Origin of the sequence: Tamilnaduibacter salinus, assembly GCF_003096655.1 — a bacterium.
GTDB classification, from domain to species: Bacteria; Pseudomonadota; Gammaproteobacteria; order Pseudomonadales; family Oleiphilaceae; genus Tamilnaduibacter; species Tamilnaduibacter salinus.
Window position 1 is genome coordinate 8,937 of record NZ_QEKQ01000009.1, and the last position, 113,822, is coordinate 122,758.

Sequence of the window (113,822 nt, forward strand, 5' to 3'; positions counted from 1 at the left end):
TGAAGTGTGGGGCACCGGTTCGGCGAGCGCATTCGACCAGATCGATAACGCGCCGGAAGAGAAGGATCGGGGTATCACGATCGCCACGTCTCACGTGGAGTACGATTCGCCGACGCGCCACTATGCGCACGTTGACTGCCCGGGTCACGCGGACTACGTGAAGAACATGATCACTGGCGCGGCGCAGATGGACGGCGCGATTCTGGTGGTATCCGCCGCAGACGGCCCCATGCCGCAGACGCGTGAGCACATCCTGCTGTCTCGCCAGGTTGGCGTTCCGCACATCGTTGTCTTCCTGAACAAGGCGGACATGGTCGATGACGAGGAGCTGCTCGAGCTGGTCGAGATGGAAGTGCGTGAGCTTCTGAGCGAGTATGACTTCCCGGGCGACGATACGCCGATCGTGACCGGCTCAGCGCTGATGGCGCTGGAAGGCAAGGACGACAACGGCATGGGCGCCACGGCGGTCCAGAAGCTGGTTGAGGCGCTGGACGAGCACCTGCCGGAGCCGGATCGTGCGGTGGATCAGCCGTTCCTGATGCCGATTGAGGACGTGTTCTCCATCTCCGGTCGTGGCACCGTTGTTACCGGTCGTGTTGAGCGTGGCGTACTGAAGGTTGGTGACGAGATTGAGATCGTTGGCCTGAAGGACACCACCAAGACGACCTGTACCGGCGTTGAGATGTTCCGCAAGCTGCTGGACGAGGGCCGTGCGGGTGAGAACATCGGCGTGCTGCTGCGTGGCACCAAGCGTGACGAAGTTGAGCGCGGCCAGGTTCTGGCGGTACCGGGCTCAATCACGCCGCACACCAAGTTCGAGTCTGAGGTGTACGTTCTGAGCAAAGAAGAAGGCGGTCGCCACACGCCGTTCTTCAAGGGCTATCGCCCGCAGTTCTACTTCCGGACCACTGACGTGACTGGCTCTTGCGAGCTGCCGGAAGGCGTCGAGATGGTCATGCCGGGTGACAACGTGAAGCTGGTGGCCACGCTGATCGCGCCGATCGCGATGGAAGAAGGCCTGCGCTTCGCCGTCCGCGAAGGCGGCCGGACCGTTGGCGCCGGCGTTGTGGCTAAGATCATCGAGTAAACCGTACCGAGTTTCGGTGCAGGCCAGTAGCTCAATTGGCAGAGCAGCGGTCTCCAAAACCGCAGGTTGGGGGTTCGATTCCCTCCTGGCCTGCCACTTTTAACCCCTGGGACACCCAGAGCTTAATCCTATGGCGTCAAATGTGGACCAGGCAACCAGCCGCTTCGATACATTGAAGTGGCTGGTTGTCGTTGCGCTGGTAGCCGTCGGTGTCGTCGGCAACCTTTACTTTAGTGCTGAGTCACTGCTTTACCGCGTTCTGGGGCTGGTGGCTCTGGGCATTGTTGCCGCCTTGGTGGCGTGGCAAACCGATCGTGGCCAGCGATTTGCACGGCTCCTGAAGGAAGCGCGTGTTGAAATCCGCAAGGTGGTATGGCCGACCCGCCCCGAGCTGATTCAGACAACAGCGATTGTTGTTGTGTTCGTTCTGGTGGTGGCGCTGATGCTGTGGGGTATGGACTCCCTGATTGGCTGGTTGGTTTCCGGGGTGATCGGATAGCAGGAGAGAGGAATGGCTAAGCGCTGGTACGTGGTTCAGGCGTATTCTGGCTTCGAAAAGCATGTGATGCGCACTCTCCTGGAGCGTGTTGAGCTGAACGGATTTCAGGACCGGTTTGGCGAGATTCTGGTGCCGACCGAAGAAGTCGTCGAAATGCGCGACGGCAAAAAGCGCAAGAGCGAGCGCAAGTTCTATCCGGGGTATGTGCTGGTCCAGATGGAAATGGATGATGAGACCTGGCACATGGTGAATAACACGCCCCGCGTGCTCGGCTTTATTGGCGGCACCAAGGACAAGCCGGCGCCGATTACCGAGAAAGAAGCGGAGGCGATCCTCCGTCGCGTGGAAAGCGGCGAGGAAGAGCCGAAGCCGAAGACGCTTTTCGAGCCGGGTGAGATTGTCCGGGTCATCGAAGGGCCGTTTGCTGACTTCAACGGGGTTGTTGAAGAGGTTGACTACGATAAGAGCCGTGTTAAGGTCGCGGTCCTTATTTTTGGTCGTTCCACACCGGTCGAACTGGAGTTTGGCCAGGTCGAAAAAGACTGAGGAACGGCGATACGGCGAAGAGCTCGCGCACAGTGTGACGCGGGCTTTTTGTGTCTGAAACGGGGAGCCGAAAGGCGCTTGAACCCACAGGAGTGAAGCGAAATGGCGAAAAAGATCGAAGCGTACATCAAGCTTCAGGTCGCGGCTGGGCAGGCTAATCCCAGTCCTCCCGTTGGCCCTGCCCTGGGTCAGCACGGCCTGAACATCATGGAATTCTGTAAGGCGTTTAACGCGGAAACGCAGGACGTCGAGCCGGGGCTGCCGACGCCAGTCGTCATCACCGTATATAGCGACCGCAGTTTCACGTTTGTCACCAAGACGCCACCCGCGCCGGTGCTGCTGAAAAAGGCGGCTGGTGTGAAGAGCGGTTCCGGTCGCCCGAATACCGATAAGGTCGGTTCGGTCACCCGCGAGCAGCTCGAAGAGATCGTCCGGACCAAGGAGCCCGATCTGACGGCAGCCGATATGGACGCTGCTGTTCGGACTATTGCCGGCACTGCCCGGAGTATGGGCCTGAAAGTGGAGGGCGAATAAGATGGCAAAACTCAGTAAGCGCCAGAAGCTGATTCGCGAAAAGGTAGACGCAAGCCGTGCCTACTCTGTTGAAGACGCCTATGCGGTCCTGACTGAGCTGGCTCAGAACGTCAACTTCAAGGAGTCCGTCGATGTGTCGGTCAATCTGGGCGTCGATGCCCGGAAATCCGACCAGGTCGTGCGAAGCTCCACCGTTCTGCCGCGCGGTACCGGTAAAGAGGTACGGGTCGCCGTATTTACCCAGGGTGAGAACGCCGACAAAGCCAAAGCGGCTGGTGCGGATGTGGTCGGCATGGACGACCTCGCCGAAGAGGTGAAGAAGGGCAATCTCGATTTTGACGTGGTCATTGCCACACCGGATGCGATGCGCGTTGTTGGTCAGCTGGGCCAGATTCTCGGCCCGCGTGGTCTGATGCCGAACCCGAAAGTCGGGACGGTGACGCCGGACGTCGAAACCGCGGTTGGCAATGCCAAGGCCGGTCAGGTCCGTTATCGGACCGACAAAAACGGCATTATCCACGCCCCGCTGGGCAATGTGGAATTCGGGGTCGATGCGATTCGGGAAAACCTCGAAGCACTCATTATTGACCTCAAAAAGATCAAGCCTTCCACGTCCAAAGGGGTATACCTGCGTAAGGTATCGCTCTCCACGACGATGGGGCCAGGTCTTTCTATCGATCTGAGCGACCTCCGCATCTGAGGTTCCGTTCGGTAGATCCTTTGTAGTCTGGGCGGAAGCCAAGGCTGTCAAAGACCGTAGGCACCCAGCCTCACTTTTTGAGGTAACGGGTTTAAAGCAATGCCTACGCAGACGGTGTGACGACGTTCTCCGGAACCCAAACACCGTATGGCGCCTGACGGGCAGCGCACTGACGTGCGTTTTCCCGGAGGGTTGAGATGGGTTTGTCGGCGGGTTCCCGCCGGCGAAATCAAGGAGAAAACCAGTGGCAATTCGACTCGAAGACAAGAAAGCGATCGTCGCTGACGTCAACGAGACTGCTGGTGGTGCTCTGTCTGTTGTGATGGCTGACTACCGTGGTGTGACATCCACGGATATGACGGCCCTGCGTGCCAAGGCGCGGTCCGACAATGTTCGTCTCAAGGTTGTTCGTAACAACCTTGCACGGCGTGCAGTGGAAGGAACCGAGTACGAGTGCATTCAGGACGCATTGGTCGGCCCGACACTTCTGGCGTTCTCGATGGAAGATCCCGGTGCGGCCGCGCGCCTGCTGAAGGATTTTGCCAAAGAGAACAAGGCGTTCGAGATCAAGGGTCTGGCTGTCGGCGGTGAGCTGATGGGCGGTGACCAGATTGATCGCCTCGCCAAGCTGCCGACGCTTGAAGAAGCGCTTACTCGACTGGCAGTGGTCACACAGGCACCGATCACCAAACTGGCACGGACCTTCAACGAAGTGCCGTCGAAGATTACCCGTGCGGTTGCGGCAGTACGTGACCAGAAAAAAGACGCTGCTTGATTCTGTTGAATCGTATTCATTTAAACTTGGGAGAAAGTCATGGCTCTGTCTAAAGACGATATCTTGAACGCAATCGCCGAAATGAGCGTCATGGAAGTAGTTGAGCTCGTTGAAGCGATGGAAGAAAAATTCGGCGTATCCGCCGAAGCAGCCGTTGCTGCAGCGCCGGCCGCTGCCGGCGGTGGCGAAGCTGAAGCTGCTGAAGAACAGACTGAGTTCGACGTGGTTCTGTCTGGCGCTGGCGACAAGAAAGTCAACGTCATCAAGGCCGTTCGCGAACTGACCGGTCTGGGTCTGAAGGAAGCGAAAGAGCTGGTAGACGGTGTTCCGTCTCCGGTTAAAGAAGGCGTCAGCAAAGACGACGCTGAAGAAGCCCAGAAGAAGCTGGAAGAAGCTGGCGCTTCTGTTGAAGTTAAGTAAGGGCGGGTGGTATACCAACGCCATACTTAACGTATGAAAATGGCTGGTGGCCGTTGAGCCGCCGGCCTTTTTCTGTTGTATATGCTATAAATCTGAGATCCTGTCTGTTCATAAAGTGATCAGTACGCGGGTCTCTTCAGCCCGAGTCTTTTCGAGACGGCGCAACAGCCGAGCAATTCGGCCCCGAAGCAGAGACATGTTTGCTTCTTGATACCAGGTATCAGGTCCAACGCTGGGGAATGCAGATGACTTACTCCTACACCGAGAAAAAGCGGATCCGCAAAGATTTCAGTAAATTGCCGTCCGTGATGGATGTCCCCTTTTTGCTGTCGACACAGATTGACTCCTATCGGAGCTTTCTGCAGCACGAATCGCCTGCCGAATCACGGCAGGACACAGGCCTGCACGCGGCCTTTCAATCCGTATTCCCGATTTCGAGTTACTCGGGCAACGCGGCGCTGGAATACGTCAGCTACCGGATTGGTGAACCGGCATTTGACGTCAAGGAGTGCCAGCTCCGTGGTGTGACCTACTCGGCGCCGCTCCGGGTGAAGGTCCGTCTGATCATTTATGACAAAGAATCCTCGAACAAGGCCGTCAAGGACATCAAAGAGCAGGAAGTCTACATGGGCGAACTGCCGCTGATGACCGAGAACGGCACGTTCGTCGTGAACGGCACTGAGCGGGTGATCGTCTCCCAGCTCCATCGCTCGCCGGGTGTGTTTTTCGATCACGACAAGGGGAAGACCCATTCCTCCGGCAAGCTGCTCTATTCGGCGCGGGTGATTCCCTACCGCGGTTCCTGGCTGGACTTTGAGTTCGATCCCAAGGACACGGTGTTCGTCCGGATCGACCGTCGCCGGAAGCTCCCGGCGACCATTCTGCTGCGCGCTCTGGGTTACAGTTCGGAGCAGATGCTGGATATGTTCTTCGACACCAGTAAGTTCCGCCTGGGCGAGGACAGCGCCATGCTGGAGCTGGTGCCGAGCCGGCTGCGTGGCGACATCGCGACATTTGATATCGAGGATGGCAAGGGCAACGTCATTGTCGAGGAAGGCCGCCGGATCACGGCGCGTCATATCCGTCAGCTCGAAAAGGCCGGCATCACCGAGCTGGAGGTGCCGCTCGAGTATCTGCATGGCCGTGTGATGGCCAAAGACCTGGTGGATGAATCCACCGGCGAACTCCTGTTCGAGTGCAACACCGAACTGACGGAAGAAGTGGTCGGGAAGCTTCAGCAGGCCGGTGTCAAAGACATCGAAACCCTGTACACGAACGATCTGGACTGCGGCCCGTTCATGTCCGACACACTGCGCAACGATCCGACGCGCAACCGGCTCGAGGCGTTGGTTGAGATTTACCGGATGATGCGTCCGGGCGAGCCGCCCACGAAGGAATCCGCGGAAAACCTGTTCAATAACCTGTTTTTCTCGGAAGAGCGGTACGACCTGTCGTCCGTTGGCCGGATGAAGCTCAACCGGCGTCTGGGGCGGCAGGAGTCCGAGGGTGCCGGGACGCTGGCCGAAGACGATATTACCGACGTCCTGAAGACGTTGATTTCGATCCGTAACGGCCAGGGCAATGTCGACGACATCGACAACCTGGGCAACCGTCGTATCCGGTCGGTGGGTGAAATGGCCGAAAACCAGTTCCGCGTCGGTCTGGTCCGTGTTGAGCGCGCGGTCCGTGAGCGGTTGAGCCTTGCCGAGAGCGAAGGGCTGATGCCGCAGGATCTGATCAATGCGAAGCCTGTGGCCGCAGCGGTCAAGGAGTTCTTCGGCTCCAGTCAGCTGTCCCAGTTTATGGACCAGAACAACCCGCTGTCGGAAGTGACGCACAAGCGTCGGATTTCCGCACTCGGTCCGGGTGGTCTGACCCGCGAGCGGGCCGGCTTCGAGGTTCGGGACGTTCACCCGACCCACTACGGTCGGGTCTGCCCGATCGAAACGCCGGAAGGGCCAAACATCGGCCTGATCAACTCTCTGGCCAGCTATGCGCGGACCAATTCCTACGGCTTCCTGGAAAGTCCGTACCGGAAGGTTGAGAACGGCGTCGTCACTGACGAGATCCATTACCTCTCCGCAATCGAGGAAAGCAACTTCGTCATCGCGCAGGCCAGTGCCGAGACCGATGAGAATGGTCGCCTGACGGATGAGCTGGTCACGGTGCGCCACCAGAACGAGTTCACCGTGACGGCCCCTGAGAATGTCAATTTCAAGGACGTATCGCCGCGTCAGGTGGTTTCCGTTGCGGCCTCCATGATCCCGTTCCTGGAGCACGACGACGCCAACCGCGCGCTGATGGGCTCCAACATGCAGCGTCAGGCGGTACCGACGCTGCGCGCCGATAAGCCGCTGGTGGGGACCGGCCTTGAGCGGATCGTCGCGCAGGATTCCGGTGTATGTGTCACGGCTCGCCGCGGTGGTGTGGTGGAAAGTGTCGATGCGGCCCGTGTCGTTATCCGGGTAAACGCGGACGAAACCGATGCCGGCGATGCGGGTGTCGACATCTACAACCTGACCAAGTACACGCGCTCGAACCAGAACACCTGCATCAACCAGCGGTCCATCGTCAGCCAGGGCGATGCCGTGGCGCGTGGCGATGTTCTGGCCGATGGCCCGTCCGTCGATCTGGGCGAGCTGGCGCTGGGGCAGAACATGCGCATCGCCTTCATGCCGTGGAACGGCTACAACTTCGAGGATTCCATTCTGGTGTCCGAGAAGATTGCGCAGGAGGACCGCTTTACGTCCATCCACATCCAGGAGCTGACCTGTGTGGCGCGGGACACGAAGCTCGGCAGTGAAGAAATCACCGCCGATATTCCGAACGTTGGCGAGAGCGCGCTGTCCAAGCTGGACGAGTCCGGCATTGTCTACATTGGTGCGGAAGTCGGCGCCGGTGACATTCTGGTCGGTAAGGTGACGCCAAAGGGCGAAACCCAGCTGACACCGGAGGAAAAGCTTCTGCGCGCGATCTTTGGCGAGAAAGCATCCGATGTGAAGGACACCTCCTCGCGCGTGCCGACCGGGACGCGCGGTACGGTCATTGACGTCCAGGTCTTCACCCGTGACGGGATTGAGAAGGACCAGCGCGCCCGCTCCATCGAGACGGATCAGCTCGATCAGTTCCGCAAGGACCTGAAGGATGAGTACCGGATCGTTGAAACCGCGACCTTTGAGCGACTCACCGAAGCTCTCAAGGGCCAGGAAGTCATCAGCGGCCCGGGCTTCAAGAAAGGTGACAAGCTCGACGAGGAAACGCTCGACAAGCTGGACAGGGATGACTGGTTCAAGCTGCGCATGAGGGACGAGTCGCTCAACGAGCTGCTCGAGAAATCGGAGCAGGGCCTCGCGGATCGCAAGAAGGACCACGAGGCACGGTTTGAGGACAAGCGCGGCAAGCTGCAGCAAGGCGATGACCTGGCCCCGGGCGTCCTGAAGATCGTCAAGGTGTACCTGGCCATCAAGCGTCGGGTTCAGCCGGGTGACAAGATGGCCGGCCGTCACGGTAACAAGGGTGTGATCTCCGCCGTCATGCCGGTCGAGGACATGCCGTTCGATGAACAGGGCAACCCGGTCGATGTGGTCCTCAACCCGTTGGGTGTTCCGTCACGGATGAACGTCGGTCAGGTGCTCGAAACGCATCTGGGCGCGGCCGCGAAGGGACTGGGTGACCGGATTAACACCATGCTCGAGGAGCAGCGCAAGGTGAAAGACCTGCGCGAGATGCTCGACAAGGTGTATAACCACAGCGACGCCGCGCCGCATTATGACCTGGACTCGCTGTCGGACGATGAGGTGATGTCGCTGGCCGGTAATCTGCGTCAGGGCGTGCCCATGTCCACGGCGGTGTTCGATGGCGCCAAGGAAAGGGAAGTCAAGCAGATGCTTGAACTGGCTGATATGGAAACCAGCGGTCAGATCAAACTGTTTGACGGCCGCACCGGCGACGCCTTCGATCGTCCGGTGACGGTGGGTTACATGTACATGCTCAAGCTGAACCACCTGATCGACGACAAGATGCATGCGCGCTCCACCGGCTCCTACAGCCTGGTGACGCAGCAGCCGCTGGGCGGCAAGGCCCAGTTTGGCGGTCAGCGGTTCGGTGAGATGGAGGTCTGGGCCCTGGAGGCGTACGGCGCCGCCTACACGCTTCAGGAAATGCTCACCGTCAAATCTGACGACGTGAACGGCCGGACCAAGATGTACAAGAACATTGTTGATGGCGATCACCGGATGGAGCCGGGAATGCCAGAGTCGTTCAATGTTCTGGTCAAGGAGATCCGCTCCCTCGGTATCGATATCGAGCTTGAGCAGGAGTGATCCGAGCCGTTTTCTGGCAGCAGGAGCGGGCGCTGGCGCGCCCGCCCGAGATTAACGCCATCCGGAGCTGTTACTGATGAAAGATCTGCTGAATCTTCTCAAGAGTCAGAACCACAAGCAGGAATTTGATGCCATCCGGATCGGTCTGGCGTCGCCTGACATGATCCGCTCATGGTCCTTCGGGGAAGTGAAAAAACCCGAGACCATCAACTACCGGACCTTCAAGCCGGAACGGGACGGCCTGTTCTGCGCCAAGATCTTTGGCCCGGTCAAGGACTACGAGTGCCTGTGCGGCAAATACAAGCGCCTCAAGCACCGTGGTGTGATCTGTGAAAAGTGTGGCGTGGAAGTCGCACTGGCCAACGTGCGCCGTGAGCGCATGGGGCACATCGAGCTGGCAAGCCCGGTCGCCCACATCTGGTTCCTCAAGTCACTGCCCTCGCGCATTGGCCTGATGCTCGACATGACGTTGCGCGACATTGAACGCGTGCTGTATTTCGAGTCGTTCATCGTGATCGACCCGGGCATGACGACACTGGAACGTGGGCAGCTGCTCAACGACGAACAGTACTTCGAAGCACTCGAAGAATTTGGCGACGAGTTCGATGCCCGTATGGGTGCCGAGGCGGTCCAGTCGCTGCTGGAAGACATTGACCTGCAGGAAGAGGTGGATCAGCTGCGGGAAGACATTCCCCAGACCAACTCCGAAACCAAGATCAAGAAGCTTTCCAAGCGCCTGCGCATCCTGGAGTCGTTCCTGCAGTCCGGTAACCGGCCAGGCGACATGATTATGACGGTGCTGCCGGTTCTGCCACCGGATCTGCGTCCACTGGTGCCGCTCGATGGCGGGCGGTTCGCGACGTCCGACCTGAACGACCTGTACCGCCGTGTGATCAACCGGAACAACCGCCTGAAGCGCCTGCTGGAGCTTAATGCGCCGGACATCATCGTGCGGAACGAGAAGCGGATGCTTCAGGAATCCGTGGACGCGCTGCTGGACAACGGTCGCCGTGGCCGCGCCATCACCGGCACCAACAAGCGCCCGCTGAAGTCTCTGGCCGACATGATCAAGGGCAAGCAGGGTCGTTTCCGCCAGAACCTGCTGGGCAAGCGTGTCGATTACTCGGGGCGTTCGGTGATCGTGGTCGGTCCCGATCTGCGCCTGCATCAGTGTGGCCTGCCGAAGAAAATGGGGCTGGAGCTGTTCAAGCCGTTCATTTTCTCCAAGCTTGAGCACCGCGGGCTGGCGACCACCATCAAGGCCGCCAAGAAGATGGTCGAGCGGGAAGAGCCGGTGGTCTGGGACATTCTGGCCGAGGTCATCCGAGAGCATCCGGTCCTGCTGAACCGGGCGCCGACGCTGCACCGTCTGGGCATACAGGCATTCGAGCCGGTCCTGATCGAAGGCAAGGCCATCCAGCTGCACCCGCTGGTCTGTGCGCCGTACAACGCCGACTTTGACGGCGACCAGATGGCGGTTCACGTCCCGCTGACGCTGGAAGCGCAGCTCGAGTCGCGGGCACTGATGATGTCCACGAACAACGTGCTGTCGCCGGCGAACGGTGAGCCGATTATCGTCCCGTCGCAGGACGTGGTGCTTGGCCTGTATTACATGACCCGTGAGCGTAAGAACGGTCTGGGTGAAGGGCGCGTGTTCGCGGATACCCGTGAAGTGCATCGGGCGTACGGTGCCGGCAAGCTGGACCTTCAGGCCAAGATCAAGGTTCGGGTCAAGGAGATCGGTAACGACGACAATCCGGGCACGACCTACAGCATCGTGGACACCACGGTCGGTCGGGCACTGTTGTTTGACATCGTGCCGGACGGCATGCCGTTCGACATCGTCAACCAGCCGATGGTCAAAAAGTCGATCTCCAACCTGATCAACGTCTGCTATCGGACGGTCGGCCTGAAGGAAACGGTGATTTTTGCGGACCAGCTCATGTACATGGGCTTCCACTACGCGACCGTCTCCGGCACGTCCATCGGCATGAACGACTTCGAGATCCCGCCCGAGAAGTACGAGATGATCAAGGCGGCCGAAGAGGAAGTTCTGGAAATCGAATCCCAGTACGGCTCCGGTCTGCTGACGCAGGGCGAGAAGTACAACAAGGTCATCGACATCTGGTCCCGTGCGAACGACAAGGTGTCCACGGCAATGATGGATCGCCTGTCTCAGGAAGAGGTGTTCGATGCCGACGGTAACCCCGTGAAAGACGACAACGGTGAGCCGGTCTATCAGGAGTCGTTCAACTCCGTTTACATGATGGCGGATTCGGGCGCCCGGGGTTCCCCCGCGCAGATCCGTCAGCTGTCAGGGATGCGGGGTCTGATGGCCAAGCCGGACGGCTCGATCATCGAGACGCCGATCACGGCGAACTTCCGTGAGGGTCTGAACGTCCTCCAGTACTTCATCTCGACTCACGGTGCCCGTAAGGGGCTGGCCGATACCGCACTGAAGACGGCGAACTCCGGTTATCTGACCCGTCGTCTGGTCGATGTCTCCCAGGATCTGGTGGTTACAGAGCCGGATTGCGGCACCTACGAAGGTCTGCTGATGACGCCGCTGATCGAAGGCGGTGACGTGGTGGTTCCGCTGGGCGACCGGGTACTCGGCCGGGTGACGGCCCGCGATGTGTTCACGCCGACGGACAAAGAAAACGCCGTGGTATCGGCAGGCACACTGCTGGATGAGAAGACCGTCGAGATGGTCGAAAAGGCGGGTGTGGACGAAATCTGGGTCCGCTCTGCAATCACCTGCGAGACCAAATACGGGATCTGCTCGAAGTGCTACGGCCGTGATCTGGCCCGTGGCCACGAGGTTAACGTCGGTGAGGCGGTCGGCGTGATCGCCGCCCAGTCCATCGGTGAGCCGGGCACGCAGCTGACGATGCGGACGTTCCACATTGGTGGTGCGGCAAGCCGGGCCTCGGCGGTCGACAACATTCAGATCAAGCACGGTGGCACGATCCGTCTGCACAACATGAAGTCCATCGACAAGAGCGATGGCTCACTGGTTGTGGTATCCCGTTCCTCCGCTCTGGCTGTCGCCGACGACCAGGGTCGTGAGCGTGAGTGGTACAAGCTGCCGTACGGTGCGGTGCTGTCGGTCAAGTCCGGTGATGAGGTCGAAGCCGGTGCGGTTGTTGCCAAGTGGGACCCGCACACGCACCCGATCATCGCCGAAGCCAACGGTGTGGCGAAGCTCTCTGGCATGGACCAGGGTATCACCGTCCGGGAGCAGACGGATGAAATGACCGGCCTGTCTACCATCGAGGTGATGGATCCAAACGAGCGCCCGGCAGCCGGTAAGGACATCCGTCCGATGATCCAGCTGGTGGATGAGAATGGGGATGAGCTGGAGCTTCCCGGCGGCATGCCAGCGACCTACTTCCTGCCAGCGAAATCGCTGGTGACGCTGTCCGACGGGGATCGCATCGGCACGGGCGACGTCGTTGCGCGGATTCCGCAGGAAAGTTCGAAGACCCGGGATATCACCGGTGGTCTGCCGCGAGTGGCCGATCTGTTCGAGGCGCGTCGCCCGAAAGAGCCGGCGATTCTCGCGGAGATCACGGGTGTTGTGTCCTTTGGCAAGGAAACCAAGGGAAAGAAACGTCTGGTCATCACGCCGCGCGATGGTGATCCGTACGAGGTGCTGATTCCCAAGCATCGCCAGCTCAACGTCTTCGAGGGTGAAACGGTCGAAAAGGGCGAAGTGATTGCGGATGGCCCGTCGAACCCGCACGACATCCTGCGCCTGCTGGGCGTGGTCGCGCTGGCCAAGTACATCACCAACGAGATCCAGGACGTGTATCGCCTGCAGGGCGTTGTCATCAATGACAAGCATATCGAGGTGATCGTCCGCCAGATGCTGCGCAAGGCCGAAGTCATCGACGCGGGTGACACGACCTTCATCTCCGGTGATCAGGTGGAATACCACGAGGTGGCCGAAGAGAATGCGCGGATTGAGGCCCAGGACAAGCAGCCCGCTCGCTTTGAGCGTCAGCTGCTGGGCATCACGAAGGCCTCTCTGGCGACAGACTCCTTCATCTCCGCGGCCTCCTTCCAGGAGACCACGCGGGTACTGACCGAAGGGGCAGTCACTGGCAAGCGTGACTACCTGCGGGGGCTGAAGGAGAACGTCGTGGTGGGGCGCCTGATTCCGGCCGGTACCGGACTGGCGTACCACAACGAGCGTCGTCGCAAGCGTGAGCTCGACCAGGGTCAGGGCGTGAGCGCCGAGGACGTGGTCGAGGCACTCAGCGCGGAGCTCAATCGTTAACCAACCGGGTTGGTTAAAAAGGGAACAGTCTTCTTGACTGCCATGGGGCGCAGGCTTACACTTGCGTCCCTTAAATTTTTGCCCTGCGGGGCAAAGTTCGTATTTGTTCATTTTGGAGTTTGCTTACATGGCAACGATCAATCAGTTGGTCCGTAAGCCTCGTAAACGGAAAGCGGCAAAAACCGACGTGCCGGCTCTGCAGAGCTGCCCGCAGCGTCGGGGTGTGTGCACCCGCGTGTACACCACCACGCCGAAGAAGCCGAACTCGGCCCTGCGTAAGGTGTGCCGTGTTCGTCTGACGAACGGTTACGAGGTCGCATCCTACATCGGTGGTGAAGGCCACAACCTGCAGGAACACAGCGTCGTCCTGATTCGTGGCGGCCGGGTGAAGGACCTGCCGGGTGTGCGTTATCACACGGTTCGCGGCACGCTGGATACTCAGGGTGTACAGAATCGTCGGAAGGGCCGTTCCAAGTACGGTACGAAGCGACCCAAGTCCTGATTTGCACCAAGCCGGGTGTCTTTTATCGTTTGAATGGCGATGCGAATCGTTTGAACGGCGATAAGAGTAAGGCTGAGTAGCCGAGCGGCTATCTCAGGGGTTCCTGAAGACCTTTTTAGACAGAGGGCTTATCGATGCCTAGAAGAAGAGTTGCAGCAAAGCGGGTCATTATTCCCGATCCGAAGTTCAAGAGTCAGCGTCTGGCGAAGTTCATCAACCACGTCATGGAAAGTGGTAAGAAAGCTGTCGCCGAGCGCATCGTCTACGGTGCGCTGGACATCGTTGCGGAGAAATCCAAGGAAGAGCCGCTGGAGATGTTCGAGAAAGCACTGGAAAATATTCAGCCAATGGTGGAAGTCAAATCCCGCCGTGTTGGGGGCGCCACTTACCAGGTGCCGGTCGAAGTCCGCCCGTCGCGCCAGAACGCCCTGGCAATGCGTTGGCTCGTTGAATTCTCCCGCAAGCGCGGTGAGAAATCCATGGATGAGCGCCTGGCGGGCGAAATCCTGGAAGCGGCCGATAGCAAGGGCGCAGCGGTGAAGAAGCGTGAAGACGTTCATCGCATGGCCGAGGCCAACCGGGCCTTCTCCCACTTCCGTTTCTAACAGACCGAGGTTTTTACTGTGGCACGCAAAACCCCTATCAAGCGCTATCGCAACATCGGCATTGTTGCGCACGTCGATGCGGGCAAAACCACCACGACTGAGCGGGTCCTTTTCTATACCGGGATCTCCCACAAGATCGGTGAAGTTCATGACGGCGCAGCGGTCATGGACTGGATGGATCAGGAGCAGGAGCGGGGTATCACCATCACCTCCGCCGCAACGACCTGTTTCTGGCGCGGTATGGACCAGCAGTACGACGAGCACCGGATCAACATCATCGACACGCCGGGGCACGTTGACTTCACCATCGAGGTGGAACGTTCACTGAGGGTCCTTGACGGTGCGGTGGTCGTTTTCTGCGGCTCCTCTGGTGTTGAGCCTCAGTCTGAAACGGTTTGGCGCCAGGCCAACAAATACGAAGTACCCCGGATTGTGTTCGTCAACAAGATGGACCGCGCCGGTGCTCACTACGGTCGCGTCGTGGATCAGATTCGCGATCGTCTGGGTGCGCGCGTGATTCCGATTCAGTTGCCAATTGGCGCCGAAGACAACTTCCAGGGCGTGGTCGACCTGATCCGGATGAAAGCCATCTACTGGACCGAGAAAGACGCCGGCGCGACCTACGACGAGGTCGAGATTCCCGATGAGATGAAGGAAGAGGCTCAGGCGGCTCGTGATGCAATGGTTGAAGCCGCTGCCGAGACCGAAGACCTGATGGATAAGTACCTCGAGGAAGGCGAGCTGTCCATCGACGACGTCAAGAAAGGGCTTCGTGAGCAAACGCTGAACAACCAGATCGTCCTGGCAACCTGCGGTTCTGCCTTCAAGAACAAGGGCGTGCAGGCGGTTCTGGACAGTGTCATTGAATTCCTGCCGGCGCCGGACGAAGTCAAGGCGATTACCGGTGTGGTCGACGAAGACGAAGGCACAACGGAAACCCGTCCGGCTGACGACAATGCGCCGTTTGCCGCCCTTGCCTTCAAGATCGCCACGGACCCGTTTGTCGGTACGTTGACGTTCTTCCGGGTTTACTCCGGTAAGCTTGAGTCCGGTCAGTCCGTCTACAACTCGGTCAAGAGCAAGAGAGAGCGGGTTGGTCGGATGGTGCAGATGCACTCCAAAGAGCGGAAAGAGATCAAGGAAGTTCTGGCGGGTGACATCGCGGCTGCAATCGGCTTGAAGAACGTGACCACGGGCGACACCCTGTGCGACGAGAGCAACAAGATTGTTCTTGAGAAAATGGAGTTCCCCGAGCCGGTTATCTCGGTGGCCGTTGAGCCGAAGTCCAAGGCCGACCAGGAGAAAATGGGGACGGCGCTTGGCAAGCTGGCGCAGGAAGACCCCTCCTTCCGGGTTCAGACAGACGAAGAGTCGGGCCAGACGATTATCTCTGGCATGGGTGAACTGCACCTGGACATCATCGTTGACCGTTTGAAGCGTGAGTTCAAGGTTGAGGCCAACATTGGCAAGCCCCAGGTGGCTTACCGCGAGTGCTTCCGGAACACCGTTGAAGCGGAAGGCAAGTTCGTCCGGCAGTCCGGTGGTCGAGGCCAGTACGGTCACGTCAAGGTGCGCTTTGAGCCGATCAATCTGGATGAAGAGGATGCGGAAAACTTCGTCTTCGTCAACGAAATCGTTGGCGGCGTGGTGCCGAAAGAATATATCGGTTCCGTGGAGCAGGGTATCGAAGAGCAGATGAAAAATGGTGTCCTTGCGGGCTATCCGTTGCTGGGCATCAAGGCGACGCTCTACGACGGGTCCTACCATGACGTGGACTCTAACGAGATGGCGTTCAAGGTGGCCGCCTCTATGTCGCTGAAAGAGGCGTCCAAGACGTCGAATCCGGCGATCCTCGAGCCGACGATGAAGGTCGAAGTCGTAACGCCTGAGGAGTTCATGGGGGATGTCGTCGGCGACCTGAACCGTCGTCGCGGTCTTGTCCAGGGCATGGAAGATGGCCCGTCCGGCAAGACAATTCGGGCCGAGGTGCCTCTGTCGGAGATGTTCGGTTATGCCACCGACCTGCGGTCAGCGACCCAGGGGCGGGCATCCTACTCCATGGAGTTCAGCCGCTACGCGGAAGCTCCGACGAACATTGCCGAAGAAATCATCAAACAGGGATAATCCCGCGGATTTAAGAAACAGGAAGAGGTGTAACCGTGTCTAAAGAAAAATTTGAGCGCAGCAAACCCCACCTCAACGTGGGCACCATTGGCCACGTTGACCATGGTAAAACGACGCTGACGGCGGCGCTGACGCGCGTGTGTCACGAAGTGTGGGGCACCGGTTCGGCGAGCGCATTCGACCAGATCGATAACGCGCCGGAAGAGAAGGATCGGGGTATCACCATCGCCACGTCTCACGTGGAGTACGATTCGCCGACGCGCCACTATGCGCACGTTGACTGCCCGGGTCACGCGGACTACGTGAAGAACATGATTACTGGCGCGGCGCAGATGGACGGCGCGATTCTGGTGGTGTCCGCCGCAGACGGCCCCATGCCGCAGACGCGTGAGCACATCCTGCTGTCTCGCCAGGTTGGCGTTCCGCACATCGTTGTCTTCCTGAACAAGGCGGACATGGTCGATGACGAGGAGCTGCTCGAGCTGGTCGAGATGGAAGTGCGTGAGCTTCTGAGCGAGTATGACTTCCCGGGCGACGATACGCCGATCGTGACCGGCTCAGCGCTGATGGCGCTGGAAGGCAAGGACGACAACGGCATGGGCGCCACGGCGGTCCAGAAGCTGGTTGAGGCGCTGGACGAGCACCTGCCGGAGCCGGATCGTGCGGTGGATCAGCCGTTCCTGATGCCGATTGAGGACGTGTTCTCCATCTCCGGTCGTGGCACCGTTGTTACCGGTCGTGTTGAGCGTGGCGTACTGAAGGTTGGTGACGAGATTGAGATCGTTGGCCTGAAGGACACCACCAAGACGACCTGTACCGGCGTTGAGATGTTCCGCAAGCTGCTGGACGAAGGCCGTGCGGGTGAGAATATCGGCGTGCTGCTGCGTGGCACCAAGCGTGACGAAGTTGAGCGCGGCCAGGTTCTGGCGGTACCGGGCTCAATCACGCCGCACACCAAGTTCGAGTCTGAGGTGTACGTTCTGAGCAAAGAAGAAGGCGGTCGTCACACGCCGTTCTTCAAGGGCTATCGCCCGCAGTTCTACTTCCGGACCACTGACGTGACTGGCTCTTGCGAGCTGCCGGAAGGCGTCGAGATGGTCATGCCGGGTGACAACGTGAAGCTGGTGGCCACGCTGATCGCACCGATCGCGATGGAAGAAGGCCTGCGCTTCGCCGTCCGCGAAGGCGGCCGGACCGTTGGCGCCGGCGTTGTGGCCAAGATCATCGAGTAAGATCCGGCCATCGCAGAAAACAGGGGCTGCTCACGGCAGCCCCTTTTTCATTTCGCCTACCCTGTCAGGCTGGCACAGACGCTGCTTGACAGTGGTGGGCGATCTGCATACAATGCGGCTCCTTTTTTTGAGGTCGGCTAAACAGCTGCTACGAGTGGAGTTTGGTGCAACATGCAAAGCCAAAAGATCAGAATTCGGTTGAAGGCGTTTGATTATCGCCTGATCGACCAGTCCACGCAGGAGATCGTCGATACCGCCAAGCGGACCGGCGCTCAGGTGCGTGGCCCGATTCCTCTGCCGACGCGCAAGGAAAAGTACACAGTCCTGATCTCACCGCACGTCAACAAAGACGCGCGCGATCAGTACGAGATTCGTACCCACAAGCGTCTTCTGGACATTGTGGAGCCAACTGAAAAAACAGTTGATGCACTCATGAAGCTGGATCTGGCAGCAGGTGTAGACGTTCAGATCAGCCTCGGCTAACGCGCAACGCGTTAGTGAGTGTAACTGTTGAAAGGCCATAGAGGGTGAAAGCCCCGTACACTGAAGAGGTGAAAAATGGCAATTGGTGTTGTCGGCCGCAAGGCCGGGATGACCCGTATTTTTACGGACGACGGTCAGTCCGTTCCCGTAACCGTGATCGAGGTTGAAGCCAACCGCGTCACGCAGCTCAAAACGCCGGAGAACGACGGCTACAGCGCAGTCCAGGTGACTGTCGGTGAGCGTCGCGCCTCCCGTGTAACCAAGCCTGAATCTGGCCACTACGCAAAAGCCGGTGTCGAAGCCGGTCGTGGTCTCTGGGAGTTTCGTCTCGCCGATGGCGAAGGCGACGAGCTCCAGCCCGGAGGTGAGGTTAACGTTTCCATTTTTGAAGACGGCCAGATGGTTGACGCAACGGCTACCTCTAAAGGTAAAGGCTTTGCGGGTACCGTTAAGCGCTGGAACTTCTCCACTCAGGATGCCACTCACGGCAACTCCCTCGCGCACCGCGCGCCGGGTTCCATCGGTCAGGCCCAGAGCCCCGGTAAGGTTTTCAAGGGCAAGAAAATGTCCGGCCAGATGGGTAACGAACGCGTGACGGTTCAGAACCTTGAGGTTGTTCGGGTTGATGCTGAGCGCAATCTTCTGCTGGTTCGGGGCTCTGTGCCCGGCGCGACCGGTGGCAATGTCGTCGTCAAGCCTGCAGTGAAAGCCTGAGGAGCGGTGCGATGGAATTGACTATTACAGGTAGCGGCAAGGGCATCGCGGTTTCCGAGGCCCTGTTTGCCAAAGAGTTTAACGAGTCACTGGTGCACCAGGTTGTCACTGCTTACATGGCTGGTGGTCGCCAGGGCACGCGTGCTCAGAAGAGCCGGTCTGATGTGAGCGGCGGCGGTAAGAAGCCCTGGCGCCAGAAAGGCACTGGCCGGGCCCGTGCCGGTACCATCCGCAGCCCGCTGTGGCGCACCGGTGGTGCCACATTTGCGGCACGCCCCCAGAACCACGAGCAGAAGGTCAACCGCAAGATGTACCGTGCGGCCCTGCGCTCGATCTTCTCCGAGCTGGTTCGTCAGGAACGGCTGGTCGTTGTCGATGAGCTGACGGTTGATGAGCCGAAGACCAAGCTGTTCAGCGCCAAGCTCAAGGAAATGGGCGTTTCCAATGCGCTGGTTCTGGCAGAGAGCGTCGAGGAGAACCTGCATCTGGCATCCCGGAACATCCCGCACGTTGATGTCCGTGATGTGGCGGGGCTGGACCCGGTGAGCCTGGTCGCGCACGACAACGTCGTTGTGACCGTGCCGGCGCTGAAAAAGATCGAGGAGGTGCTCGGATGAATCAAGAGCGTATCTACAAGGTCCTGTTGGGGCCGCACGTTTCCGAAAAGACCTCTCTCGTGGCGGAGCAGGACCAGGTGGTTTTCCGTGTCGCTCCGGATGCAACCAAGCCGGAGGTCAAGAAGGCCGTTGAGCAGCTGTTTAACGTCACGGTCGTAGGGGTTCAGATTCTGAATCGCAAGGGCAAGCTCAAGCGCACCATCCATGGTTATGGCAAGCGCGATAGCATGCGTAAGGCCTACGTACGGCTTGCTGAAGGTCAGGAAATCGACTTTATGGATGTCGAATAAGGTAAAGGGGTCGTAACATGCCGATCGTTAACACCAAACCAACATCGCCTGGCCGCCGTCACGCCATTAAGACGTCCAACGAGGACCTCTATAAGGGCCGGCCCTACGCGCCGTTGGTCAAAGCACTGAGCCGCACCGGTGGTCGTAACCACTACGGGCGGATTACGAGTCGTCACGTTGGTGGTGGTCACAAACGTCACTACCGCGTCATTGACTTCAAACGGACCAAAGATGGTGTTCCGGGCACGGTTGAGCGCCTGGAATACGATCCGAACCGTTCTGCACACATTGCTCTGGTGAAGTACCAGGACGGCGAGCGCCGCTATATTCTGGCGCCCCGAGGCCTCAAGGCCGGTGATGTGGTGCGGTCGGGCATCGACGCGCCCATCAAGGTGGGAAGTTCCCTGCCGCTCCGGAATATCCCGGTCGGTTCCATCATTCACTGCGTCGAAATCAAGCCTGGTAAAGGCGGTCAGCTGGCTCGCAGTGCGGGCGCATCCGTACAGCTGGTCGCTCGGGAAGGAGCCTACGCTACGGTACGGCTCCGGTCAGGCGAAATGCGTAAGGTGCTTGCAGAATGTCGCGCCACGCTGGGGGAAGTCTCCAACAGCGAGCACAGTCTCAAGCAGCTTGGTAAAGCGGGTGCATCACGTTGGCGTGGCAAGCGTCCAACAGTACGTGGTGTTGCTATGAACCCAATTGACCACCCCCACGGTGGTGGTGAAGGGCGTACCTCTGGCGGACGTCACCCTGTTACTCCATGGGGTGTGCCGACCAAAGGGCATAAGACTCGTAAGAACAAGCGTACTGACCGAATGATCGTACGTCGTCGTTCAGCCAAGTAAACGACTACATAGAGGTAAATGCTGTGCCACGTTCTTTGAAGAAAGGTCCTTTTATAGACCTGCATCTGTTGAAGAAGGTCGAATCAGCTCTGGAGAACAACGAAAAGCGTCCGATCAAGACATGGTCTCGTCGGTCCACGGTGTTCCCGGAAATGGTTGGCCTCACGATTGCAGTCCATAACGGTAAGCAACACGTGCCCGTTCTGATCACCGAAGAGATGGTCGGGCATAAGCTGGGCGAGTTCGCTGCCACGCGGACTTACCGCGGCCATGCTGCCGACAAGAAAGCTAAACGCTGATTTGAGGGGAATCGAAATGGAAGTAGCGGCTAAGTACAAGGGCGCTCGCCTCTCTGCTCAGAAAGCACGTCTTGTGGCAGACCAGGTTCGCGGCAAGTCGGTGGAGGACGCCCTGAACATTCTGACTTTCAGTCCCAAAAAGGCGGCGGTCGCAATCCGCAAGACGCTGGAATCGGCGATTGCCAATGCTGAGCACAACGAGGGCCTGGACGTTGATGATCTTCGCGTGGCGACGATCTGCGTGGATGAGGGGCAGACCCTCAAGCGGATCAAGCCACGGGCCAAAGGGAGCGCTGACCGGATTCTTAAGCGCACCTGCCATATCACCGTCAAGGTTGCCGACAAGTAGGAGATGCTCAGATGGGTCATAAAGTAAATCCGACCGGCATCCGCCTGGGTGTGATTAAAGAGCACAACTCAGTCTGGTATGCCGAGAAAGAGGAATACGCCAACAACCTTCTGAACGATCTCGAAGTCCGGGATTTCATTCAGAAGCGTCTGGAAAAGGCGTCAGTGAGCAAGGTTGTGATCGAGCGCCCCGCACAGAACGCGCGGATCACGATTCACACCGCCCGTCCCGGGATTGTCATCGGGAAGAAGGGTGAGGATGTTGACCGGCTGCGCCGCGAAGTCAGCCAGATGATGGGCGTGCCGGTGCACATCAACATCGAGGAAGTCCGCAAGCCGGATCTCGATGCGAAGCTGGTTGCCCAGAACGTCTGTGGTCAGCTGGAGCGCCGTGTCATGTTCCGCCGCGCGATGAAGCGTGCGGTCCAGAACGCAATGCGCCAGGGCGCAAAGGGCATCAAGATCCAGGTTGGTGGTCGACTTGGTGGTGCCGAGATCGCTCGTTCCGAGTGGTATCGGGAGGGTCGCGTTCCGCTGCACACGCTGCGTGCGGACATCGACTACGCCACCTACGAGGCGTTTACCACTTACGGTGTGATCGGGGTCAAGGTGTGGATCTTCAAAGGCGAGATTCTTGGCGGCATGGAACAGGTCCGTGCTGAAAAGGATGCCTCTCGCAAGAAAGGTTCCAAGTAAAGGGGCACTCTTATGTTGCAGCCAAAGAAAACCAAATTTCGCAAGGTGATGAAAGGCCGTAACCGAGGCCTGGCACATCGCGGCAACAAGGTCAGCTTCGGCGAGTACGGATTGAAAGCGACCAGCCGTGGCCGTATAACGGCACGCCAGATCGAGGCGGCACGACGCACGATGACCCGCCGTATCAAGCGGGGCGGTAAGATCTGGATCCGGGTCTTCCCGGACAAGCCGATCTCCAGCAAGCCGCTGGAAGTGCGGATGGGTAAAGGTAAGGGTTCTGTCGAATACTGGGTCGCTGAGATTCAGCCCGGCAAGATGCTGTACGAGATGGAAGGCGTGGGCGAGGAAATCGCACGGGATGCCTTCACCCTCGCTGCTGCCAAGCTGCCGGTGTCGACAACCTTCGTAACGAGGACGGTGATGTGATGAAAGCGACAGAGCTGCGAGAAAAATCAGTCGAGGAGCTGAACAAAGAGCTGATCGACCTGCTGAAAGAGCAGTTCAACCTGCGCATGCGCAAGGCGACAGGTCAGCTGAATCAGACTCACCTCCTCGGCAAGGTTAAGCGTGACATTGCGCGCGTGAAAACGATTTTGACTGAAAAGGCAGGACAGTGAGATGACCGAAGCTACTACTACTGCCAGAACCCTGAACGGCAAGGTCGTGAGCAACAAGATGGACAAGTCCATCACGGTTCTGGTTGAGCGCCGGGTGAAGCACCCGTTGTACGGCAAGTACGTCAAGCGCTCCACCAAGGTTCACGCTCACGACGAGAGCAATCAGTGCAATGTTGGCGACTTTGTCCGGATCGAAGAGACCCGGCCGATCTCCAAGTCCAAAAGTTGGGCTCTGGTGAAAGTCGTTGAACAGGCATCGAAGGTGTAACTCGCCCGGACGGTGAGACTTGTCGTAACGACAAAGTGGTTTCTGCTGGAGAACAACCATGATTCAGACTCAAACAATGCTTGAGGTCGCGGACAACAGCGGTGCCCGTCGGGTGATGTGCATCAAGGTCCTGGGCGGTTCGCACCGGCGTTACGCCAACGTGGGTGACATTATCAACGTGACCGTCAAGGAAGCGATCCCCCGCGGTAAGGTCCGCAAAGGCCAGGTCCTCAAGGCAGTCGTTGTGCGCACCAGTAAGGGTGTTCGGCGCGCTGACGGTTCCGTGATCCGTTTTGACGGTAACGCGGCCGTGCTGCTGAACAACCAGGAAGCGCCCATCGGAACCCGTATTTTCGGGCCGGTCACACGTGAACTTCGCTCGGAGAAGTTCATGAAGATTATTTCGCTGGCACCCGAAGTACTGTAAGGACGAGAGGCCGGTTATGAGAAAGATTAAACGCGATGACGAGGTGATCGTCACCACGGGTAAAGACAAGGGTAAGCGCGGCAAGGTCCTGAAGGTGCAGGATGACGGCCGGGTGATTGTTTCCGGGATCAACATGATCAAGAAGCACACCAAGCCCAACCCGATGCTCGGTACTCAGGGTGGCATCGTCGAAAAAGAAGCACCTATCCAGGCTTCCAACGTGGCTGTATTCAATCCGCAAACCGGAAAAGGCGACCGTGTCGGCTTTGATGTCCGGGACGATGGCAGTAAAGTGCGGATTTTCCGGTCCACGAACGAAGCAGTCGATAACCAGTAAGTGGTGGTGGTTACGATGCTTAACAGCAAAGAACAGTACAAACAGGACGTGATTCCCGCGCTGCAGGAAGCGTTCGAGTACAAAAACCCGATGCAGGTCCCGCGGATCGAAAAGATCACGCTCAACATGGGTGTGGGCGAAGCGGTAGGTGACAAGAAGATGATCGAGAATGCTGCGGCTGACCTCGAACGTCTGTCCGGCCAGAAGCCTGTCATCACCAGCGCGCGCAAATCCGTTGCGGGGTTCAAGATCCGTGAAGGCTGGCCCATCGGCTGCAAGGTCACGCTGCGTGGTGAACGCATGTGGGACTTCTTCGATCGACTCGTGCACATTGCGATCCCCCGAATCCGGGATTTCCGGGGTCTCAACCCCAAGTCCTTTGACGGGCGCGGCAACTACAGCATGGGTGTTCGTGAGCAGATCATCTTCCCCGAGATCGAGTACGACAAGGTCGACAAGATCCGCGGGCTGGATGTGACCATCACTACCTCTGCTGAAAGCAACGAGGAAGGTCGCGAACTGCTGAAAGCCTTTGGCTTTCCGTTCAAGAAATAAAGGACGCGAGTAATGGCTAAGGTATCGATGAAAAATCGCGAGTTGAAGCGCGAGAAAACGGTTGCCAAATATGCGGCCAAGCGCGCTGAACTCAAGGCGATCATCAAGAACCCGAATACCAGTGACGAAGACCGCTGGCAGGCGCAGATCGCTCTGCAGAAGCTGCCGCGGAACGCGAGCCCGTCTCGTCTTCGTAACCGGTGCCAGGTAACCGGCCGCCCGCATGGCGTGCTGCGCAAGTTCAAGCTGTCTCGCATTAAATTGCGTGAAGCTGGCATGCGTGGTGACGTCCCCGGGCTGAGCAAGGCGAGCTGGTAATTGGTTGATGCCCCTCAGGGCGTTCGTTGGTAAGCGGTGCGGCAAGCCGCTGCACAACTAAAAAGATTCAGGAGCCCATACCAATGAGTATGCAAGACACGCTTGCGGATATGATTACGCGCATCCGCAACGCACAGCGAGCATCAAAAGAAGACGTCACCATGCCGTCTTCGAAGCTGAAAGCCGCCGTGGCCCAGGTCCTGAAGGACGAAGGCTACGTGAGCGACTTTTCTGTCACAGCTGACACCAAACCGGAACTGACCGTGAACCTCAAGTATTTCGAGGGCAAGCCGGTCATTGAGTACATCCAGCGTTATAGCCGCCCGAGTCTGCGCCAGTATCGGGGTGCCAAGGAATTGCCGAAGGTGGCAGGGGGCCTTGGTGTCGCTATCGTCTCCACGTCCCGTGGCGTCATGACCGACCGGGCCGCGCGTGAAGCCGGCGTTGGCGGCGAAGTCATCTGCACCGTATTTTAGGAGTTTCTCATGTCCAGGATTGCGAATAATCCTGTCGAGCTGCCTTCCGGTGTTGAGGTCAAGCTGAACGGACAGGACATTAACGTCAAGGGCGCCAAAGGCGAACTTGCACACACCATCCACGATCTGGTGGAAGTGACGCAGGAAGAGAACGTACTGCGCTTCGCACCACGTGACCAGGCGAAGAAGTCCCGTGCATTGGCCGGCACGACCCGGGCACTGATCAATAACATGGTGGTCGGTGTGAGCAACGGATTCGAGCGTCGCCTGCAGCTGTCAGGCGTTGGTTATCGTGCCGTCGCACAGGGTAAAAAGCTCAGCCTGACCCTCGGGTTCTCTCACCCGGTCGAATACGAGCTGCCCGAAGGCGTCACCGCGGAAGCACCGTCTGCAACAGAGGTGGTCGTCCGGGGTATCGACAAGCAACAGGTTGGCCAGGTGGCTGCTGAGATTCGCGCGTTCCGGCCGCCGGAGCCCTACAAGGGCAAGGGTGTTCGGTATGCCGACGAGCAGATCAAACGTAAAGAGGCCAAGAAGAAATAGGGCGGGGCTATGAACGCTAGAAACGATAGAATGCGTCGCGCACGCAAGCTGCGCATGAAAATCCGGGAGCAGGGCGTCAATCGCCTGTGTGTTCACCGGACGCCGAAGCACATGTACGCCCAGGTCACCACGGCTGATGGCAGCCGGGTTCTGGCCGCGGCGTCCACCCTGGACAAGAACCTGCGCCAGGGTGCGACTGGTAACGTCGAGGCGGCCCAGAAGGTGGGCAAGCTGATCGCCGAGCGGGCCAAGGATGCGGGCATCGAGTCGGTTGCATTCGACCGGTCCGGGTACCGTTATCACGGTCGTATTCAGGCCCTGGCCGATGCGGCTCGTGAAGCCGGCCTGCAATTCTAGGAGGTGAAGCAATGAGTGTGAACGATCAGAAAGCACCGGAACTGGAAGAGAAGCTTGTCCAGGTTAACCGGGTCGCCAAGGTGGTCAAAGGGGGCCGGACCTTCACCTTCACTGCACTGTCCGTAGTGGGTGACGGCAAGGGTCGTGTCGGCTTTGGTCGCGGTAAGGCGCGGGAAGTGCCGCTGGCTATCCAGAAATCAATGGAAGCCGCGCGCAAGAACATGATCCAGGCGCCCCTCAACGGCACGACGCTGCAGTTTGCCGTCAAGGGAGTGCACAGCGGATCCAAGGTGTACATGCAGCCGGCCTCGGAAGGTACAGGTATCATCGCCGGCGGTGCGATGCGCTCGGTACTGGAAGTCGCGGGCGTTCAGGATGTTCTGGCCAAGTGTTATGGCTCGACCAATCCGATCAACGTCGTCCGGGCCACTGTGAAAGGTCTTGGGGCGACTCGCTCACCTGAAGACATTGCGGCCAAGCGCGGCAAGACTGTCGAAGAAATTCAGGGGTGAAGTCATGGCGAACAAGACGATCAAAATTACTTTGACCCGCAGTCCGATCGGCTGCAAGCCGGACCACAAACAGTGTGTCAACGGACTGGGTCTTCGCAAGATCGGTCATACCGTCGAGCGGGAAGATACGCCCGCCGTACGCGGCATGGTGAACCGAGTCAATTACATGGTTCGGGTGGAGGAAAACTGAGATGCGTCTCAATGAACTGAGTCCCGAAGCCGGCTCCCGTCCGGAGGCCAAGCGTATTGGCCGCGGTATCGGAAGCGGCGTCGGTAAGACAGGTGGCCGTGGTCACAAAGGCCTCAAGGCCCGGTCCGGCGGCACAGTCCCGGCCGGTTTCGAAGGCGGTCAGCAGTCGCTGGCCGGTCGTCTTCCGAAGTTTGGTTTCACGTCTCGTCAGCAGCGCTATGAAGCCGAAATCCGGCTGAATGAGCTGGCGAAGGTGGATGGCGATGTTGCGGACCTGGCGGCGCTGAAGCAGGCCGACATCATCCGCGAGGAAATCCGGTCCGCCAAGGTGATCCTGTCGGGAGAGCTCTCCCGAGCGGTTACCGTCAAGGGCCTGAAAGTGACAAAAGGCGCGCGTGAAGCCATCACGGCCGCGGGCGGAAAAGTCGAAGACTAACGCAACCTGGGGACCCCATGGCCAAGAATGCATCAACACCGGCAGCGGGCGGCGGCGGACTCGGCGAGCTGCGATCGCGGCTCTGGTTCGTGCTGATCGCGCTTCTGGTGTACCGTATCGGTGCCCACATTCCGGTGCCCGGTATCAACCCTGATCGCTTGGCGGCGTTGTTTGAGCAGAACCAGGGGACGATCCTCGGACTGTTCAACATGTTCTCCGGGGGTGCCCTGGAGCGGATGAGTATCCTGGCCCTGGGCATCATGCCGTACATCTCGGCGTCGATCATCATGCAGTTGATGACGGCGGTTAGCCCTCAGCTGGAGCAGCTTAAGAAAGAGGGTGAGGCCGGGCGTCGCAAAATCAGTCAGTACACCCGGTACGGGACGGTACTGCTGGCCCTGATTCAGGGTATGGGCATTTCCGTTGGTCTGGCATCGCAGGGCGTGACATTCAACGACTCATTCAGCTTCCACTTCGTGGCAGTGGTGTCGTTTGTTTGTGGCGCGGTCTTCATGATGTGGCTGGGCGAGCAGATTACGGAGCGGGGGATTGGTAACGGTATCTCCCTCCTGATCTTCGCTGGCATCGTTGCCGGCCTGCCCGGGGCGATCGGTCAGACGCTGGAACAGGCTCGAAGTGGTGAAATGAGCATGTTGGTGGTGTTGGGCATCGGCATCCTGGCGGTGGCCGTCATTGGCTTTGTGGTGTTCATGGAGCGGGGGCAGCGCCGGCTGACGATCAACTACGCCAAGCGGCAGCAGGGTCGCCGGGTATTTGCCCAGCAGTCCAGTCATCTGCCCCTGAAGGTCAACATGGCCGGCGTGATTCCGCCGATCTTTGCCTCATCGATCCTGCTGTTCCCGGCTTCGCTGGGCCAGTGGTTTGGCCAGAGTGATGGCATGGAATGGCTGGGCACCGTGTCTCAGGCGCTGGCGCCCGGGCAGCCGTTGTACATCATCCTGTTCGGCGCCGCCGTGATCTTTTTCTGCTATTTCTATACCGCGCTGATGTACAACCCGCGGGAAGTGGCGGATAACCTGAAGCGCTCTGGTGCCTTTATTCCGGGGATCCGCCCGGGTGAGCAGACGGCCAAGTACATCGACGGTGTGCTGACACGTTTGACCCTGTTCGGGGCGCTCTATATCGCAGCGGTATCGCTGTTCCCGCAGTTCCTGACGGTATTCGCAAACGTGCCGTTTTATCTCGGGGGCACGTCGCTGCTGATCGTTGTGGTGGTCGTGATGGATTTCATGGCCCAGGTTCAGTCTCATCTGATGTCCCATCAGTATGAGTCGCTGATGAAGAAGTCCAACCTGAAGGGCTACGGCCGGTGAGCCCGGCCCTCGGAAACACTGGAGTCGACAATGAAAGTACGCGCTTCGGTAAAGAAAATTTGCCGTAACTGCAAGATCATTCGTCGCAATGGCTCGATCCGGGTCATTTGCACAGAACCTCGTCACAAGCAGCGTCAGGGCTGATCCCGTTAACAAACGGAGCCTGACTGAAAGAGTGGCGCAATGGTGGTGCTTGAAGTTTGAACACTCAAGCGCTATCATTGCGCGCCCTTTTTGTGGCGGACAATTCACATAGCAAAGCTTTGACTGCGGAGTAATCTGAATGGCACGTATAGCGGGTGTCAATATTCCCGACAACAAACACGCTGCTATCTCGCTGACCTATATCTTCGGGGTCGGCCGGACAACAGCGCGGCAGCTTTGCGACGCGGCCGGCATTCAGACGGATGCCAAGGTTCGTGACCTCAGCGATGAGCAGATTGACGCGCTTCGGAACGAAGTCGGCAAGCTGTCCGTCGAGGGTGACCTGCGTCGTGAAGTTCAGATGAACATCAAGCGTTTGAAGGACCTGGGCTGTTACCGGGGGCTGCGCCATCGGCACGGTCTGCCGGTTCGTGGCCAGAGTACCAAGAACAACGCCCGTACTCGTAAGGGTCCTCCCAAACCAATTCGTAGGTAACAGGTAGGTAAAGATGGCAAAGCCAGGTACACGTACCCGTAAAAAGGTGAAAAAGACGGTTGTTGATGGCGTCGCGCACATCCACGCGTCCTTCAACAACACGATCGTGAGCATTTCCGATCGGCAGGGCAATGTCCTGTCCTGGGCCACTTCTGGTGGTTCTGGTTTCCGTGGCTCACGTAAGAGCACACCTTTTGCTGCGCAGGTAGCAGCTGAAAGAGCCGGTAATGCGGCTGCTGAATACGGCCTGAAAAACCTGGATGTTGAGGTTAAGGGTCCTGGGCCCGGACGTGAATCCGCTGTACGCGCACTGAATGGCTGTGGGTACAAGATCACGAACATCACTGATGTGACGCCGATTCCGCACAACGGCTGTCGTCCGCCCAAGAAGCGCCGCGTATAACAGGAGACAGTTAAAATATGGCACGTTACATAGGTCCAAAATGTAAGCTGTCTCGCCGTGAAGGGACAGATCTTTTTCTGAAGAGCGGCGTCCGCGCACTCGACTCCAAGTGTAAGCTTGATACCCCGCCGGGGATGCACGGCGCACGTCGCAGCCGTCTGTCCGAATACGGTGTACAGCTCCGCGAAAAGCAGAAAGTCCGTCGTATGTACGGCATTCTCGAGAAGCAGTTCCGCAGCTATTACAAGGAAGCGGCCCGTCGCAAGGGCGCGACCGGTGAGAACCTGCTGCAGCTCCTCGAAAGCCGTCTCGATAACGTCGTATACCGCATGGGTTTTGGTTCAACCCGTGCCGAGGCCCGTCAGCTGGTATCGCACAAGGCGTTGCTGGTCAATGACAAAGCGGTCAATATCCCGTCTTACCAGGTGCAGCCAGGTGATGTGGTAACGGTCCGCGAAAAGGCCAAGAATCAGCTGCGCATCAAAGGCGCTCTGGAAGTGGCGGCCAATCGTGCCCCTGTGGAGTGGATCGACGTTGATAGCAACAAGATGACCGGCACCTACAAAGCCGTCCCTGAACGGGCCGAGCTGTCAGCCGACATCAACGAGCACCTCATCGTCGAGCTTTACTCCAAGTAAGGCCTGAGTTCAGCAAAGTGAGCAGATAGGGGCGTCTATGCAGCGTTCAGTACATGATTTGTTGACACCACGTACGATCGACGTGAAGGAACTGGGATCCTCGCACGCCCGCGTGACGCTGGAGCCGCTCGAACGCGGCTTCGGTCACACACTCGGTAGCGCGTTGCGCCGGATCCTACTGTCCTCCATGCCGGGGTGCGCCATCACGGAGGCCTCCATTGATGGCGTCCTGCACGAATACAGTGCGATCGAGGGTGTCCAGGAAGATGTCATCGAGATTCTCCTGAATCTCAAGGGTGTCGCCGTGCAGATGGACGGTCGCGATGACGCGGAACTGACTCTCTCCAAGAGTGGGCCGGGCGCCGTGACCGCGGGCGACATCCAGCTCGACCACGATGTGGAGATCGCCAACCCGGATCATGTGATTTGTCACCTGAGCGATAAGGGTGAAGTCAACATGCGTCTGCGGGTGGTGCGTGGTCGCGGTTACGAAGCTGCCGACCAGCGGGGTCTGGACGATGATGAGACCCGCGCGATTGGACGCCTTCAGCTGGACGCGACCTTCAGCCCGATCCGCCGGGTGGCCTATTCGGTCGAGAACGCACGGGTCGAACAACGTACGGACCTCGACAAGCTGGTGATCGACCTGGAAACCAACGGCACTGTTGATCCGGAAGAAGCCATCCGTCGGGCCGCTACCATTCTTCAACAGCAACTGGCTGTATTCGTGGACTTTGATCACGAAAAAGAGCCGGAGCGTGTTGAAGAAGAAGAAGAGGTCGACCCGATCCTGCTGCGGCCGGTGGACGATCTCGAGCTGACGGTTCGCTCCGCGAACTGCCTCAAGGCTGAGAACATTTACTACATCGGCGATCTTATTCAGCGGACGGAAGTTGAGCTGCTGAAGACGCCCAATCTTGGTAAGAAGTCGCTGACCGAGATCAAGGACGTGCTGGCCTCTCGCGGGCTGTCCCTCGGCATGCGCCTGGATAACTGGCCGCCGGCGAGCCTGCGTGGTGATGACCGCGTACTCGGTGGCTGATCGCCGATCTGGTCGTTAAAGGTAAGGAATCAGAGCAATGCGTCATCGTAAAAGTGGTCGTAGTTTAAGCAGGACCAGTTCGCATCGCAAAGCCATGTTCCGGAACATGACTGCGTCGCTGGTTGAGCATGAGTTGATCAAAACTACCCTGCCTAAGGCGAAGGAGCTTCGTCGAGTGGCAGAGCCGTTGATCACACTCTCCAAGAAAGATTCGGTGGCCAACCGCCGTCTGGCGTTTTCGCGCCTGCGGAACGACGCCGCTGTGGGTAAGCTGTTTGATGAGCTGGGCCCGCGGTATGCGGAGCGTCCGGGGGGCTATCTCCGTATCCTGAAGTGCGGGTTCCGCGCTGGTGATAATGCGCCGATGGCGTATGTTGAGCTGGTGGATCGGCCTGTCGACTTCGACGTGGAGGACGACGAGGACTAAGGTCCGTTGTCGCCGAATAGAAAGCCGGTGGGCGAACGCTCACCGGCTTTTTTTGGTTGATGGAATGTTACGGGATGCTAAGAGTCTGCACGATTTCTACCGCGCAGACTCTTAGTCGACCGGTTCCTGGCTGGGCTTGGGGGCGATGGCGTTGGGCTGCCCGAGCATTGGCTTGAGATACCGCCCGGTGTGCGAGGCGGCGTGGCCGGCCACCGACTCCGGCGTGCCTTCCGCAATGATGTCGCCGCCACCCTGACCGCCTTCGGGCCCCAGGTCGATGAGCCAGTCGGCTGTCTTGATCACGTCCAGGTTGTGCTCAATGACGACAACGGTGTTGCCGTGGTCCCGGAGGCGTTCTAGCACGTGCAGTAGTTGCTGGATGTCATAGAAATGCAGGCCGGTGGTCGGCTCATCCAGAATGTAGAGCGTCTTGCCGGTATCCCGTTTTGACAGTTCCCTTGCGAGCTTGACCCGCTGAGCCTCCCCGCCAGAGAGGGTGACCGCGTTCTGCCCAAGTTTGACGTAGGACAGGCCGACATCCATCAGCGTCTGGAGTCTCCGGGCGAGAAATGGCACCGCCTCGAAAAACGGCAATGCCTCCTCCACCGTCATCTCCAGTACCTCGTGAATGCTCTTGCCCTTGTATTGCACTTCCAGCGTTTCGCGGTTGTAGCGTTTGCCTTTGCAGACATCACATGCCACAAAGATGTCGGGCAGGAAATGCATCTCCACCTTGATGACGCCGTCACCGTGGCAGGCTTCGCAACGCCCCCCCTTGACGTTGAACGAGAAACGCCCTGGTTTGTAACCCCGCGCTCGCGCCTCCTGGGTGCCCGCGAACAGTTCCCGGATGGGGGTGAATAGTCCGGTGTAGGTGGCCGGGTTGGATCGGGGCGTCCGGCCGATCGGGCTCTGGTCGATATCGATGACCTTGTCGAGTTGATCGAGCCCCTCAATGGTCTTGTACGGCGCATGGTCCAGGCTGGTGGCCCGATTAAGCTGTTGTGCCGCCACCGGGTGCAGCGTGTGGTTAATCAGGGTTGATTTGCCGGACCCGGAGACGCCGGTGACGCAGGTGAGGGTCCCGAGTGGCAAGCGCAGGGTCACGTCCTTGAGGTTGTTGCCGCAAGCGCCCGCCAGTGTCAGGGTCTCGCCATGGCCCCGATGTCGGCGTGCGGGGACCGGAATGACGCGATCCCCCCGCAGGTACTGGCCGGTCAGTGAGTCCGGGTGATTGATCACGGTGTCCGGGGGGCCGTCGGCGACGATGTGGCCGCCGTGAACGCCCGCACCGGGCCCGATATCGATGAGGTGGTCGGCGCTGCGGATCGCATCTTCATCGTGCTCGACCACGATGACGGTATTGCCCAGGTCCCGCAGATGGGTCAGCGTTCGCAGCAGCCGATCGTTGTCCCGCTGGTGAAGCCCGATGGAGGGCTCGTCCAGGATGTACATCACACCCACCAGTCCGGCGCCAATCTGGCTGGCAAGGCGAATGCGCTGCGCCTCGCCGCCAGACAGGGTGTCGGCCGCCCGTTCCAGGTTCAGGTAATCGAGACCGACATTCACCAGGAACTGAAGACGCTGGCGAATCTCCTTGAGAATCTTTTCAGCAATCTCACCCCGCCGCCCGGGCAGTGTCAGGTTTTCGGTATAGTCCCAGGCTTCTCCCACAGGCAGCCGTGTCAGGTCGGGCAGATTGCGGTCGTTGATGAATACATGGCGAGCGCTGCGCCGCAACCGCGAGCCGCCGCAGTCCACACAGGGCATCTGTGTCAGATGCCGGGCCAGTTCCTCCCGCATGGTCTGGGATTCGGTTTCCCGGTAACGCCGTTCCAGGTTGGGAAGCACGCCTTCGAACGGGTGCGCTTTTTCCATGATGTGGCCGCGGGAATTGACATAGCGAAAGGTGACCTCTTCATCCCCGGTGCCATTGAGAACCCTCGCCCGGAACCACTCCGGCAGCTCCCGGAAGGGGGTGTCCATATCCATTCCGTAGTGCTCTGCAACGCTGCTGAGCAACTGGAAGTAGTAGACGGATCGTCGATCCCAGCCCCGGATAGCGCCTTCAGCGAGTGAGGCCTCCGGGTGCTGAACGATCTTCTCCGGGTCAAAGAACTGGCGGACGCCGAGGCCATCACACGTCGGGCAGGCGCCGGCGGGGTTGTTGAATGAGAACAGCCGGGGCTCAAGTTCGGTCAGCGAGTAGCCGCATTGAGTGCAGGCGTAACGGGCGGAAAACGTATGTTCCTCACCGTCGCCGTCAAGCGGAGCGGTCAGGGCGATGCCGTCAGACAGCCCCAAGGCGGTCTCGAAGCTTTCGGCCAGCCGTTGTTCCAGTCCGGGCTTGACCCGGAATCGGTCCACAACGACATCGATGGAGTGTTTCTTTTTCTTGTCCAGATCGGGTAGATCATCAATGTCCCAGACCCGGCCGTCGATGCGCAGGCGGATGAAGCCCTGAGCCCGCATTGATTCGATAACCTGGACATGCTCGCCCTTGCGGTCGCGGATCACCGGGGCCAGAATCATCCGCTTGTCGCCTTCGGGCAGGGCGAGCACCTGATCCACCATCTGACTCACGGTCTGGGCAACGAGTGGCTGTCCGTGGTCCGGGCAGCGGGGCTCGCCGGCGCGCGCGAACAGCAGCCGAAGGTAGTCATAGATTTCGGTGATGGTACCGACTGTTGAGCGCGGGTTGTGGGATGTGGATTTCTGTTCGATCGAAATCGCTGGCGACAATCCCTCGATATGGTCCACGTCGGGTTTTTCCATCATGGACAGGAACTGGCGCGCGTAGGTCGACAACGACTCCACATAGCGGCGTTGACCTTCCGCATAGAGTGTGTCGAACGCCAGGGAGGACTTGCCAGAGCCGGACAGGCCAGTCACAACGACGAGTTGATCCCTCGGAATCTCAAGGTCAACGTTTTTCAGATTGTGGGTTCGCGCCCCCTGGATGCTGATGTGGTCCATGATCTCCCTGTTTGCATTTACCAGACGGGGGTCTGGCTTTCGGGTTTGCTGCGGAAAACGTCGGTCCAGTCGTCGGAGCTGCTCGCATCGGACCCCTCGCGATCTTCCGCGAGGTCTTCGAGTCTGAGGCGACTTTCATCCGGTGCATTGGACAGATCGATGATGATCTCCACCCGACGGTTTTTTGCCCGGTGTTCCCGTGAATCGTTCTCGAAGCGGGGTTGGGTCGGGCCGTAGCCGACCACTTTTACCCGGCCGGGGTCAATGTCGGCGGCCTTGATCAAGGCGTTTCCCACCGTTGCGGCGCGATCTGCTGAAAGGTTCCAGTTGGATCGGTACCGTGCGGTGCTGATCGGGACGTTGTCCGTATGGCCCTCGACCGTCAGGTCACCGGGAATCTGTTCGAGAATTTTGGCCATTCGATAGAGCAGTTCTTCGAACTCAAAGGTGATACGACTTGAGCCGGAGGCAAAAGAACCCTTCTCCTCGACCCGGATGGTGACTGATTTTCGGCCTTCTTCGACGGAGACGCGGCCGTCCTGTATCGAAGCGTCCAGACGTTTCCGCGCGGATTCGGCCACGGTGTCGACTTTCTCTTTGAGCGCGTCTTCCTGCTTGGTGCTGACCTTGTTCTGCGTGGTGTTGGTTTCGACTTCCGGCTCGCGTTCGGCCTTGCTCTGTCGAACCTGGTCGAGCACTGTGGGCTCGGGCTTACCGGGTGAAAAGTGCTTGAAGACAGGGGACGTTCCCTCAGGAATTTCCAGAGCGGGGACATCCCGCTGGACGCCAAAGGCTTTCGCCATCTCTTCGGCAATCTGCTTGAACTTGTTGGCATCGATCTCTGAAAACGACAGCAACAAAACGAAAAAGCACATCAGCAGCGACATCAGGTCGGCAAACGTCATGACCCATGCCGGCGTGCCTCGTTTTTCTTCCTCCGGTAAGTCATCCATCGTGTGTGCCTCCCCAGTGCAGCGCGATCAAGCGGCTTCTTCGGACTGTTCGCGTTTTTCCGGAGGCAGATAGCTGCTAAGCATCTGCTCTACCACCCGGGGGTTCTGGCCTTGCTGGATCGTTGTCACCGCATCAATGACCAGCGCCTGCATCCGGGCCTCCTCAGTAATCCGGAGTTCCAGCTTGTCCGCGATCGGGATGGCAACCATGTTGGCGATCATGGCTCCGTAGAGTGTGGTCAGTAGTGCGACGGCCATCGCGGGACCGATCGACTTTGGGTCTTCCATATTGGAGAGCATCTGGACCAGGCCGATGATGGTACCAATCATCCCCATCGCCGGCGCGACGTCGCCCATGGCGTGGAACACTTTGGAGCCCATGCGGTTACGCTCAAGCGTCATTAAACGCTCTTTGGCCATCAATGCCTTGGTGGTCTCTGGGTCCTGGCCGTCGATCATATGTCGAATGCCCTGCTGGAAAAACGACGAGCTGCTTTCATGGTTTTCCAGCTCGAGCATGCCCTTCTTCCGGGCGATGTCGGCGACCTCTACCACCTCTTCGATCAAGGCCCCAGTATCGGGGAGTCGGAACTTGAATGCCCGGCCGGCGGCTCGGAATGCGTTTAAGAACTGGGAAAAACTGAACTTTGACAGTACGACAAAGAGCGTTCCCATGACGACGATCGCGATGGATGCAGGATTGGCAAACACGGAGAGAGAACCGCCGAAAAAGACTGCCAAAGCGATGACAACAATTGCACCGACAAGTCCGACCAATGTCGCAAAATCCATGGAGTGTCTCCCCGTCGCTTTAAAAGCCAATAACAAGGCGACAGTTTAGCCGCCGTTGGCAGAGCTGAACAGCTGGCGATCACCCACGCTCCCTTGCGTGGACTCTCTCTGGTACCATTCCCGGCCTGATCATTAACGAATGAGTGATCTCCCTTTCATGGATTCTCTGGAAAAACGCTCGGTCGCGGCGCTGGCCGCCGTCTACGCCATGCGCATGCTCGGCCTGTTCATGGTGCTGCCGGTCTTCGTCCTGCTTGGACAGGACCTGGTGGGAGCGACGCCGGCCCTGCTGGGGTTTGCCATGGGGGCCTATGGATTGAGCCAGGCCCTGCTGCAGATCCCGTTCGGGATGTTGTCCGACCGGATTGGCCGTAAGCGCCTGATCCACTTCGGGCTCGCGCTGTTTGCGGTTGGTAGCCTGCTCGCGGGGCTGTCGGAGCATGTATACGGCGTGATTGCGGGTCGGGTGCTTCAGGGAGCTGGTGCCATTGCGAGCGTATTGATGGCATTGCTCAGCGACCTGACGCGGGAAGAGAACCGGACGCAGGCCATGGCGACGGTTGGCCTGTCCATTGGGGTGGCGTTCGCCGTCTCGTTGTTTCTGGGGCCGATGCTTGGTGAGCTTGCGGGCCTGCCCGGTCTGTTCTACCTGACGGCCGGACTGGCCCTGGCGGGGATGGCGCTGGTGCAGTGGTGGGTGCCGACGCCCGCCCGGGAAACGGTGCATCCGGATGCGCAACCGGCCTCCCGGCAGTTAAAACGAGTGCTGACCGATGGCCGGCTGTTGCGGCTGGATTTTGGCATTTTCGCGCTGCATCTGGTGCTGACCGCATTGTTCCTGGTGGTGCCCGTCACTCTGCAGGACAAGGCTGGGCTCCCCTCGGGTCACCACTGGTGGGTCTATCTGTCGGTTATGGCGCTCGGGTTTATCGCCATGGTGCCGTTCATCATCATTGGCGAGAAAAAACGCCTGATGAAGCCCGTACTGTGCGGCGCCGTGGCGATGCTGACGTTCTCATGCCTGCTGTTGCTGGTTAGCCCCCCGACCCTGCCCGTGTTGTGGGGGACTCTTTTTCTGTTCTTTATGGCCTTCAACCTGCTGGAAGCGACTCTGCCGTCGCTGATCAGCAAGGAGTCTCCGGCGGGCGCAAAGGGAACGGCGATGGGGGTCTACTCCACGTCCCAGTTTCTGGGTGCGTTCGTCGGAGGCGCTGTCGGCGGGGTGCTTGTGGAGCGTATTGGGGACGCAGCACCGTTCCAGATGATGCTGGTCGTTCTGACCCTCTGGCTGCTGGCCGCTCTCACCATGCGAGCGCCAAGCCATACCAAGAGTTTCGTGGTACAGTTGCGTTCATCCGGCGACGACTCGGAGGGCGGTATCGATCAGGCCCTGCGCCAGCTGCCTGGCGTCGATGATGTCACGATCCTCTCAGGCAGTCGCACCGCCTACCTGAAGGTGGACCAGCAAGCGTTCGACGCCAAGGCCCTCGACGGATTGGCGTTCGTCAAGCAATAAGATGGCGGGACCCGTCTTACCCCTCACGACAAGCCGGCCAGGGACGTTGCCGGTGGCAAGAAACGACAATCAGGAGTGAAACATGGCACGAGGCGTCAACAAAGTCATCCTCATCGGCAATCTGGGTAACGACCCTGATACCCGGTACAGCCCCAATGGCAATGCCGTGACCAACTTCAATATTGCGACGGATGAGAGCTACAAGGACCGTCAGTCCGGGCAGCTGGTTCCGAAGACCGAGTGGCACCGCATCGTCATGTTCGGCAAGATTGCCGAGATCGCGGGTCAGTACCTGCGCAAAGGCTCCAAGGTCTACATCGAAGGCAAACTCCAGACCCGCAAGTGGCAGGGGCAGGATGGCGTTGATCGCTACACCACGGAAGTGGTGGTGGACATCAACGGCCAGATGCAGATGCTCGACAGCCGTGGCGGTTCCCAGGATAGCGGCATGGCTCAGTCCGGGCCGACAGCCAGCCCGCAATCGGCGCCCCAGGGTGGCGGTCAGCCCGCGTCCGGCGGCTACAGCCAGCCGAACCAGTCGGGCGGTGGTGGCATGCCTGAGCCGGTCGACGACTTTGACGATGACATCCCATTCTGAGGGGGCACGTTGGATCCTATTGGATCGTGTCAAAGGCCGGCGTCGATGGTGCCGGCCTTTTGCATCCGGTCTCAAAAAGCGTCGTGTTCTGTTACATTTGTTGACAAAACTTGTGAAACTCACGTATCAGAGTGCGGGTAACAGTAGGTAACACGTCAACCTTTCTCTAGAATGCCGCTATCAAGCTGGCAGTATTGACGGAACGGAGCTGGCAACCGGGTGAGTAGCGCCTTTTTCACACATTGGTTAAAACGCCGCCGGGAAACTGGCCGGCTGGGATTGGAAATCCGTGAGGATGGCTTGGCCTGGGCTTCGTGGGAGGCGGGACGGCCCGCTGATGCCGGTGTCATTGTCTGTACTCCGGCCGAACGGCTGTCGGCTCTGAAGCAACTGGTCGCGGAAAAGGCACCAACCTGTCAAACCGTTCGCCTTGTTCTCTCTCCGAACCAGTACCAGGTGTTCCAGCTCGAGCGGCCCGAGGGCGTCGATGAGTCCGAGCTGGCCGATGCCCTGCGCTGGAAACTCCGTGACCTGATTGATTTCAGCCCGTCGGATGCGGTATGCGACGTATTTCCGTTTCCTTCGGACGCGTCACGAGGGCGCGGGGAACTGGTGAACGTCGTTGTGGCCCGCCAGGATCGGCTTGCCGGTTACGTGTCGCTCGTTCACGACGCGGGGCTGGATCTGGAGTCGATTGATATTGCCCACCTGGCACTTCGCAATGCCGCCGAGGCACTGGACGCCGATGAGCGCGGTCTGGCTCTGGTGCACCTTCGGGAGGATGCCGGCCAGATGGTAATCTGCCGCGGAGCCACGCTCTACCTCTCACGGCGCCTCGATGTGGTGGCGGACCATCTGATTGATGCGGCTCGCCAGGATGGCGCCATCCAGTCTCTTGCTCTTGAGATGCAGCGGTCGCTGGACTATTTCGAGAGCCAGCTGGGTCAGGCGCCGCCCCGGACGGTCGTCATAGCGGGCCAGGATCCGGCCATGCCGTTGGCGCCGATGCTCTCGCCCTACGTCGGTGTCGGCGTGGAGGCGCTGGACCCGGAACGACTCGCCGCGCCGCGCGATCTCGACGCCCGCTGTCTGCCGGCACTTGGAGTGGTTTGTCCGGCGGGGGCGTCCGTATGAGGCAAGTGGTTAATCTCTACACAGAGGCCCTGCGCCCCAGGCAGCAGCGCCTGACGGCGCGAACGGCACTGATAACGATGGTCGGCGCGGTTGTGCTCCTTGCGGGGGGATCGGTCTGGCTGCATTGGGAGCGCGCGGCTCAGCAGACGGAACTCGACGCCTTGAGCCGTCAGGTGTCGGCTGCTGAGCAACGCGTCGCCCGGCTGGAAAAGGCGGTTGAGGCCAACCGTCCGGATCCGTCGTTGAAGGAGGCCGCGTCACGTCTGGCCAGTCAGATTGATCGGCGTCAAAGGCTCCTGGAGCGCATCGATGCGATGGTGGGTACCGGGGGTTCCCAGTTTTCTCCCTACATGGAGGCCATGGCCCGGCGCATGCCGGATGCGGTGTGGCTGACTGGTTTCCGCATCGCCCTCGACCCCGTTCGAATCACCATGAAAGGGGCAACACAGCAGCCGGGAAAGGTGCCTGTGTATCTCGATCGTCTTCGCCACGAACCGGTCTTCAGTGGCCGCACCTTTGAGCGATTTCTGATGCAGCGCCCTGGGGAAACCACTGAGCGGGAAGCTGGACCGGTGCATTTCCGGATCGCCTCCAGTCGTGAGCAGACGGAGGATGACGATGACGGTTAGCGAGCGGTTGCATCAGTGGGGCGCCTGGTATGACGACCGACCGGTGCGGGAGCGCGGTCTGATTCTCGTGACCGCCCTGATTGTGGTGGTGTTGGGCGTCTGGCAATTCAGTCTGGGGCCAACGCTCGCGCAGATCGACACTGGTGAGGCCCGGTTCGCGCAGAAGAATGCGTCTCTGGCGGGTCTGAACGACCAGGCCAAGGCGTTGGCCGAGCGCGCCGAAAAAGATCCGAACACCGCACTGAGGGATCGGATCGACCGGCGTCAGTCCCGTTTGTCGGAGCTGGATGGGCGGATTTCCGAAGCCACTGGGGCGCTCGTCTCGCCCCGCGCGATGGTAGGGGTGTTGGAAGAAATGCTCTCGTCGCAGCAGAACCTGACTCTGGTTCGTCTTCGGTTACTGGAACCCATGCCCATCCGGGCGCCGGGCGGACACGATGCCGGGAGTGCTGAGACGGTGCCGCTTATGTACGCCCACGATGTGGAGGTGACCGTTCGCGGTGGTTATCTGCCATTGCTGGATTATCTCCGACGTCTGGAGGCGTTGCAGCGGGATTTGTCCTGGCGGCAGTTGGACTACAAGGTCCTGTCCCACCCGGACGCCGAAGCAACGCTGAGAATCCGGACACTGGGACTCGAGCCCGCCTGGCTGGGAGTGTGAGATGACTCGGAAACTGCTTCTGATACTGATGGTAATGGCGGGGCCGGCCCTGGCGCTCAAGGACCCGACCCGCCCAGCCGGGACGTCGGCACCGGTTGACGCCAAACCGACACGGACATCACTGTCGCTGACCTCGATCATTCAGGCGGGTGAGCGGCGCCGCGCAGTCATCAACGGTCAGGTTGTCCGTGAGGGCGATCCGGTGGCCGGCACCCAGGTCCTGTCCATTGACTCGGATCGGGTGATTCTCAGACAAGGGGGTAAGCGCCGTGTGTTGCGCTGGCAGGGCCCCCCGGACATCAAGACAACCCCCTAATCGGAAAGGGCTTTCGAGGTATTCTATGACCCACAGGTGTTCCCGAACCGGCTGGTTGGTGGTGCTGGCATTGCTGTTTAGCGGCTGCGCCGCCGAGCATCCGCTGATGCGCTCCGGTCAGGCCACCTCCACGGATGCGGCGCAAGCGATTGATGAGGAGCTGGCGAAGGCCGAGAAGGTGACGCCGGAAACCGGCACCTCCGACCGGTCCGGAACCGTCCCGAAAGCGGTCACCGACGCCCTGATGCCATCGCTGGCCGAGCCGGCCACGTCCTCAGACGAGCGATTCGACGTTGCCGCACGTGGCCTGGCCGTGGCGGACTTTTTTGCGGGGCTGGTCGATGGCACCGACTACAACGTGGTGGTGCATCCGCAAGTCACTGGCACCATTTCTCTCAATCTGCGTGACGTGTCCCTGCCGGAAGTGATGGACGTTGTGGACGACCTCCATGATTTTCGGGTGACACGCCATGATCGCCTCTACAAGGTGCTGCCCGGAGGTCTGCAGACCCGGCTTTTCCCCATCGACTATCTGCACCTCAAGCGTCAGGGTGGTTCGGAGACGCGCGTCAACTCCGGTCAGGTGTCCTCCGTACAGCGTTCGGGACAGAACGGCGGGGGCGCCACCAATGGTGACGACGGCGGTCGTGTGCAGAGCGTGATCGGGACCCGTATTTCCACAGAGACAGAGTCCCGTTTCTGGTCAGACCTGCGAAGCGCGGTTTCGACGATCGTCGGGTCCGGCAACGGACGAAAAGTCATCACAACGCCAGGCGCTGGTCTTGTGGTGGTGCGCGCCGAGCCGGATGAACTGGCTGCGGTGGAGCGCTATCTTCGCAAGGCCGAACTCATCATGAAGCGCCAAGTAGTCATAGAGGCCAAGGTGCTTGAGATTGCTCTGGATGAGCGCTACGAGCAGGGCATCAACTGGTCCGACCTGCAGAGCGCAAGTCGTGTGACGGCATCTGATGGGTTGCCTGAGGACTTTACCGCGCAGGCGCTGGCGGGCGTCCCCATCACCAGTAGTGATATTGGTGGTGTTTTCTCTGCCAGTGTTCGAGCCGGTGATTTCACCGCGTTGATCGAGTTGCTGGGGCGCCAGGGTAATGTCCAAACACTGTCGAGTCCGCGTATCTCGACGGTCAATAACCAGAAAGCTGTCATCAAGGTGGGGTCCGACGAGTTCTTTGTAACCGACATTGAGTTTGATGATGAGGATAATGCCGCCGGGACGACGGACAGTACCTCGACGTCGGTCGAGCTGACCCCGTTCTTTTCAGGTATCTCTCTTGATGTCACGCCCCAGATATCCGAGAACGGGACCATCACTCTCCATGTCCACCCGTCGGTCAGCGAAGTCAGCGATCAGGAGAAAGTCATCACCGTGGGTGACCGGGATGTGACACTGCCGCTGGCGCTCAGCACTGTCCGCGAGACAGACAGTGTCATCAAGGCACAAAGCGGTCAGATTGTCGTGATTGGCGGTTTGATCCAGAACAAGAGTGAGGACAATAACGCCGCCGTCCCATTCTTCAGTGAGATTCCCTGGATCGGAGAGCTGTTCAAGCAGCGCCGGTTCGAGTCGCGCAAGAGCGAGCTGGTGATCCTGCTGCGCCCGGTGGTGACGGGCCGTGGTGAGGGCACCATGCGGGCCGATGTGTCCCGGAGTCGTGAGCGCATGCAGGTGCTGCGTGAGCTTCTTGAAGAGCCGAGCAGCCCCTTGCCGGAGCCGGCCCAGCCAGGGCGGGAGTAATATGTACGAAGCGCACTTCGGATTGCGGGAAGCACCGTTTTCCCTGACTCCCAACACGCACTACTTCATGCGGGCGCCCAGCCACGCGGACGCCCTGGAGTTGCTACTGGTGGCGTTGCGTGAGAAGGAAGGCTTCATCAAGATCACCGGCGAGGTGGGAACCGGTAAAACGCTGCTGTGCCGGCTGCTGCTCAACGAGCTGGATGCCACAACGGCCTGGATTCCCAACCCGTCGCTGTCGCCGGAAAGTCTCTACCTGGCTGTCGCCGATGAGCTCGGCGTATCGGTCGACGATGCTGCCAACCCGCACCGCGTTCTCAAGGCGATCAATGAACGCCTGATTGAGTGCGCTGAGGCGGGTCAGCAGGTGGTTTTGGTCATTGACGAAGCCCAGGCCATGTCATTCGACACACTGGAAGCACTTCGGCTTCTGACCAACCTCGAGACGGAAACCGCGCGACTGCTGCAGGTTGTACTGTTCGGTCAACCGGAGCTGGATTCGCTGCTGGCACAGTCGTCCTTGAGGCAACTACGACAGCGGATCACTTTCCAGTACCGGCTCCGGCCGCTGGACCGTGACGCCACCGCCCAGTACATCCGTCACCGGCTGGCCCAGGCGGGCCACAATGGGGGCGACCTGTTCGACGCCCGGGCCCTGAAGCTGCTGACCAAGGCCTCCGGTGGCATCCCCCGCCTGCTCAATATCCTGGCTCACAAATCCCTCCTGTCGGCCTGGGGGGCCGGACAGGGGAAGGTGCTGCGCCAGCACGCGTTGCAGGCCATCCGTGACACAGAGGGCGCCCGTCGACCGGGCTGGATGGAGCGCTGGCTATGAGTCTGTTGAACGACGCGCTCCGCAATGCTGAGCAACGTCAGAGCGCACCGGGGGCGCAAGGCGCTTACGTTGGTCAGCCCCGGGCCGTTGGCGAGCGGGCCTCCGGGCGGCCGCTGGCCTGGTGGGGCCTGGGGCTGGTGCTGGCCGGGTTGGGGGGCGTACTGATCTGGCTGCTCTGGACGCAGCCCTCCAGCTCGTCTGCGGTGATCGAACCTGTTTCGGTATCCACCGGACCGATCGAAGCACGTCCGTCGCCCGATAAATCCGGATCGGTGGGCAATGAAGCGCCGTCAACGACGACGCCTACGGCATCGGCTGATACGACTCAGACGTCGGCTGAAACGACCCGCGTCGCAGCGGTCGAGGCACCTGAACCAACGCAGGCGCCGGCAACGGACGACCGACAGTCGGACGCCGCTGACAATCGGCCAGAACCGGCCACGGCGGAGCCCGACACCGACGGCAATGAACCGGAGGAATCGGCGACGGCGACCGGTGAGGCGGAATCGGCGCCGTCCACTTCGGTGGCAGACAGGGAACCACGCGACGACACTGAGTCTACGCCCGTTCGAAAAACGCGGACCACACCGGAAGCGCTTGATCGCGAGGCGGCGGAGGCAATTCGTGCGGCCCTGAACGACGGTCGCATCGCAGCGGCGCGCCGGCAGTTGGCAGGGATCGTCCAGAGTCAGCCCGCGCCCCTGAGCCGGGCGGCCTGGGCCCGTCACCAGCTCGTTGCCGGCCAGCCCCGTGACGCACTGCAATGGCTCCCGGTATCGCAGACCCGCGAACACGTTGACCTGAGACTGCTTCGGGCCCGGGCCCAGCAGGCCATGGGCGAGCCACAGGCCGCCATCGCGACACTGGCGGATAACCGCCCGGCCGTGGCTCGTGCGCCGGCCTACCACGTAACGCTGGCGACGCTGTATCAACAGGCTGGCCAGCCGGATCGGGCCGCCGAACTGTGGGCCGGGTTGATCGCTCATGACAATGGCCGCGGTGGCTGGTGGGTCGGTCTCGCGCTGGCGCTGGAGTCCGACGGGCACCCTCAGCGGGCGGCCCGTGCCTATCGCGAGGCGCTCGGACTGGACAACATCAAACCCGCGCTGGCGCGGTTCGCCCGGCAGCGGTTGGATGGACTGGAGGGATAATCCCGGTATGGCCGAACCCCGCAAGAAAATCCGCATCGGCGACCTGCTGGTCCAGAACGAGGTCATTACCGAAGACCAGTTGATGAAGGCGCTCAGCGAGCAGAAGAACTCCGGTCGCAAACTGGGTCGGACGCTGATTGATCTGGGCTACATCGAGGAAGATCGGCTGCTGAACTTCCTGTCGCAGCAGCTGCAGATTCCCTTTGTGCAACTGCGCCACTTCCAGTTCGACATGTCGCTGGTCAAACGCCTTCCGGAGGCACAGGCACGGCGGTTCCGGAGCATCGTGCTGGCCGACCAGGGCGGAGAGCTGCTGGTGGGGATGGCCGACCCGATGGACATCTTCGCCTACGATGAGCTGGTCCGCATTCTCGACCAACCCGTCAAGCAGGCCGTGGTTCGTGAGAGCGAGTTGCTGTCCACATTGGATCTGGTCTATCGCCGGACCGACGAAATCGCCTCTCTGGCCGAAGAGCTGGAGGACGAACTGGGCGACGATGCCTTTGACCTGGCCGACCTGGGCGGGGAAGAGGAATCCGGCGAAGCGCCTGTTGCCAAACTACTCCAGACCCTGTTCGAGGATGCCATCCAGGCCCGCAGTTCCGACATCCATATCGAGCCGGATGAGAGCGTGGTCCGCATCCGCCAGCGCGTGGATGGCGTACTCCAGGAACAGGTGATGAAGGAAAAGCGCATCAACGCCGCTGTGGTGTTGAGGCTGAAGCTCATGGCAGGGCTGAATATCTCGGAAAAGCGTCTGCCGCAGGACGGGCGGTTCAACGTCCGGGTGCGCGGGCGCAGTATCGACGTGCGGGTGTCCACCATGCCGGTCCAGCACGGCGAGTCCGTCGTCATGCGCCTTTTGGACCAGTCCCAGGGCACACTCGATCTGGATACCCTGGGCATGCCGGCGGATCTGCTCAGCCGCTTCCGCCGGATGAGTCGCAAGCCGCACGGCATGATCCTGGTGACCGGCCCGACCGGCTCCGGTAAGACGACCACCCTTTACGGCACACTGACCGAACTGAACCGGCCCGAGGTCAAAATCATCACGGCGGAAGACCCGGTGGAGTACCGGCTGCCGCGGATTACGCAGGTGCAGGTGAATCCGCAAATCGGGCTGGAGTTTGCAACCGTTCTGCGCTCGGCCCTTCGACAGGATCCGGATGTCATTCTGGTTGGCGAGATGCGTGATCAGGAGACCGTGGAAATCGGTCTGCGAGCGGCGATGACCGGTCACCTGGTGCTCTCGACCCTGCACACCAACGACTCCATCAGCAGCGCCATGCGCCTGATCGATATGGGGGCGGAGCCCTACCTGGTGGCCAGTTCGTTACTGGGGGTTGTCGCCCAGCGCCTGATCCGGCGGGTGTGTGCCAATTGCGCGGCGGCCTATCAGCCGACGGATCAGGAAGCGGTCTGGTTGGGGAGTCTCGGCCGGCGCACCGACGATCTCGAGGGGCGCTTTGTGCAGGGGCAGGGCTGCTACCAATGCAGCAACACCGGGTATCGGGGCCGTATTGGCGTCTACGAGCTGCTGGAAATGAACGAGCCCATGCTGGATGCCCTACGCCGACGGGATCCGTCTGCTTTCACCCGGGCCGCTCGTTCCAGTCCCTCTTACCGGCCCCTGGAACAGTGCGCGCTGGACTATGCTTTGGATGGGATCACGTCCCTTGAGGAAGTGGCCCGGGTGGCGGCAACCACTGAATACAGCCAAGGCGATGTGGGAGGCGATGACCTTCCCGTTATCGGCCAGATGGAATAGCCATGCAGTTTGCCTATCGCGGTAAGGACAACACCGGCAAGCCCGAGCAGGGGCGGGTGGAGGCAGCCAGCGCCGACGCGGCGGCCGCCGAGCTGTTGCGCCGGGGCGTGACGCCGCTCGACATACAGCCTCATGAGCAAGCGGACGACCCGCTTGCCCGGCTCCGGGCCTTACGGATGTTTCGCCGCAAGGTGACGCTGGATGAGCTGATTGTGTTCTGCCGCCAGATGCATGCGCTGACCCGGGCGGGCATTCCTCTGATCCGGACCATGCGTGGGCTGGCGGACACGACCAAGTCGGAGCGCCTGTCCGACGTTCTGGACGACATCACCGATCGGCTGGAAGGCGGTGTCACCATGGCCACGGCCATGCAGGCACACCGGGATGTGTTTTCGGATCTGTTCGTCGCGATGATTCACGTGGGCGAGAATACGGGGCAGCTGGATCAGGCCTTTGAACGCCTGTCCGCGATTCTGGATCTCGAGCGGGAAACCCGCCGCCGGTTCAAGCAGGCCATGCGCTATCCCACTTTCGTGGTGGTGGCGTTGCTGGCGGCGCTGATGGTGGTGAACTTCCTGGTGATTCCCCAGTTTGCCTCGGTGTTCGACAAGCTGGGGGCGGATCTGCCGATTCTGACCAGGGTGCTGGTGGGGACGTCGGACTTCCTGATCCATTACTGGTATGTACTGCTCTTTGCGGTTGCGGCTGGGGTTGTGCTGTTTCGCCAGTGGGTGGCCACACAGGCCGGGCGCGAGCGCTGGGACCGATTCAAGTTACGGATTCCGATCATTGGCCCGCTGCTGGAGTTGATCACGCTGAGCCGGTTCTCGCGCAACATGGCCAATACGCTGTCGGCCGGCATGCCGGTGACTCACGCGCTGTCCGTGGTGGCGGACGCGACCGACAACGCCTGGATCGCGCACCACATCCGGGATATGCGCGGTGGCATCGAGCGCGGTGACACCTTGCTGCGCACCGCCCGGAACAGTGACATGTTCACGCCGCTGATCCTGCAGATGATTGCCGTTGGCGAGGAAACCGGCGCGGTGGATGAGATGCTGGTGAACGTGGCCGATTTCTACGATGAGGAAGTGGACTTCGGGCTCAAGCGGCTGGCGGAATCCATTGAGCCTATACTGATCGTGGCAATGGGCGTGCTGGTGCTGATTCTGGCGCTTGGTGTGTTCCTGCCCATCTGGGATCTGGGGCGCGCCTCAATGGGGAATTGACCGTGGCGCCGACGGGCGTAGCGCCAGGCCGGGCGGGGATGAACATCCACCGGGGGCTGCTGTATGCCGTTACGCTGACGGCCATCGGGTTGCTGGTGGGGCTGCTTCTGGAGGCGCTGGACCGGCAGGTGAATCGTGCGGAAGCGGCGAGCGCCCGGCTGGTCGTGAATCAGCTCCGGGCGGCGCTCATCGTCAAGGGCGCGGAGCTCCGGCTGAGCTCGCATCCGGAACATATGTTGCAGTGGCGTGGGAAAAACCCGGTCTCATTGCTACAAAAACCGCCGAGAGCCTATCAGGGGCGGTGTGGCGACTCGGGGCCGGCGGCGGCCAAGTGGTGCTTCTCCGAATCCGGGGAAGTGCGCTACCGGACCCGGAGCCGGATCGCTCTGGCCGGGCAGGAAAGGCCACCGGAGACAATCGTGGCATGGCGCGTCGCGATGGATTATCGCGACCGGAACGGGAATGGAACCCCGGATAAACAGGACCGGCTGGACGGGCTGAAGCTCGCCCCGGTTCGCCAGAAGACTGGCGGGACCTGACAGAGACCGTCAAATTTTGAACGACAGGGGGAACATCGCCCATGAGACAACGAGGCTTCACGCTGATCGAGCTGGTGGTCGTCATCGCGATTCTCGGCATTATCGCCGCTTTCGCGCTGCCGCGCTTTGCCAGCCTCTCCCAGCAGGCTCACGACAATAATATCCGGGCGACCGCGGGTGCCTATTCTTCGGCGGTTGCTCTGGTGCGGTCCCAGTTTATTGCCAATGGCGACGGTGACCAGACCGATGTGACTGGTTTTGGGAATGACGATATCGAGGTCAGTGGCGAAGGATGGCCAACCGCGACGAACGGCGCAACAAACACCACCGCCAGCCCCACGCGATGTGTTCAGCTCTGGAACGCTCTGATGCAGTCCAACGCCCCGGGCGTGGGCACCGCGACCGGTGCCGGTATTGAGTATGTTGCCGCCGCACCTGGCGGGGATTGCCAGTACACCTATCAGCCGGACGGCAATAGCAGCACGATCACCTACGACCTGGACACCGGTGAGGTGACCACGGCGATCAATTCATAAAACCAACCCCACTAATCACGACGCGATGGAGACAACCATGAAAGCAATGACAGCACTCTCAGCAAAACAGCAGAAAGGCTTCACCCTGATCGAACTGGTCATGGTGATAGTGATTCTCGGCATCCTGGCGGCGTTTGCGTTGCCGCGGTTTGCGGATCTGGGTGGTGACGCTGAGGAAGCTGCAACGGAGGGTGCCAGAGCCTCTGTAAAATCTGCAGCAGCCATCGTGCATTCAGCCTGGCTAGCGCGGGGTGAGCCTACAACGGTTGCGCTTGAAGGATCGACGACCATCGACATTGTTAACGGGTATCCAACCGCTGATGCCGACAACGCTGCCAATGGCTCGATTGTGGACGCTGCACAGCTTACCAATGATTTCAGTACCAGCTATGCAAGCGGGACCGGTGAGGGAACCCTGACTATTACCAGTGGTGAAGGTAACTGCTCGTTCACTTATGAGAACGCGCCTACGAATGGCGAACCTTCTGTCACTGCTGTGAACTGTTAAGCGCCTTGAAGGCACAAACCGATAATATGTTTGCGATTAAATCAGGAGTTGTCGAATGAACACCGGTAGAGGAAAAGAAGAAGGTTTCACCCTGATCGAACTGGTCATGGTTATTGTGATCCTTGGCATTCTGGCGGCGTTTGCGTTGCCGCGGTTTGCCGATTTAGGCGGAGATGCTCGTGCCGCAACATTGCAGGGTGCTATTGGCTCGGTTAAATCTGCTGCGGGAATTGCTCATTCGGCTTGTTTAGCGCGTTCAAGCTGTGATGAGTCTTCGGCTGGACAGACTGTGAGCCTGGAGGGCACGTCCGTGGATATGAATGGCGGCTATCCGGCTGCGGCCGCCGGTGGTATTGATGTAGCTGCTCAGATTCAAGACGATTTTGTACTGGGCACAGCAAGTGGAACGACTATTCAAATCTCCGCTGATGACGGTTCAGGTTCTGCATTGACCGACTGTAATTTCACTTATGATGAAAGCGATGGAACTGTAGATCCCACGAGTGTCACTACCTCAGGGTGCTAAAAGGATTAGCAGAGATCTTACAGCGTGAGTACCGCAGACTTAATCCGCTGTAAAGAGGACAGTGAGTTTGAGGTCAGTAATGGGGGGTGTCCTTAACTGTTCCATGCCTACTAAGGCTGGTGTTAGAGACTTTGGGTTTACTTTGGTCGAATTGATCATGGTCCTGATCCTGATCGGCGTTCTAGCGGCGTTGGGCATCGGCCTCTTTGCCAACCGCGCCGGCTTCACGCCGCTGCTGGCCACCCAGCAACTCGCGTCCGCGGTGTCGCTGGCCCAGCAGGCGGCGTTGGCTGGCAATGCGGGCGATTCCGTGGCGATCAGCCAGTCCGGCGATGAACTGACCTTCACCGTCGGAGCGGGGACGGCTGCCGAGACCGTCTTCTCGCTGCCCCGGGAGGGGGTGACCGTCTCGGGGCCGGCGTCCCTTGCCTTCCAGAAAACCGGCGCCCTGGCGTCGAATACCAATGAAACGCTGACCTTCAGCGGCGATGGCATCACCTACACCACCTGCGTCAGCTCGCTTGGCGCGGTCTACCGGGGAGGGTGTCAGCCGTGAACCAGAGAGGCGTGACGCTCGTTGAACTGGTGATGACGATCGTCATCATCAGCCTTGGTGTGGCCGGCGTGGTCAGCGCCTTCGCCCTGATCGGCGGTCGCAGCGCCGATCCGCTGTTCCAGACCCGGTCCGTGGCACTGTCCCAACTCTACATGGACGAGATCATGGGGCAGCGCTATGCCGAAGGCACGCCGGTTGGCGGTGTTCCCAAAGCCAATGGCTGCGCGATCAACACGGAAGAGGGCAGCCGTGACGACTACGACGATGTGGACGACTACAACGCCATCGACAATCAGGCACCGGCGGATGCCGAAGGCACGGCGCTCAATGGCTACGACGGCTTCCGCGTGTCCATCCGGGTTGAGTGTGCCGGTGGCGATGTGGGGCTACCTGGCGATGACGCCAAGCGGATCCGGCTGACCGTGACGGCGCCTGCCGACCAGCGCTTCGTGTTCTCAGCCTACCGGGCGAACTTCTGATGCGTGATCGTGGCTTCACACTGGTGGAACTGGTGATCGTCATCGTGCTTCTGGCGGTGGTGGCCACGATCTCCGTGCGATTTGTGGCGCTCTCCACCCAGGGGGCGATCGACACCAGCGCCCGCCAGCAGCGGGCGCTCAAGGCCGCAGTTATCAGTGAGCAGGTCAGCCGGGCGCTTCGCGGTGCCCTGCCGACCTCAGTCCGGACCAACGGCAACTGCATTGAGTGGATGCCGATTGTGGCCGGTTCCAACTACCTGAACCGCCCGAAGGGGGGGAACTCGTTCGATGCCGTGCCGTTACCGGGCAGTGCCTCGGCCAGCGGGCGTGCGGTGCTCTATCCCCACTCCGGCAACGTCTACCAGCCGAGCGACCCCGGTGTGATCTCCCCGCCCGCGTCCATGGCCGGCGATGGCACCGTCACCTTTGACGGCGGGCAGACGCACCGGTTCAAGGGTCAGTCGCCGCAGCGGCGGTTCTACCTGGTGGCCTCGCCCCGGATGGTCTGCCAGGAACCGGGAAGCCGGTTTCTATACCGGTATCGAAACTACGGAATCCAATCCGGTATTGGTGACAGCAAGCCGCTCACCATGCCGAACCGGGAGGTGCTCGCCGCTGGGGTTCAGACCGGGTCGCTGGCGTTTGAGTTGACGCCGCCCTCGCTGCAACGGGGCGCGGTCGTGTCGTTTGACTATACGCTGGCGGACCCCGATTCCGGGGAGACGCTGGATGTCGGCCAGGAGGTGCAGATCCGCAATGTGCCCTGATCGATCGTCACTGAGCCGTGAACGGGGGGCGGGCCTGCCGGTTGCCCTGTTTGTGATCACTGTACTGGCGCTGATTGTTGCCGGCATGGCTCAGCTACAACAGGGGACGGGGGCCTCGGTCAGTCGCCAGATTCTGTCGCAGCGGGCGTTTCTGGCGGCGGAGAGCGGCGCCCAGGCGAGCGTGGCCAAAACGCTGGCGTCCGGGGATTGCAGTGTGGATGGCACGACGCTGTCTTTCAGTAACGACGGACTCAGCGGCTGCGAGGCCGCGATCGCCTGCGATGCGGTTCAAGCGGACATCGAAGGCAGCCCGGCGCCGGAGACAGTTTATACGATCCGGAGTGCCGGGCGCTGCGGTGGTAGTGGTGAGCGCAGCGAACGAACCGTGGAGGTACGAGTGCGGTGATGATTCGGCGAATCCTGATGACCCTGCTGCTGACTTGGCCTCTGTGTGCGCTGGGCACGAACGTGGAGTTGAGCGTCAATGGTGATACCGGTCCGATCCAGAGGTTACCGGGTTCAACGGTTGTCGTTGAGGCATCGGCCACCGACTGCTCCTCAGGCGATCAGTATCGGGATGTCTGGACATCGCCGGGAGGCGGCTCGGATAGCTCGACTTTTGGCGGCAGCCCCTGCGGTCGAACGGTCGAGAGAACATTCACGTTGCCCGGTCAGCCAGGGACATACCAGATCACTTATGAGTCGCAGAGTCGTGATTGCTTTTTATTTTCTTGCTTTCCTTATTCATCGGATGGTTCGGATTCGATAACGGTGTCTGTATCGAGCTTCCCAGAGTGTGAAAGCCAAGCGTTCAACAGTGCATCACTATCAGACTCTGATTGGGTCACAACCGTTGCGTCTGGCAACTTTACGCCGCAGGTGGTTGGTGGACGACTGAGGATCACTGAGAGCCAGGGCGATCAGTCCACGGCGGCCAGTTATCAGCGACTGTTTCCGACAGACGATAATCTCATTCGGATCGAGTTCGACTTTTACGCCTACAATTCGGGCGGGCTTGGCCCGGGGGATGGCATCTCGCTGGTGTTCTCAGATGCAACGACAACACCGCAGCCGGGTGGTTTTGGTGGCGCGTTGGGCTATGCTCAGGAGGTGGATGGAACGGGCGGGTTTGCAGGCGGCTGGCTTGGAATCGGGCTGGATGAGTATGGCAATTTTTCGACCAGCAGTGAGGGCAAGGAAGGTGGCAACCCACCGGGCGTGCTAACCCCCAATGCGGTGGTCCTGCGTGGCGCCGAGTCAACAGGGCTTGGAGATCCCGGTTATGAATACATTGATGATTCCGGGGCGCTGGTCCCTGGTATCTATACGAATTCGAGCGTCAATCCACACCGGTATCGGATCACACTCGATGCCCAATCCGGTGTCACTCCCTCCGTCAAGATTGAGCGGGATACTGGGAGCGGCTTCAATACGATTCTGCAGAGATCCCTGACCGGCCAGCCGCCTGCTCCAGAGAACCTGATCTTCTCGGTTACCGGCTCGACGGGGGGCGCCTATAACATCCATGAGCTGGATAACCTCCAGGTATGCGCCGAGCGGATTGATCCGCTGATCCAAATCGACCACTTTGAGTTGGTTCACGACGGTCAGGCGCTCACCTGTCGACCTGAAGAGGTGACGGTCCGGGCCTGCGAAGATGCCGCCTGCTCGTCGACGGTCGACGAACCGGTTGAGGTGACGATGACGCCGTCAGGCTGGCTGAACGGCGATACGTTCACCTTCAGCAATGGCTCGACAACGGAGTCGCTGCAAGTCACGAGTGCGGGGACGGTGACTCTGGACGTGGCGTCCTCTGATCCGAGCCCGGTGGCGTTTTCCGACAACACGACGCTTTGCGACTCCGGGTCTGGTACCCCCACAGCCGCCCAGTGCGCTCTTGATGTCCGCGAGTCGGGGTTTGCCATTTCCGTGAATGATCACATATCAGCCACGACTCAAACCGCGACGATTGAGGCTCTGGAAGCCAGTGCGGCCAATCCCGAACAGTGTGTGCCGGGCTTGGATGATGTCACAAAAAACGTCCAGCTTTGGACAGACTATATCAATCCGGGCACGGGAACGGAGCCGGTGGTGGTGAACGGCGGGTCGTCGCTGGGTCAGTCGCAGGCAAGCGCCTCCACTGAGGCCTTGTCATTCGGTCCGGGTGGTGTTGCAACGCTTCCACTGACGTACGCCGACGCAGGCCGTGTTCGTCTCAATGCCCGCTATGAGGGAGCGGACCCTGCGGCTCCTGATTTCGGGCTGGTTCTGACGGGTAATGACGATTTCATTGCCCGGCCTGACCACTTTAATCTCTCTGTTCCTGGCAATCCGGCGGCCACGGATCGCACCGGCGATGTCCTGACCTCCGCAGGCACCGACTTCGATGTGCAGGTTGAAGCGGTTAATGCGAATGGGGTGACAACCCCTAATTTTGGGCGGGAAACGCCGACCCCGGAAGGGGTAGAGCTTCAGTCGGCCCTGTTTGCCCCGAGTGGCGGACAGGCAGGGACCTTTCAGGGCAGCTTCAATCCGTTCGGAACACAGTGTGGCGGTAGCGCGGCGGATGGTTTTGCCTGCGGTGCTTTTAATTGGACCGAAGTGGGTGTTATTTCGTTGACGCCGAGCTTGGATGGCGATGGCATTTACCTGAACTCCGAAAAGGTTGAGGGGGATCCGTTGCCGCATGTGGGGCGATTCGTGCCAGACCGTTTCCGGACTGTGGTTGATGACCCGGGTGAGGTCCAGCCATTCTGTGAGGCCACTACCGCCTTCTCCGTGATGGGAAAGCCCCTGCAATGGCGAACGGGGATGATGCCTGTGCTCTCTGTGACCGCCCTGTCTGCGTCCGGTACTGTGACCGAGAACTACACCGCCGATGACGGCGCTTTCCAGTTCCTCACCGCCAACGATATCAACCGAACGTTCGCCTCGTCGGACAATACGGCGACCAATGAGAACGGTGATCCGTTCCCGGTTGCCGCTAATGCGTCCGAAGGGACGCTTACCCGTCAGGGGCCAGGCCTTCTGCATTACCGATTCGACGGCACCGATACGCTGACGTATCTCAAGAAAGAGCCGTCGCCGTCGAATGACCGGCGGCCTGTCCGGGTTGCGCCTTTCCTACCCGATTACTCGATCACCATCAACGCGGTGGAGGACAGCGACGGTGTGGCGTCACCCCAAACGCCACTGCCCGTATCGCCGGATTTCGCCGGCGCTGAAATGCGCTACGCCCGGCTGGGGCTGGAGAACGCCTACGGCCCGGAAAACCAGCCGCTCACCCTGCCATTCCGGAGCACCTACTGGAACGGCAATGAGTTTGTCCTGAATGAAGACGATTCCTGCTGGAACTACGGGTTACCGGCGGATGTCTCCATCGATACGTCGGAGCTGTCCGGCGGCAGCACCAGCGCCGCCAGCGCCTCCGGGCCGCTTGATGAAGGGGTGCCCCCGAGTGACGGCCAACTGACTCTGGCCGCGCCCGGCGACGGCAACCGGGGCAATGTCGGCGTCGAGTTCGCGGTGCCGCTTTGGCTGACAGGCGATTACAACGGCGATGGATCGCTGACCAACCCGACGGGGACGGCCACGTTCGGGGTCTACGAGGGGCACGACCGGGTGATCTACTGGCGTGAAGTGGGGGCGCCATAGGGATCGTTTCGTCGCCACGGAAAAACACAGAAAGCACGGAAAGGCGCCCTTGGGGCGCCGTTAAAAAGGCGCAAGAAACAATGATGACCCCAAGAGGGTTTTAAAGCCATGAGCTTCGTTTAACGCGCCGCTTGTCACTATTAACAATCTTTCCGCGCTTTCTGTGTTTTTCCGTGGCAATTCCCCTTACTTTCCGCGCCCTTCCGCGGATTCCGCGGCAAACCCCATCATCAGAAGCATCGACTACAACGACTGATCGCCCGCCACCGCCGGTTCCCCGTCGTCGTCCATGCCCAGCTCCTTGATCTTCCGGGTGAGCGTGTTGCGGCCCCAGCCGAGCAGGGTGGCGGCGTCGCGTCGGCGGCCGCCGGTGTGCTGCAGGGCGGTTTCGATCATGATGCGCTCGAACTCTGGCACGGCGGTGTTGAGAATCTCCCGGTGACCGCGTTTGAGCTCCTGGTCGGCCCAGGTACGCAGGCCTTCCTGCCAGGTCTGGCCGGTCGGTGGCGTGTCGGCCTGCTCCGTGAGTTCCGGTGGCAGGTCACTGATGTGCACCTCGCGCCCGCTGGCCATCACGGTCAGCCACCGGCAGGTGTTCTCAAGCTGGCGGACGTTCCCGGGCCAGGGCAGAGTGGTGAGGTACTCCTCGGTCTCCGGCTTGAGAACCTTGGGGTCCACGGACAGCTCGCGAGCGGCCCGCTTTAGAAAATGGCGCATCAGCAGCGGAATGTCTTCCCGGCGTTCGGAAAGCGTTGGCAGGTGGACCCGGATAACGTTCAGGCGGTGGAACAGGTCCTCCCGGAAGGTGCCGGCCTGAACCAGCTTTTCGAGATTCTGGTGGGTGGCGGCGATGATGCGCACATCCACCCGCATCGGGGTCGTTCCGCCGACCCGGTAGAATTCCCCATCGGCCAGAACCCGCAGGAGTCGGGTCTGGGTGTCAGCGGGCATGTCCCCGATCTCATCCAGAAACAACGTTCCGCCGTTGGCCTGCTCGAAGCGCCCCTGGCGGGCGGCGGCGGCACCGGTGAAGGCGCCTTTCTCGTGGCCGAAGAGTTCCGACTCAATCAGGTCCTTTGGAATGGCCGCCATGTTCAGCGCGATGAACGGATGCCGTGCCCGGGGGCTGTGATTGTGGAGTGCCTGGGCGACCAGCTCTTTACCGGTCCCGCTTTCACCGTTGATGAGCACCGTGATGTTTGAGTGTGCCAGCCGTCCGATGGCTCGAAAGACTTCCTGCATGGCCGGCGCTTCCCCGATGATCTCGGTGTTGGGAGAGGCTGGCACGCTGCGCTCGCTGGTGTTCGCGCGTTGTTCGCGGCTGTGATCCACCGCGCGACGGACAAGATCCAGGGCATCGTCCACATCGAACGGTTTGGGGAGGTATTCGAATGCCCCGGTCTGGTAGCTGGTGACCGCGCTTTCCAGGTCGGAGTGGGCCGTCATGATGATCACGGGCAGGTCCGGGTGATCCTGCACCACCTGCTGGAGCAACGCGATGCCGTCGATCCCGGGCATGCGGATGTCGCTGACGATGACGTCGGGGCGCTCCTGATCGAGACGGCGCATGATGTCGTCGCCGTTGTCAAACACTCGCGCCTCCATGCCCGCCTGCGTGAGCGCACGGTCCAGGACCCAGCGGATGCTGCGATCGTCATCGATGATCCAGACGGTGGGGGTCTCGCTCATGATTGTGGCTCCAGGGGTAGAAAGACAATGAAGTCGGTCCGGCCGGGCTCACTCTTGCACTCGACCAGTCCGTGGTGTTGCCCGATGATGCTTTGCGTGATGGACAGACCCAGGCCGGTGCCATTGGCCCGACCGCTGATCATCGGGTAAAAAATGTTTTGAACCAGTTCCTCCGGAATGCCAGGGCCGTTGTCAATGATGTCGATCCGGCAGGCTAGGCGATAGCGATGGTGGCCGATGGTGAATTGCCGCAGTGCCCGGGTGCGGAACGTGAGCATCGGGCGCTCATCGGAAGGGTTCTCGGCGGCGGCTTCCATGGCATTGCGGGCAATGTTGAGGAAGGCCTGGATCAGCTGTTCCCGGTCGCCATTGAATTCGGGCAGGCTCGGGTCGTAGTCCCGGATCAGCTCAATGCGCCCCTTGCTCTCGGCGTCGATCAGTGTGCGAACCCGTTCGAGCACCTCGTGGACGTTGGTGGGCTGGAGCTCGGGCGCTTTGCGTGGCCCCAGCATCCGGTCGACCAGGCTCCGCAGCCGATCGGCCTCATCAATGATCACTCGTGTGTACTCTTTCTGGCCGTCGTCGGTCAGTTCCCGGTCCAGCAGTTGGGCGGCACCACGAATGCCGCCCAGTGGATTCTTGATCTCGTGAGCCATGCCACGAACCAGCACGCGGGTGGTTTCCTGCTGGGTGAGAATTTCCTCTTCGCGGGAAATGCGCAGCAGACGGTCGCGCGGCTGGATTTCCATGAGTAGGGCATCCGGCTCGCCGGACAGAGGGGAAACGGAGTAGTCGACGATGCAGCGGGAGCCGGAAAGGAGTACCAACTCCGCTTCCCGGCGGGTAAAAGGCTGGCCGGTCTCGGCCGCTTCCCGGAGCGTTTCCAGGCCGTCGTCCGGCGTCATGATGAGGTTTGTGATGGGCGTATCGATGACTCGTGAGCCGCTGGCTTCCAGCAGGTACTCGGCGGCTGCGTTGATGTCGTGAACGCGCAGGTCCCGGCTCAGCACCACCGTGGCCGTGGTCAAGTGATCCAGTATCTGCTTGTAGGCGATCGTCATTGGCATAGTGTCCCTCTCTGGTGTCTATGGCAGCAAAAAGCGAACCAGTTTTGTGCCAGGGCGATGCCAGCCAGACGCGACTGCCCGTTTTCGGTGAATCCTGCTGCAAACGCTGCCTGTCAGCGCATCACGGAGGGAGGGCATTGCAGGTCAACTGGGCGATTGTGGTTCGACGCCTGGCCCTGTCGGGGTGCGATCGCACCAAAATAGTGCATTAGGGGTGTGAAGGAAAGTCTGAGAGGGGAGGGTGAGGTCAATGATGACCCCGCCTGTCAGTTGAGCACGGAAGGGCGGTGGATTGTGAAGGAAATGTTCTCGCCGGTGTGGATGATCTCGCCGTTCGGGCCGATGATGTTCACGCTGGCGTTGTGGGTTCCGCGGTTCACATTCGTCACACTGAACTGCCCGGCACGGTTCTGGCCGATGGGCTGGCCGTCCAGGGCGACCTCGAATCGATGGCCCGGCTGCAGACCCGGAGTGCTGGTCACCGAGAACACCACATCACCGCTGCCGCTGTGAAAAGCGCTTTCGTTCTCGGGGGCCGTGAACCGGGCGCTGTCGTAGGTGGCCTGAGGCTCAGGTTGGCTGCCACGCTGGCTGTCGGAGGTGGCCTGCTCCACCTGCTCCATTTTGGGGAGTGTCACGGTGGTGACCGGCTTCACATCAACCGTTTCGGCACCGTCGATGGACTCGTCACTGTAGGTCACATTGCCCTGTTCGTCCGTATGCTTGTACACCTCGGCGTCGAGAGAGCTGCTGAATCCGGCCAGCAGGGCGGTCGTGATCAGTAATGAGCGTGGTGTCACAAGGAACCTCCGGTCAGACGACAGGAATCGGGCGCTTTGGGAAGGCGCATTTCCTTCCCGATTATTGGGCGGATACCGCCGGGATTGCAAGAGGTTGCGCGTGACAGGGTGGTCAGCCTGGTGGCAGGGCGGGGACATGGCGTTGCCTCAGTCAAAAAAGCCCCGCACGGGGCGGGGCTTCTGAACCGCTCGGGTGAGGCGGTTTATACGGAGTAGTAGAGGTCGAACTCCACCGGGTGGGTGGTCATGTTCAGACGCTCGACTTCTTCGCGCTTCAGTTCGAGGTAACCCTCGATCATGTCTTCGGTGAAAACGCCGCCGCGGGTCAGGAACTCGTGGTCGGCTTCCAGCGAATCCAGCGCTTCCTGGAAGGTTTCGGCAACGGTCGGAATGTTCAGCGCCTCTTCCTTCGGCAGATCGTACAGGTCCTTGTCCATGGCGTCGCCCGGATGGATCTTGTTCTGGATGCCGTCGAGACCCGCCATGACCAGTGCCGCGAATGCCAGGTACGGGTTGGCCGAGGCGTCCGGGAAGCGGACTTCGATCCGGCGTGCCTTCGGGCTGTTCACGTACGGAATCCGGATGGACGCGGAGCGGTTACGGGCGGAGTACGCCAGCATGACCGGCGCCTCAAAACCCGGCACCAGACGCTTGTAGGAGTTGGTAGACGAGTTGGTGAAGGCGTTGATGGTCTTGGCGTGCTTGATAATGCCGCCGATGTAGTACAGCGCCGTCTCACTCAGGCCGGCATAGCCGTCACCGGCGAACAGGTTCTTGCCATCCTTGTTCAGGGACATGTGGACGTGCATACCGGAACCGTTGTCACCAACCACCGGCTTGGGCATGAAGGTGGCGGTCTTGCCGAAGGCGTGCGCGACGTTGTGAACGCAGTATTTGAGGATCTGGACCTCGTCCGCCTTCTTCTTCAGTGTGTTGGCGCCAACGCCGATTTCGCACTGACCGGCTGTGCCGACTTCGTGGTGATGCACTTCCAGATCCAGGCCCATCGCTTCCATGGCGGAGCACATGGCGCCACGCAGGTCGTGCAGGCTGTCGACCGGCGGAACCGGGAAGTAGCCGCCCTTGACGCCCGGACGGTGACCGATGTTGTTGCGGTCAAAGTCCTCGCCGGAAACCCAGGCGGCTTCCTCAGAGTAGACTTCGTACATTGCGCCGTTCATGTCCGTCTTCCACTTCACGGAGTCGAACACGAAGAATTCCGGCTCCGGACCGAACAGGGCGCCGTCCGCGACACCAGACGACTTCAGGTACTCTTCCGCGCGCTCGGCAACCGACCGCGGATCGCGCTCATAACCCTGCATGGTCGCCGGCTCGACGATGTTACACGTCAGGTTGACGGTCGGCTCCTCGGTGAACGGGTCGAGCACAACGGCGTCATCATCCGGCATCAGGATCATGTCGGATTCGTTGATGCCTTTCCAGCCGTCGATGGAAGAGCCGTCGAACATCTTGCCTTCACTGAAGAAATCCTCGTCGATTTCCTTTGCCGGCAGTGTGACGTGCTGTTCCTTGCCACGGCTGTCGGTGAATCGCAGGTCGACCCACTTGATGTCGTGCTCTTTGATCAGGTTCAGCGTGTTATTGGACATTACGGATGCTCCGTCGGTTTCTGTCTGTCATTGGCGGGCGGCGCGGACAGGCGACCGGACGCCCTGAAGAGCCTTTCCGGTTCCGGCCAGATTGGCGTTACCGGAGATCAGGTGCGGGCAGCTTACCAGACTGGTGGGTGCCCTGCCTGTTGAAATGGCTGTTTCCGGTCAAGCAAATCCTTTGCCAGATTTGTGCAGCTGCTGAAAGGCGGTGCATGGCAGTGAGTTATCAGCAACAAGGTGCGAGGAAAGGGTGCGTCAAACAAACCTTCAGCACCACAAAAGTGCACGACTTTCGGGTTGCGCACCACTTTGGTGCTTTTCTTGGCTGTAGTTCAGTGTTTGATCTTCGGGTATACTTCCGCCCACTTTCTGCGGCATTCCCTCTGGAAGCCACACCCAACACTTCTCAAAACCGTCTGCAGGCCACACGACCCGTCGGGGTCGGTATGGTGGCAGCGGATGGGCTCAGGATAGTCTTGTGATCGAAAAACGTCGAAATATCGCCATCATTGCCCACGTTGACCATGGTAAAACCACGCTGGTCGACAAACTCCTGGAACAGTCCGGCACGCTGGACCGCAAGAATTCCGGTACCGATCGGATCATGGACACGGACGACCAGGAGAAAGAACGCGGCATCACCATTCTGTCCAAGAACACGGCGATTCGCTGGCAGGATTATCAGATCAACATCGTCGACACGCCCGGGCACGCGGATTTCGGGGGCGAAGTCGAGCGGGTCATGTCCATGGTGGATTCCGTCCTGTTGCTCGTGGACGCCGTTGATGGCCCCATGCCGCAGACCCGGTTTGTGACTCAGAAGGCCTTTGCCCAGGGGCTGAAGCCCATCGTCGTGGTCAACAAGGTGGATCGTCCCGGCGCGCGCCCGGATTGGGTCCTGAACGAAGTGTTTGACCTGTTTGATCAGCTTGGCGCGACCGAGGAACAGCTCGACTTCCCGGTGGTCTACGCATCGGCTCTGAACGGTGTGGCCGGTCCGGAAGCGGACGAGCTGGCAGAAGACATGATGCCGTTGTTCGAGATGATTGCCGAGCGCGTGCCGGCACCGAAAGTGGACCCGGAAGCGCCGCTGCAGATGCAGATCACCTCGCTGGACTACGACAGCTATGTGGGCGTTCTCGGCATTGGCCGGATCACCCGGGGCACGCTTTACCCGGGGCGTCCTGTTACGATCATTGACCGTGAGGGCAAACAGCGTAACGGTCGTGTTCAGGAAGTGCGTGGCTTCCACGGCCTTGAGCGCGTTCTGGTTGACGAAGCCGTTGCCGGGGACATCGTCTGCATCAGTGGCATCAGCGAACTGTTCATCTCCGACACGCTCTGTGAGCCATCCGACGCCGAAGCACTGCCGGCGCTGACGGTGGATGAGCCGACCGTCAGCATGACCTTCCAGGTGAACGATTCGCCGTTCGCCGGCAAGGATGGCAAGTACATCACCAGTCGCAACCTGAAAGAGCGTCTCGACAAGGAGTTGCTGCACAACGTGGCGCTGCGCGTCGAGCAGGGCGACGAGGCGGAAAAGTTCCATGTGTCCGGCCGGGGTGAGCTGCACCTGTCCGTGCTTCTCGAGAACATGCGTCGAGAAGGCTACGAGATCGCCGTGTCGCGGGCTCAGGTGGTCCAGCGCGAAGTCGATGGCGAAATCCACGAGCCGTTCGAATACGTTGTGGCCGACGTGGAAGACGAACATCAGGGCTCGGTCATGGAGAAAATGGGCGAGCGGCGCGCCGAGCTCAAGAACATGGTGCCGGATGGTCGTGGCCGGACGCGGATGGACTTCATCATGCCGGCGCGGGGGCTGATCGGCTTCCGCAACCAGTTCCTGACGATGACTTCCGGCACCGGCATCCTGACCAACGTGTTCGATCACTTCGGCCCGGCGAAGGGCGGTGATGTGGAGCACCGGAACAACGGTGTGCTCGTTTCCATGATCGACGGTAAGGCGCTCGGTTACGCGCTGTTTACGCTGCAGGAACGGGGGCGTCTGTTCATCGGCCCCGGGACCGAGGTTTATGAAGGCATGGTGATCGGGATTCACAATCGGGACAACGACCTGGTTGTGAACCCCACCAAGGGCAAGCAGTTGACCAACGTCCGGGCCTCCGGCACTGACGAGAACATCGTCCTGACGCCACCCATCGAGATGACACTGGAACAGGCGCTGGAGTTCATCGATGATGATGAGCTGGTGGAGGTCACACCCCACTACCTGCGTGTCCGCAAGAAGCATCTCAAGGAAAACGAGCGTAAACGCGCCAAGAAGAAATAAGCGGCGTGCCTTCTGGGGCGGCTCCGGTCTGGTGCCGCCCCGGTCTTTCCTTCCCGGTCTGTGACTCGAACAGGCACTGACCTTTGCCTCGCTCTCGTCTAGACTTTCAATGTTGATAGGACGGAGCCCGGCATGCTGACGCTCTACCCCGAATTACGCCCCAACGTCGAACACCGCCTCGAAGTGGAGGAGCCCCACGAGCTCTGGATTGAGGAATCGGGCAATCCCGAGGGTATCCCCGTGGTCGTTGTTCACGGCGGTCCCGGTGGCGGTTGTGAGGAGTGGCTGCGCCAGTTTTTCGACCCGGAGCGCTACCGGATCATTCTGTTTGATCAGCGCGGCGCCGGTCGCTCGCGACCACTGGCCGAATTGTCCGGCAACCATACTCAGGCCCTGGTCGATGATATGGAGCAGATCCGGGCGTTTCTGGGGATCGAGCAATGGGTGCTGTTCGGCGGCAGTTGGGGGTCCACGCTGAGCCTTGTCTATGCCGAAACCCACCCTGAACGGGTACTGGGACTGATCCTGCGTGGTATTTTCCTGTGTCGCCCCGAAGACATTTTCTGGTTCTATCAGCGGGGGGCAAGCCGTATCTTTCCCGATCACTGGGAGGACTACGCGGGCCGGATTCCCGACAGCGAACAGGACGATCTTGTGGCGGCGTATTACCGGCGTCTTACAAGTCGTAACGAACTGGAACAGATTCAGGCCGCCAAGGCCTGGTCGCTGTGGGAGGGGCGCTGCGCAACACTGCACCCAAACCCGCGTGTGGTCGAACATTTCGGCCATCCTCACGTGGCCATTGCCCTGGCACGCATCGAGTGCCACTACTTCTCCAACCGGTCATTCCTGGAGCCGGACCAGATTCTGCGTGATGCAGGGCGTTTGGCCGACATACCGGGTCATATCATTCACGGCCGCTACGACATGGTCTGCCCCCTCGATAACGCACAGGCCCTGAGCCAGGCCTGGCCCGAAGCGGAGTACACCATTCTCCGGGATGCCGGTCACTCCGCCAGTGAACCGCCGATCATCGACGCACTGGTCCGGGCAACGGATGCGATGGCGGAACGCTACGCTGAGCCGTTCGGCGTTTGACGGTTTTCGAGGCCGCGCCTTGTGGAGACGCGGCGCCTTTCTGATACCCTCCCATGCTTCTATCGGTTGAGAGGACTCCGTTTGTGAAGGGATTGATCCAACGGGTCACCCGTGCCTGCGTTCAGGTTGAAGAGGAGACCGTCGGTCGCATTGGTCCTGGCTTACTCCTTTTTTTGGGTGTCGAAAAGGGAGACAGCGAAGTGCAGGTCGAGCGCCTCTGTCAGCGCGTCCTCCGTTACCGGGTGTTCCCGGACGGTAAGGGGCGTATGAACTGCAGCCTTCTCGACAGTGGCGGGGCGTTGCTGGTGGTGCCGCAGTTTACCCTGGCCGCAGATACGCAGCGTGGTAATCGTCCGAGCTTTTCTCCGGCCGCTCCGCCCGAGGACGGGGAGCGCTGTTTTGGGCAGTTCCTGACCAGTGCCCGGGAGGTTTTGGGGGTGGACCGGGTGTCGGCTGGCCGGTTTGGAGCCGATATGGCGGTATCACTGGAAAACGATGGTCCCGTCACATTTTTGCTGCAAGGGTAACGGGCACTCGTTTGGTGCGTTGCAGACAGAGCGTCCCGGCTTGGTGCATCCTCAATGATTGCGTGACGCACTTAGATGGTGTAGATTTCTGTTTATTCATGACTTTTGCAGTTGGCCCGGTTTTTGACTGTGGTCTTATGGGACCGTCCGCGTGCCGCCATGGTCGACCAATGGATAATGGTGCCGGATTGCGAATTTGCAAAACTGGCTTGAATTGTCTAGAAGGAACGGCTATACCGGGCATTAACAAGATCCGGTAAGTGGCTGGAAGGGCGAAGGAAGCGGGCTTATGTGGGCGACGCCCGACGAGGGCAGGCGCCGGAGCAGTTATCGACTATGATGAACAGATGGTCATGAAAAACTGCTTTGTCGACGAAATGCCCAAGCCGCTGGAAGGCACTTGCAGGCGGAACGCTGTAACCGTTATGACAAAGCCAATGGAGACACTGCTGGTGTCTGGCTGAATCATCAACACAACAACACAAAACGCTTAAAGCAAAACCTGAGAACACTCCAAAGAGGAAGACGCAAAATGAAAAAGACTCTGATTGCATCCGCTGTCGCTGCGGCGACCTTCTCTGGCTCTGCTGCCGCGATGACTGCCGAGCAGCTGACGGCCAAAATGGAATCCATGCCGACGTTTTATGGCAACATCCAGCTGGTTAACCGCTACGTCGACTCTGACGCCAGCGGCGTGACCAACGACGCACTCCAGGACAACGGCTCCACCATTGGCGTGAAGCACGAGAGTGAAGTGGCGCCTGGCGTCACGGCGTTCGGGAAAATTGAGCTGGAAGGCATTACTGCTGATGACAAGTCGACCACGCAGCCGGACAATAATGGCGATGATATTGCTGTCTCTGGCCTGACCGATTTGGACGAAGCGTACCTGGGTGTGAAAGGCGAGCGGTTCGGTAAGGTATGGGTCGGTTCCGATGACTCCCAGTACGAGTCCCTGGTCGGTGACTACGGTAACTGGGTTTATGAGGTCGGCCTGAACAACCTCTATGCGAGCTATACCAGTGCCGAAGGCAACCTCGTGCAGTACGTGTCTCCAAGTTTTGGGGGGCTTACCCTGCATGGTGCTGTTCAGGTCAATGGTCAGACAGACAGTTCTGGCGATGGCAACAGCCACCCTTACCAACTGGGTGCTAAGTACTCAGTGGATGCGCTGACTGTTGCATTTGCCGTCGACTCGAATGACAGTGGTGTTGGTGACAGCAACGAGAACAGCTACGGCGTGAGTGTCGCATTTGACGTGAACGACAATCTGACACTGGACGCATATTACGACATGCGGAAAGGTCAGGACTCCTACGATAACACTGGCGATGCTGCCGAAGAAATTGAGCTTGGCGCTGAGAACGGCCAAGACCTCTTTGGTGTGATGGGTACTTACACGATGGGTGCTAACTCCTTCCGCGCGTCTTACGCGTATGCTGAAGCCGATACGTCTGAGGACGAGAGTGATGTCATCACTCTGCAGGCCAAGCACAACGTAAACGGCAACATGTACGTTTACGCGGAAGCGCTGCAGCGTAACAACGAGGACGTGGAGCTCAGCGAAGAAGTCAACGAGCTGAACGTTGGCGCTGTCTACTACTTCTGATCCGGCATAACGCCGAACAATCAGTTGTTATGAAGCCGGTACCCTTCGGGGTGCCGGTTTTTTTTTGGTTCCTAGCAGATCCCCGCAGAAAACCAAGAAAGGCGGCAGGCTGTCATGTTAGCGGTGCCGCACCTGTAGCCGATGTCTCCGACTTCAGAGCAGGTCAAATCCGTGATGACCCTTTTTTGTGTCCGGCGTCTGGCTTTTCTATCCTGAGCGCCCTGATCGATGACCGCGAGGAGGCACTGTGGCCGAAGAGCTGGAAATCAAGCTGAGTGTTCAACCGACGTCTGAAACCGATGTGCTCGACTGGCTGTCGGGTGTTTCGGGCGCATCCGCCCGGGCCCAGTCACTGCGGAACACCTACTTTGACACCCCCGGCGCCGATCTCAATCGGCAACGCGCCGCGTTGCGGCTCCGGCAAAAAGGGGAGCGCATCATCCAGACTCTCAAAACCCAGGGGGAGTTTGTGGACGGTGCGCATCGTCGGCAGGAGTGGGAGTGGGATCTGGACGCCCATGAACTGTCTCTGGGTCGTCTGACGGAGACGCCGCTCTCTTCGGGTGTGCCGCTCGACCAGCTTCGGGCTGTGTTTGAAACAAATTTCACCCGCTACACCGGTGTGTTGGCAACGTCCGGCTCGAGCGTCGAGTGCGTTCTGGATTCCGGTTGGATTGTTGCCGGCGATGTCGAGTGGCCTCTGCATGAGGTGGAGTTCGAGCATCAGTCCGGCGACAAGGCACAACTTCTGGAATGGGCGCGGCGTTTGGCAAAGGAGGTGCCAGTCATGCTGAACCTGATCAGTAAGGCGGAGCAGGGGTACTGGTTGGCTGGTCTGCACACACCGGCACCGCTCGACGATGTCGACCCGGTCACCCGATGGCTGTCGCTCCTGAGTGTGGCCTGGCTGACCCATGACATCCCGGAGGATCTGGCCGCCGCGACGGATGGGGTTCATGATCGTGCGGTTGAACGGGGCGTGGAGGCAAACTGGGAGTGGTTCCGCGAAGCGCTGGCGGATGGACGAGCTGTGCACGACCTGGCAGTGGATGGACGGCTGGGGCGGCTTCAGCTGGCGTTTCTTTGAGGTCGAGGCTTCAGAATGTCTCCGGGGCAATGTCGCCGGTGTTGCAAAACCAACGTAGCCGAATATTTAGAGGGTGTTGCAAAAGGCCATCTTTGAACATGTAGCCGATGTCTCCGACTTCGGAGTCGCCCGTCAGGGCGACCGGTTCCGGCTCTCGAAGGAGGTGCCTGGGACCGGCTGGTAATCATTGCCTACGCTGCATTTGATGGTCGTCCCTGACGCCAAATGCGACCGCGACATCCCTGTCGCTCCTCCGGCAATGACCACCAGCCGATCCCGATCAGGCAACGGAGTTATCGCTGGGCAGTGCCTTTTGCAACACCCTCTTTATGTTCGGAGCGGCCGAAAGGCCGCCGAGTCCTGGCTCATAACATTTTGTTTTTGGGAGCCTTACGGCTCCTCCGAACATAGATGTTCGGCTACATTATCCGACGTGGGCCCCGTCCCATCCCTTTCAGGTATTTGGCCATGCTGTAAGGCAGGCCGCTATGGCGTTTCGGATTCCCGGGCTTTCTCGCGATTGTGCCAGCGGTCCAGAAAATCCCGATAGCGATTGAGCGCCTCTTCGATTTCGGACGTTGGTGGCGTGTCCTTTGAACGCACAAGCACGATCAGTCCGGTGCCATCCACATCGTCGGTGGAGTTCGGGTGGCAGACGACCTGTCCGTCCCGGTCGATGTAGGCGAGGGCGGTGCCGATGCCATGACGGATCAGGGCACTGACAATGTCGGCCCATTGCAGATCCGCGATGCGCAGGTCGTAGCGGTGCGGGTGGTCGTGTTCGTAATCGAACAGGTCTTCCAGGACTTTTTCCGTGCCCGGTGAGCTGACCGCCCGCACCATGATTTCCGGGTAGGTTCGGACCGGCCGGATGACGGTGCGAACGCCCAGCCCGGTGAAGCGGCGGCGGTTTTCGTCGCGGACGCACTCCACCGTGACCCGGTTTGCCAGATTCATTTCGGACAGGCGATGGACGATGTCGAAGGTCAGGCTGTCCGATTCCGGGTCGGTCTCATCCGGTGCGATCACGATGATGTGGCGGGCTTGCGTGATATTGACGTTGCGGAGCGCGTTGGCGTCACTGCCGTGACCGGTGAAGTGAACCAGCCCGGCATCCCGGAGTTCGGCAGGGATGCCGTCGGGATAATGGTTGGTGAGCAACTGGATGGGCGCTTGCTCATACCCGGGGACGGCACGGATCTGATCGGCCAGCCGCTTGAAATACTGGTCGCCACAGCGAAGGGGCGTGTTGATAATGACGATGTGGTTTTTCATGCGGTACCTCCAGCGGCCCATGATCATTCGCTCGCGACGATAGAACCGGTATTCAATGTAGTCGCTGACAATCAGTGTCAGTATGGTAATGGAGCCAATGTACATCACGCTCATGGTCAGTATGCGACCGAGCGTGGTCGCCGGTGCCAGGTCGCCGTAGCCGACCGTTAACAGCGTTGTCATGGTGAGCCAGAACGCCTCAAACAGCGTCAGGTGTTCAAGGAAGCTCAGGGCGATCGTCTGGAGAGCGAGTAGCGCTGCCAGAATGAGCAGCAGTCGCCGGAGACGGGAGCGGATCAGGCCGGACATTGGCAGATGGCTGGCACCGGGGCTGGCTTCGACAGGTCGGGGGTCACGCCTGAGCATCAAGGGTTTCCATGAGAGCGACGGATCAACAGACAATACCTTGCCAGAGTAGATCAAAGAAACAGGGGCGTGCAGATGGCGGATGAAACGAGCTTGCCGGCCACATTGGCCGCGGAGCGATCAGCGATAGAGCAGTGGCAATCAGAACATTCGCATTGGCTCGCACCGGACCATGGATTGTCACCGGATGACGCCATCCGCGCCATGACACTCAGCCCGTTCGTGGCTGAAACCGTGCAACGCGAGCCGGACGCGGTGTCCGGATGGTTGTTCGACCGGGCGCTGGATGAGCCCGTCACACCGGATTGGCTCCGCGATCGGCTCGGTGAGTATATGGCAACCGTTGCCGACGAGGCGACGCTGCATCGGGCGTTACGCCGTTTCCGCCGGGAAGTCATGTTTCGCGTGATTGCCCGGGATGTGCTGCGTTGGTCCGCTCTGGATGAAACCATGGCGGCGGTGACAACGCTCGCGGACGAGGCGATTGATGCCGCCCTGTCGTGGTTGCACGATCAGGCCTGTGAGCAGTGGGGCACGCCCTGGGGCGTCGACCCGGTCACGGGGGAGGAGTCGCCCCAGCATCTGGTGGTGCTGGGCATGGGCAAGCTTGGGGGCTGTGAGCTCAACGTCTCCTCCGATATTGATCTGATCTTTGCCTTTCCCGCCAAGGGCGAGACGCGTGGTGGCGCGCGAGCCCTGGACAATCAGCAGTTCTTCGCCAGGCTCGGGCAGCGCCTGATCCAGGCCCTGGATCAGATGACGGCGGATGGCTTTGTGTTCCGTGTGGACATGCGGTTGCGACCGTACGGGCAAAGTGGCGCCCTGGCACTGAGTTTTCCAGCCATGGAGTCCTACTATCAGGATCAGGGCCGGGAGTGGGAGCGGTACGCCATGGTCAAGGCCCGTGTCGTCGCCGGCGACCGGCGCGCGGGCGAGCGGCTCATGGAAAGCCTGCGTCCGTTCGTGTATCGCAAGTACATCGACTTCAGCGCGTTCGAATCCTTGCGGGCGATGAAGGGGATGATCAGCCGGCAGGTTCGCCGCAAAGGTCTGCAGAGCAATATCAAGCTCGGCAGTGGCGGTATTCGGGAGATCGAGTTCGTCGTGCAGGCTTTCCAGTTGATCCGTGGTGGTCGGGATCGCGCGCTTCAGCAGCGTCATCTGCTGGATGTGCTGCCAGCGCTGGTTGAGCTGGAATTGCTTCCGGACGATGTGACGCGCGAGCTGGAGGCGGCCTACCGGTTTCTGCGAACGCTTGAGCATGCCCTGCAGGGACTGTCGGACCGGCAGACCCAGGAACTGCCTGAGGACGATGTCTCCCAGGCGCGGGTGGCGCTTATGATGGGGTGTCAGGACTGGGAGTCGTGCCTGTCGGCCCTGGCGTTCCATCGTGATCGCGTCGCACATCATTTTGCCAACATTATTGCCTCGGAAGACGACGATTCGCAGCAGGGCGACGAGATGGACGAGCACTGGCAGTCCATCTGGCTGGGCGAAATGGACGAGGCGAGTGCCTGTGAGTGGCTGAGCGCACAGGGTTACGAGAATGCCCGGGACAGCTACGAACGTTTGAGCCAGCTTCGCCAGAGTCGACCGGTTCAGACCATGCAGTCGGAGGGGCAGCGCCGCCTGTACCGTTTCATGCCGGTGTTGCTGGATGCCCTGTCCCGGGTGGATGCGCCGTCGCGCACGCTGGAGCGGGTGCTGGAGCTGGTGGAATCGGTACTGCGCCGGACGGCCTATCTGTTGTTGCTTCTGGAAAACCCCGGTGCGCTTCGTCAGTTGGTCTGGCTCTGTGGTGAGAGCCCCTGGATCGCGCGGCAACTCGCTGAAACGCCGCTCTTGCTGGACGAGCTGCTCAACGCCGAGAGTCTCTACCACCCACCGACCCGCGATGAGCTGCAGGACGATCTGCGTCAGCAGTTGTTGCGGGTGCCGCTTGAAGACCTCGAAGAGCAGATGGAGGTGCTGCGTCACTTCAAGAAAGCGCACGTCTTGCGGGTCGCCGCCTCGGAGCTCAGTGGCACACTGCCGCTGATGAAAGTGAGCGATTATCTGACGTGGATTGCTGAAGTGGCGCTGGATCATGTGGTGGAAGTGGCCTTTTCCAATCTGGTCAGCCGCCATGGTTATCCGCGCCGGGATGACGGCAGCGCCTGCGATACGGATTTTGCCATCGTCGGGTATGGCAAGCTGGGGGGCATCGAGTTGGGCTACACCTCGGACCTGGATCTGGTGTTTCTCCACAATGCGGACCCGCAGCTGAGTACCGACGGTGACCGCCCCATCGACAATGCGGTGTTCTATACCCGGCTGGGGCAGCGCATCGTTCATATTCTCAGTACCCAGACGCCGTCAGGGCAGCTGTACGAGGTGGATCTTCGCCTTCGTCCGTCGGGCAATTCTGGGTTGCTCGTCAGTCAGGTCCAGGCGTTCGAAAAGTATCAGAATGAGGATGCCTGGACCTGGGAGCACCAGGCATTGGCACGGGCCCGGGGTGTCGCGGGCTGTCGTGACACATTGGCGGCGTTCGAGGGCATCCGGCGCCGTGTCCTCTGCCAGCAGCGGGACCGGGATGCATTGCGCGATGCCGTGGTGAAGATGCGTGAGCGCATGCGGGATAACCTCGGATCGGCCGGGGATGCACAGGCGCAGGCCAGTGAATTCCACATCAAGCAGGACCGTGGCGGCATCATTGATGTGGAGTTTATGGCCCAGTACCTCATGCTGGCGTGGTGCTCGGATTACCCGGCGTTGACACGGTATTCGGACAATATCCGTCAGCTGGAGGCGTTGGGGGAGGTGGGCGTGCTCACTCCGGACGATGCCCAGCGCCTGAGGGAGGTGTTCATTACGCTGCGCTCGACGATCCACCGTCAGGCGCTCCAGAATCGCAGCAGCCGGGTGGCTCCGGATGCCTTTCCGGACGAGCGGGCGATCATCTGGTCATACTGGGAGCGGATCATGCTGGCAGATCGGTCGTGATGCGCCTCGCAAACACGCTGGCGCCTTTTCGGGGGCTCGGTGTTTCCTGCTAGAATGGCGCTTTTATCGGCTTTATTTCGGGAGCAATAACATGTCGATGGCGGATCGCGACGGCCTTATCTGGCTGGATGGAGAAATGGTGCCCTGGCGCGATGCCAATGTGCACGTGCTGACCCACACCCTGCACTACGGTATGGGGTGCTTCGAGGGTGTCCGGGCCTACCAGACGGACCAGGGGCCGGCGATTTTCCGTCTTCAGGAACACACGGACCGCCTGTTCCGGTCCGCCCACATCCTGAACATGACGCTGCCGTTCACCAAAGAGCAGGTGAACGAGGCACAGCGGGTGGCCATCCGTGAAAATGGCCTGGATGAAGCGTACGTCCGGCCGATGGCATTTCTCGGCTCCGAGGGAATGGGGCTGCGCGCCGACAACCTGCGCGTCCACCTGATGGTGGCGGCGTGGAGCTGGCCGTCCTACATGTCGCCGGAAGCCCGCGAGTTGGGCATCAAGGTGCGCACATCGTCCTACACGCGCCACCACGTGAACATCACCATGTGTAAGGCGAAGGCGAATGGCAACTACATCAACTCCATGCTGGCGCTGAACGAGGCCATTTCCAGCGGTTGTGAGGAAGCGCTGCTGCTGGACAATGAAGGGTATGTGGCCGAGGGGTCGGGCGAGAACATCTTCATCATGCGCAACGGCGTACTGCACACGCCGGAGCTGACCTCCTGCCTCGAAGGCATCACCCGGCAAACGATCCTTGATTTCTGCGCTGAGCTCGACATCCCCGTGCGCGAGCGCCGCATCACGCGCGATGAAGTCTACATTGCCGATGAGGCCTTCTTTACCGGTACGGCCGCGGAGGTGCTGCCGATCCGGGAACTGGATGGCCGAGTGATCGGTGAGGGGCACCGTGGCCCGATCACCGAGAAGCTGCAATCCATGTACTTTGATGCGGTGTCTGGCAAGCGCCCGGCCAATGCCGAGTGGCTGACACTGGTGAATGACCGCTAGCAACCGGAGTAATCGGCCCTCGCCTGTGTCGGCGGGCGAGGGCCTTTTCTGACGATGGCCGAATCGTTTTTTCGCATCGCCCGCCCGCCCCACCATGGTCTGGTGCGCAATTCACTGCGTGCCTGGTTCTGTTTTGACTGGTTCCGCCCGCCCTACTGGGGGGATCAGGCGCGGGAAGTGGATGACGGTGGGCGTGGTGCGGCCTGGTTCATCGAGTCCGAGTATGGCCACTGGGTGCTGCGTCACTTTCGCCGCGGCGGGCTGCCGGGGCGAGTGGTTCGCAGCCTGTATCTCTACCTCGGTCATGCCAGGGTGCGCTCCGTTCAGGAGCTGCGGCTGCTGCGTGATCTGCGAAGCCGGGGGCTTCCTGTTCCCGAACCCATCGCCGCGGGCTATACGCGTACCTTCGGCCTGTTCTGCCGGGCTGCCATCATTGTCGGTCGGATTCGGGGCAGCGTGCCATTAGCCAGTTACTGGCGAGATGAAGACGCTCCGGTCTGGTATCGGGCCGGCCGGTGTGTGCGTCGTTTCCACGATCATGGGGTCTATCACGCCGACCTGAACTGTTCGAACATTCTGGTGACCGACCAGTCCATCCATCTGATCGATTTCGATCGATGCTCCCTGTGCCCGGACAGCGGCCCCGAAGCGGGCTGGAAGCGCTCAAACCTGCGTCGTCTCGAGCGCTCGTTCGGCAAGATGCTGGCCAATGTGGATGCTGCCTCGCGTGAGCGGCTCTGGGCCCGCTTCATCGCGGGGTATCACGGCGAATAGCCCCGCTCCCGGGATCAGATCGGGGGACGATAGAACGCGGGGGCGCCCTCCGGTTGGCGACGAAAGCGCTTGTATTCCCACTGGTACTGCTCCGGAACCTCCCGGACGCTGTCTTCCACCGCCTGGTTGAGGGCCGTGAGTGATTCACGCATGTCGGCCGCGTAAATACGGTCGCTTACGGGGCGGATGACGAGCCGGAATCCGCGGGCGTTCGGGAGGCGCTCGGCATAGGTCAGCAGAACCGTTGGGCGGGTTTTCTGCGCCAGTTTTGAGGCCAGGGTCATGGTCAGGGTTTCGATACCGAAAAAGGGCGCGAAATCCCCGCCGCTTCGGCGAGGCGTCTGATCGGGCAGAATGCCCACCACGCCCCCATTCTTGAGGATCTGGAACAGTCGCATGATGCCGCGTCGGTCGGTCGCTACCAGCTCTGAGCCACTGCGACTTCGAACCTGGCGGATGTAGGCTTCCATGCCAGGCTGATTGGGCGGACTGTAAAGGGCGGCCATCTGATAACGGGACGCAAAGTAAAGTCCCGCCAGTTCCCAGTTGCCGAGGTGGGGGGCCAGCAGCAGGAGCCCCTGGCCCTGATCGCGGTGTGCGTTCAGCCAGTGCTCGCCATCCACTTCCCGGATCAGATTCAGGCAACGCGTGACCGGCCACTCCCACATCAGCGGAATTTCCAGCCCGGTGGCACCGGTCTCTGCCAAGCTGTGGCGGGCCAGGGCGTCGATCGTGGCCTGATCGGCGTTTGGGTAGCAGCCGCGCAGGTTCTGAAGGGTGACTTCGCGCTCCCGGGGCGTTGCCCACCAGCCGAGGCGCCCCAGAAGGCGGCCCAACCCCTGGGCCAGCCGAAGGTTCAGCAGGCCACAGGCTTTCAGTAACCATTGGGTGAGTCGTGCTTTCACCGTCTCCACTCCGGTTGGTTTCCCATCTCTCGGGTTCCAGGGGCGGCTGGGTTGCGTGAGCCGGGGTTCAGTCAGTCAGAAACGCAAAGCTATCACCGGCGGGCGATGCCCTCAAGGCGCGGACGGCCGCCCTGACGCCGGCCGTCCGCTGTTTCGCAAAGCCTGTCGTGCTAGAATTCCGGCCACTTTTTGATTCAACTCGTGATCCGCCACCAAACACGCCGGAGCTGTTACCGGAATGTCGCGATTGTTACTCTGGTTTTTTCGTCTGGCCGCCAAAGGCTGGGTGCCGCCCACCTGGTTTGAGCCCAATCTGCCACCGAAAGCCCAGCGGACGGCTCGAACCGGCCGGTTGACGGTCGAGGTCGTCAGTCACTGCTGGAACTATTCCCACTTTCTCGCCTACCAGCTCAGCTCCCTGGTTCATTTCCCGCCACAGTCGGTCAATGTGGTCATGACGGTCTTTTACTGCCCGGAAGATGAGCAGACCCGGGCGCTGCTGGATTTTTTTGAGACTCAGGCGGTGCCCGGGGTCACCTGGAACTGGTGGCCGCTGTCGCGTCAGGAGCTTTTTCGCCGGGGCATTGGTCGTAACCGCGCGGCACTGGCGACCCAGGCCGACTGGATGTGGTTTACCGACTGTGACCTGATGTTCCGTGATGATTGCCTTGATCAGCTCGGTGAGGCCCTGCAGGGCCGTCGAGATGCACTGCTGTTTCCGCGTGAAGAGCGCGTCACGGAGTTGCTGGCAGAAGACAACCCCATGCTCAGCGCCGGCGCTGGCGAGCCCCGGGTGCTGGATATCGACACCAGCGTGTTCACGTCGAAGTTTCCCTCGCGGGCGACCGGTCCGCTTCAGATCGCGCACGGTGATGTCTGTCGCGCGGTGGGCTATTGCCGGAACATCTCGCTTTACCAGCAGCCGGTTGACTCCTTCGCCAAATGTCACGAGGATCGCGCGTTCCGCTGGCTGCTGCAGAGCCAGGGCGAACCGATTGACGTCCCGGGGGTCTACCGGATTCGCCATGTGGCCAAGGGGCGGTACAGTGGGAGCGAGGCGAATACCCGCCTTCGGACTCTGGTGCGTCGATTCCAGGAATGGAGGAATCGCTGAATGCCGTCCACAGACCGTTACTGCATTGTGACGCCGACCTGGTCGGGCGACCTTGATCATTTCCGGTTGCTGCGCCGGTCGCTGGCGCGTTCCCGGTTTGCCGAAACGCCCCATTATGTTGTCGTGCAAACCGAGGATCGTGAAGCGTTTGAGGAATTCAACCAACCACCCGTCCGGCTTCGCACCACGGCCGAGGTATTGCCGGCCAGTGTCGAGCGCCGACGGCGACGGGCGACGGCCCTCAGCAAGCGATTCGGGCGTCACTGGACGCGCATCTGTGGCAGTCTCAACCGGGTCTGGGGGTGGCCGCGATGGCCTGCCTACACGGGCTGGCACACACAGCAGATCTGCAAGCTGATGGTGGCAAAGACGGCCGATGTGGACCGCGTTATCGTGCTGGATTCGGATGTGATCGTGACGCCCCATGCGACACCGGCGGACTTCGATGGCGAGGGCCGTTACCGGTGTTTTGCCACCTGGGAAGCGACTGACTCGCTGGGCTCGAAAGTCAGCAACTGGGTCCAGCAGTCGGAAAAGCTGATTGGCCAGGCCGCCGTCATCGATGGCCAGGCCAACACCTACTTTGACACACCGTTCATCCTGGAAACCCCGGTGGTTCGGGCAATGATCGAGTGGCTGGAGTCCACCTACGGTCGGCCCTGGTGGGCGCGTCTGCTGGCGCAGCCGCCCAGGCGCTGGTCCGAGTTCGGCACCTATAAGGCGTTTCTCGCGACCCATTACGACGCTGCACAGGTCGATTGGTGCTCACCGGAGGTGTGCCGTTATCTCTATGATGCCAGCGATGTGGCGGCCCTGATCGGCGAGGTTCGTCAGATGCTCGGCGATGAGTCGGTGCACTATCTGACCATCCATTCGCAGAGTAATGGTCGGGAAGACTGGGGTGCCTGGCAGTTCGCCGATCAGCTGGCCGATGTCATTGGGGAGTCGCGATGACCGACATGGCTGCGGCCCCGGCGGAGTCGTCCGTTCTTCGCAGAACGCGCCGGTCGATGCCAGCACTGTTCCTGCTCTGGCTGGTCACAACAGTGGTGGGCCCCTGGGACGACGCGTACAGGCTGGTCTTTCACGCACTTCTTATCCCGGCGACGCTGGTCCTCCTCTACTACGGCATTCCCGATTCGATGAAGCGCGACCCGCTTCTGAGACTGACCGGGGCGTTTTTCGCTTATGTGGCCGTCAGTTCGTTTGTTGTCGGACCCAACCCGATTTCCAGTGATCTCAAGATCCTGAGATGGGCGCTGGAAGCGTTCGTTTGTGCCGCTGTTCTCTGGCTCTTTCTTTCCTGCGCCGTGAGGGCCCCGCTGCGATGGGGGCGTTTCATGCTGGGCGTGGCACTGCTGGGCGCGGTCGCGGCTCTGACGATGTGGAGCCGTGGGCGTCTGGAGGGGCTTGGTGCACTACAGCATCCCATTCAGGGGTCTTCCATCCTGCTGGCATACCTGGCCGTCGGGAACTTTCTACTGATTCAGGGGCTTTCACGGTGGCGATGGCAGGAGTTTGGTCTGGTGTTTCTGGCCTGTCTGGGCGTGGCCTGCTTTATTTTTTTCGGGAAGAGCCGGGGGCCGATTCTGGCGTTCGCCGTCTATGTCGCGGTGTTGCTGCCGCTGAGTTTCGGGCGTATTAACCTCCGTATGGGTGCCAGCATCTTCCTGCTCGTTTTTGCTGCCAGCCTCGCGATTATCGAGTGGCAGTTTGGCTTGAGCGCCTTTGTGGACGGCCTGATTGACCGTGGCGACTCAAAGCGACTTACAATTTGGACGGGGTATTTGCTTTACCCGCCGGATTCGCTCTTGCTGGGCCATGGGGGAGGCGTTGCCGTAGAGAACACGAATCCGGCAAATCAGTTCTGGGAGCCGAACAATCTCTATGTGCCTGCTCACGCGCACAATCTCTGGATTGGCACCTATGCCGAGAACGGGCTCATTGGGGTGGGCTTTCTGGCGGCTATTTTCGGGATGCTGATCCGGACATGTTGGGTGCATTCCCGGACCCGGGCCGAGAGGCGGGGGCTGCTTGGGCTCCTTGCCCTGGTCCTGATGCTGACCCTGACCGATGAGCACACACTGGTTCTCTCCCTGAAGCCGATCTGGCTGTTTGCCTGGCTCCCCATGATTCTGGTCTGGTTGTGGCTCAGGCGCGATGGCGAAGATCAATCCAGTGATCAGAGCACTTTGTGGAGGGAGAGGGTATGAATCAACGCGTTGTTGATCCCGTGTTCTGCGTGTTTTCCTTCAATCGTCCCCGTTTTCTGGAAAACTGCGTTGCGTCCATCGAGCAATGCGTTCCCGGAGTCCGCATTATCGTGTTTGATGATGACAGTGACGATCCCGACACGGTGGCCCTCCTCAAACGCCTCGGCCAGACCCACGAAATCGTCTCTCCGCAGGCCAGGGGCGACCACAAACACGGTGGCCTTTACTGGAATATGCAGGCGGCGTTTGAGCGCCTGAGCGATGAGGCACTGATCTGTTTCCTGCAGGACGATTGCCAGGTCGTGCGTCCGCTTCAGCCCGGAGAGCTGGATCAGGTGTCCCGCCTGTTTGCGGACAATCCTGAGCTGGCGTTTGTGCATCCATGCTTTATTCGCGGCATTGATCAGGGCAAGGTTCCGGTTCACGACGCGACCAGTGCCGACGGCCTGACCTATTTCCGCGAGGATTGGGGACAGAGTGCCGGCGTACACTACTCCGACCTGTTTATCACCTCTCCAGGGCGTCTGAAAGCCAATGACTGGCGCTTCCATCCATCGGAGCCTGCCAATGATCGTCAGGCGCGTGAGAAATTCGGTCGAATGGCGTACATGCGCTCGCCATTTGCGATGTGGTTGCCGGAAGTGCCTGCCTATCGGGGCAAGGTGAAGACGCTTGCCCTCAAACTGGCGGAGCGGAAAAAGCAGTGCGGTTTTTACCCGTTCCGGATCTGGTCCGCGGAGGAAACCGACCGCTTCCTGGCCCGGCCCGCCGATTCCGCCGCGCCCATTGCGGAAGATTTTCTCGATTGTGGGGAGCGGACGCCCCCCAGACCCTGGACCTACAATCCATTGACCGGGTTGCGCTTTCTGAAACAGCTGAACAATGTGGAGCAGTTCTTCCGGCGGTAGGTGACTTACCGACGCCGGGACTTCAGGCCTTCTGCGCGAGGCCCAGCTTGCTGAGCAGTTGGCGAACCTTCCGGTCGATTTTTGCGATCCGGCGAAGCCAGCGGGGACGGCGTAGCGGGTCGAAGATCCACGGTTTTTTCAGTGTTTTCCCATCAATGCTGAGGTGGTTCTCGGCAATAGCCAGCTCCGGGCCGGGTCGGCTTTTCAGCCGGGCCACGGCCGCCTCGTCCATGATTTTGTAGGGATAGAGCCCGGACTGGTTGATGCGTTCCCCCAGCTGGAACAGGAACGATTTGTCCTTGAATCGGTACACCGGAGCATTCGGCAGCCACATCGCGAAAGGTGCATACAAGTAGCCCATCTTGTCGAAGTGGGCTTTCGCCTGCTGCTCATTCTCATACTCGTCTGGCTTGAAGCGCCAGCCGACCGCTCTCAGCCGGTCACTTCGAGAGACCGAGATATCCGAGTAGTATACGCCGGCCTGAGCCTTGTGGCTGTGATGCTCGCAGAAATAGACCTGCCGATCAGGCTGGTAGATGAAGCGGTTGAGAACCCGTTTGCGGGTGATGCCAAAACGGAACACCGGGGCGAGGAAGCCGACGTTGGGGAACCGGTCGAAGTAATGCGACAGATCGTCCAGCTCTGACGCTGACAGCGGTCTGACCAACTGGGTGTCGTCCTGCAGGAACACGATGAGCTCGTCGTCCGATGTCATATCGAACGCGCGCTGCATGTTGGCATACAGGCCGCCGTGCTGACCTTCCTCCTTGGGCACCTTCGGGTAGTAGACCTCGTGACGCTCCGCGATGTCGGCAAGCACGTCCTGCGTCTCCGGGTCAGTGCTGTCGTCATCGAATACCACCAGTCGCTGGCCGGGAGCGCATGTTTCAATCGAACGGATGCAGTTCCGGAGGTGGGGGCCTCGATTAAACGAGAAAACGAAAAAGATCATGCGGCCAAAACCTGTGTCGCGCCAAGTCGAATGGGTGTCTCTAGAGCTCTTTCCTGACAGACCACTTCACTAAAAACCCCAGGTTGTGCAGCATCCGCGGCAGACGGATGACCCAGTTGTACACTCGCCATCGCCAGCGCATCAGCCCCTGACGTGCCTCTGCGGTATCGATTCCCTTGTCGATGGCCGAATCGAATGCCGCGTTGTTGGTCAGGCAGGGAGGCAGGGTACCAAAACATTCGACCTTGTTCGCCCAGAACTGATCCATCTCAATATCCAGGGGCTCGGCCCAGGATTGGGCGTGCTCCAGAAACTTCCGGGCGCCGTCCGGTGTCAGGTAATACCCCGTCGCACTCTTATGCCCCCTCGTGAACTTCGCGATCGTCAGGTCGGGGCGGGAGAACACGGGCATGTTCTGCGTTTTCCGGGACTTGTTGCTGAACAGCCGAACACACTCGAGCTGGCGGGGGAGTTCCGGGATGTGCTCAAGAAAAGCCAGGAAGGCGTCCGTGTGCAGCAGGGCATCATCCTCAAGCACAATCTTGGGCTGACCGTCATTCACACATTGCTGCCAGGCCAGGTAATGACTGGCGTAACATCCGAGGTGCCCCGCACTCAGCGGGATTTCCCCGATCAACGATGCCTTACTGGCATTGTATTTCGAGAAAAGCGGGTGCGACTGCTGGCCGTCGACTGCGTCGAGGAATGTGAATGGCAGGCCCAGGTCATCAAATTGTTCCTGAATGGCGGCTCTGCGATCTGTTGCCCGACCCAGGCTGATGACAAGAATTTCAAGAGAGATCGGACGTTCACGACCAACCGTAATGCGTCCATGGTCGGTCGTCATATTGCGCCTCTGGGAGGCAGTGCTGGAATGGGAGGCAGAGAATGCCGTAGGAGACTTTGGTGTTGGTGACATGCGAAGCCTGTCTTTAAATCGTTTTCAGGTTTGTCGGCTTTCCGACAATATCGGACAGACCATCATTGGCGGACAGACCGAAGTGCCTGAGCATCTTGTGAATTTCCGTCAGCGAATTGAGATCGTCAATGGTGATTTCATAATAGCTGGCCCGGGGAAAGCGTTCCCGAAACTGGGACGCTTTGGCATGGGTTTCATCGACATACCATCGCAGGGCTTCCAACTCGTATTGTGTGACCCAGGCTGGATCTTGGAGAGGCGACCCTGAAACGTGTTTCGTGATGGAGCGAAGCAGGCTGAACAAGTCTTTTGTCAGCTTGGCAAACCAGTAGGTTAGCTTCGGCGGCAATCCTCCCTTACTGGGAGGGGGAACAATGGATTGGGTCGCGTCGGGAGTGATAAGCCAGTTGCGTCCGAAAGACCGTAAAGGAGAGCATCCGACTCGCCAGTAACTCTTCGCAATGGCATTCGGGTCACGCTTCAGGATGATGACCCCAAGCTCATCTTCGGGGAGATGCCGAGGCATAAACCATCCGAAGCCCTTAATGAAGCAGTGGTTGGACTCGAAATAAACGGTCTCTTCCCGGGAGTGGTCCCTGACGAACTGCGCTTTGGCGCTGGAAACCTTTTCCATTGGGCGTTCATTGCCCGAAAGGAAAGAGCGCATGGCGTGCCCCCGACCCACCGGAACGGGCTCGTGAAAAGATTGGCAGTTGTGAACATGGTCGAAGATTCTGTGAAGGTATTCGGACCCTGACCGCCCTGTGTTGATCGAGAATATATACTTGGCCAATGTTCGCTCCGGACCTACTTCAAATCGGCTGGCTGCCGCGATCGTTCCTCTCTAATGACTTGAGCCTGTAATTGGCTCAAGCCATTGTTCGTCTGGCTCTGCCCCGACCGCTCCATGGCCAGTCGATGTTCTTTATTGGCTTTTACCGTGGCAGGGTCCACGTATCCTCGCTTATGATCCAGATGAATCACGATCGCGTTATAGCGAACGTGTTTCGGTTTGACGCCGTGGTTGATCAGTCGGACCCCGAATTCGCGGTCCTCCCCCCCGTAAGCCATGGTCTCATCGAATCCGTTGACTGCCTTGATGTCGCTCATCCAGGCCGACCCGTTGGATCCCTTGAAGTTGCAGGCCGTCGGCGTCAGCCGGTTAAACCACTTTGCCTGGGTGGCAGAGGCCGTCAGTTTGCTGTTCTTGTAGCTGCTTTTCAGGCCATGGGCTTTGAGCCAGTCCAGTTTAAAACAGCGGCCAGAGAGAATGTCATCCCGGGTGATGGCCTCGCTGGTGGCCATGGGCAGCTTGTGATACCCGCCGGAGAGGTAACGCCCCGGCTCCGCCTCCCGGGCGTGAACTGCCAGGAAATCCCGCCTTGGAATGCAGTCCCCATCCGTGAACACGACGTAGTCGTATCGGGCCTGTAGAATGGCCTTGTTGAGAATCCGGCACTTCTGGAAGCCGTCGTCTTCCTGCCAGACATGGCGAAGGTCCAGGCCCGTTTCGTTCCGCATCCGGTCGATCAGCGCCCGTGTCTCGTCCGTTGACCCATCGTCGGCAACGATCAGCTCAAAGTCACGGTGGTCCTGAACACTGTATCCCCACAATACATTTTCCAGCCAGCGCGGCGAGTTATAGGTGGTGACGATGACGGACAGATGCATGGCTGAGCTTCGTTACTCCGCGTCTGGCTGCTTGTAGAAACGGGACATTTCCCGGAGGACTTCCTGCATGGTGTCGCCAGGAATGGACTTGCCGCTGGCCGGTTTCAGTGTCTCGGTATCCAGCAGCTCCACCGTGCCGGAAGCGTGCTTGACCAGGTGGTATCCCGGCATCAGCAGCGCATAGTCCATATAGCTGTGTGACATATTCCAACCCAGTCGGCCTTCATTGAACAGGCCGTAGTCGGACGTGAAGCGCCGCGGGGGGGTTGCCTCACAGCCCAGCCCGTGGCGAACCAGCGCGGGGGCCACGTCGAAGTGCTGGGTCCGGTGATTGTACGTCCGGGGCGCCATGCCGGGCCAGTGTATCACCATTGGCACATGCAACTGGTAGTCACCAAAATTACTGCCATGGCCCCAGTAGTTCATGTCGTGTTCGTTGAACTCCTGCCCGTGGTCGGCCGTGACCATAACGATGGTGTCATCCATCAGGTCCCGCTCCCGGAGGTCGTCCAGGACTTTCCGGATCTTGCCGTCCACATAGTGGGTGGCCGTTTTGTAGGCATTCTTGAACGGTTCCGGGTCGAAGTCGTAATCGAGGGCGAACCGGTTGACGTTCCAGTAGGGCTTGAACCGGGGGTAGTCTTCGGGCACTTCGTAGGAGTGCGTCGTGTCGTAGAAAAGGAATCCAAAGAACGGGTCCTGATCGCCCCGTGCCTCTCGACTTGCGGTAAAGTCCAGCCAGTCCTGCGTGATCCGCACGTCCCGTTGCCAGGGTTCCTTGCCCGGCGTTTCCAGTCGCAGATTCTCGATGGAGGAGAACACATTCCTCTCGAAGGCCGGACTGACCAGGGTGGCCGAGCCGAGCACCTTGGTGTCGTAACCCAGCGACTGCATCCGCTCAATCATTACCGGTGGTTGTTGTGCGGCCGTAAAGGCGTCCCAGTAACTGGCCGGAATCCCGTAGAACAGCGTGAACAGGCCCGGTTTGGTCGCGTTGCCGTTGCTGTAGTGGCGCTTGAAGACCTGGGACGTGTTCGCCAGCTCGGACACGGCCGGCATGGTTGTCTCGGTCAGCATGTCCCACCGGACCGCGTCCATGACAATGACCAGAACGTTCTTCGGGTCCGCGGGCGGGGAGCAGTCCAGCGGTTCGACCGGATAGTTCAGCTGCCCCTGATTGCGGGCGCTGGCCAGGCTTTGGGGTGTCTGGTTCTCGCGGACGGTCTGAGGGTCCACCAGCCCCTGCGCTTTCATGAAGCGCTTGGCGGTCGTGGCGTAGTACAACGGAATATGGCGGGTCACCGACGTGATCCGCGAATCATAGTTGGCATCCGCCCAGGCATGCCAGCCGTGTGCCGTCAGCTGCGTCGCGAACAGCAGTGCGAACGCGCCACCCAGCCAGCGGCCTCCCGGGCGGTACCGCAGCAACAGGCTGGCCAGTGCGATCTCGGCCAGGAGAATGGCCAGCACGCCCCCGCCGGCATACGCCTCGGTCGTTGCGGACAGGGTGAAGGCCTGGCCTCCGGCGCCCAGGGCCAGTTCCAGCACAAAGCCGGACAGGTGAAACCGGTACAGCGAATAGACCACGGTATCCAGCGCGAGAAGGCCGATCCCGGCGGTGGCAACACCAATGGCAATCAGGCGTGAGGCGCGGGCCGGCAGAACCAGTGCGACGATAAGCAGTGGCAGCCCGCACAGCCAGGCGATCACCGCAAACTGCCCAGGATAAAGGGCGGTGACATAGGCCGCTGTGGTCGCGTCCGGAATGTTGATCCACTGGAGATAGCGGATGCCGACCAGCAGGGCAATCAGGCCGTTGGCGAATGTGAACCAGGCGACCCAGTTCACGGTGTCGCGTTTTTGCTGAGAAATCAGTGTCGTCATCGTGATTCGGGATGTCCTTCCATCAGTACAGTCGTCAGAGGGAGTCGCTGCGGCGTCGGCTGGCCGCCTCGACCGCCTCCCAGGAACCGGGCTTGCCGTTCGCTTCCCATCGCGCCCGGACCCACATCCGATCAATGCGCCGTGCGATGTACCGGCGTCGACCGGTGCGGCTCGCAGCCGCCAGGCCCGTGAGCCCGGGTGCCCCCAGACCGTCCACCAGGAACAGCTGAAACCGGGCACCGCATGACCGGGCAACCAGATTGTGGGGGAGTAGATTGCGCGACAGCACGCCGGTTTCAAGGAGCCATTCCGCAAACTCTGTCAGGGAATGCCGAAGTGCCTCGTCGAGGCCCCGCCCGGCGAGCAGATCGGACAGCGTCGGTGCGATCCGGCCAGTGTCGTCACGGATCAGATCGGTGACATTGGCCGGTCCGTCCGTGGTGGGCACGACGCCGTGAAACCGTGGCAGGTGACGCCAGACCGGGTTGTTACTCCCCGCCCGGAGGATCGCCCTCTGTGCATACCCCGCCTGTTCCTGCCGGTTGTCGTCCAGTCGCCTCCGGCCCAGGCATCGCTTGAGCGGAGACTGACGTTGGTAGCGACGTTCGATGCTTCCGGGCCTGAGGACCTTCAGGCACAAACCGGGGTGATCCGGATGGGTGTAGCACAGTCGATGCTCGCCGCCGGCAAATGGCGTCTGCTGTGACAGATCAATCATTCCGGACGGGCTCCAGGCATTGCTGGTAAAAACGAACGGTGGCATCGACCATCGCCGTGATGGAAAGTTCCGTTTGGGCGCGCAGGAAAACGTCGGACTGCTCCCCCGCCAGTGAGGGCAAACGCACCATGGTATCGGCCAGCAGGTGCGTGATGGACGCGAGGTCGGTATTGTCGGCGATGCAGGTTTGGGGAAGGAAGTCCGGAATATCCCCGACAGGTGTGCTGACGACCGGGCAGCCGGCGAGCAGGGCTTCGATCACACTGTAGGGCAGCCCCTCCCGGGCGGACGGGAGAACAAAGAGATCCGCCAACCAGGGCCAGGCGCTGGCGTCCGCCCGGTGACCCACCAGATGGGTGTTGTCCCCAATGCCGAGGGTGTCAATCTGATCCTGCAGGGCGTGTCGTTCCCGGCCGTCTCCGAGAATCACGAGTTGGCCGGGCGTGCCGATGGCGGCCCAGGCACGAATGAGCCGGTCAAACTGTTTGACCGGCTCGAGCCGGCCCGAGGCCAGCAGGAGTGGCTGCCCCGCTGGGCAGGACTCCGGTCGGGAGGTCGGCCGGTCAACCGGGACAGCGCCGTTGCGGATCACCCGGACCTTTGGGTTCGAGATCCGGGAGGCCAATCGCTGGTTAACAACGATCACGCCATCGAGCCCGTCAAAGGCGCGGTTGGTCCGCTTTTCACCATGAACGGTGCCCAGTCGCACGGGCGTGTGGGGCTGTCGGGATAGGGCACTCAGTAACGCGGCGGCTTTATGCCCCTGGGCGTGCACGACATCAGGCTTGAGTGCCGTGACGTCACGCCGGAGGCAGTGGCGCAACCAGGGGTGCCTGCGACCCTGATCCAGAGGGAGTGAGTGAAACGTGGCTCCCGCGTGGAATGCCCACTCATAGGCCGGGTGAGCCAGGACGTGGACATCAACGCCACGCTGGGCCAGCCCCTGCGCCAGATCCCGCGTATGGGTTTCCATGCCACCCCAGGTGGTGCCAGGGGTGCCGAGGACGAGAACGACCCTCACGGGCCTCTCCCTGTCGCCCGGCGGGCGAGGATCTGCTCATATACCGCAATGGTGGCATCCACTTGTGATTCCAGGTGGAAGGGCGCTGGCAGGGGCGCGACAGAGGGAGGGTGTCGGAGCATGTGGTGGAGACGATCGACAACGGCGTTGACGTCGTCGGGAGGAACCAGCCCCTGGGGAAAACAGGCCTTCAGGGACTCGGCGGCACCCCCTCGGCGATAGGCCACGACGGGCGTGCCGCAGGCCAGCGCTTCGGTGACCGTCCGTCCAAAGGGTTCGGGCCGGGACGACAGATGGCAGACGATGGTCGCTCGCCGGTACAGGTTGGCCATGTCCTCCCGTGGCCCGAGAAAGTGGATCTGATCCTCCACGCCGAGTGCTCGGGCGTGCGTGCGCAACTCCTGTTCGTAGTGCTGCTTGCCGGGGTCCGCGCCGCCCACCAGCAGTCCATGGCAATCCGGCTCACGCTGAAATACCCCGGCCATGGCTTCCAGAAATGCGTGCTGCCCTTTCCAGCGGGACAGGCGACCGGGCATGAGGATGATCCGCTTTCCCGTCAGGGCCGGATAGTCAGACTCGAGCTGCTGGTGCCATCGCTCGTCCGGAACGGAAGGGTAAAAGACGGCCGGATCCACGCCGCGCTGAATGGTTGTCAGGTCGTCTGGATGGACCCGGTAGTTGTCGAGCACGTACCGCCGAACGCAGTCGGAGACGGCAATGATGTGGTCCGATTTGGCCATGATGGCGCTGTAGCCGCTGACTGAGTGCATGCCGTGGAAGGTGGATATCAGCGCCGGCCGTTCAGGCGCTGGCAGGGTTTGCCGGGCCAGGCGGGTGATCCAGGCCGGCATCCGGGAACGCACGTGAACGATGTCCGGTGCCAGCTCCCGCAACAGGCGTCGCATGGGCGCAATCTGGCCAAATGACCTCGGAGATTTGCGGTGGACGGGGCGTTGAATGTGTTGCACGCCAGCGTCCTCCAGGTGAGTGACCAACGGGCCGCCGTTGGAGACGACAATGGCCTCGTGCCCGCGCTTTGCAAGCTCGATCGCAAAATCGACCGTGCCACGCTCCACGCCACCGCTCCAGAGCGCTGGCAGCACCTGTACCACCCTCATGGCCCGAGCCCCCGTTTGATGAGCCATCGGGCCGCCCGGTCCGCTTCCCACAATGGGGAGCGGACAGACGTCTGACCGGAGGGCGGTGAGAAAATGCGGGACTGCTGGTCCAGTCCGACGATGCGTTCGCGGGCCAGCAATTGGTCAATCCCGTGTGCCAGGCGGCTGCCCGGCGAGAGCGGAACGTCGAGTACCCCGGTCGGGACGCCGGACGTGACCGCTTCGCAGACCATCGAGACGCTGTCCGGTGTCACCCAGACGGCCCGACTGGCGGCCAGTGTATGGCTCACCCACTGATCGTGGGTCTGCGAATGGTCAACCACCGTGACCCGGGGGCCGGGCAGCGCCTGAAGACGCTGAGTGAGCTCCTCAGGCGTGCGCCGTGAGTTGCTGATGGTCCAGTGCCAGCGTGGGTGGGCGTCGATCAGCTGCCGCGCCTGGGCGAGAACGTCCTCGTCCTGCCACCGGACGTGACGGGAAGGCCCGCCGATGAGCATCAGCGCCTGCGGCTTGTCGGTCAGTCGGGCCATGGGCGTGATCGGGTGGAGAACCCCTTCGGTGATCAGACGATGCGCTGCCGGCCGGACGCCATCGTGCTCCGGGATGATCGCGGCATCGACCAGTGAGAGCGGGAAAGACGGTTTCATCAGTACCACCGTCCGGCACCGGCGGCGCAACGCCAGCAGGGCACGATGGGTCTGGTGGCCGGCGCCGATGACAAGATCCGGTGCTGGGGGTGTCTGTGGCCATCGCGGTGCGAGTCCCGTCAGTGCGCGCCACAGAGGGACCGGGTATCGATTGACGTCCAGCCAGTGCACGTCGGCGCCCGCCAGCACCTTGAGCCGGTTGCCAAGTCCCTGAAGCTGGCGTCGGTGGCCCGGCCGGTTGTCCGCCAGGAGCCAGACAACCGGCGTGTGATCAGTGGTGCTCGGCGTTGTGACCATGGTCCGGTTTCCGGTAGAAGTCCGGATCGTCGGGTGATGGGCGAGTCTTGAAGCGGCGGTGCATCCAGAGATACTGGTCGGGATGTCGCCTGATTTCCTGCTCGATCGCGGCGTTGACTCGACCGGCGTCCACTTCATCGTCGCCAGACGGAAAGTTGGCCAGTGGCGGATGGAAGTAGATGTCGTATCCTGGGGCGCCGTCGCGACGGAAATGGCTGAACGGCACCACGGCACACCCGGTGCGTTCGGCGATTCGGGAGGTGGTGGTAATGCTGGCGGCAGGGATGCCGAAGAACGGCGCGAAGACCGCCGCCTTGCGGCCGTAGTCCTGATCGGTGGCATACCAGACCGGTCGATTGGCCTTCAGGCAGCGGAACAGGCCACGCAGATCCTTGCTGGCCAGTACGGTTCCGTAGCGGCGCTCACGGGCGCGGGTCATTACGGCATTGACCAGCGGATTGTTGTGATCGCGCTGCATGACGTCCGCATCGATGACCAGGGAAATCAGGCTGCCCCCCAGATCCAGCGTGCTGTAATGACCGCCCAGCAGAAGAATGCCATTGCCGGCCTTCAGTGCGTTCTCATAGTGCTCGAGCCCATGGACCTCGGTGATGGGGCGGAACCGCTCCGGCTTGCGGAACCACGCCAGGCCGATTTCCATAATGCCGATGCCGTTGGCGTGGTAGCTCTGGCGAACTAACGCCCGTTGCTGGGCAGGGGATTTTTCCGGGAAACAGGCCCGGATGTTCGTGCTCGTGATATGACGGCGTTTTGCCATTGTCCGATAGGCAATCTCCCCGATGCCTTTGCCCAGCCACCATTGAACCCGCAGCGGCAGGTGAGCCAGGCAGAACATCAACGCGAGGTAGAACCAGGTCGGCCACCAGCGTGGATGCCTGAATTGATGGTAGCGGGTGTCTCGGGTCTTGCGGTGGGTGGAAGCGCTCACGCGTGGGTCCGGGTCCTGTTGGTGGCCGTTTGATTCTGATCGTTTTCGCAGAGTTTACCAGTGTCGGGAAGGCGTACGAAGCCTGTCCGACCGTCAGTACCCTCAGGATCAGCGGTTTGCTGTAAAATGCGCCCGACGATCAATGGGAGCCCCATGCTGCATTTTCTCTATTCACAGCTATTTCGCCTGGTCTTGCCATTCCTGCTTATCAAACTCTGGTGGCAGGGACGCCGGTCACCGGCTCTGCGCCAGGGCTGGCGGGAACGCCTGGGGCTGGTGGCCCGGTCGGAGCAGCCGGTGATCTGGGTGCATGCCGTTTCGGTAGGGGAGACCATCGCTGCGGCGCCTCTTGTGCGGACCATACTGGAGCGGAATCCGGCTCAGCCTGTGCTGACGACGGCCATGACCCCCACCGGTTCAGAGCGGGCCAGGGCCCTGTTCGGAGACCGGGTGCAGTATGCCTACTCCCCCTATGACACGCCGGGCTCGGCGGATCGATTCGTTGAGCGCGTCCGGCCCCGGATTCTGGTCATCATGGAGACCGAGCTCTGGCCGAATCTCATCGCCGCCTGTGAACTCCGGGGAGTGCCCGTCTGCCTGATTAATGCGCGCCTGTCCGAGCGCTCGGCGCAGGGCTATGAGCGCGTGCCCTCCCTGGCACGGCCACTGTTGCAGTCCATCAGGTGGATCGCGGCCCAGGCGGATGATGACGCGCAGCGATTCTGCCGCATTGGTGCCCGGCCGGACCGGGTGTCGGTGACCGGCAGCGTGAAATTCGACATCGATGTGGACGACGAGCAGCGTCAGAGTGCCGAGCGACTCAGGAGCGAGTGGGGCAACCGGCCGGTCTGGATCGCAGCCAGTACCCACGATGGTGAGGATGAACAGCTTCTCGAGGCCCATCGTCGGATCCAGTCCCGGTTGCCGGAAGCCCTGCTGGTACTCGTGCCCCGTCACCCGGAGCGGTTTGAGGCGGTCGGTGCCCTGATCCGGTCAAAGGGCTTCCGGCTCGCCCTCCGTTCCCGGAACGACGCGGCTCGGGGAGCGGACGTGTATCTGGCGGACACCATGGGCGAGTTGATGCTGCTCTACGGAACGGCGGATGTGGCGTTCGTGGGCGGCTCGCTCATCGAGCGTGGCGGCCATAATCCGCTGGAGCCGGCGGCGTGGGGGCTGCCGGTGGTGACCGGCCCGCACGTTTTCAATTTCGACACGATCTACCAGCAGTTGAGCGATGGCGAGGCGGTGATCGAAGTGGCCAGTGAACGGTCCCTCGCCGAAGCCGTGGAGCAACTGTTGGCGGAGCCGGCTCAGGCCCGGCGGTTGGGGGACAATGCGCGCGCGGTTGTAGAAGCGAACCGCGGCGCACTGCATCGGATTGTGGAAGGGATCGAAACCCGCCTGGCCGACCAGTAGCGAATACTACGGAAAGAGTCGCCCTGGCGGTCACTCCGTTGTTTGATCGGGACCGGCTGGTGGTCATTGCCGGAGGAGCGACAGGGATGTCGCGGTCGCATTTGGCGTCAGGGACGACCAGGTGCCCCGTTTGGTCCATTTACCAACCGTCTGAGCCTCAGAGAACCTTGAGAGCAAGGCGTGGGGGCGACGGTTTGGTGGTTCCAAACCGAGACCGCACAACGCAGTTATCGAGGTTCTCTGAGGCTCCCGTAGGGCTCAATGCTGAGAACTCTGGACTGTGTTGCCAGCCCTTGATGTGACCCCGCCACACCTGCGGACAGGCGCCTTGTCCAGAGCCCTCAGCATTGGGCAGGCGATTGGTAAATGGACCAAACGGGGCACTTATGCAGCGTAGGCAATGACCTCCAGCCGGTCCCAGACTCCAAAGTGGAGGGCTCAAATCGGTCGCCCTGCGGGCGACTCCGAAGTCGGAGACATCGGCTACATGTGAACCGGCCTCCGGTTCTCCGTCCGATTACTGGGTCGGGTCGACGGTCTTGTCCTCATTGGCCAGGGCTTCGATGCCCGGTGCGGATGCGCTCAGCCACTGGTTCAGGTCCGCAAGATCCTGCGGGCTCAGTGTGCCGGCGGCCTGCTTGAGACTCAGTGTGTTGATCACATAGTCATAGCGGGCATTGGCGTAGTCCCGCAGCGCAATGTAGTAGTTTCGTTCAGCGTCCAGAACTTCCACGATGTTCCGCGTGCCGACGTCGTAACCGGCGCGGGTGGCGTCCAGCGCGCTGCGACGGGAAACAATGGTCTGGCGCTGGGCCTGGACCGTCTCGATGTTTGAGTTCACCTCGCGAAGCAGGCTGCGGGTGTTTACCCGGACATCCCGCCGGACCGTGTTCAGCTGCTGATTCTGCACGTCGACCAGCGAGCGCTGCTGGCGAATTTGCGCCTGGGTGCCATGCCCTTCATACAGCGGTACATTGAGGGACAGCGCAATCACGCCTTCGTCGCTATCACCGCTGGCGCCGCCCTGGCTCGTGCCGACGGCGGGGGTGCCGAGGCCGTCCGTATCTGTTGATGTGTAGCTGGCGCTCAGGTCGAGGGTCGGGTAGTGACCCGCCTGAGCCGCGTCGAGCCGCGAGCGCTCCGCCTGCAATGAGCTGATGGCGGACTGGATGCGCCAGTTCTGCTGCAGTGCAATGTCCTCCCAGGCTGTGGCGCTGGCCGGCTCCGGCGGCGCGAGCGGGAAGTCCTGGTTCAGGTTCTCCAGATCGGTCGTGTGCTGGCCGACCAGGCGGGCGAGCCGTTCGCGGGCAATGTCGAGGCTGTTCTCCGCGCGCAGGCGATCACTCTTGATCGCGTCATAGGTAGCACGGGCCTCGTAGACTTCCGTGATGGCGATCAGACCGACTTCATGGCGTTCCTGAGCCTGCTCGTACTGCCGCTCAATGGCCGTCTCCGACGCGCGGACGGTGGTCAGGTTGTCCTCAGCCCGTAGCACGTTGAAGTAGGCGCTGGCGACATCAAGAATCAGCTGCTGCTGAGCCAGGTTGTACTCAGCGCGGGCGCTCTCGCTCTGGAGCTCGCTGGCCTCAAAGCTGAACCAGGCATCGGCCCGGAACAGCGGTTGCGTCAATTCGACGCCGTACTGGTACGCCTTATAGGAGTCGTCCGTCGTACCGCTTTCAGTGTCCGTGTGGCTGGCCCGGCCGAATGCGTTCAGATTGGGCAGCAGATTGGACCGCGAGACATTGATGGCGGCCTGTTGGGCCTCGGAGCTGGCTTTGGCAGCGGCAATGCCTGAGTCGTAGGCCAGTGCCTGTTCGTAAGCCTCGACCAGATCGATTGCCATGGCTGGCTGTGTAGCCAGCAGGCTGGCGAGTCCGGATGCCAGGATCTTTTTCATGGGGCTCCCACCTGTGTGTAGTCCGCGGAATCAAGTCGCATGCGGATGGTCCGCCGGAGGGCCTTCCAGGCCGTATCTGCCTGAGTCCGGGACCATCCTCTGGTTCCCTGTGTTGAGGGACACTCATCAGGGCGACATTATGGACAACTTAGGGAGCGAACACTACACTTGCAACGCACATGCAAATATGTGGAGCAGGCGTGTGTCGTATGGCCTGTTCCTCAGTGTGTCAGCGTCTTGTCGGGGTGCCACCGGTGTGGCTGAGATCGCTCGCAGAGCGGGACCCGGGAACCTGATCCGGCCAGGCCAAAGGCCTGAACCGGCGTAGGAAACAGGACAGATGCCCTTTCACGCGTTGCGGCGACCGAGTAGCGCGTAGGTTCAATGGGTGTTGGGGAGAGGCGATTGGGTTGCCCGGTCGTTAGGGAATTGATCAGCACTTCCTTAAGCTCCCCACCGGTAGCGATCCTGGCAGGCGCGTTTATTTCTTTCCGACGACGACCAGGGACAGCTACCATGTCAGTCAAGACGCCCGATTTCCTCAGTGAAACCGCCCAGGTCGATGGCGCCGCCGTCGAACCGCTTCCAAGTTCCCGCAAGATCTACGTCACTGGCAGCCGACCGGACATCCGGGTGCCGATGCGCGAAATTCTCCTCAGCGATACGCAGACTGCCGACGGCCCGGAAAGCAACGACCCGGTCCTCGTCTACGATACGTCCGGTCCATACACCGACCCCGACGCCCGAATCGATCTGCGTCGTGGGTTGCCGGCGCTGAGAGAGCGCTGGATTGAGGAGCGGGGAGGCACAGAGACGCTGGCGGACTTTTCCTCGGCGTTCACCCGCCGCCGTCATCGTGACCCCCTTCTGGACGCCGACCGGTTTTCCCACCATCGCAAGCCGCGTCGTGCCAAAGCCGGACACAATGTGTCACAGCTTCATTACGCCCGGCAGGGCATTATCACGCCGGAGATGGAGTTCATCGCCATCCGCGAGAACATGAAGCTGCAGGAGGCGCGGGAGTCAGGGCTGCTCGACAGCCAGCACCCGGGGCAGTCCCACGGTGCGAACATCCCCCGGGAAATCACGCCCGAGTTCGTGCGCGACGAAGTGGCCCGGGGCCGCGCTATCATCCCGGCCAATATCAACCACCCGGAAACCGAGCCGATGATCATTGGTCGCAATTTCCTGGTGAAGATCAATGGCAACATTGGCAACTCCGCCGTCACGTCCTCCATCGAGGAAGAGGTAGAGAAACTGACCTGGGGCACGCGCTGGGGTTCGGACACGGTCATGGACCTGTCGACCGGCAAGAACATCCATGAAACCCGGGACTGGATCCTGCGGAACTCGCCCGTTCCCATCGGCACCGTGCCGATCTATCAAGCTCTGGAGAAGGTGGACGGCGAGGCCGAAGCGCTGACCTGGGAGATCTTCCGGGACACGCTCATCGAGCAGGCCGAGCAGGGCGTTGATTACTTCACCATCCACGCGGGCGTGCGCCTGCACCATGTGCCGCTGACGGCAGAGCGGACCACCGGCATTGTTTCGCGTGGTGGCTCGATCATGGCCAAGTGGTGCCTGGCTCACCATCGGGAAAGCTTCCTCTACACCCACTTTGAGGACATCTGCGAGATCATGAAGGCGTATGACGTGGCCTTCAGTCTCGGCGATGGCCTGCGCCCGGGCTCGGTGGCAGACGCCAGTGATGCGGCCCAGTACGGCGAGCTGGAAACGCTGGGCGAACTCACGAAAATCGCCTGGAAGCACGATGTTCAGGTAATGGTTGAGGGGCCGGGTCATGTGCCCATGCATCTGGTGAAAGAGAACATGGACAAGCAGCTCGAATGCTGTGACGAGGCGCCGTTCTATACCCTCGGCCCGCTGGTGACCGACATCGCCCCGGGTTACGACCACATCACCTCCGGCATCGGCGCCGCGATGATCGGTTGGTATGGGTGCGCCATGCTTTGCTACGTCACGCCGAAGGAGCATCTGGGGCTGCCCAACAAGGATGATGTGAAAACCGGCATTATCACCTATCGCATCGCAGCCCATGCGGCGGATCTTGCCAAGGGCCATCCCGGGGCGCAGTTGCGGGACGACGCCCTGTCCAAGGCCCGTTTCCAGTTCCGCTGGGAGGACCAGTTCAACCTGGGGCTGGATCCGGACACGGCCCGCGCCTACCACGACGAAACCCTGCCGAAGGATTCGGCCAAGGTGGCGCATTTCTGCTCCATGTGCGGCCCCAAGTTCTGCTCCATGAAGATCTCCCATGAAGTGCAGGAGTATGCCCGTGAGCATGGTCTGGACTCGGTGGAGGCGGTAGAAGCCGGCATGGAGGAGAAAGCGGAAGAGTTCCGCCAGTCCGGGAAGCTCTATGAAGTGAAGTAGGTGCGGTCAGTGTAGCCGATATCTCTGACTTCGGGGTCGCCCGATAGGGCGACCTATCTTCGCATGCAACCACGGGGGCCAGCCGGCCCCGTTCTCGCTACGGAGTTGCTGCAGGCATCAAATCCACAAGATTGCCCGATCGTTTTCGGTCCGCCCCATTGACGAATCCATGTCTTTCGGCTTGCTTGAAAGCGCCTAGTCGGACCCGCTATCGTTCGGCTTCGTATCCACGAGGTTGAGCCGATGCCCAAGAGTCCGACAGCGCCTTTCCAGTTTACGTCCGACGACGTGCGGATCGAGTCCCAGGAGACGGTTTTCGAGGGATTCTTCCGGATGGGGCGTCTGCGTCTGAGTCACGCCCGGTTCGCCGGTGGCTACACGGAAACGATCCAGCGTGAGCTGTTCCTGCGCGGCGATGCCACTTGTGTGCTGCCTTACGATCCCGCCCGGGACGAGGTGGTACTGCTCGAACAGTTCCGCCCCGGGGCGCTCTGGCGGGATCAGTCGCCATGGCTGTTGGAGTTGGTGGCGGGGATGGACGAGCCGGGCGAGTCCGCAGAGGAGGTGGCGCATCGTGAGGGAGAAGAAGAGGCGGGGCTGCGGTTTGCGCGTCTGGAACCGATCTGCCGTTATCTGGTCTCTCCCGGAGGCACGACGGAGATGGTCCGTCTGTTCTGCGGCCTTATCAGTAGTGAAGGCGCCGGTGGGTTGTACGGGCTGGAGGCGGAGAACGAAGACATTCGGGCCCATGTCCTTTCGTTGGCGGAGGCGCTCGCGATGTTGGATGATGGGCGTATCAATAACGCGGCAGCCATTATCGCCCTGCAATGGCTGTCGATTCACCGTGAGCGGCTACGGGAGGCGTGGCAATAATGAAGGAGGCCGTGATGCGCCGGCGCTATGTGCCCGATCTCCAGCGATTCAATGCGCTGTGTGAGGGCAATTACCGTCGCCTCGTCCAGCTTCGCCGGCTGGCGGCTTCCGATGGCCATCATGCCACCTTTGAACTGCGGGACCGGGACGCCTATTTCGGTCGTGTCCACATTGAGCGCCAGCAGAAGTCGCGCTATACCGAGACGCTGTTGTTGGAGCAGATCCACAACAGCGGTCGCTGGCTCAACGACCCGCATCTGACCGTTCGCGTCTACCACGATGCTGGCCTGGCGGAGGTGGTCAGCTGCTATCGCGATTACCGCATCCAGGCCGTGAACGACTACCCCAACCGAAGCATGCACCACCCGGATGAGAAAGCTCAGGTGAATGCGTTTCTTGCGGACTGGCTCGCCTTCTGTCTTCGTTTCGGGCATGTCGCCGCTGAGGAGATTGCCTGGCCCGTCTGAGGGGAGGGTGAACCGAATGAACTCCGGTTTCGTCTTTCCGTGTGATCCCGTTTCAGGAAATTGCGCGAACAATTCGCTAATATTTCTCGAAGTGCTGTCACGAATCGATTGAGATGCATCGATAGGTCAGGTGCATTGATAGAGAGCCAAACGGTGTCCTGCCCATGTCCGAGTCGGCCATCCCGTCCAAACGACCCAACCCGCTGAGGGTGCTTCAGCTGACCGATCCCCACCTGATGGCGGATCCGGTCGGAGAGTTGTTGGGTATCCGCACTCGGGAGAGCCTCGATGCCGTCATCGATCAGGTCCGTGGCGAGGGGCGGGTGCCGGATCTCATCATAGCCAGCGGTGACATTGCACAGGACGGGTCGCAAACAGCCTACCGGGCGTTCCGTGATCGCGTGAGTGTCTTTGATTGCCCGGTGATCTGGTTCGCAGGTAATCACGACGATGTTCCCAGCATGAATGCCGTCATTGAGGAAACCGAATCGGCCCGTCGACGGGTATTGACCGGCGGGTGGCAGTTTATCGGGCTGGATTCCTCTGTTCCCGGGCATGTTCATGGGGCCTTGTCCGACGACGAGCTGCAGTACCTGCGAGATTGTCTGGCCGAGTGTCCGAAGACGCCGACGCTGGTGGCCCTCCATCACCACCCGGTCGATGTAGGATGTGACTGGATGGCGGCCATTGGTGTGCGTAACGGCGCTGAGCTCATGGACCTGCTCCGCCGTTCGCCACAGGTGAAAATCGTGCTCTGGGGGCACATTCATCAGGTGTTCGACCGGGTCGAGGGCCATCTTCGCATGCTGGCATCCCCGTCCACCTGTATTCAGTTTGCGCCGGACTCGAGCGATTTCGCCGTCGATCAACGCTCACCCGGTTACCGCTGGCTTGAGCTTGGGCCGGATGGCGATGTCGACACCTGGGTGCGACGTGTGGATCATTTCGAAATGACGGTCGAGTTGGACAGTGACGGCTACTGATAACCGCCCCCGCCTGATTTACCTGCACGGATTCAAGAGTTCCCCCGGCTCGGAAAAGGTCGGAGAGCTGCGTGAAACGCTGGAGCGACTTCAGGTGCCGGTGGAGCTGGTTGTGCCCTCGCTTGGGTTCGAGCCTGAGCGTGCGCTGACCAGAGCCTGTGAGCCGGTTGAGGCGGTGCTGGGGCAGCGCCCCTGTGGTCTGATCGGCTCGTCGCTGGGCGGTTACTACGCGACGGTCGTCAGTGCCCGCTATGGCGTGCCGGCGGCACTGGTCAACCCGGCCGCCTATCCCTATCGGCTGTTGCGGGATTATCTTGGCGAGCAGACCAACCTTCATACGGGCGAAACCTTTACGGTCACCGAGGCGCATATGCAGCAACTGACGGATATGGACCCGGGGGATCACCCGGACCCATCCCAACTGCTTGTCTTGCTTCAGACCGGTGACGAGACACTGGATTATCGGGAGGCGTGGCGCCGTTTTCAGGGCTCGCCCCATTGGCTGCAGGCCGGCGGCGACCACCGGTTCCAGAACTTTGCCCGTACAATCCCGTCCATTCTCGCCTTCCTATGGCCCGAATCACGCTCTGGCGGGATTTTTCAGGGGTGATGCAACTGCGGTAGACTCTCGCCCATGGGCTCCGGTCGTGTTCTTGGCCGGAACGATAAGAACGACGAACGATCAAGGGTGACCGTCATGAGCCAGATTCCGGCCGACCTGAAGTATATCGAAACCCACCAGTGGGTCCGCGTTTCGGAAGACGGCACGGCAACTGTTGGCGTCACGGATTTTGCCCAGGAGCAGCTGGGCGATGTGGTCTTTGTGGAGCTGCCGGATCTGGGCGCGACGGTGAACGGCGGTGAGGAAGCCGGCGTGGCGGAATCGGTCAAGTCCGCGTCCGATGTGTTCAGTCCGGTGACCGGCGAAGTCATTGAACAGAATGAGTCGCTTGAGGACGAGCCGGAAAAGCTTAACGACGATCCCTACGGTGAAGGATGGCTGTTCCGCGTGAAACTCGAGGACGAGGGCGAACTTGAAGGCCTGATGGAGCCGGATGCCTACGCGGAGCACGTGAGCGATCAGTCCTAGGAGTCACCCCGCTGATCGCCGGTAAGACCTTTAGCGTCGCTTTGGTGGTGGTTGTTTGCGTCGCTGGTCCGATCAGTCCCAGTAAGCGTCAATCCCCATGTCGCGGAAATTCTCTGCCATCGTGCTCAGATCGAAGCTCGTCAGGCCGACGTATTCGAGGACGTCGGTTTCGATCTGCTGCCACTCGTAGTCCTCCTCCTGCTGCCCCAGAACCCGGTAATTGCCACACAGATGCTCGGCGATCTTCAGGGTGGCCAGAAGCGTTTTCTTGTCACCATGGGTGGCATCCCGGTTGGCAAAGAGCGGAACGACGGTGTGGTGCTCAGCGATGGCATCGCAGATCGGGCGCGGCAGGTTCCAGGACTTCGCGGTGTAGTAGCCCACCACCGCATGGTTGGTATTGAAGTACCGGTTCTCCATGTCGATGATACGCTCAGTGGGTGAACCGTAGGCCTCAATCATGACGTTCTCGTAGTCCCGGAACCGGTCCAGCATCAGTGGGATGCCGGCATTGTGGAACAGGCCCAGCGCGTAGGATTCGTCCGGGTTGCGGGCGCCAATGTGTTTGGCGATTGTCGCGGAAACCATGGCGATATCGGTGGCGGTGTCCCAGAAGTTCGTCAGGCGGACGATGGCGTCGTCGGACATCTCGCCTTTGATGGACAGACCGTTGACGATGTTGACGACCGTTGAAGGGCCCAGAAGGTCCAGCGCCTGCTCAATGGAGGTGATCTTGTTGCGCAGGCCGTAGAAAGGACTGTTCACGAACTTGAGCATCATGCCCGATAGCGATACATCCTGCCGGATCAACTGCGCGATCTGATCCGTGTCCGACGAGGGCATGGCCTGCTCCATCTGCAGGTCCACCAGAATCTGGGGCTGCGGCGGGATGCGGATGCCCTGGAGAATGGTCTGGATCTGATCGTTGGAGAGTTCGGGCGGCATGGCTGGTTCTCATGTGCAGGCTCAACGGATCATCAGTGTAACCAAACCCGACCCGTTTCGCTGTTTCCGAGCGTTACTGGGGTGGCTGATCAGGTCTGTCGCTGGGGTTGCTAATCGCCGGCTCGTGTTTTGAGCTGCGCCAGCGCCTCCAGCACCGGATCAATCGACTCACCGAAGGGTGACTCCGGCAGCCTGCGGATGGCTTCCTCCAGGGACTGAAGTGCGGTCGACAGGGCCTCCGGCTCGTCGTCTTCCGCCAGGGCGGGCAGCCAGGATGTTCGCAGATCGGAAATCAGGTGCTGCCACTCGGCCATGTCGGCGCCGGCCCAGGGGCTGTGCGCGACGGGCATTCCCTCTTCCGTCTGACCCGACGGGTGGTTCTGGCGTCTTTCCAGAACCTCGCCCAACGTTGTCTCGAGTGTGTCTGTGAGGACGCCAGTGACGCTTTCGGTCCTGGCCATCCGCTGATGGAGCGCACGGAGCAGATAGGCCTGGTTCGGCGGCGTGCACAGAGCGTTGAGGTCGTTCTCCAGACGTTCGGCAATCAATCGGAGAAGCGTGCGCCGACGGCGTTGGGTTCGGACGCCTTGATTGTCACCGTCTTGCGCGGATTCGTAAATCTGGGCCGGATGGACCTCTCCCGGTCGTTCCCACAGGAGAAATTCCATGGGATGAAAGCCGAGGGTCAGGTAATAGAAGTCGATCGACTGGTGCGCGTTTTTAAGAAACGACGGGGTCAGGGGCGTTTCCGAGTAGACCAGCCCGCTGTTTGGGTAGCCAGGCACCTGATCCAGGTAGCCGGGCAGTATGGGGTGCGCATCCACCGGATCGCGCCGGCCCTGATACCAGTGGGGCGGTGCCGTGTCAGCCAGCTGGTAGAGCAGGGCGATGGCCTGGTATTCCCGGTGGGCGGCCTTCCATGCGACTTTTGCGGTGTTCAGGCTGTCCGGTGTCGGCTCGTTGAGCAGCCCGTTCACGGCATCGCTGAGCGCGCTGGCGCTGTCGCAACTGTCGATCAACTGCCCGCGGACCAGGGTTTTCAGGTTGTCCGAGAGCGCCGTGCCAGCTGAGGAGGCGACTGTCGGGGGCGGTTCTGGCGCTGAGTCGCAACCGGCGAGCACCAGCACGATAAGGCCAATTCCGAACCACCTCCGTACCATCACGCCTCCCGCAGTGAGAGCACCGGCCAGCCGCGTTCGCGGGCGGAGGAAGCCAGGGTCGGATCAGGGTCCACCGCAACGGGGTGACCAACGCGCTCCAGAAGTGGCAGGTCGTTGTGGGAGTCGCTGTAGAACCAGGCCGTGTCCAGGTCGTGGTGGTGGCCCTCAAGCCAGGCTTCCAGTCGAGCCACCTTGCCGTCCCGGAAGCTGGGCGTGCCGGATACCCGCCCCGTATAGCGACCGTTGACCATTTCCGGCTCAGTGGCAATCAGGTCATCGACACCGAGCCAGTCGGCAATGGGCTGGGTCACGAACCGGTTTGTCGCCGTGATGATCAGCAGGGTGTGGCCGTCTTCCCGGTGCCGGCGCAACAGGTCGAATGCGGCGTTCAGGCCCATGGGTTCCACGCACTCCGACATGAACCGGCGACGCAGAGCCTCCAGTTCGGCGGGCTCGTGACGGGCCAGTGGTTCCAGCGCAAAGGCCAGGTAGCGGTGGATGTCCAGGCTGCCATCGAGATAGGCCTGATAGAAGCGGTCATTGGCGCGCTGGTACGCATCGGCGTCCACCACGCCTTCACGAACCAGAAATTCGCCCCAGGCGTGGTCGCTGTCACCCCGGATCAGGGTATTGTCGAGATCGAATATCGCCAGGCTCACGGTGGCATCCCCGTCTGTCAGTGATGACGGGCAGTTTACCGAAACGGCCCTCGTTTGCCGACGGGTATCCTATCTGCAAGAATGAGAATAACTTGGGTAAATTGTGGCAGCTGCGCTGGATGGCCCTGTGCCCGAATCGCGCAGCGCCAGAAGATGAATAGGATAACAACGTGATCGACTCCGACGGTTTCAGACCGAACGTCGGAATCATTCTGGCCAACCATCGGGGTGAGGTTCTCTGGGCACGACGCATCGGACAGAACGCCTGGCAGTTTCCACAGGGCGGCATTGACCGGAACGAGTCGCCCGAACAGGCGCTTTACCGTGAGCTGGGAGAGGAGGTCGGGCTCGGGCAGCAGGATGTGGAAATCATCAGCTGTACGCGCGGCTGGCTTCGCTACCGTCTGCCCCGGCGCATGGTGCGTTACCACTCACAACCGGTGTGCATTGGGCAAAAGCAGAAATGGTTCCTGCTCAGATTAATGTCATCGGATGAGGCGGTGTCCGTCGAAGAGACGGACTCGCCAGAATTCGACGGCTGGCAATGGGTCAGCTATTGGTATCCGCTCGGGCAGGTGGTTTCCTTCAAACGAGAGGTCTACCGCCGCGCCCTGCGGGAGTTGGCCCCGAGGCTGTTCCACGACCTGGAGCAGCGTTTGACGCAGAACAACAGGTGACGAACAACCCTCTATGCTGAGCACGCTTCGAAGCATCGTACAGGAGGTCAATGGTGCCCGGGATCTTCAGGAGTCTCTGGACATCATTGTGTCCCGTGTTCAGTCGGCCATGGACACCGAGGTCTGCTCGGTCTATCTGCACGACCCGGATTCCAACAAGTACATCCTGATGGCCACCGAGGGCCTCTACAAAGAGGCCATTGGCCGGGTCAGCATGTCCCAGTCCGAAGGGCTGATCGGGCTTGTGGGCGCTCGAGAGGAGCCCATCAACCTGGAGGATGCGACTCAGCATCCCCGCTATCGGTATTTCCCCGAGACCGGTGAGGAACGCTTCCGTTCATTCCTTGGCGTTCCCATCATTCACCACCGACGGGTACTGGGTGTACTGGTGGTGCAGCAGCGGGACAGTTCCCGCTGCTTCAACGAGGGTGAGGAAGCCTTCCTGGTTACCATTTCCGCCCAACTGGCGGGCGTGATTGCCCACAGTGAGGCGACCGGGGCGATCAGTGGTCTGTCGCTGACCGGTGAGGAGTCCTCCGAGGACGTCAGCTTCCGGGGCGTGGCTGGCGCAACCGGTGTGGCCATTGGCGCGGGGGTCGTGGTTTACCCTCCGGCGGATCTGGACGCCGTGCCGGACAAGACCGTTTCCGACCCGGAAGCGGAGTGCGAGCACTTCCGTCAGGCTGTTGTTGCGGTGCGGGAGGATATCCAGCTCGTGGCCGAGCGGCTTGCTCCTCAGCTTCGTCCCGAAGAGCAGGCGCTCTTTGACGTCTATCTCCGGATTCTTGACGACAATGCCCTGCCAGGCGAAGTCATACGCCGTATCGAAGACGGGCAGTGGTCCCAGGGGGCGCTCAAGCAGGTGGTGCAGCAGTACGTGCGCCATTTCGAGCTGATGGGGGATCTCTACCTGCGCGAGCGCGCAGTGGATATCCGGGATCTGGGGCGCCGTTTGTTGTCCCGTCTCCAGGAAGGCGAGCAGGAGGAGGTCACCTACCCGGATCGGACCATCCTCGTCAGCGATGAACTCACGCCGGCCATGCTTGGCGAGGTCCCGCGCGGTCAACTCGCCGGCCTGGTGTCGGTGCGCGGCTCGAGCAACTCGCACGTAACGATCCTGGCCCGCGCGATGGGGGTGCCGACGGTCATGGGGATGGTGGACATGCCCGTCAATCGCCTCAACGGCCGGGAGTTGATCGTCGATGGCTTTGAGGGGGTGATCTATGCGTCACCATCCCAGGAGCTGCGGGCGATCTATCAGGAAATCTGCGACGAGGAAGACGAGCTGTTCCGCGGCCTCGAGGAACTGCGGGACAAGCCCTGTATCACGCTGGACGGGCAGCGTGTGTCGTTGCTGGTCAACACGGGGCTGGTCACCGACGTTGCCCGCTCGATCAGTCATGGCGCCGAAGGCATCGGTCTGTATCGCACTGAAGTGCCGTTCATGATTAATGAGCGTTTCCCTTCTGAGCAGGAGCAGCGGGCCTACTATCGCGAACAGCTTGAGGCCTTTGCCCCCAACGCCGTGACCATGCGGACGCTGGATATTGGGGGTGACAAGGCGCTGACCTATTTCCCGATCAGCGAGGAGAACCCTTTCCTGGGCTGGCGCGGCATCCGGGTCACACTGGATCACCCGGAGATCTTTCTGGTTCAGGTCCGGGCCATGCTCAAGGCGAGCGAAGGGCTCGACAACCTCCGAATCATGCTGCCGATGGTCAGCAACGTCTCGGAAGTCGAGGAATCGCTGCATCTGATCTATCGCGTTTACCATGAAGTGCGCGAGGAGGGGTACAACGTCACCATGCCCCGGGTCGGTGTTATGATCGAGGTGCCGGCGGCTGTTTATCAGGTGCGGGAGCTCGCGGACCGGGTCGACTTCCTGTCCGTGGGCTCCAACGACCTGACGCAGTACCTGCTGGCGGTGGACCGGAATAACCCACGGGTGGCGTCGCTGTATCATTCGTTCCATCCCGCGGTGCTTCAGGCGCTGGTGCAGATTGTGGAGGGCGGGCACGCCGTTGGAAAGCCTGTCAGCATCTGTGGTGAGCTGGCGGGGGACCCCGGGGGTGCCGTTTTGCTCATGGCCATGGGCTACGATGCCCTGTCGATGAACGCGGCCAGCCTGCCGAAGGTGAAATCGGTGATCCGCAGTATCACGTCTGACTGGTCCCGGGAACTGTTGCATGACGTGCTGGAGCTGGACTCGCCCCACGTCATCAAGAGTTGTGTGGACCTGGCGTTGAGAAGTGCCGGTTTCGGGCGCTATCTGCGTCCGGAGCGGAGTTTTGCGGCGGCGCCCCGGTATCGGAGTGCTGTGGAATAGGGTGTTTACTCTAACCCGGCCTGATAGCTTTCCAGAGGAATCCGGCATACGGTCGGTAATATGGCAGTGACAGAGGGTGTTGATGGCGGTCAGATCAACGGACAACACAGAGCGGCCCCGCATCGGGCTGGCACTGGGCGGCGGCGGTCCGCTCGGTGGGATCTATGAAATCGGTGCCCTCCGTGCGCTGGATGAAGCGCTGGACGGGGTGGATTTCAATGATCTGGATGTGTATGTCGGCGTTAACGCCGGGTCCTTCGTCAGTGCCAACCTGGCGAATCAGATGACCACCGCTCAGTTGTGCCGGATTTTCGTCAAGAACGAAGCGGAAGTGCATCCGTTCCACCCGGAGGTGTTCTACAGGCCAGCATTCCGGGAGCTTGGGCGGCGTCTGTTGTCCGCGCCGGGGCTGCTGACCGAGGCGGTCACCCGCTTTCTGAACAATCCCTACGACCAGAGTTTTCTCGAAGCGCTGACGGTTCTCTCTCAGGTCGCACCAGCGGGTCTGTTCGACAATGAAGGGCTGCAGGACTACCTGGCTCGCACCTTTACCATGCTGGGCCGTACCAACGACTTCCGGCGTCTGCGGCGCAGCCTCTATGTGGTGGCGGCCGATGTGGAGAGCACGGAAGCGGTCTGTTTCGGGGCGCCGGGGTATGACCACGTGCCCATCTCCCGCGCCATTCAGGCGAGCACGTCGTCACCGGGCGTGTACCTTCCCGTGGAAATCGATGGTCGCTATTATCTGGATGGCACGATCCGTAAAGGCCTGCACGCTTCCGTCGCCTTTGAGGATGGTGCGGACCTGGTGCTGGCGGTGAATCCCCAGGTGCCGATCGATGCCAGTGCGGCCGTTCGCAACGGCTCCATGAAGCCAGGGGCCATTACCCACTCGGGCATGCCAAACGTCCTGTCCCAGACGTTCCGGACCATGGTGTACTCACGGATGCAGTCCGGCATTGCTCAGTATGCCCGCGACTATCCGGATCGGGATATCCTGTTGTTCGAACCGACACGGGATGATGCCAAGCTGTTTTTCTCCAACGTGTTCAGCTTCAAGTCCCGTCGCATGGTCTGTGAGCACGCCTACCAGATGACCCGGCGCGACCTTCTGTCCCGGGCTGACGACCTCGAGCGTCGCCTGGCGCCATATGGTGTCACCGTCAATCGGGAGGTGCTGGAAGACAGGAATCGAACAATCAGCACGAGCCTGTACGGTGAAATGCTGCCGCTCTACGTGGCGAAGGGTGGGAAAAGGCGTGGCGTCGCCGACCGTCTTGATAACGTGACCGACCTGTTTCGGAAGGCGCAGTAAAGAAATCATTGCCACGGAACCCGCGGAAGAACGCGGAAAAGGTTTTAAAGTTTTAAGGTCTTAAAGTCGAAAAGTCGGCAAGCTGACTGACCATGTCCGAACGGCCACCCGCTTTAAAACTTTCTGACTTTAAAACCTTCAGACACACCTGTGTCGTCTGAGCTTTCAGGTCGTTCCGTAGCCGGATAACAAAAGCCATCCCTGGCCGTCTCGTCGCCTTAGAGAATATACCGACTCAGGTCCTCATCTTCGGACAGGTCGCCGAGTTTCTCGTCGACATAGTCGGCGGTGATCTCGAAGTTGCCGGTGACGCGGTCTCCGGCATCATAGGAGATTTCCTCCAGCAGCCGCTCCATGACCGTGTGCAGTCGCCGCGCGCCGATGTTCTCGGTGGACTCGTTCACCTTCCAGGACACCTGCGCCAGTCGCTCGATGGCGTCCTCGGCAAAGGTCAGGTTCACCTCTTCCGTTTCCATCAGCGCCTCATACTGTTGGACCAGTGACGCTGAAGGCTCGGTCAGGATGCGCTTGAAATCATCCGGTGTGAGAGCCTGGAGTTCTACGCGAATGGGAAGCCGGCCCTGCAATTCCGGGATGAGGTCCGACGGCTTGGACAGGTGGAAGGCGCCGGAGGCAATGAACAGGATGTGATCGGTCCGGACCATGCCGTACTTGGTGCTCACCGTGCTGCCCTCGATCAGGGGCAGGAGGTCGCGTTGCACGCCTTCCCGCGACACATCGCCGGAGCTGTTTTCGTTTCCCTTGGCGACCTTGTCGATCTCATCGACAAACACGATGCCATTCTGCTCAACCGCCTCAATGGCCCGTTGCTTGATTTCCTCTTCGTTGACCAGTTTGGCAGCCTCTTCCTCTTTGGCCGCGGCCATGGCGTCAGCCACCTTCATCTTCCGGGTTTTGCGCCGATCCTGGCTCATGTTGGAGAACAGGTTCTGCAGCTGGCTGGTCATTTCCTCCATGCCTGGAGGCGCCATGATCTCTACGCCAGCACCGGACTGCGAGACATCGATCTCGATTTCCCGGTCATCCAGCTCGCCCTCCCGCAGCTTTTTACGGAACAGCTGGCGGGTCGAGTTATCATTCTGGGAACCACTGGACTGACTGTCCTCCTCCAGGCTGCGTGCGGGGGGCAGCAGGGCGTCCAGCACGCGGTCTTCCGCCGCATCAAGGGCCCGGTGTTCGTGGCGCTTCATTTCCTTTTCGCGAAGCATGGAGACGGCCATATCCGTTAGATCACGGACGATCGACTCCACGTCGCGGCCAACATAGCCCACTTCTGTGAACTTTGTGGCCTCGATCTTGAGGAAAGGGGCTTCGGCCAATTTCGCGAGGCGGCGGGCAATTTCTGTTTTGCCGACGCCGGTCGGACCGATCATGAGGATGTTCTTCGGGGTGATTTCATCGCGCAGAGCGGAATCCAGCTGCATACGCCGCCAGCGATTGCGCAGGGCGACCGCAACGGCCCGCTTGGCCTCTTCCTGCCCGATAATGTGCTTGTTCAGCTCATGAACGATCTCACGGGGTGTCATTCCAGACATGGCAGGTCATTACTCCTTGCCGAGCACTTCCAGAGTGCGGTTGTGATTGGTGTAGATGCAGATGTCAGCGGCGATATCCAGCCCTTTTTCGACAATGGACCGGGCATCCAGTTCGGTGGTGTCGAGCATCGCGCGTGCCGCTGCCTGGGCGTAGGGGCCGCCCGAGCCGATGGCTATGAGGCTGTCTTCCGGCTCGATCACGTCCCCGTTGCCGGTAATGATCAGTGACGCGGTTTCATCCGCCACCGCAAGTAAGGCCTCCAGTCGCCTCAATGCCCGGTCTGTTCGCCAGTCCTTCGCCAGCTCAACGGCCGAACGGGTGAGGTTGCCCTGATTCTTCTCCAGCTGCGCTTCGAATCGCTCGAACAGGGTGAAGGCGTCGGCGGTGCCGCCCGCAAAGCCAGCAATGACCTTGCCGTTGTACAGTCGCCGAACCTTGCGCGCGTTGCCCTTCATCTGGGTATTGCCAAGCGACACCTGGCCGTCGCCACCGATGGCGACCGAGTCACCCCGGCGGACAGAGAGGATGGTTGTCATGCAGACTCCCGTTAATCACGAATGGTCTCTTCCCCAGATTAGGGTGAATCCGGCGAATTCAAGAGAGTCTGCACGAAATGACAAGCGAGTGGTCAGCCGCTGTCAGACTTATTCGGCACTTTCCTTACGAGCGGTTGGATATCGATGCTGACGAGTCGGTCCAGGGCGCTGTTCATCTTGCTTCGTGACTCGAACGGACCGACCGACACCCGATACCAGACCGTTCCACTGTCGAGCGTCACCTTTTTCACGTGCGCTCGTAACCCCTGGAAGGCAATCTCGGCGCGCTGGCGCTCGGCATCCTTCTCTCCCTTGAACGATCCCGCCTGGACGACGTACTGGAAGTGGTCCTTCGCCTCCGACGGCCCCGGCTGATAGGCCTCGACCTCCGGGGGGACCACCTCGGACTCCGGGAGCATCTCGTAAAACTCGAAGGATTGTTTCTTCGGCTGGTCGGAAGTTGTCGACGTTTCCTGCGCGTTTTCCGTATCGGCGGCCCCGGTACCGACCGAGCCGTCGGATGCGTCGCTCTCTGCCGGTTGGGATGGTGACGGATCAACGGGCAGCGTGTTCAGGTAGACAATGAAGCCAACAAAACCGCCGACCAGCGCCAGGGAGAGGATCCAGCGCAGCGACAGACTCCCGCCCTGACGTGACGGTCGGGCCGTCGCGCGCTTGGGTGCGGGTCTGGTGCGGGGCTTGCCGGCCGGTTTTGTCGGAGCCGCACCCCGCGGTTTTCCCCGCTGTGAGCGGGAGGCGTAGTCTTTGGTCATGGCACCTGGTCCGATTACATTGACGTGGGAGCGCTGACGCCGAGCAATCCCAGCCCGTTCCGGATGACTTGCCGCACGGCGAGGCAGAGGGCAACACGGGCATCGCGGACCGACTCGTCCTCCACGAGCACCTTATGGGCGTTGTAGTAAGTGTGGAACGCCCCCGCCAGGTCCCGCAGGTACTGACTGATCTGGTGAGGCTCGCGCTGGGCGGCAGCTGAAGCGACCAGTTCGGGATAACGGGCCAGCTCATTCGCCAGATCCCGCTCCGCCTCCAGGGACAGGCCGTCGAGCTTATCGGTCAGTGCCAATGTCGATGTATCCACGCCGGTCTCTGCGAGCTTCTCCAGCATACTGCAGATCCGGGCGTGGGCGTACTGGATGTAGTACACCGGGTTTTCGTTGGTCTGAGAACGGGCCAGGTCAATGTCGAATGTCAGCTGGGAATCGACCCGGCGAGCGGCCAGGAAGAAGCGCGTTGCATCGCGGCCGACTTCTTCGATGAGATCCCGTAGGGTGACGTAACTGCCGGCACGCTTGGAGAGTTTGACCTCTTCGCCGGAGCGGGTGACCAACACCATCTGGTGCAGTACATAGTCGGGCCAGCCTTCCGGAATGTCCGCCTTCAGTGCCTGCAGCCCGGCGCGGACGCGCGTAATGGTCGAGTGGTGATCGGCACCCTGCTCGTTGATCACCGTGCTGAAGCCGCGCCGCCACTTGTCCAGGTGGTAGGCCACGTCCGGCAGGAAGTAGGTGTAACCGCCTTCCTTCTTACGCATGACCCGGTCCTTGTCGTCCCCGAAATCCGTGGTGCGCAACCAGGTGGCCCCATCCTGCTCGTAGGTGTAGCCATTCGCCTCGAGAGCCCGGACAGTCTCGTCCACCTTGCCATCGTCGTACAGTGAGGACTCCAGGAAGTAGACGTCGAACCGGACGTCAAAAGCCTTCAGGTCCTGATCCTGCTCCTTGCGCAGGTAGGCCACCGCGAACTCGCGGATCGCATCGAGGTTGTCCGGATCGGCCGCCGCTGTGACTTCGCGGTCGTCTGCCGTTTCGGTCTCCCCCGCGAGGTAGGCCCTGGCCACGTCCTGAATGTAGTCGCCGCGATAGCCGTCTTCCGGCCAGCCGTCATCATCCGGCGTCATGCCTTTGGCCCGGGCCTGTACGGACAGGGCCAGGTTATCGATCTGGGCGCCCGCGTCGTTGTAATAGAACTCCCGGGTGACATTGTAGCCCGTCGCGTCGAGCAGGCGGGCCAGACTGTCACCGATCGCCGCGCCGCGGCCATGACCGACATGGAGCGGCCCGGTTGGGTTGGCGGAAACGAACTCGATCTGGACCGATTCGCCCCCGCCACTGTTGCTCCGACCGAACGCTTCGCCTTTTTCCAGAATGCGTCGTACGACGTCAAAGCTGCTGGCGTCGCTCATGAAGAAGTTGATGAAGCCGGGGCCGGCAATCTCGACCTTATCGACGGCGTGACTCTCAGGCAGACGGTCGATGACGGCCTGGGCCACCTCGCGCGGCGGTTTGCGCGCCGCCTTGGCGGTCACCATGGCGATATTGGTCGCAAAGTCGCCATGTGCCTTGTCGCGGGCGTGTTCCACGCCGGGCGTGAAGGTCTGGTCCGCCGGCAGAATGCCGTCCGACTGCATCGCCGCCACAGCGGCGTCAAGAAGCTCGAGTACCGTCTCTTTCATGCTGGCTCGGTCTGGTTGGTAAAACGGGCGGGGGACGCGGCCCCCGTTGTTGGGGACCGCGTATTATCGCGGAAAGGGGAGGGTATCTCAAATGATCCGCGTTCTATCCGGTTTCAATCGGATCCACATCGATCTGCCAGCGCAGCCCTGCTGGCTTGTCCGACTGATCGAGAGTCCCGCACAGTTGAGCGAGCGTGCGCTGCAGGCGCGAACGGCGCTCGTCGACCAACACCAGTTGGGCTCGGTGGCGGTCGGCGCGACGGGCAATAATGGCGGGAAGAGGGCCCCAGATGGCGAGGCCGTCGCGGGCGGCCATCTGGCGAGCGTGGTCGAGGAAGGCGAGGCTGTCGGCCATGTCCCGGCTCTCTGCCCGCAGGATGGCCATGGCTCGGAATGGGGGGAGTCCGAGTGCTTCCCGCTCTGACAGCAGGTGATCGACAATATCGGGGTAGTCCGCCTCGCAGAGCTGTTGCAGTAGAGGATGGTCGCTGTGACAGGTCTGGATCAGGACCCGTCCGGGAATGCGGTGGCGTCCCGCGCGGCCGCTGACCTGAAGGAGTGTCTGGATCAGTGTCTCCGGCGCCCGGAAGTCCACACTGAACAGCCCGCCGTCGGCGTTCACGGCCACCACCAGTGAGACATTCGGAAAATCATGGCCTTTGGCCAGCATCTGTGTGCCGACCAGGATGCAGGGTGTGCCGTCGTTGACCGTTGCGAGAAGCTGGTCGATTCGTCCGCGACGCCGGGTGCTGTCCCGGTCGATGCGGATCACCGGTGTCTCGGGGAACTGCGCTTCCAGAATGTCTTCGGTGCGTTCCGTGCCCTGACCGACAGGCCGGAATGCCTCGCTGTCACATTCCGGGCAGGTGGTTGGCGCCGCCCGTTGGTAGTCGCAGTGGTGGCATCGCAACGCCCGGTCCCGGCGGTGGTATGTGAGGCGCGCATCGCAGTGGGGGCAGTCCATCATGTGGCCGCAGTCGAAGCACATCATGACCGGTGCGTAGCCGCGTCGATTGACGAAAACCAGCACCTGCTCGCCGCGCTCGATGCGCTCGCCAATGGCCTGGAGCGTGGGGCGGGCCAGCCCCCCTTCCAGAGGGCGGCTGCGAATGTCGAGCAGGGTCATCTTCGGCGGGCGTGCGTCGCCCACCCGTTCTTCCAGTCGCGCCAGCCGATACTTGCCTGTGCGAGCGTTGTGAAAGGACTCGGTGGAGGGCGTTGCCGATCCCAGGATCACGGGGCAGTCGTTCATCTGCCCCCGGACGACCGCCAGGTCCCGGCCGGAGTACCGGAAGCCCTCTCCTTGTTTGAAGGAGCTGTCATGCTCTTCGTCCACGACAATGGCGCCAATGTCCGCATAGGGGAGCGTGACGGCCGAGCGGGTGCCGATCACGATGGCCGGGTCACCCCGTCGGATCGACAGCCAGGTACGCAATCGTTCCGTGTCGTTCAGCGCCGAGTGCCAGACCTGTATGCGCTCACCAAAGTAGCGACGGAAGCGGCGCACCGTCTGAGGAGTGAGATTGATCTCGGGAACCAGGATAAGGGCCTGTTGGTCGGCGCCCAGGTGCTCCTGCAAATAATGAAGGTAGAGTTCGGTTTTGCCGCTGCCAGTGATTCCGTAGAGCAGGGTTGTGGTGAAGGCACCGGGCGATGGTAAATGGCGGTAGGCCGCCTGTTGTGCCGGCGTTAGCTGGGGCAGAGAGTCCAGATATGCCTGATCGGGTGTGGGTGGTTTGGGCGTGGCGGTGTCGATTAGCCCGCGTTGATGCAGTCCGCGGATCTGGGCAAGGCTGAATCCCTCCGCCCGGATCGTGGATTCCCGGGTGATATCGGGTTGTTGCTTCAGCCAGCTCAGGAGCATTTTCTGTTTGCGAGCCTGGGGGGGCAATGTGTCCGGATCGGCATCGGGCCGGGCTCGCCAGCCGGTTTCCGTCGGCAGGGATGCTGGCTGGCCGCGACGAAGCGCGGGAGGCAGAGCCATGAACAGGCACTCGCCCAATGGGTGCTGATAGTAACGGGCCGCCCAGCTCATGAGTTCTCGGGTGTCGTCAGGGAGTGCCGCCCAGTCTTCCAGGGGTGGCCCCAATGGGCGCAATGACAGGCCTTCCGGGGGCGTCACGCCCGTTGCGATCACAAGACCGACGAGCTGCTGTCGGCCAAACCGGACGCGGACACGTTGGCCGGGCATCACGGTCTGGCCGTCTGGAATGCGATAATCAAAGGCCTGTCGCAGCGGGCGGGACAGTACGATGCGGGCTGTGTCGGTCACGGCATCTCCTGGCCAGAGAAAGACACTAGTGTCCCGTCGGGCTAATTCCTTAATCTACTGCTTGCCTCTGAGGGCTCTGACCAAGGCGCCAGTCTGCAGGTGTGGTGGTTCCACATCAAAGACTGGCAACACAGGCTCTGAGTCCTCAGAGGCAAGCCCTTCGGGAGCTTCTGAAAAACCGAATAGCGTCGTTGTGCTGTTTCGATTTGGAACCACCAAACCTTCACCAGCACGCCTAGCTCTTCGGTTTTTCAGAAGCTCAGTAGGTTAAGGAATTAGCCCGACGGGACACTAGTATTGCGCCAAGCTGGTTTTCTGATACCATTCGGCGTCCAAATTGGCGGCCTGCATTCTGAACCGCCATGAGATTCGTTTCAAACAATGCGGTGCCCGGCATTGGATCGGGTGGCGGCATGGCCAAAGAGGTTCTCCATCATGAAAAGCGGACTCCATCCCGAGTATTCGGACATTACCGCCACCTGCAGCTGCGGTAATGAAATCAAGACCCGTTCCACCATTGGCAAGGACATTCAACTGGATGTCTGCTCCCAGTGCCACCCCTTCTACACTGGCAAGCAGAAGGTGATGGACACAGCGGGCCGTATCGATCGCTTCCAGAAGCGGTTCGGTGGACGGATCAAAGGCGGCAAGTAACCGTCTGGTGGGCCCGGAGACAATCGGGCCGCGAAACAAAAATGGGGCGCACAAGCGCCCCATTTTTGTATGCAGAGTGATCAATTTGTGGTGTCTCGCCCTTGTTTGACTGTGGCAGGCACGCGATAATGTCGCGCTCTCGATCGGAGAGACACCACCGATCGGGCACAAGACAATAAAGCCGGACACAGTGGGAACGCCGGCAGGCACGACGTATCTTCCGACTTTTTCAACGTGACACAAACGGAAACAGTGGCAATGTCTCAAGATCTGAAAACAGCGGCCCTCGAATACCATGAAAAACCGCGGCCGGGTAAGTTGAGTGTGGAGATCACCAAGCCGACCCAAACCTCCCGTGACCTGTCCCTGGCGTATAGCCCGGGTGTTGCGGAACCGGTTCGGGAAATCGCCAAGGATCCGGAGAACGCCTACCGGTATACGGGCAAAGGCAACCTGGTCGGTGTGATTTCGGATGGTTCCGCGATTCTGGGGCTCGGGAATCTCGGTCCGCTGCCCAGCAAGCCGGTTATGGAAGGCAAGGGCGTGCTGTTCAAGCGCTTCGCCGGCATCGACGTATTTGATATCGAAGTGGATTCCGAGAGCCCGCAGGCATTTATCGACACCGTGAGCCGGATTGCCGACACGTTTGGCGGCATCAATCTGGAGGACATCAAGGCGCCGGAGTGCTTTGAAGTTGAGCGGGCACTGAAAGAGCAGTGTAGCGTGCCGATTTTCCACGACGACCAGCATGGCACGGCCATCGTGACGGCGGCCGGTATGCTCAATGCGCTGGACCTGCAGGGCAAGAAGGTGGAAGACGCCAAGGTTGTCTGCATGGGCGCCGGCGCCGCTGCGATCGCCTGTATGAAGCTGCTGATCAGTTGCGGCATTAAGTCCGAGAACATTTTCATGCTCGACAGCAAGGGCGTGATCCACTCCGGGCGCGATAACCTCAACCAATACAAAGCCATGTTCGCGATTGATACGGACGCGCGCACGCTGGATGATGCGATGGAAGGGGCGGACGTGTTCCTGGGGGTATCCGGCCCGGATCTGCTCCCGGTTGAGACGCTCAAGAAGATGGCGCCGAACCCGATCGTGTTTGCCTGCTCGAACCCGGATCCCGAGATCAAGCCGGAAGTCGCTTTGGCGGCGCGGGATGATCTGATCATGGCCACCGGCCGTTCCGATTATCCCAACCAGGTGAACAACGTTCTGGGCTTCCCTTTCATTTTCCGTGGTGCGCTGGACGTTCGTGCCAGTGCGATCAATGAGGAGATGAAGGTCGCGGC

General features: G+C 60.6%; 113 protein-coding genes, 1 tRNA gene and 1 riboswitch (1 of these 115 only partly in view). Of the genes, 86 read left to right on the plus strand and 28 right to left on the minus strand.

Annotated elements, in window-relative coordinates:
* The 42 genes from tuf (C8D92_RS13175) to rplQ form a co-directional block, all read left to right on the plus strand.
* A partial coding sequence (gene tuf, locus C8D92_RS13175; protein WP_116919624.1) for an elongation factor Tu occupies positions 1-1,087 on the plus strand: 1,087 nt, incomplete at its 5' end.
* Positions 1,088-1,107: 20 nt separating this feature from the next.
* Positions 1,108-1,183, plus strand: a tRNA-Trp gene (locus C8D92_RS13180).
* 34 nt (positions 1,184-1,217) lie between these two features.
* On the plus strand, positions 1,218-1,586 hold the full coding sequence (secE, locus tag C8D92_RS13185) for a preprotein translocase subunit SecE (RefSeq protein ID WP_095610883.1): 369 nt from the start codon (positions 1,218-1,220) through the stop codon (positions 1,584-1,586).
* Between the two features lie 12 nt (positions 1,587-1,598).
* Entirely contained in the window at positions 1,599-2,132 is a 534-nt protein-coding gene (gene nusG, locus C8D92_RS13190; RefSeq protein ID WP_116919625.1) for a transcription termination/antitermination protein NusG, read from the plus strand.
* A gap of 102 nt (positions 2,133-2,234) precedes the next feature.
* On the plus strand, positions 2,235-2,666 hold the full coding sequence (gene rplK, locus C8D92_RS13195) for a 50S ribosomal protein L11 (protein ID WP_095610881.1): 432 nt from the start codon (positions 2,235-2,237) through the stop codon (positions 2,664-2,666).
* 1 nt (position 2,667) lies between these two features.
* On the plus strand, positions 2,668-3,366 hold the full coding sequence (rplA, locus tag C8D92_RS13200; RefSeq protein ID WP_116919626.1) for a 50S ribosomal protein L1: 699 nt from the start codon (positions 2,668-2,670) through the stop codon (positions 3,364-3,366).
* Positions 3,367-3,610: 244 nt separating this feature from the next.
* Positions 3,611-4,141 (plus strand): 50S ribosomal protein L10, encoded by a 531-nt coding sequence (gene rplJ / locus C8D92_RS13205; RefSeq protein ID WP_095610879.1) that lies wholly within the window; start codon positions 3,611-3,613, stop codon positions 4,139-4,141.
* 39 nt (positions 4,142-4,180) lie between these two features.
* Positions 4,181-4,561: a 50S ribosomal protein L7/L12 gene (gene rplL, locus C8D92_RS13210; RefSeq protein ID WP_095610878.1), complete on the plus strand. Its 381-nt coding sequence runs from the start codon at positions 4,181-4,183 to the stop codon at positions 4,559-4,561.
* Between the two features lie 245 nt (positions 4,562-4,806).
* The gene (gene rpoB, locus C8D92_RS13215) at positions 4,807-8,883 is read left to right on the plus strand and encodes a DNA-directed RNA polymerase subunit beta (RefSeq protein WP_116919722.1); all 4,077 of its coding nucleotides are present in this window, start codon (positions 4,807-4,809) and stop codon (positions 8,881-8,883) included.
* 76 nt (positions 8,884-8,959) lie between these two features.
* Positions 8,960-13,165, plus strand: coding sequence for a DNA-directed RNA polymerase subunit beta' (gene rpoC, locus C8D92_RS13220; RefSeq protein WP_095610877.1), 4,206 nt, complete (start codon positions 8,960-8,962; stop codon positions 13,163-13,165).
* Positions 13,166-13,292: 127 nt separating this feature from the next.
* Positions 13,293-13,667 carry a 30S ribosomal protein S12 gene (gene rpsL / locus C8D92_RS13225; protein ID WP_095610876.1) on the plus strand — a complete coding sequence of 125 codons (375 nt, stop codon included), beginning with the start codon at positions 13,293-13,295 and terminating at the stop codon, positions 13,665-13,667.
* A 134-nt stretch (positions 13,668-13,801) separates the two neighbouring features.
* A complete protein-coding gene (rpsG, locus tag C8D92_RS13230; protein WP_095610875.1) occupies positions 13,802-14,272 on the plus strand; it encodes a 30S ribosomal protein S7 in 471 nt (156 codons plus the stop codon).
* An 18-nt stretch (positions 14,273-14,290) separates the two neighbouring features.
* Positions 14,291-16,396, plus strand: a complete 2,106-nt coding sequence (gene fusA / locus C8D92_RS13235) for an elongation factor G (RefSeq protein WP_095610874.1) — start codon at positions 14,291-14,293, stop codon at positions 16,394-16,396.
* Between the two features lie 35 nt (positions 16,397-16,431).
* Positions 16,432-17,628: an elongation factor Tu gene (tuf, locus tag C8D92_RS13240; RefSeq protein WP_095612364.1), complete on the plus strand. Its 1,197-nt coding sequence runs from the start codon at positions 16,432-16,434 to the stop codon at positions 17,626-17,628.
* 171 nt (positions 17,629-17,799) lie between these two features.
* Positions 17,800-18,111: a 30S ribosomal protein S10 gene (gene rpsJ, locus C8D92_RS13245; RefSeq protein ID WP_004580743.1), complete on the plus strand. Its 312-nt coding sequence runs from the start codon at positions 17,800-17,802 to the stop codon at positions 18,109-18,111.
* A 75-nt stretch (positions 18,112-18,186) separates the two neighbouring features.
* Positions 18,187-18,825 carry a 50S ribosomal protein L3 gene (rplC, locus tag C8D92_RS13250; RefSeq protein WP_095609665.1) on the plus strand — a complete coding sequence of 213 codons (639 nt, stop codon included), beginning with the start codon at positions 18,187-18,189 and terminating at the stop codon, positions 18,823-18,825.
* Between the two features lie 11 nt (positions 18,826-18,836).
* The gene (gene rplD, locus C8D92_RS13255; RefSeq protein ID WP_095609664.1) at positions 18,837-19,442 is read left to right on the plus strand and encodes a 50S ribosomal protein L4; all 606 of its coding nucleotides are present in this window, start codon (positions 18,837-18,839) and stop codon (positions 19,440-19,442) included.
* Positions 19,439-19,732 carry a 50S ribosomal protein L23 gene (gene rplW, locus C8D92_RS13260; protein ID WP_095609663.1) on the plus strand — a complete coding sequence of 98 codons (294 nt, stop codon included), beginning with the start codon at positions 19,439-19,441 and terminating at the stop codon, positions 19,730-19,732. The genes rplD and rplW overlap by 4 nt, the downstream gene beginning before the upstream one ends.
* 17 nt (positions 19,733-19,749) lie before the next feature.
* On the plus strand, positions 19,750-20,577 hold the full coding sequence (gene rplB / locus C8D92_RS13265) for a 50S ribosomal protein L2 (protein WP_095609662.1): 828 nt from the start codon (positions 19,750-19,752) through the stop codon (positions 20,575-20,577).
* 23 nt (positions 20,578-20,600) lie between these two features.
* The gene (gene rpsS / locus C8D92_RS13270) at positions 20,601-20,876 is read left to right on the plus strand and encodes a 30S ribosomal protein S19 (RefSeq protein ID WP_095609661.1); all 276 of its coding nucleotides are present in this window, start codon (positions 20,601-20,603) and stop codon (positions 20,874-20,876) included.
* A gap of 16 nt (positions 20,877-20,892) precedes the next feature.
* Complete coding sequence (gene rplV, locus C8D92_RS13275) at positions 20,893-21,225, plus strand: 50S ribosomal protein L22 (protein ID WP_095609660.1); 333 nt, start codon at positions 20,893-20,895, stop codon at positions 21,223-21,225.
* Between the two features lie 11 nt (positions 21,226-21,236).
* Positions 21,237-21,920, plus strand: a complete 684-nt coding sequence (rpsC, locus tag C8D92_RS13280) for a 30S ribosomal protein S3 (RefSeq protein WP_095609659.1) — start codon at positions 21,237-21,239, stop codon at positions 21,918-21,920.
* Positions 21,921-21,932: 12 nt separating this feature from the next.
* Entirely contained in the window at positions 21,933-22,346 is a 414-nt protein-coding gene (gene rplP, locus C8D92_RS13285; RefSeq protein WP_095609658.1) for a 50S ribosomal protein L16, read from the plus strand.
* Positions 22,346-22,537: a 50S ribosomal protein L29 gene (gene rpmC / locus C8D92_RS13290; protein WP_095609657.1), complete on the plus strand. Its 192-nt coding sequence runs from the start codon at positions 22,346-22,348 to the stop codon at positions 22,535-22,537. Before rplP ends, rpmC begins: the two co-directional genes overlap by 1 nt.
* A 1-nt stretch (position 22,538) precedes the next feature.
* Positions 22,539-22,805 carry a 30S ribosomal protein S17 gene (gene rpsQ, locus C8D92_RS13295; RefSeq protein WP_095609656.1) on the plus strand — a complete coding sequence of 89 codons (267 nt, stop codon included), beginning with the start codon at positions 22,539-22,541 and terminating at the stop codon, positions 22,803-22,805.
* 58 nt (positions 22,806-22,863) lie between these two features.
* On the plus strand, positions 22,864-23,232 hold the full coding sequence (rplN, locus tag C8D92_RS13300; protein WP_095609655.1) for a 50S ribosomal protein L14: 369 nt from the start codon (positions 22,864-22,866) through the stop codon (positions 23,230-23,232).
* Positions 23,233-23,248: 16 nt separating this feature from the next.
* Positions 23,249-23,569, plus strand: coding sequence for a 50S ribosomal protein L24 (gene rplX / locus C8D92_RS13305; protein ID WP_095609654.1), 321 nt, complete (start codon positions 23,249-23,251; stop codon positions 23,567-23,569).
* 15 nt (positions 23,570-23,584) lie between these two features.
* Positions 23,585-24,124: a 50S ribosomal protein L5 gene (rplE, locus tag C8D92_RS13310; RefSeq protein WP_095609653.1), complete on the plus strand. Its 540-nt coding sequence runs from the start codon at positions 23,585-23,587 to the stop codon at positions 24,122-24,124.
* 12 nt (positions 24,125-24,136) lie between these two features.
* Positions 24,137-24,442, plus strand: coding sequence for a 30S ribosomal protein S14 (rpsN, locus tag C8D92_RS13315; RefSeq protein ID WP_095609652.1), 306 nt, complete (start codon positions 24,137-24,139; stop codon positions 24,440-24,442).
* 83 nt (positions 24,443-24,525) lie between these two features.
* A complete protein-coding gene (gene rpsH, locus C8D92_RS13320) occupies positions 24,526-24,918 on the plus strand; it encodes a 30S ribosomal protein S8 (protein ID WP_095609651.1) in 393 nt (130 codons plus the stop codon).
* 9 nt (positions 24,919-24,927) lie between these two features.
* Complete coding sequence (gene rplF / locus C8D92_RS13325; RefSeq protein WP_095609650.1) at positions 24,928-25,461, plus strand: 50S ribosomal protein L6; 534 nt, start codon at positions 24,928-24,930, stop codon at positions 25,459-25,461.
* A gap of 9 nt (positions 25,462-25,470) precedes the next feature.
* Positions 25,471-25,818 carry a 50S ribosomal protein L18 gene (gene rplR, locus C8D92_RS13330; protein WP_095609649.1) on the plus strand — a complete coding sequence of 116 codons (348 nt, stop codon included), beginning with the start codon at positions 25,471-25,473 and terminating at the stop codon, positions 25,816-25,818.
* Between the two features lie 11 nt (positions 25,819-25,829).
* On the plus strand, positions 25,830-26,330 hold the full coding sequence (gene rpsE / locus C8D92_RS13335; RefSeq protein WP_095609648.1) for a 30S ribosomal protein S5: 501 nt from the start codon (positions 25,830-25,832) through the stop codon (positions 26,328-26,330).
* 4 nt (positions 26,331-26,334) lie between these two features.
* Positions 26,335-26,520: a 50S ribosomal protein L30 gene (gene rpmD / locus C8D92_RS13340; protein WP_095609647.1), complete on the plus strand. Its 186-nt coding sequence runs from the start codon at positions 26,335-26,337 to the stop codon at positions 26,518-26,520.
* 1 nt (position 26,521) lies between these two features.
* On the plus strand, positions 26,522-26,956 hold the full coding sequence (gene rplO / locus C8D92_RS13345; RefSeq protein ID WP_116919627.1) for a 50S ribosomal protein L15: 435 nt from the start codon (positions 26,522-26,524) through the stop codon (positions 26,954-26,956).
* A 17-nt stretch (positions 26,957-26,973) separates the two neighbouring features.
* Positions 26,974-28,290: a preprotein translocase subunit SecY gene (gene secY, locus C8D92_RS13350; RefSeq protein ID WP_116919628.1), complete on the plus strand. Its 1,317-nt coding sequence runs from the start codon at positions 26,974-26,976 to the stop codon at positions 28,288-28,290.
* 30 nt (positions 28,291-28,320) lie between these two features.
* Positions 28,321-28,434 (plus strand): 50S ribosomal protein L36, encoded by a 114-nt coding sequence (gene rpmJ, locus C8D92_RS13355; protein ID WP_077529268.1) that lies wholly within the window; start codon positions 28,321-28,323, stop codon positions 28,432-28,434.
* Positions 28,435-28,573: 139 nt separating this feature from the next.
* A complete protein-coding gene (gene rpsM, locus C8D92_RS13360) occupies positions 28,574-28,930 on the plus strand; it encodes a 30S ribosomal protein S13 (protein WP_095609644.1) in 357 nt (118 codons plus the stop codon).
* A 13-nt stretch (positions 28,931-28,943) separates the two neighbouring features.
* Positions 28,944-29,333: a 30S ribosomal protein S11 gene (gene rpsK / locus C8D92_RS13365; protein ID WP_095609643.1), complete on the plus strand. Its 390-nt coding sequence runs from the start codon at positions 28,944-28,946 to the stop codon at positions 29,331-29,333.
* Positions 29,334-29,350: 17 nt separating this feature from the next.
* Positions 29,351-29,971 carry a 30S ribosomal protein S4 gene (gene rpsD, locus C8D92_RS13370; RefSeq protein WP_095609642.1) on the plus strand — a complete coding sequence of 207 codons (621 nt, stop codon included), beginning with the start codon at positions 29,351-29,353 and terminating at the stop codon, positions 29,969-29,971.
* A 37-nt stretch (positions 29,972-30,008) separates the two neighbouring features.
* Positions 30,009-31,013 carry a DNA-directed RNA polymerase subunit alpha gene (locus tag C8D92_RS13375; protein WP_116919629.1) on the plus strand — a complete coding sequence of 335 codons (1,005 nt, stop codon included), beginning with the start codon at positions 30,009-30,011 and terminating at the stop codon, positions 31,011-31,013.
* A gap of 37 nt (positions 31,014-31,050) precedes the next feature.
* Positions 31,051-31,440 (plus strand): 50S ribosomal protein L17, encoded by a 390-nt coding sequence (gene rplQ, locus C8D92_RS13380; RefSeq protein WP_116919630.1) that lies wholly within the window; start codon positions 31,051-31,053, stop codon positions 31,438-31,440.
* Positions 31,441-31,551: 111 nt separating this feature from the next.
* Here the strand turns inward: rplQ and uvrA are convergent, their stop codons facing one another.
* Genes uvrA through pomA form a run of 3 tightly spaced genes read right to left on the minus strand, consistent with a single transcriptional unit; the run spans position 31,552 to position 36,161 of the window.
* A complete protein-coding gene (uvrA, locus tag C8D92_RS13385; protein WP_116919631.1) occupies positions 31,552-34,416 on the minus strand; it encodes an excinuclease ABC subunit UvrA in 2,865 nt (954 codons plus the stop codon).
* A 17-nt stretch (positions 34,417-34,433) separates the two neighbouring features.
* Positions 34,434-35,369, minus strand: a complete 936-nt coding sequence (locus C8D92_RS13390) for a MotB family protein (protein WP_116919632.1) — start codon at positions 35,367-35,369, stop codon at positions 34,434-34,436.
* A 27-nt stretch (positions 35,370-35,396) separates the two neighbouring features.
* Positions 35,397-36,161 (minus strand): flagellar motor protein PomA, encoded by a 765-nt coding sequence (pomA, locus tag C8D92_RS13395; RefSeq protein WP_095609637.1) that lies wholly within the window; start codon positions 36,159-36,161, stop codon positions 35,397-35,399.
* A gap of 157 nt (positions 36,162-36,318) precedes the next feature.
* On the opposite strand from pomA, the gene C8D92_RS13400 reads away from it, so the two are divergent.
* From C8D92_RS13400 to C8D92_RS13495, 20 genes are all read left to right on the plus strand, one after another.
* Positions 36,319-37,677, plus strand: coding sequence for an MFS transporter (locus C8D92_RS13400; RefSeq protein ID WP_116919633.1), 1,359 nt, complete (start codon positions 36,319-36,321; stop codon positions 37,675-37,677).
* A gap of 82 nt (positions 37,678-37,759) precedes the next feature.
* Positions 37,760-38,275, plus strand: coding sequence for a single-stranded DNA-binding protein (gene ssb, locus C8D92_RS13405; protein WP_116919634.1), 516 nt, complete (start codon positions 37,760-37,762; stop codon positions 38,273-38,275).
* Between the two features lie 300 nt (positions 38,276-38,575).
* Positions 38,576-39,409, plus strand: coding sequence for a type IV pilus biogenesis protein PilM (locus tag C8D92_RS13410; RefSeq protein WP_243402449.1), 834 nt, complete (start codon positions 38,576-38,578; stop codon positions 39,407-39,409).
* Complete coding sequence (locus C8D92_RS13415) at positions 39,406-40,038, plus strand: PilN domain-containing protein (RefSeq protein WP_116919635.1); 633 nt, start codon at positions 39,406-39,408, stop codon at positions 40,036-40,038. The genes C8D92_RS13410 and C8D92_RS13415 overlap by 4 nt, the downstream gene beginning before the upstream one ends.
* The gene (gene gspM / locus C8D92_RS13420; RefSeq protein ID WP_165819282.1) at positions 40,028-40,699 is read left to right on the plus strand and encodes a type II secretion system protein GspM; all 672 of its coding nucleotides are present in this window, start codon (positions 40,028-40,030) and stop codon (positions 40,697-40,699) included. The genes C8D92_RS13415 and gspM overlap by 11 nt, the downstream gene beginning before the upstream one ends.
* Before the next feature lies 1 nt (position 40,700).
* The gene (locus C8D92_RS13425) at positions 40,701-41,015 is read left to right on the plus strand and encodes a general secretion pathway protein GspB (protein WP_116919637.1); all 315 of its coding nucleotides are present in this window, start codon (positions 40,701-40,703) and stop codon (positions 41,013-41,015) included.
* A gap of 25 nt (positions 41,016-41,040) precedes the next feature.
* A complete protein-coding gene (gene mshL, locus C8D92_RS13430) occupies positions 41,041-42,768 on the plus strand; it encodes a pilus (MSHA type) biogenesis protein MshL (protein WP_243402450.1) in 1,728 nt (575 codons plus the stop codon).
* Position 42,769: 1 nt separating this feature from the next.
* Positions 42,770-43,603 (plus strand): ExeA family protein, encoded by an 834-nt coding sequence (locus C8D92_RS13435; RefSeq protein ID WP_116919638.1) that lies wholly within the window; start codon positions 42,770-42,772, stop codon positions 43,601-43,603.
* On the plus strand, positions 43,600-44,754 hold the full coding sequence (locus tag C8D92_RS13440; protein ID WP_116919639.1) for a tetratricopeptide repeat protein: 1,155 nt from the start codon (positions 43,600-43,602) through the stop codon (positions 44,752-44,754). The genes C8D92_RS13435 and C8D92_RS13440 overlap by 4 nt, the downstream gene beginning before the upstream one ends.
* A gap of 7 nt (positions 44,755-44,761) precedes the next feature.
* Positions 44,762-46,522 (plus strand): GspE/PulE family protein, encoded by a 1,761-nt coding sequence (locus tag C8D92_RS13445; protein WP_116919640.1) that lies wholly within the window; start codon positions 44,762-44,764, stop codon positions 46,520-46,522.
* 2 nt (positions 46,523-46,524) lie between these two features.
* Positions 46,525-47,751: a type II secretion system F family protein gene (locus C8D92_RS13450; RefSeq protein ID WP_116919641.1), complete on the plus strand. Its 1,227-nt coding sequence runs from the start codon at positions 46,525-46,527 to the stop codon at positions 47,749-47,751.
* Between the two features lie 2 nt (positions 47,752-47,753).
* The gene (locus tag C8D92_RS13455; RefSeq protein ID WP_133243131.1) at positions 47,754-48,290 is read left to right on the plus strand and encodes a hypothetical protein; all 537 of its coding nucleotides are present in this window, start codon (positions 47,754-47,756) and stop codon (positions 48,288-48,290) included.
* Between the two features lie 41 nt (positions 48,291-48,331).
* A complete protein-coding gene (locus C8D92_RS13460) occupies positions 48,332-48,826 on the plus strand; it encodes a type II secretion system protein (RefSeq protein WP_116919643.1) in 495 nt (164 codons plus the stop codon).
* 37 nt (positions 48,827-48,863) lie between these two features.
* Positions 48,864-49,334 carry a type II secretion system protein gene (locus C8D92_RS15945; RefSeq protein ID WP_279338316.1) on the plus strand — a complete coding sequence of 157 codons (471 nt, stop codon included), beginning with the start codon at positions 48,864-48,866 and terminating at the stop codon, positions 49,332-49,334.
* A gap of 55 nt (positions 49,335-49,389) precedes the next feature.
* The gene (locus tag C8D92_RS13470; RefSeq protein ID WP_116919644.1) at positions 49,390-49,860 is read left to right on the plus strand and encodes a type II secretion system protein; all 471 of its coding nucleotides are present in this window, start codon (positions 49,390-49,392) and stop codon (positions 49,858-49,860) included.
* Between the two features lie 103 nt (positions 49,861-49,963).
* Positions 49,964-50,416 (plus strand): prepilin-type N-terminal cleavage/methylation domain-containing protein, encoded by a 453-nt coding sequence (locus tag C8D92_RS13475; RefSeq protein ID WP_116919726.1) that lies wholly within the window; start codon positions 49,964-49,966, stop codon positions 50,414-50,416.
* Positions 50,413-50,895 (plus strand): type IV pilus modification PilV family protein, encoded by a 483-nt coding sequence (locus C8D92_RS13480; RefSeq protein ID WP_116919645.1) that lies wholly within the window; start codon positions 50,413-50,415, stop codon positions 50,893-50,895. The genes C8D92_RS13475 and C8D92_RS13480 overlap by 4 nt, the downstream gene beginning before the upstream one ends.
* Entirely contained in the window at positions 50,895-51,662 is a 768-nt protein-coding gene (locus tag C8D92_RS13485; protein ID WP_243402452.1) for a prepilin-type N-terminal cleavage/methylation domain-containing protein, read from the plus strand. Before C8D92_RS13480 ends, C8D92_RS13485 begins: the two co-directional genes overlap by 1 nt.
* Positions 51,652-52,068: a hypothetical protein gene (locus tag C8D92_RS13490; RefSeq protein WP_116919647.1), complete on the plus strand. Its 417-nt coding sequence runs from the start codon at positions 51,652-51,654 to the stop codon at positions 52,066-52,068. The genes C8D92_RS13485 and C8D92_RS13490 overlap by 11 nt, the downstream gene beginning before the upstream one ends.
* Positions 52,069-52,541: 473 nt before the next feature.
* Positions 52,542-55,316, plus strand: coding sequence for a DUF6701 domain-containing protein (locus tag C8D92_RS13495; RefSeq protein ID WP_116919648.1), 2,775 nt, complete (start codon positions 52,542-52,544; stop codon positions 55,314-55,316).
* Between the two features lie 243 nt (positions 55,317-55,559).
* Here the strand turns inward: C8D92_RS13495 and glnG are convergent, their stop codons facing one another.
* The 4 genes from glnG to glnA form a co-directional block, all read right to left on the minus strand.
* Positions 55,560-57,005: a nitrogen regulation protein NR(I) gene (gene glnG / locus C8D92_RS13500; protein WP_116919649.1), complete on the minus strand. Its 1,446-nt coding sequence runs from the start codon at positions 57,003-57,005 to the stop codon at positions 55,560-55,562.
* Positions 57,002-58,072, minus strand: a complete 1,071-nt coding sequence (gene glnL, locus C8D92_RS13505; protein WP_116919650.1) for a nitrogen regulation protein NR(II) — start codon at positions 58,070-58,072, stop codon at positions 57,002-57,004. The genes glnG and glnL overlap by 4 nt, the downstream gene beginning before the upstream one ends.
* A gap of 266 nt (positions 58,073-58,338) precedes the next feature.
* Positions 58,339-58,872, minus strand: a complete 534-nt coding sequence (locus tag C8D92_RS13510; protein ID WP_243402453.1) for a DUF4124 domain-containing protein — start codon at positions 58,870-58,872, stop codon at positions 58,339-58,341.
* A gap of 203 nt (positions 58,873-59,075) precedes the next feature.
* Positions 59,076-60,482 (minus strand): glutamate--ammonia ligase, encoded by a 1,407-nt coding sequence (gene glnA, locus C8D92_RS13515; protein WP_095611097.1) that lies wholly within the window; start codon positions 60,480-60,482, stop codon positions 59,076-59,078.
* 481 nt (positions 60,483-60,963) lie between these two features.
* Between glnA and typA the strand changes: the two genes are divergently transcribed.
* The 5 genes from typA (at position 60,964) to C8D92_RS13540 (ending at position 67,096) form a co-directional block, all read left to right on the plus strand.
* Positions 60,964-62,775 (plus strand): translational GTPase TypA, encoded by a 1,812-nt coding sequence (gene typA, locus C8D92_RS13520; RefSeq protein WP_095611096.1) that lies wholly within the window; start codon positions 60,964-60,966, stop codon positions 62,773-62,775.
* 132 nt (positions 62,776-62,907) lie between these two features.
* Positions 62,908-63,873 carry a prolyl aminopeptidase gene (gene pip / locus C8D92_RS13525; protein WP_116919652.1) on the plus strand — a complete coding sequence of 322 codons (966 nt, stop codon included), beginning with the start codon at positions 62,908-62,910 and terminating at the stop codon, positions 63,871-63,873.
* 83 nt (positions 63,874-63,956) lie between these two features.
* Positions 63,957-64,400 (plus strand): D-aminoacyl-tRNA deacylase, encoded by a 444-nt coding sequence (dtd, locus tag C8D92_RS13530; protein WP_116919653.1) that lies wholly within the window; start codon positions 63,957-63,959, stop codon positions 64,398-64,400.
* A gap of 532 nt (positions 64,401-64,932) precedes the next feature.
* Entirely contained in the window at positions 64,933-66,009 is a 1,077-nt protein-coding gene (locus C8D92_RS13535) for a porin (protein ID WP_116919654.1), read from the plus strand.
* A 247-nt stretch (positions 66,010-66,256) separates the two neighbouring features.
* Positions 66,257-67,096, plus strand: a complete 840-nt coding sequence (locus tag C8D92_RS13540; RefSeq protein WP_116919655.1) for a CYTH domain-containing protein — start codon at positions 66,257-66,259, stop codon at positions 67,094-67,096.
* Between the two features lie 486 nt (positions 67,097-67,582).
* On the opposite strand, the gene C8D92_RS13545 is transcribed toward C8D92_RS13540, so the two are convergent.
* Complete coding sequence (locus C8D92_RS13545; RefSeq protein WP_116919656.1) at positions 67,583-68,737, minus strand: potassium channel family protein; 1,155 nt, start codon at positions 68,735-68,737, stop codon at positions 67,583-67,585.
* Positions 68,738-68,812: 75 nt separating this feature from the next.
* On the opposite strand from C8D92_RS13545, the gene glnE reads away from it, so the two are divergent.
* From glnE to C8D92_RS13560, 3 genes are all read left to right on the plus strand, one after another.
* Positions 68,813-71,722 carry a bifunctional [glutamate--ammonia ligase]-adenylyl-L-tyrosine phosphorylase/[glutamate--ammonia-ligase] adenylyltransferase gene (gene glnE, locus C8D92_RS13550; protein ID WP_116919657.1) on the plus strand — a complete coding sequence of 970 codons (2,910 nt, stop codon included), beginning with the start codon at positions 68,813-68,815 and terminating at the stop codon, positions 71,720-71,722.
* 91 nt (positions 71,723-71,813) lie between these two features.
* Entirely contained in the window at positions 71,814-72,743 is a 930-nt protein-coding gene (locus C8D92_RS13555) for a branched-chain amino acid transaminase (RefSeq protein WP_095611089.1), read from the plus strand.
* Positions 72,744-72,797: 54 nt separating this feature from the next.
* Positions 72,798-73,517: a 3-deoxy-D-manno-octulosonic acid kinase gene (locus tag C8D92_RS13560; RefSeq protein ID WP_095611088.1), complete on the plus strand. Its 720-nt coding sequence runs from the start codon at positions 72,798-72,800 to the stop codon at positions 73,515-73,517.
* 14 nt (positions 73,518-73,531) lie between these two features.
* On the opposite strand, the gene C8D92_RS13565 is transcribed toward C8D92_RS13560, so the two are convergent.
* Entirely contained in the window at positions 73,532-74,422 is an 891-nt protein-coding gene (locus C8D92_RS13565; protein ID WP_243402454.1) for a lysophospholipid acyltransferase family protein, read from the minus strand.
* Positions 74,423-74,660: 238 nt separating this feature from the next.
* Here C8D92_RS13565 and C8D92_RS13570 point away from each other — a divergent pair, with 238 nt between their 5' ends.
* The 4 genes from C8D92_RS13570 to C8D92_RS13585 are packed head-to-tail and all read left to right on the plus strand — an operon-like array spanning position 74,661 to position 78,657.
* On the plus strand, positions 74,661-75,536 hold the full coding sequence (locus tag C8D92_RS13570) for a glycosyltransferase family A protein (RefSeq protein WP_116919659.1): 876 nt from the start codon (positions 74,661-74,663) through the stop codon (positions 75,534-75,536).
* On the plus strand, positions 75,537-76,490 hold the full coding sequence (locus tag C8D92_RS13575) for a DUF6492 family protein (protein WP_116919660.1): 954 nt from the start codon (positions 75,537-75,539) through the stop codon (positions 76,488-76,490).
* Positions 76,487-77,749 (plus strand): O-antigen ligase family protein, encoded by a 1,263-nt coding sequence (locus tag C8D92_RS13580; RefSeq protein WP_116919661.1) that lies wholly within the window; start codon positions 76,487-76,489, stop codon positions 77,747-77,749. Before C8D92_RS13575 ends, C8D92_RS13580 begins: the two co-directional genes overlap by 4 nt.
* Positions 77,746-78,657 (plus strand): glycosyltransferase, encoded by a 912-nt coding sequence (locus tag C8D92_RS13585; RefSeq protein ID WP_116919662.1) that lies wholly within the window; start codon positions 77,746-77,748, stop codon positions 78,655-78,657. Before C8D92_RS13580 ends, C8D92_RS13585 begins: the two co-directional genes overlap by 4 nt.
* A 22-nt stretch (positions 78,658-78,679) precedes the next feature.
* On the opposite strand, the gene C8D92_RS13590 is transcribed toward C8D92_RS13585, so the two are convergent.
* From C8D92_RS13590 to lpxL, 10 genes are all read right to left on the minus strand, one after another.
* Positions 78,680-79,609, minus strand: coding sequence for a glycosyltransferase family A protein (locus C8D92_RS13590; protein WP_116919663.1), 930 nt, complete (start codon positions 79,607-79,609; stop codon positions 78,680-78,682).
* Positions 79,610-79,649: 40 nt separating this feature from the next.
* Positions 79,650-80,456: a glycosyltransferase family 25 protein gene (locus C8D92_RS13595; protein WP_165819283.1), complete on the minus strand. Its 807-nt coding sequence runs from the start codon at positions 80,454-80,456 to the stop codon at positions 79,650-79,652.
* Positions 80,457-80,541: 85 nt separating this feature from the next.
* The gene (locus C8D92_RS13600; protein WP_116919665.1) at positions 80,542-81,162 is read right to left on the minus strand and encodes a hypothetical protein; all 621 of its coding nucleotides are present in this window, start codon (positions 81,160-81,162) and stop codon (positions 80,542-80,544) included.
* A 173-nt stretch (positions 81,163-81,335) separates the two neighbouring features.
* Positions 81,336-82,199, minus strand: coding sequence for a glycosyltransferase family 2 protein (locus tag C8D92_RS13605; RefSeq protein ID WP_116919666.1), 864 nt, complete (start codon positions 82,197-82,199; stop codon positions 81,336-81,338).
* 12 nt (positions 82,200-82,211) lie between these two features.
* The gene (locus tag C8D92_RS13610) at positions 82,212-84,083 is read right to left on the minus strand and encodes a DUF3413 domain-containing protein (protein ID WP_116919667.1); all 1,872 of its coding nucleotides are present in this window, start codon (positions 84,081-84,083) and stop codon (positions 82,212-82,214) included.
* Between the two features lie 34 nt (positions 84,084-84,117).
* Positions 84,118-84,801, minus strand: a complete 684-nt coding sequence (locus C8D92_RS13615) for a YrbL family protein (protein ID WP_116919668.1) — start codon at positions 84,799-84,801, stop codon at positions 84,118-84,120.
* Positions 84,794-85,822 carry a glycosyltransferase gene (locus C8D92_RS13620; protein ID WP_116919669.1) on the minus strand — a complete coding sequence of 343 codons (1,029 nt, stop codon included), beginning with the start codon at positions 85,820-85,822 and terminating at the stop codon, positions 84,794-84,796. The genes C8D92_RS13615 and C8D92_RS13620 overlap by 8 nt, the downstream gene beginning before the upstream one ends.
* Complete coding sequence (locus tag C8D92_RS13625) at positions 85,819-86,940, minus strand: glycosyltransferase family 4 protein (RefSeq protein ID WP_116919670.1); 1,122 nt, start codon at positions 86,938-86,940, stop codon at positions 85,819-85,821. The genes C8D92_RS13620 and C8D92_RS13625 overlap by 4 nt, the downstream gene beginning before the upstream one ends.
* Positions 86,937-87,884, minus strand: coding sequence for a mitochondrial fission ELM1 family protein (locus C8D92_RS13630; protein WP_116919671.1), 948 nt, complete (start codon positions 87,882-87,884; stop codon positions 86,937-86,939). Before C8D92_RS13630 ends, C8D92_RS13625 begins: the two co-directional genes overlap by 4 nt.
* Entirely contained in the window at positions 87,859-88,833 is a 975-nt protein-coding gene (lpxL, locus tag C8D92_RS13635; RefSeq protein ID WP_116919672.1) for an LpxL/LpxP family Kdo(2)-lipid IV(A) lauroyl/palmitoleoyl acyltransferase, read from the minus strand. The genes C8D92_RS13630 and lpxL overlap by 26 nt, the downstream gene beginning before the upstream one ends.
* Positions 88,834-88,986: 153 nt before the next feature.
* On the opposite strand from lpxL, the gene waaA reads away from it, so the two are divergent.
* Positions 88,987-90,249, plus strand: a complete 1,263-nt coding sequence (gene waaA, locus C8D92_RS13640; protein ID WP_116919727.1) for a lipid IV(A) 3-deoxy-D-manno-octulosonic acid transferase — start codon at positions 88,987-88,989, stop codon at positions 90,247-90,249.
* A gap of 517 nt (positions 90,250-90,766) precedes the next feature.
* Here waaA and C8D92_RS13645 read toward each other — a convergent pair.
* Positions 90,767-92,149: a TolC family outer membrane protein gene (locus tag C8D92_RS13645; protein ID WP_116919673.1), complete on the minus strand. Its 1,383-nt coding sequence runs from the start codon at positions 92,147-92,149 to the stop codon at positions 90,767-90,769.
* 231 nt (positions 92,150-92,380) lie between these two features.
* Positions 92,381-92,497: riboswitch (TPP riboswitch) on the plus strand.
* A 168-nt stretch (positions 92,498-92,665) separates the two neighbouring features.
* Between C8D92_RS13645 and thiC the strand changes: the two genes are divergently transcribed.
* The 6 genes from thiC to gcvH all read left to right on the plus strand — a co-directional run bounded on the left by thiC (position 92,666) and on the right by gcvH (position 97,956).
* On the plus strand, positions 92,666-94,543 hold the full coding sequence (gene thiC / locus C8D92_RS13650) for a phosphomethylpyrimidine synthase ThiC (protein WP_116919674.1): 1,878 nt from the start codon (positions 92,666-92,668) through the stop codon (positions 94,541-94,543).
* Positions 94,544-94,786: 243 nt separating this feature from the next.
* Positions 94,787-95,416 (plus strand): NUDIX domain-containing protein, encoded by a 630-nt coding sequence (locus C8D92_RS13655; RefSeq protein ID WP_116919675.1) that lies wholly within the window; start codon positions 94,787-94,789, stop codon positions 95,414-95,416.
* Positions 95,416-95,883, plus strand: a complete 468-nt coding sequence (locus C8D92_RS13660) for a DUF1249 domain-containing protein (RefSeq protein ID WP_116919676.1) — start codon at positions 95,416-95,418, stop codon at positions 95,881-95,883. Before C8D92_RS13655 ends, C8D92_RS13660 begins: the two co-directional genes overlap by 1 nt.
* Positions 95,884-96,047: 164 nt before the next feature.
* Entirely contained in the window at positions 96,048-96,866 is an 819-nt protein-coding gene (gene cpdA / locus C8D92_RS13665) for a 3',5'-cyclic-AMP phosphodiesterase (RefSeq protein WP_207775186.1), read from the plus strand.
* Positions 96,853-97,476 (plus strand): YqiA/YcfP family alpha/beta fold hydrolase, encoded by a 624-nt coding sequence (locus C8D92_RS13670; RefSeq protein WP_116919677.1) that lies wholly within the window; start codon positions 96,853-96,855, stop codon positions 97,474-97,476. The genes cpdA and C8D92_RS13670 overlap by 14 nt, the downstream gene beginning before the upstream one ends.
* Before the next feature lie 87 nt (positions 97,477-97,563).
* The gene (gene gcvH, locus C8D92_RS13675; RefSeq protein WP_116919729.1) at positions 97,564-97,956 is read left to right on the plus strand and encodes a glycine cleavage system protein GcvH; all 393 of its coding nucleotides are present in this window, start codon (positions 97,564-97,566) and stop codon (positions 97,954-97,956) included.
* A gap of 72 nt (positions 97,957-98,028) precedes the next feature.
* Here gcvH and C8D92_RS13680 read toward each other — a convergent pair whose 3' ends face one another.
* From C8D92_RS13680 to C8D92_RS13690, 3 genes are all read right to left on the minus strand, one after another.
* Complete coding sequence (locus tag C8D92_RS13680) at positions 98,029-98,901, minus strand: HDOD domain-containing protein (protein WP_095611066.1); 873 nt, start codon at positions 98,899-98,901, stop codon at positions 98,029-98,031.
* 110 nt (positions 98,902-99,011) lie between these two features.
* Positions 99,012-100,061, minus strand: coding sequence for an imelysin family protein (locus C8D92_RS13685; RefSeq protein ID WP_116919678.1), 1,050 nt, complete (start codon positions 100,059-100,061; stop codon positions 99,012-99,014).
* The gene (locus tag C8D92_RS13690) at positions 100,061-100,720 is read right to left on the minus strand and encodes a histidinol-phosphatase (RefSeq protein WP_116919679.1); all 660 of its coding nucleotides are present in this window, start codon (positions 100,718-100,720) and stop codon (positions 100,061-100,063) included. The genes C8D92_RS13685 and C8D92_RS13690 overlap by 1 nt, the downstream gene beginning before the upstream one ends.
* A 170-nt stretch (positions 100,721-100,890) precedes the next feature.
* Here C8D92_RS13690 and rppH point away from each other — a divergent pair, with 170 nt between their 5' ends.
* From rppH to C8D92_RS13705, 3 genes are all read left to right on the plus strand, one after another.
* A complete protein-coding gene (rppH, locus tag C8D92_RS13695; protein WP_095611063.1) occupies positions 100,891-101,397 on the plus strand; it encodes an RNA pyrophosphohydrolase in 507 nt (168 codons plus the stop codon).
* Between the two features lie 13 nt (positions 101,398-101,410).
* On the plus strand, positions 101,411-103,723 hold the full coding sequence (gene ptsP / locus C8D92_RS13700; protein WP_095611062.1) for a phosphoenolpyruvate--protein phosphotransferase: 2,313 nt from the start codon (positions 101,411-101,413) through the stop codon (positions 103,721-103,723).
* 82 nt (positions 103,724-103,805) lie between these two features.
* Positions 103,806-105,038, plus strand: a complete 1,233-nt coding sequence (locus C8D92_RS13705; protein ID WP_095611061.1) for a patatin-like phospholipase family protein — start codon at positions 103,806-103,808, stop codon at positions 105,036-105,038.
* A gap of 218 nt (positions 105,039-105,256) precedes the next feature.
* On the opposite strand, the gene hslU is transcribed toward C8D92_RS13705, so the two are convergent.
* The 5 genes from hslU to C8D92_RS13730 all read right to left on the minus strand — a co-directional run bounded on the left by hslU (position 105,257) and on the right by C8D92_RS13730 (position 111,876).
* A complete protein-coding gene (hslU, locus tag C8D92_RS13710) occupies positions 105,257-106,594 on the minus strand; it encodes an ATP-dependent protease ATPase subunit HslU (protein ID WP_116919680.1) in 1,338 nt (445 codons plus the stop codon).
* A 9-nt stretch (positions 106,595-106,603) separates the two neighbouring features.
* Positions 106,604-107,131: an ATP-dependent protease subunit HslV gene (gene hslV / locus C8D92_RS13715; RefSeq protein ID WP_095611059.1), complete on the minus strand. Its 528-nt coding sequence runs from the start codon at positions 107,129-107,131 to the stop codon at positions 106,604-106,606.
* Positions 107,132-107,223: 92 nt separating this feature from the next.
* Positions 107,224-107,904, minus strand: a complete 681-nt coding sequence (locus C8D92_RS13720; RefSeq protein WP_116919681.1) for an SPOR domain-containing protein — start codon at positions 107,902-107,904, stop codon at positions 107,224-107,226.
* A 14-nt stretch (positions 107,905-107,918) separates the two neighbouring features.
* Positions 107,919-109,604, minus strand: coding sequence for an arginine--tRNA ligase (gene argS, locus C8D92_RS13725; protein ID WP_116919682.1), 1,686 nt, complete (start codon positions 109,602-109,604; stop codon positions 107,919-107,921).
* Between the two features lie 103 nt (positions 109,605-109,707).
* Positions 109,708-111,876 (minus strand): primosomal protein N', encoded by a 2,169-nt coding sequence (locus C8D92_RS13730; protein WP_116919683.1) that lies wholly within the window; start codon positions 111,874-111,876, stop codon positions 109,708-109,710.
* Between the two features lie 435 nt (positions 111,877-112,311).
* Between C8D92_RS13730 and rpmE the strand changes: the two genes are divergently transcribed.
* Positions 112,312-112,530, plus strand: coding sequence for a 50S ribosomal protein L31 (rpmE, locus tag C8D92_RS13735; protein WP_095611970.1), 219 nt, complete (start codon positions 112,312-112,314; stop codon positions 112,528-112,530).
* A gap of 258 nt (positions 112,531-112,788) precedes the next feature.
* Positions 112,789-113,822, plus strand: partial view of a malic enzyme-like NAD(P)-binding protein gene (locus C8D92_RS13740; RefSeq protein ID WP_116919684.1) — the 5' portion only. 232 nt of this gene lie beyond the right edge of the window; 1,034 of the gene's 1,266 nt are visible here — the first part of the coding sequence; the start codon lies at positions 112,789-112,791; its stop codon lies off the right edge, out of view.

What these genes read in the sequence shown, in the direction of transcription:
- C8D92_RS13680 (WP_095611066.1), bottom strand. Translation starts at nt 98,901, where the DNA reads ATGCCGCCCGAACTCTCCAACGATCAGATCCAGACCATTCTCCAGGGC.
- rpoB (WP_116919722.1), top strand. Translation starts at nt 4,807, where the DNA reads ATGACTTACTCCTACACCGAGAAAAAGCGGATCCGCAAAGATTTCAGT.
- rpsK (WP_095609643.1), top strand. Translation starts at nt 28,944, where the DNA reads ATGGCAAAGCCAGGTACACGTACCCGTAAAAAGGTGAAAAAGACGGTT.
- C8D92_RS13375 (WP_116919629.1), top strand. Translation starts at nt 30,009, where the DNA reads ATGCAGCGTTCAGTACATGATTTGTTGACACCACGTACGATCGACGTG.
- C8D92_RS13555 (WP_095611089.1), top strand. Translation starts at nt 71,814, where the DNA reads ATGTCGATGGCGGATCGCGACGGCCTTATCTGGCTGGATGGAGAAATG.
- C8D92_RS13590 (WP_116919663.1), bottom strand. Translation starts at nt 79,609, where the DNA reads ATGATCTTTTTCGTTTTCTCGTTTAATCGAGGCCCCCACCTCCGGAAC.
- glnL (WP_116919650.1), bottom strand. Translation starts at nt 58,072, where the DNA reads ATGCCAATGACGATCGCCTACAAGCAGATACTGGATCACTTGACCACG.
- C8D92_RS13390 (WP_116919632.1), bottom strand. Translation starts at nt 35,369, where the DNA reads ATGGATGACTTACCGGAGGAAGAAAAACGAGGCACGCCGGCATGGGTC.
- rplA (WP_116919626.1), top strand. Translation starts at nt 2,668, where the DNA reads ATGGCAAAACTCAGTAAGCGCCAGAAGCTGATTCGCGAAAAGGTAGAC.
- pomA (WP_095609637.1), bottom strand. Translation starts at nt 36,161, where the DNA reads ATGGATTTTGCGACATTGGTCGGACTTGTCGGTGCAATTGTTGTCATC.
- C8D92_RS13490 (WP_116919647.1), top strand. Translation starts at nt 51,652, where the DNA reads ATGTGCCCTGATCGATCGTCACTGAGCCGTGAACGGGGGGCGGGCCTG.
- ptsP (WP_095611062.1), top strand. Translation starts at nt 101,411, where the DNA reads ATGCTGAGCACGCTTCGAAGCATCGTACAGGAGGTCAATGGTGCCCGG.
- rplW (WP_095609663.1), top strand. Translation starts at nt 19,439, where the DNA reads ATGAATCAAGAGCGTATCTACAAGGTCCTGTTGGGGCCGCACGTTTCC.
- C8D92_RS13625 (WP_116919670.1), bottom strand. Translation starts at nt 86,940, where the DNA reads ATGAGGGTGGTACAGGTGCTGCCAGCGCTCTGGAGCGGTGGCGTGGAG.
- gspM (WP_165819282.1), top strand. Translation starts at nt 40,028, where the DNA reads ATGACGGTTAGCGAGCGGTTGCATCAGTGGGGCGCCTGGTATGACGAC.
- C8D92_RS13425 (WP_116919637.1), top strand. Translation starts at nt 40,701, where the DNA reads ATGACTCGGAAACTGCTTCTGATACTGATGGTAATGGCGGGGCCGGCC.
- C8D92_RS13415 (WP_116919635.1), top strand. Translation starts at nt 39,406, where the DNA reads ATGAGGCAAGTGGTTAATCTCTACACAGAGGCCCTGCGCCCCAGGCAG.
- glnG (WP_116919649.1), bottom strand. Translation starts at nt 57,005, where the DNA reads ATGAGCGAGACCCCCACCGTCTGGATCATCGATGACGATCGCAGCATC.
- argS (WP_116919682.1), bottom strand. Translation starts at nt 109,604, where the DNA reads ATGAAAGAGACGGTACTCGAGCTTCTTGACGCCGCTGTGGCGGCGATG.
- C8D92_RS13435 (WP_116919638.1), top strand. Translation starts at nt 42,770, where the DNA reads ATGTACGAAGCGCACTTCGGATTGCGGGAAGCACCGTTTTCCCTGACT.
- C8D92_RS13720 (WP_116919681.1), bottom strand. Translation starts at nt 107,904, where the DNA reads ATGACCAAAGACTACGCCTCCCGCTCACAGCGGGGAAAACCGCGGGGT.
- rpsQ (WP_095609656.1), top strand. Translation starts at nt 22,539, where the DNA reads ATGACCGAAGCTACTACTACTGCCAGAACCCTGAACGGCAAGGTCGTG.
- C8D92_RS13460 (WP_116919643.1), top strand. Translation starts at nt 48,332, where the DNA reads ATGAGACAACGAGGCTTCACGCTGATCGAGCTGGTGGTCGTCATCGCG.
- rplF (WP_095609650.1), top strand. Translation starts at nt 24,928, where the DNA reads ATGTCCAGGATTGCGAATAATCCTGTCGAGCTGCCTTCCGGTGTTGAG.
- C8D92_RS13585 (WP_116919662.1), top strand. Translation starts at nt 77,746, where the DNA reads ATGAATCAACGCGTTGTTGATCCCGTGTTCTGCGTGTTTTCCTTCAAT.
- ssb (WP_116919634.1), top strand. Translation starts at nt 37,760, where the DNA reads ATGGCACGAGGCGTCAACAAAGTCATCCTCATCGGCAATCTGGGTAAC.
- C8D92_RS13600 (WP_116919665.1), bottom strand. Translation starts at nt 81,162, where the DNA reads ATGGAAAAGGTTTCCAGCGCCAAAGCGCAGTTCGTCAGGGACCACTCC.
- rplE (WP_095609653.1), top strand. Translation starts at nt 23,585, where the DNA reads ATGCTTAACAGCAAAGAACAGTACAAACAGGACGTGATTCCCGCGCTG.
- rplD (WP_095609664.1), top strand. Translation starts at nt 18,837, where the DNA reads ATGGAATTGACTATTACAGGTAGCGGCAAGGGCATCGCGGTTTCCGAG.
- C8D92_RS13400 (WP_116919633.1), top strand. Translation starts at nt 36,319, where the DNA reads ATGGATTCTCTGGAAAAACGCTCGGTCGCGGCGCTGGCCGCCGTCTAC.
- rpmC (WP_095609657.1), top strand. Translation starts at nt 22,346, where the DNA reads ATGAAAGCGACAGAGCTGCGAGAAAAATCAGTCGAGGAGCTGAACAAA.
- nusG (WP_116919625.1), top strand. Translation starts at nt 1,599, where the DNA reads ATGGCTAAGCGCTGGTACGTGGTTCAGGCGTATTCTGGCTTCGAAAAG.
- cpdA (WP_207775186.1), top strand. Translation starts at nt 96,048, where the DNA reads ATGTCCGAGTCGGCCATCCCGTCCAAACGACCCAACCCGCTGAGGGTG.
- secY (WP_116919628.1), top strand. Translation starts at nt 26,974, where the DNA reads ATGGCCAAGAATGCATCAACACCGGCAGCGGGCGGCGGCGGACTCGGC.
- rpsM (WP_095609644.1), top strand. Translation starts at nt 28,574, where the DNA reads ATGGCACGTATAGCGGGTGTCAATATTCCCGACAACAAACACGCTGCT.
- C8D92_RS13445 (WP_116919640.1), top strand. Translation starts at nt 44,762, where the DNA reads ATGGCCGAACCCCGCAAGAAAATCCGCATCGGCGACCTGCTGGTCCAG.
- C8D92_RS13660 (WP_116919676.1), top strand. Translation starts at nt 95,416, where the DNA reads ATGAAGGAGGCCGTGATGCGCCGGCGCTATGTGCCCGATCTCCAGCGA.
- rplO (WP_116919627.1), top strand. Translation starts at nt 26,522, where the DNA reads ATGCGTCTCAATGAACTGAGTCCCGAAGCCGGCTCCCGTCCGGAGGCC.
- glnE (WP_116919657.1), top strand. Translation starts at nt 68,813, where the DNA reads ATGGCGGATGAAACGAGCTTGCCGGCCACATTGGCCGCGGAGCGATCA.
- C8D92_RS13485 (WP_243402452.1), top strand. Translation starts at nt 50,895, where the DNA reads ATGCGTGATCGTGGCTTCACACTGGTGGAACTGGTGATCGTCATCGTG.
- C8D92_RS13575 (WP_116919660.1), top strand. Translation starts at nt 75,537, where the DNA reads ATGCCGTCCACAGACCGTTACTGCATTGTGACGCCGACCTGGTCGGGC.
- C8D92_RS13475 (WP_116919726.1), top strand. Translation starts at nt 49,964, where the DNA reads ATGCCTACTAAGGCTGGTGTTAGAGACTTTGGGTTTACTTTGGTCGAA.
- mshL (WP_243402450.1), top strand. Translation starts at nt 41,041, where the DNA reads ATGACCCACAGGTGTTCCCGAACCGGCTGGTTGGTGGTGCTGGCATTG.
- C8D92_RS13645 (WP_116919673.1), bottom strand. Translation starts at nt 92,149, where the DNA reads ATGAAAAAGATCCTGGCATCCGGACTCGCCAGCCTGCTGGCTACACAG.
- rpsC (WP_095609659.1), top strand. Translation starts at nt 21,237, where the DNA reads ATGGGTCATAAAGTAAATCCGACCGGCATCCGCCTGGGTGTGATTAAA.
- C8D92_RS15945 (WP_279338316.1), top strand. Translation starts at nt 48,864, where the DNA reads ATGAAAGCAATGACAGCACTCTCAGCAAAACAGCAGAAAGGCTTCACC.
- gcvH (WP_116919729.1), top strand. Translation starts at nt 97,564, where the DNA reads ATGAGCCAGATTCCGGCCGACCTGAAGTATATCGAAACCCACCAGTGG.
- rpmJ (WP_077529268.1), top strand. Translation starts at nt 28,321, where the DNA reads ATGAAAGTACGCGCTTCGGTAAAGAAAATTTGCCGTAACTGCAAGATC.
- hslU (WP_116919680.1), bottom strand. Translation starts at nt 106,594, where the DNA reads ATGTCTGGAATGACACCCCGTGAGATCGTTCATGAGCTGAACAAGCAC.
- waaA (WP_116919727.1), top strand. Translation starts at nt 88,987, where the DNA reads ATGCTGCATTTTCTCTATTCACAGCTATTTCGCCTGGTCTTGCCATTC.
- rpmD (WP_095609647.1), top strand. Translation starts at nt 26,335, where the DNA reads ATGGCGAACAAGACGATCAAAATTACTTTGACCCGCAGTCCGATCGGC.
- C8D92_RS13535 (WP_116919654.1), top strand. Translation starts at nt 64,933, where the DNA reads ATGAAAAAGACTCTGATTGCATCCGCTGTCGCTGCGGCGACCTTCTCT.
- uvrA (WP_116919631.1), bottom strand. Translation starts at nt 34,416, where the DNA reads ATGGACCACATCAGCATCCAGGGGGCGCGAACCCACAATCTGAAAAAC.
- rplP (WP_095609658.1), top strand. Translation starts at nt 21,933, where the DNA reads ATGTTGCAGCCAAAGAAAACCAAATTTCGCAAGGTGATGAAAGGCCGT.
- C8D92_RS13605 (WP_116919666.1), bottom strand. Translation starts at nt 82,199, where the DNA reads ATGCATCTGTCCGTCATCGTCACCACCTATAACTCGCCGCGCTGGCTG.
- secE (WP_095610883.1), top strand. Translation starts at nt 1,218, where the DNA reads ATGGCGTCAAATGTGGACCAGGCAACCAGCCGCTTCGATACATTGAAG.
- C8D92_RS13545 (WP_116919656.1), bottom strand. Translation starts at nt 68,737, where the DNA reads ATGCTCAGGCGTGACCCCCGACCTGTCGAAGCCAGCCCCGGTGCCAGC.
- rpsD (WP_095609642.1), top strand. Translation starts at nt 29,351, where the DNA reads ATGGCACGTTACATAGGTCCAAAATGTAAGCTGTCTCGCCGTGAAGGG.
- rpsN (WP_095609652.1), top strand. Translation starts at nt 24,137, where the DNA reads ATGGCTAAGGTATCGATGAAAAATCGCGAGTTGAAGCGCGAGAAAACG.
- C8D92_RS13580 (WP_116919661.1), top strand. Translation starts at nt 76,487, where the DNA reads ATGACCGACATGGCTGCGGCCCCGGCGGAGTCGTCCGTTCTTCGCAGA.
- C8D92_RS13570 (WP_116919659.1), top strand. Translation starts at nt 74,661, where the DNA reads ATGTCGCGATTGTTACTCTGGTTTTTTCGTCTGGCCGCCAAAGGCTGG.
- rplC (WP_095609665.1), top strand. Translation starts at nt 18,187, where the DNA reads ATGGCAATTGGTGTTGTCGGCCGCAAGGCCGGGATGACCCGTATTTTT.
- rplQ (WP_116919630.1), top strand. Translation starts at nt 31,051, where the DNA reads ATGCGTCATCGTAAAAGTGGTCGTAGTTTAAGCAGGACCAGTTCGCAT.
- C8D92_RS13705 (WP_095611061.1), top strand. Translation starts at nt 103,806, where the DNA reads ATGGCGGTCAGATCAACGGACAACACAGAGCGGCCCCGCATCGGGCTG.
- rplB (WP_095609662.1), top strand. Translation starts at nt 19,750, where the DNA reads ATGCCGATCGTTAACACCAAACCAACATCGCCTGGCCGCCGTCACGCC.
- C8D92_RS13610 (WP_116919667.1), bottom strand. Translation starts at nt 84,083, where the DNA reads ATGACGACACTGATTTCTCAGCAAAAACGCGACACCGTGAACTGGGTC.
- C8D92_RS13630 (WP_116919671.1), bottom strand. Translation starts at nt 87,884, where the DNA reads ATGGTCACAACGCCGAGCACCACTGATCACACGCCGGTTGTCTGGCTC.
- hslV (WP_095611059.1), bottom strand. Translation starts at nt 107,131, where the DNA reads ATGACAACCATCCTCTCTGTCCGCCGGGGTGACTCGGTCGCCATCGGT.
- C8D92_RS13685 (WP_116919678.1), bottom strand. Translation starts at nt 100,061, where the DNA reads ATGGTACGGAGGTGGTTCGGAATTGGCCTTATCGTGCTGGTGCTCGCC.
- rplR (WP_095609649.1), top strand. Translation starts at nt 25,471, where the DNA reads ATGAACGCTAGAAACGATAGAATGCGTCGCGCACGCAAGCTGCGCATG.
- rplX (WP_095609654.1), top strand. Translation starts at nt 23,249, where the DNA reads ATGAGAAAGATTAAACGCGATGACGAGGTGATCGTCACCACGGGTAAA.
- rplL (WP_095610878.1), top strand. Translation starts at nt 4,181, where the DNA reads ATGGCTCTGTCTAAAGACGATATCTTGAACGCAATCGCCGAAATGAGC.
- C8D92_RS13615 (WP_116919668.1), bottom strand. Translation starts at nt 84,801, where the DNA reads ATGATTGATCTGTCACAGCAGACGCCATTTGCCGGCGGCGAGCATCGA.
- thiC (WP_116919674.1), top strand. Translation starts at nt 92,666, where the DNA reads ATGTCAGTCAAGACGCCCGATTTCCTCAGTGAAACCGCCCAGGTCGAT.
- rplN (WP_095609655.1), top strand. Translation starts at nt 22,864, where the DNA reads ATGATTCAGACTCAAACAATGCTTGAGGTCGCGGACAACAGCGGTGCC.
- C8D92_RS13440 (WP_116919639.1), top strand. Translation starts at nt 43,600, where the DNA reads ATGAGTCTGTTGAACGACGCGCTCCGCAATGCTGAGCAACGTCAGAGC.
- rpsG (WP_095610875.1), top strand. Translation starts at nt 13,802, where the DNA reads ATGCCTAGAAGAAGAGTTGCAGCAAAGCGGGTCATTATTCCCGATCCG.
- pip (WP_116919652.1), top strand. Translation starts at nt 62,908, where the DNA reads ATGCTGACGCTCTACCCCGAATTACGCCCCAACGTCGAACACCGCCTC.
- rpsJ (WP_004580743.1), top strand. Translation starts at nt 17,800, where the DNA reads ATGCAAAGCCAAAAGATCAGAATTCGGTTGAAGGCGTTTGATTATCGC.
- rplV (WP_095609660.1), top strand. Translation starts at nt 20,893, where the DNA reads ATGGAAGTAGCGGCTAAGTACAAGGGCGCTCGCCTCTCTGCTCAGAAA.
- C8D92_RS13450 (WP_116919641.1), top strand. Translation starts at nt 46,525, where the DNA reads ATGCAGTTTGCCTATCGCGGTAAGGACAACACCGGCAAGCCCGAGCAG.
- rpsH (WP_095609651.1), top strand. Translation starts at nt 24,526, where the DNA reads ATGAGTATGCAAGACACGCTTGCGGATATGATTACGCGCATCCGCAAC.
- C8D92_RS13470 (WP_116919644.1), top strand. Translation starts at nt 49,390, where the DNA reads ATGAACACCGGTAGAGGAAAAGAAGAAGGTTTCACCCTGATCGAACTG.
- C8D92_RS13595 (WP_165819283.1), bottom strand. Translation starts at nt 80,456, where the DNA reads ATGACGACCGACCATGGACGCATTACGGTTGGTCGTGAACGTCCGATC.
- rpsE (WP_095609648.1), top strand. Translation starts at nt 25,830, where the DNA reads ATGAGTGTGAACGATCAGAAAGCACCGGAACTGGAAGAGAAGCTTGTC.
- C8D92_RS13560 (WP_095611088.1), top strand. Translation starts at nt 72,798, where the DNA reads ATGGCCGAATCGTTTTTTCGCATCGCCCGCCCGCCCCACCATGGTCTG.
- rplK (WP_095610881.1), top strand. Translation starts at nt 2,235, where the DNA reads ATGGCGAAAAAGATCGAAGCGTACATCAAGCTTCAGGTCGCGGCTGGG.
- rpsL (WP_095610876.1), top strand. Translation starts at nt 13,293, where the DNA reads ATGGCAACGATCAATCAGTTGGTCCGTAAGCCTCGTAAACGGAAAGCG.
- C8D92_RS13655 (WP_116919675.1), top strand. Translation starts at nt 94,787, where the DNA reads ATGCCCAAGAGTCCGACAGCGCCTTTCCAGTTTACGTCCGACGACGTG.
- rpoC (WP_095610877.1), top strand. Translation starts at nt 8,960, where the DNA reads ATGAAAGATCTGCTGAATCTTCTCAAGAGTCAGAACCACAAGCAGGAA.
- rpmE (WP_095611970.1), top strand. Translation starts at nt 112,312, where the DNA reads ATGAAAAGCGGACTCCATCCCGAGTATTCGGACATTACCGCCACCTGC.
- glnA (WP_095611097.1), bottom strand. Translation starts at nt 60,482, where the DNA reads ATGTCCAATAACACGCTGAACCTGATCAAAGAGCACGACATCAAGTGG.